The 115,343-nt window shown below is 37.7% G+C and carries 112 protein-coding genes and 1 pseudogene (1 of these 113 running past the window's edge); 33 read left to right on the top strand and 80 right to left on the bottom strand.

The genetic code is table 11. The features are described from left to right. From H0185_RS22220 to H0185_RS22210, 3 genes are all read right to left on the bottom strand, one after another. A protein-coding gene (locus H0185_RS22220) for a cytochrome P460 family protein (RefSeq protein WP_221875693.1) crosses the window boundary here: on the bottom strand, positions 1-342 show its start. 447 nt of this gene lie to the left of the window's left edge; only the first 342 of its 789 coding nucleotides appear in the window; its start codon is at positions 340-342; the stop codon falls past the left edge of the window. A 287-nt stretch (positions 343-629) separates the two neighbouring features. Further along, complete coding sequence (locus H0185_RS22215; protein ID WP_221875692.1) at positions 630-1,481, bottom strand: aldo/keto reductase; 852 nt, start codon at positions 1,479-1,481, stop codon at positions 630-632. Positions 1,482-1,508: 27 nt separating this feature from the next. Further along, the gene (locus H0185_RS22210; protein WP_221875691.1) at positions 1,509-2,492 is read right to left on the bottom strand and encodes an aldo/keto reductase; all 984 of its coding nucleotides are present in this window, start codon (positions 2,490-2,492) and stop codon (positions 1,509-1,511) included. 195 nt (positions 2,493-2,687) lie between these two features. Between H0185_RS22210 and H0185_RS22205 the strand changes: the two genes are divergently transcribed. Then, a complete protein-coding gene (locus H0185_RS22205) occupies positions 2,688-3,605 on the top strand; it encodes an AraC family transcriptional regulator (protein ID WP_221875690.1) in 918 nt (305 codons plus the stop codon). Positions 3,606-3,955: 350 nt separating this feature from the next. On the opposite strand, the gene H0185_RS22200 is transcribed toward H0185_RS22205, so the two are convergent. The 4 genes from H0185_RS22200 to H0185_RS22185 all read right to left on the bottom strand — a co-directional run bounded on the left by H0185_RS22200 (position 3,956) and on the right by H0185_RS22185 (position 8,205). Next, on the bottom strand, positions 3,956-5,389 hold the full coding sequence (locus tag H0185_RS22200) for an MDR family MFS transporter (protein WP_221875689.1): 1,434 nt from the start codon (positions 5,387-5,389) through the stop codon (positions 3,956-3,958). A gap of 76 nt (positions 5,390-5,465) precedes the next feature. Then, complete coding sequence (locus H0185_RS22195) at positions 5,466-6,803, bottom strand: NtaA/DmoA family FMN-dependent monooxygenase (protein WP_221875688.1); 1,338 nt, start codon at positions 6,801-6,803, stop codon at positions 5,466-5,468. A gap of 196 nt (positions 6,804-6,999) precedes the next feature. Then, entirely contained in the window at positions 7,000-7,428 is a 429-nt protein-coding gene (locus H0185_RS22190; RefSeq protein WP_221875687.1) for a MarR family winged helix-turn-helix transcriptional regulator, read from the bottom strand. Between the two features lie 417 nt (positions 7,429-7,845). Next, positions 7,846-8,205: a winged helix-turn-helix transcriptional regulator gene (locus H0185_RS22185; RefSeq protein ID WP_221875724.1), complete on the bottom strand. Its 360-nt coding sequence runs from the start codon at positions 8,203-8,205 to the stop codon at positions 7,846-7,848. Between the two features lie 214 nt (positions 8,206-8,419). Here H0185_RS22185 and H0185_RS22180 point away from each other — a divergent pair, with 214 nt between their 5' ends. After that, entirely contained in the window at positions 8,420-9,166 is a 747-nt protein-coding gene (locus tag H0185_RS22180; protein ID WP_221875686.1) for an NADPH-dependent F420 reductase, read from the top strand. Positions 9,167-9,462: 296 nt separating this feature from the next. Here H0185_RS22180 and H0185_RS22175 read toward each other — a convergent pair whose 3' ends face one another. Further along, positions 9,463-10,332: a LysR family transcriptional regulator gene (locus H0185_RS22175; RefSeq protein ID WP_221875685.1), complete on the bottom strand. Its 870-nt coding sequence runs from the start codon at positions 10,330-10,332 to the stop codon at positions 9,463-9,465. A gap of 126 nt (positions 10,333-10,458) precedes the next feature. Between H0185_RS22175 and H0185_RS22170 the strand changes: the two genes are divergently transcribed. After that, complete coding sequence (locus H0185_RS22170) at positions 10,459-10,998, top strand: prolyl-tRNA synthetase associated domain-containing protein (RefSeq protein WP_221875684.1); 540 nt, start codon at positions 10,459-10,461, stop codon at positions 10,996-10,998. A gap of 127 nt (positions 10,999-11,125) precedes the next feature. Next, positions 11,126-12,064 carry a DMT family transporter gene (locus tag H0185_RS22165; protein ID WP_221875683.1) on the top strand — a complete coding sequence of 313 codons (939 nt, stop codon included), beginning with the start codon at positions 11,126-11,128 and terminating at the stop codon, positions 12,062-12,064. 342 nt (positions 12,065-12,406) lie between these two features. On the opposite strand, the gene H0185_RS22160 is transcribed toward H0185_RS22165, so the two are convergent. From H0185_RS22160 to H0185_RS22150, 3 genes are all read right to left on the bottom strand, one after another. Further along, positions 12,407-12,601: a hypothetical protein gene (locus tag H0185_RS22160; protein WP_221875682.1), complete on the bottom strand. Its 195-nt coding sequence runs from the start codon at positions 12,599-12,601 to the stop codon at positions 12,407-12,409. Positions 12,602-12,725: 124 nt separating this feature from the next. Then, positions 12,726-12,926 carry a hypothetical protein gene (locus tag H0185_RS22155; protein ID WP_221875681.1) on the bottom strand — a complete coding sequence of 67 codons (201 nt, stop codon included), beginning with the start codon at positions 12,924-12,926 and terminating at the stop codon, positions 12,726-12,728. Between the two features lie 960 nt (positions 12,927-13,886). Further along, on the bottom strand, positions 13,887-14,297 hold the full coding sequence (locus H0185_RS22150; RefSeq protein WP_119706505.1) for an Lrp/AsnC family transcriptional regulator: 411 nt from the start codon (positions 14,295-14,297) through the stop codon (positions 13,887-13,889). 130 nt (positions 14,298-14,427) lie between these two features. On the opposite strand from H0185_RS22150, the gene H0185_RS22145 reads away from it, so the two are divergent. The 3 genes from H0185_RS22145 (at position 14,428) to H0185_RS22135 (ending at position 17,804) form a co-directional block, all read left to right on the top strand. Beyond that, positions 14,428-15,189 (top strand): MBL fold metallo-hydrolase, encoded by a 762-nt coding sequence (locus tag H0185_RS22145; protein WP_221875680.1) that lies wholly within the window; start codon positions 14,428-14,430, stop codon positions 15,187-15,189. Between the two features lie 492 nt (positions 15,190-15,681). Then, positions 15,682-17,112, top strand: a complete 1,431-nt coding sequence (locus H0185_RS22140) for an MFS transporter (RefSeq protein WP_221875679.1) — start codon at positions 15,682-15,684, stop codon at positions 17,110-17,112. A 71-nt stretch (positions 17,113-17,183) separates the two neighbouring features. Further along, the gene (locus tag H0185_RS22135; RefSeq protein ID WP_221875678.1) at positions 17,184-17,804 is read left to right on the top strand and encodes an NAD(P)/FAD-dependent oxidoreductase; all 621 of its coding nucleotides are present in this window, start codon (positions 17,184-17,186) and stop codon (positions 17,802-17,804) included. Between the two features lie 383 nt (positions 17,805-18,187). On the opposite strand, the gene H0185_RS22130 is transcribed toward H0185_RS22135, so the two are convergent. Next, a complete protein-coding gene (locus H0185_RS22130; protein ID WP_221875677.1) occupies positions 18,188-18,682 on the bottom strand; it encodes a hypothetical protein in 495 nt (164 codons plus the stop codon). Between the two features lie 1,078 nt (positions 18,683-19,760). After that, positions 19,761-20,999, bottom strand: coding sequence for a cytochrome P450 (locus tag H0185_RS22125; RefSeq protein ID WP_221875676.1), 1,239 nt, complete (start codon positions 20,997-20,999; stop codon positions 19,761-19,763). Positions 21,000-21,249: 250 nt separating this feature from the next. Here H0185_RS22125 and H0185_RS22120 point away from each other — a divergent pair, with 250 nt between their 5' ends. Beyond that, the gene (locus H0185_RS22120) at positions 21,250-21,801 is read left to right on the top strand and encodes a PadR family transcriptional regulator (RefSeq protein WP_221875675.1); all 552 of its coding nucleotides are present in this window, start codon (positions 21,250-21,252) and stop codon (positions 21,799-21,801) included. Between the two features lie 57 nt (positions 21,802-21,858). Here the strand turns inward: H0185_RS22120 and H0185_RS22115 are convergent, their stop codons facing one another. Continuing rightward, a complete protein-coding gene (locus H0185_RS22115) occupies positions 21,859-22,794 on the bottom strand; it encodes an NADP-dependent oxidoreductase (protein WP_221875674.1) in 936 nt (311 codons plus the stop codon). A gap of 167 nt (positions 22,795-22,961) precedes the next feature. Here H0185_RS22115 and H0185_RS22110 point away from each other — a divergent pair, with 167 nt between their 5' ends. After that, on the top strand, positions 22,962-23,363 hold the full coding sequence (locus tag H0185_RS22110) for a (deoxy)nucleoside triphosphate pyrophosphohydrolase (protein ID WP_221875673.1): 402 nt from the start codon (positions 22,962-22,964) through the stop codon (positions 23,361-23,363). A 77-nt stretch (positions 23,364-23,440) separates the two neighbouring features. Here the strand turns inward: H0185_RS22110 and H0185_RS22105 are convergent, their stop codons facing one another. From H0185_RS22105 to H0185_RS22080, 6 genes are all read right to left on the bottom strand, one after another. Further along, positions 23,441-24,130, bottom strand: coding sequence for a class D sortase (locus H0185_RS22105; protein ID WP_221875723.1), 690 nt, complete (start codon positions 24,128-24,130; stop codon positions 23,441-23,443). Between the two features lie 48 nt (positions 24,131-24,178). Next, positions 24,179-24,535 (bottom strand): LPXTG cell wall anchor domain-containing protein, encoded by a 357-nt coding sequence (locus tag H0185_RS22100; protein ID WP_221875672.1) that lies wholly within the window; start codon positions 24,533-24,535, stop codon positions 24,179-24,181. A 638-nt stretch (positions 24,536-25,173) separates the two neighbouring features. Continuing rightward, entirely contained in the window at positions 25,174-26,421 is a 1,248-nt protein-coding gene (dcm, locus tag H0185_RS22095; protein ID WP_221875671.1) for a DNA (cytosine-5-)-methyltransferase, read from the bottom strand. Positions 26,422-26,820: 399 nt separating this feature from the next. Next, positions 26,821-28,542, bottom strand: a complete 1,722-nt coding sequence (locus H0185_RS22090; RefSeq protein WP_221875670.1) for a UvrD-helicase domain-containing protein — start codon at positions 28,540-28,542, stop codon at positions 26,821-26,823. Continuing rightward, on the bottom strand, positions 28,487-31,159 hold the full coding sequence (locus tag H0185_RS22085) for a PD-(D/E)XK nuclease family protein (protein ID WP_221875669.1): 2,673 nt from the start codon (positions 31,157-31,159) through the stop codon (positions 28,487-28,489). Before H0185_RS22085 ends, H0185_RS22090 begins: the two co-directional genes overlap by 56 nt. 10 nt (positions 31,160-31,169) lie before the next feature. After that, positions 31,170-33,671, bottom strand: coding sequence for a UvrD-helicase domain-containing protein (locus H0185_RS22080; RefSeq protein WP_221875668.1), 2,502 nt, complete (start codon positions 33,669-33,671; stop codon positions 31,170-31,172). Positions 33,672-33,936: 265 nt separating this feature from the next. On the opposite strand from H0185_RS22080, the gene H0185_RS22075 reads away from it, so the two are divergent. Then, positions 33,937-35,415 carry a Sau3AI family type II restriction endonuclease gene (locus tag H0185_RS22075; protein WP_221875667.1) on the top strand — a complete coding sequence of 493 codons (1,479 nt, stop codon included), beginning with the start codon at positions 33,937-33,939 and terminating at the stop codon, positions 35,413-35,415. Positions 35,416-35,970: 555 nt separating this feature from the next. On the opposite strand, the gene H0185_RS22070 is transcribed toward H0185_RS22075, so the two are convergent. The 28 genes from H0185_RS22070 to H0185_RS21940 all read right to left on the bottom strand — a co-directional run bounded on the left by H0185_RS22070 (position 35,971) and on the right by H0185_RS21940 (position 69,831). Further along, complete coding sequence (locus H0185_RS22070; RefSeq protein WP_221875666.1) at positions 35,971-36,393, bottom strand: tyrosine-type recombinase/integrase; 423 nt, start codon at positions 36,391-36,393, stop codon at positions 35,971-35,973. A gap of 408 nt (positions 36,394-36,801) precedes the next feature. Then, the gene (gene dptH, locus H0185_RS22065) at positions 36,802-42,099 is read right to left on the bottom strand and encodes a DNA phosphorothioation-dependent restriction protein DptH (RefSeq protein ID WP_221875665.1); all 5,298 of its coding nucleotides are present in this window, start codon (positions 42,097-42,099) and stop codon (positions 36,802-36,804) included. Beyond that, the gene (dptG, locus tag H0185_RS22060) at positions 42,080-43,456 is read right to left on the bottom strand and encodes a DNA phosphorothioation-dependent restriction protein DptG (RefSeq protein WP_221875664.1); all 1,377 of its coding nucleotides are present in this window, start codon (positions 43,454-43,456) and stop codon (positions 42,080-42,082) included. Before dptG ends, dptH begins: the two co-directional genes overlap by 20 nt. A 1-nt stretch (position 43,457) precedes the next feature. After that, on the bottom strand, positions 43,458-45,641 hold the full coding sequence (dptF, locus tag H0185_RS22055; RefSeq protein ID WP_221875663.1) for a DNA phosphorothioation-dependent restriction protein DptF: 2,184 nt from the start codon (positions 45,639-45,641) through the stop codon (positions 43,458-43,460). Positions 45,642-46,082: 441 nt separating this feature from the next. Beyond that, positions 46,083-47,222 carry an HNH endonuclease gene (locus tag H0185_RS22050; protein ID WP_221875662.1) on the bottom strand — a complete coding sequence of 380 codons (1,140 nt, stop codon included), beginning with the start codon at positions 47,220-47,222 and terminating at the stop codon, positions 46,083-46,085. Continuing rightward, positions 47,212-47,451 carry a helix-turn-helix domain-containing protein gene (locus H0185_RS22045; RefSeq protein WP_221875661.1) on the bottom strand — a complete coding sequence of 80 codons (240 nt, stop codon included), beginning with the start codon at positions 47,449-47,451 and terminating at the stop codon, positions 47,212-47,214. Before H0185_RS22045 ends, H0185_RS22050 begins: the two co-directional genes overlap by 11 nt. 313 nt (positions 47,452-47,764) lie before the next feature. Further along, positions 47,765-47,980, bottom strand: coding sequence for a hypothetical protein (locus tag H0185_RS22040; RefSeq protein ID WP_221875660.1), 216 nt, complete (start codon positions 47,978-47,980; stop codon positions 47,765-47,767). A gap of 514 nt (positions 47,981-48,494) precedes the next feature. Continuing rightward, entirely contained in the window at positions 48,495-49,142 is a 648-nt protein-coding gene (locus H0185_RS22035; RefSeq protein WP_221875659.1) for a DnaB-like helicase C-terminal domain-containing protein, read from the bottom strand. A gap of 68 nt (positions 49,143-49,210) precedes the next feature. Then, positions 49,211-49,351 carry a hypothetical protein gene (locus H0185_RS22030; RefSeq protein ID WP_221875658.1) on the bottom strand — a complete coding sequence of 47 codons (141 nt, stop codon included), beginning with the start codon at positions 49,349-49,351 and terminating at the stop codon, positions 49,211-49,213. Between the two features lie 456 nt (positions 49,352-49,807). Then, positions 49,808-50,806, bottom strand: a complete 999-nt coding sequence (locus H0185_RS22025; RefSeq protein WP_221875657.1) for a zinc-binding dehydrogenase — start codon at positions 50,804-50,806, stop codon at positions 49,808-49,810. 32 nt (positions 50,807-50,838) lie between these two features. Then, positions 50,839-51,387, bottom strand: coding sequence for a TRAP transporter small permease (locus H0185_RS22020; protein WP_221875656.1), 549 nt, complete (start codon positions 51,385-51,387; stop codon positions 50,839-50,841). Positions 51,388-51,406: 19 nt separating this feature from the next. Continuing rightward, the gene (locus tag H0185_RS22015; protein ID WP_221875655.1) at positions 51,407-52,723 is read right to left on the bottom strand and encodes a TRAP transporter large permease; all 1,317 of its coding nucleotides are present in this window, start codon (positions 52,721-52,723) and stop codon (positions 51,407-51,409) included. 121 nt (positions 52,724-52,844) lie between these two features. Beyond that, a complete protein-coding gene (gene dctP / locus H0185_RS22010) occupies positions 52,845-53,984 on the bottom strand; it encodes a TRAP transporter substrate-binding protein DctP (protein ID WP_221875654.1) in 1,140 nt (379 codons plus the stop codon). Between the two features lie 36 nt (positions 53,985-54,020). Beyond that, positions 54,021-55,415, bottom strand: coding sequence for a dihydrolipoyl dehydrogenase (gene lpdA / locus H0185_RS22005; protein ID WP_221875653.1), 1,395 nt, complete (start codon positions 55,413-55,415; stop codon positions 54,021-54,023). A gap of 28 nt (positions 55,416-55,443) precedes the next feature. Then, positions 55,444-56,718, bottom strand: a complete 1,275-nt coding sequence (locus H0185_RS22000; RefSeq protein ID WP_221875652.1) for a dihydrolipoamide acetyltransferase family protein — start codon at positions 56,716-56,718, stop codon at positions 55,444-55,446. Between the two features lie 14 nt (positions 56,719-56,732). Next, entirely contained in the window at positions 56,733-57,704 is a 972-nt protein-coding gene (locus H0185_RS21995) for an alpha-ketoacid dehydrogenase subunit beta (protein ID WP_221875651.1), read from the bottom strand. Positions 57,705-57,731: 27 nt separating this feature from the next. Next, positions 57,732-58,682 (bottom strand): thiamine pyrophosphate-dependent dehydrogenase E1 component subunit alpha, encoded by a 951-nt coding sequence (locus H0185_RS21990; RefSeq protein WP_246629371.1) that lies wholly within the window; start codon positions 58,680-58,682, stop codon positions 57,732-57,734. Positions 58,683-58,719: 37 nt separating this feature from the next. Continuing rightward, positions 58,720-59,472, bottom strand: a complete 753-nt coding sequence (locus tag H0185_RS21985; RefSeq protein ID WP_221875649.1) for an SDR family NAD(P)-dependent oxidoreductase — start codon at positions 59,470-59,472, stop codon at positions 58,720-58,722. A gap of 158 nt (positions 59,473-59,630) precedes the next feature. Next, positions 59,631-60,659, bottom strand: coding sequence for a zinc-dependent alcohol dehydrogenase (locus tag H0185_RS21980; protein WP_221875648.1), 1,029 nt, complete (start codon positions 60,657-60,659; stop codon positions 59,631-59,633). Beyond that, positions 60,656-62,299, bottom strand: coding sequence for an AMP-binding protein (locus tag H0185_RS21975; RefSeq protein WP_221875647.1), 1,644 nt, complete (start codon positions 62,297-62,299; stop codon positions 60,656-60,658). The genes H0185_RS21980 and H0185_RS21975 overlap by 4 nt, the downstream gene beginning before the upstream one ends. 268 nt (positions 62,300-62,567) lie before the next feature. Next, positions 62,568-63,188 (bottom strand): TetR/AcrR family transcriptional regulator, encoded by a 621-nt coding sequence (locus H0185_RS21970; RefSeq protein WP_221875646.1) that lies wholly within the window; start codon positions 63,186-63,188, stop codon positions 62,568-62,570. A 633-nt stretch (positions 63,189-63,821) separates the two neighbouring features. Beyond that, positions 63,822-64,487 carry a DUF429 domain-containing protein gene (locus tag H0185_RS21965; protein ID WP_221875645.1) on the bottom strand — a complete coding sequence of 222 codons (666 nt, stop codon included), beginning with the start codon at positions 64,485-64,487 and terminating at the stop codon, positions 63,822-63,824. A 440-nt stretch (positions 64,488-64,927) separates the two neighbouring features. After that, a complete protein-coding gene (gene dnaB, locus H0185_RS21960; RefSeq protein ID WP_246629358.1) occupies positions 64,928-66,253 on the bottom strand; it encodes a replicative DNA helicase in 1,326 nt (441 codons plus the stop codon). Continuing rightward, complete coding sequence (locus H0185_RS24130; protein WP_343223197.1) at positions 66,183-66,512, bottom strand: replicative helicase loader/inhibitor; 330 nt, start codon at positions 66,510-66,512, stop codon at positions 66,183-66,185. Before H0185_RS24130 ends, dnaB begins: the two co-directional genes overlap by 71 nt. Before the next feature lie 14 nt (positions 66,513-66,526). Beyond that, positions 66,527-67,387, bottom strand: coding sequence for a hypothetical protein (locus H0185_RS21955; protein ID WP_221875643.1), 861 nt, complete (start codon positions 67,385-67,387; stop codon positions 66,527-66,529). 196 nt (positions 67,388-67,583) lie between these two features. After that, positions 67,584-68,132: a competence protein ComK gene (locus H0185_RS21950; RefSeq protein ID WP_221875642.1), complete on the bottom strand. Its 549-nt coding sequence runs from the start codon at positions 68,130-68,132 to the stop codon at positions 67,584-67,586. A 139-nt stretch (positions 68,133-68,271) separates the two neighbouring features. Continuing rightward, a complete protein-coding gene (locus tag H0185_RS21945) occupies positions 68,272-68,754 on the bottom strand; it encodes a ParB N-terminal domain-containing protein (RefSeq protein WP_221875641.1) in 483 nt (160 codons plus the stop codon). Further along, positions 68,755-69,831, bottom strand: a complete 1,077-nt coding sequence (locus H0185_RS21940) for a ParB N-terminal domain-containing protein (RefSeq protein ID WP_221875640.1) — start codon at positions 69,829-69,831, stop codon at positions 68,755-68,757. Between the two features lie 527 nt (positions 69,832-70,358). On the opposite strand from H0185_RS21940, the gene H0185_RS21935 reads away from it, so the two are divergent. Then, entirely contained in the window at positions 70,359-70,781 is a 423-nt protein-coding gene (locus H0185_RS21935) for a DUF1801 domain-containing protein (protein ID WP_221875639.1), read from the top strand. A gap of 1,567 nt (positions 70,782-72,348) precedes the next feature. Here H0185_RS21935 and H0185_RS21930 read toward each other — a convergent pair. Further along, positions 72,349-72,945, bottom strand: a complete 597-nt coding sequence (locus H0185_RS21930) for a TetR/AcrR family transcriptional regulator (RefSeq protein ID WP_221875638.1) — start codon at positions 72,943-72,945, stop codon at positions 72,349-72,351. 434 nt (positions 72,946-73,379) lie between these two features. On the opposite strand from H0185_RS21930, the gene H0185_RS21925 reads away from it, so the two are divergent. Further along, a complete protein-coding gene (locus H0185_RS21925; RefSeq protein WP_221875637.1) occupies positions 73,380-73,598 on the top strand; it encodes a hypothetical protein in 219 nt (72 codons plus the stop codon). A 410-nt stretch (positions 73,599-74,008) separates the two neighbouring features. Here the strand turns inward: H0185_RS21925 and H0185_RS21920 are convergent, their stop codons facing one another. Then, positions 74,009-75,010 (bottom strand): DUF3231 family protein, encoded by a 1,002-nt coding sequence (locus tag H0185_RS21920; RefSeq protein ID WP_221875636.1) that lies wholly within the window; start codon positions 75,008-75,010, stop codon positions 74,009-74,011. A 168-nt stretch (positions 75,011-75,178) separates the two neighbouring features. Beyond that, the gene (locus H0185_RS21915; RefSeq protein WP_221875635.1) at positions 75,179-75,955 is read right to left on the bottom strand and encodes a hypothetical protein; all 777 of its coding nucleotides are present in this window, start codon (positions 75,953-75,955) and stop codon (positions 75,179-75,181) included. 342 nt (positions 75,956-76,297) lie between these two features. Between H0185_RS21915 and H0185_RS24125 the strand changes: the two are divergent. Both H0185_RS24125 and H0185_RS21910 read left to right on the top strand, forming a co-directional pair. After that, positions 76,298-76,443, top strand: a pseudogene (locus H0185_RS24125) (class I SAM-dependent methyltransferase); the annotation flags it as partial. 119 nt (positions 76,444-76,562) lie between these two features. Beyond that, positions 76,563-77,228, top strand: a complete 666-nt coding sequence (locus H0185_RS21910) for an HAD family hydrolase (protein WP_221875634.1) — start codon at positions 76,563-76,565, stop codon at positions 77,226-77,228. Between the two features lie 444 nt (positions 77,229-77,672). Here the strand turns inward: H0185_RS21910 and H0185_RS21905 are convergent, their stop codons facing one another. Both H0185_RS21905 and H0185_RS21900 read right to left on the bottom strand, forming a co-directional pair. Further along, positions 77,673-78,515 carry a permease prefix domain 1-containing protein gene (locus H0185_RS21905; protein ID WP_221875633.1) on the bottom strand — a complete coding sequence of 281 codons (843 nt, stop codon included), beginning with the start codon at positions 78,513-78,515 and terminating at the stop codon, positions 77,673-77,675. After that, complete coding sequence (locus H0185_RS21900; protein WP_221875632.1) at positions 78,502-78,852, bottom strand: PadR family transcriptional regulator; 351 nt, start codon at positions 78,850-78,852, stop codon at positions 78,502-78,504. Before H0185_RS21900 ends, H0185_RS21905 begins: the two co-directional genes overlap by 14 nt. A 345-nt stretch (positions 78,853-79,197) precedes the next feature. On the opposite strand from H0185_RS21900, the gene H0185_RS21895 reads away from it, so the two are divergent. Beyond that, positions 79,198-79,401 (top strand): hypothetical protein, encoded by a 204-nt coding sequence (locus H0185_RS21895; RefSeq protein ID WP_221875631.1) that lies wholly within the window; start codon positions 79,198-79,200, stop codon positions 79,399-79,401. Between the two features lie 348 nt (positions 79,402-79,749). Here the strand turns inward: H0185_RS21895 and H0185_RS21890 are convergent, their stop codons facing one another. After that, the gene (locus tag H0185_RS21890; RefSeq protein ID WP_221875630.1) at positions 79,750-80,106 is read right to left on the bottom strand and encodes a hypothetical protein; all 357 of its coding nucleotides are present in this window, start codon (positions 80,104-80,106) and stop codon (positions 79,750-79,752) included. 717 nt (positions 80,107-80,823) lie between these two features. Between H0185_RS21890 and H0185_RS21885 the strand changes: the two genes are divergently transcribed. Together H0185_RS21885 and H0185_RS21880 are read left to right on the top strand one after the other, a co-directional pair. Then, complete coding sequence (locus tag H0185_RS21885) at positions 80,824-81,129, top strand: hypothetical protein (RefSeq protein ID WP_246629357.1); 306 nt, start codon at positions 80,824-80,826, stop codon at positions 81,127-81,129. Between the two features lie 313 nt (positions 81,130-81,442). Next, positions 81,443-81,631: a PspC domain-containing protein gene (locus H0185_RS21880; RefSeq protein WP_221875629.1), complete on the top strand. Its 189-nt coding sequence runs from the start codon at positions 81,443-81,445 to the stop codon at positions 81,629-81,631. Positions 81,632-82,196: 565 nt separating this feature from the next. Here H0185_RS21880 and H0185_RS21875 read toward each other — a convergent pair. Together H0185_RS21875 and H0185_RS21870 are read right to left on the bottom strand one after the other, a co-directional pair. Beyond that, positions 82,197-82,787: a dienelactone hydrolase family protein gene (locus H0185_RS21875; RefSeq protein WP_221875628.1), complete on the bottom strand. Its 591-nt coding sequence runs from the start codon at positions 82,785-82,787 to the stop codon at positions 82,197-82,199. 579 nt (positions 82,788-83,366) lie between these two features. Then, positions 83,367-83,819: a YaiI/YqxD family protein gene (locus H0185_RS21870; RefSeq protein ID WP_221875627.1), complete on the bottom strand. Its 453-nt coding sequence runs from the start codon at positions 83,817-83,819 to the stop codon at positions 83,367-83,369. A gap of 427 nt (positions 83,820-84,246) precedes the next feature. On the opposite strand from H0185_RS21870, the gene H0185_RS21865 reads away from it, so the two are divergent. Continuing rightward, the gene (locus tag H0185_RS21865) at positions 84,247-84,624 is read left to right on the top strand and encodes a hypothetical protein (protein ID WP_221875626.1); all 378 of its coding nucleotides are present in this window, start codon (positions 84,247-84,249) and stop codon (positions 84,622-84,624) included. Between the two features lie 180 nt (positions 84,625-84,804). Here the strand turns inward: H0185_RS21865 and H0185_RS21860 are convergent, their stop codons facing one another. The 6 genes from H0185_RS21860 to H0185_RS21835 all read right to left on the bottom strand — a co-directional run bounded on the left by H0185_RS21860 (position 84,805) and on the right by H0185_RS21835 (position 87,678). Then, positions 84,805-84,894, bottom strand: coding sequence for a YjcZ family sporulation protein (locus H0185_RS21860; protein ID WP_221875625.1), 90 nt, complete (start codon positions 84,892-84,894; stop codon positions 84,805-84,807). A gap of 504 nt (positions 84,895-85,398) precedes the next feature. Then, the gene (locus H0185_RS21855; RefSeq protein ID WP_221875624.1) at positions 85,399-85,563 is read right to left on the bottom strand and encodes a YvrJ family protein; all 165 of its coding nucleotides are present in this window, start codon (positions 85,561-85,563) and stop codon (positions 85,399-85,401) included. Positions 85,564-85,643: 80 nt separating this feature from the next. After that, on the bottom strand, positions 85,644-85,862 hold the full coding sequence (locus H0185_RS21850) for a DUF2922 domain-containing protein (protein WP_221875623.1): 219 nt from the start codon (positions 85,860-85,862) through the stop codon (positions 85,644-85,646). A 32-nt stretch (positions 85,863-85,894) separates the two neighbouring features. Then, positions 85,895-86,110, bottom strand: coding sequence for a DUF1659 domain-containing protein (locus H0185_RS21845; protein WP_221875622.1), 216 nt, complete (start codon positions 86,108-86,110; stop codon positions 85,895-85,897). A 239-nt stretch (positions 86,111-86,349) separates the two neighbouring features. Beyond that, positions 86,350-86,871, bottom strand: a complete 522-nt coding sequence (locus H0185_RS21840; protein ID WP_221875621.1) for a DinB family protein — start codon at positions 86,869-86,871, stop codon at positions 86,350-86,352. Positions 86,872-87,141: 270 nt separating this feature from the next. After that, positions 87,142-87,678 (bottom strand): SMI1/KNR4 family protein, encoded by a 537-nt coding sequence (locus tag H0185_RS21835; protein ID WP_246629356.1) that lies wholly within the window; start codon positions 87,676-87,678, stop codon positions 87,142-87,144. Positions 87,679-87,809: 131 nt separating this feature from the next. Here H0185_RS21835 and H0185_RS21830 point away from each other — a divergent pair, with 131 nt between their 5' ends. From H0185_RS21830 to H0185_RS21820, 3 genes are read left to right on the top strand one after another with little or no spacing between them, the layout of a single operon-like run. After that, positions 87,810-88,565: an SDR family NAD(P)-dependent oxidoreductase gene (locus H0185_RS21830; protein WP_221875620.1), complete on the top strand. Its 756-nt coding sequence runs from the start codon at positions 87,810-87,812 to the stop codon at positions 88,563-88,565. A 21-nt stretch (positions 88,566-88,586) separates the two neighbouring features. Then, on the top strand, positions 88,587-89,018 hold the full coding sequence (locus H0185_RS21825) for a MarR family winged helix-turn-helix transcriptional regulator (protein WP_246629355.1): 432 nt from the start codon (positions 88,587-88,589) through the stop codon (positions 89,016-89,018). Between the two features lie 22 nt (positions 89,019-89,040). After that, positions 89,041-89,775, top strand: a complete 735-nt coding sequence (locus H0185_RS21820) for a glucose 1-dehydrogenase (protein ID WP_221875619.1) — start codon at positions 89,041-89,043, stop codon at positions 89,773-89,775. Positions 89,776-90,243: 468 nt separating this feature from the next. Here the strand turns inward: H0185_RS21820 and H0185_RS21815 are convergent, their stop codons facing one another. Beyond that, a complete protein-coding gene (locus H0185_RS21815; RefSeq protein WP_221875618.1) occupies positions 90,244-91,062 on the bottom strand; it encodes an ATP-dependent DNA ligase in 819 nt (272 codons plus the stop codon). Between the two features lie 311 nt (positions 91,063-91,373). On the opposite strand from H0185_RS21815, the gene H0185_RS21810 reads away from it, so the two are divergent. The 3 genes from H0185_RS21810 to H0185_RS21800 all read left to right on the top strand — a co-directional run bounded on the left by H0185_RS21810 (position 91,374) and on the right by H0185_RS21800 (position 93,496). Continuing rightward, positions 91,374-91,922, top strand: a complete 549-nt coding sequence (locus tag H0185_RS21810) for an HAD-IA family hydrolase (RefSeq protein WP_221875617.1) — start codon at positions 91,374-91,376, stop codon at positions 91,920-91,922. 819 nt (positions 91,923-92,741) lie between these two features. Next, complete coding sequence (locus H0185_RS21805) at positions 92,742-93,191, top strand: CBO0543 family protein (protein WP_221875616.1); 450 nt, start codon at positions 92,742-92,744, stop codon at positions 93,189-93,191. A 125-nt stretch (positions 93,192-93,316) separates the two neighbouring features. Beyond that, complete coding sequence (locus H0185_RS21800) at positions 93,317-93,496, top strand: aspartyl-phosphate phosphatase Spo0E family protein (protein WP_221875615.1); 180 nt, start codon at positions 93,317-93,319, stop codon at positions 93,494-93,496. A 588-nt stretch (positions 93,497-94,084) separates the two neighbouring features. Here the strand turns inward: H0185_RS21800 and H0185_RS21795 are convergent. From H0185_RS21795 to H0185_RS21785, 3 genes are all read right to left on the bottom strand, one after another. After that, entirely contained in the window at positions 94,085-94,753 is a 669-nt protein-coding gene (locus H0185_RS21795) for a DNA alkylation repair protein (RefSeq protein WP_221875614.1), read from the bottom strand. A gap of 545 nt (positions 94,754-95,298) precedes the next feature. Then, on the bottom strand, positions 95,299-95,496 hold the full coding sequence (locus H0185_RS21790; protein ID WP_221875613.1) for a DUF6980 family protein: 198 nt from the start codon (positions 95,494-95,496) through the stop codon (positions 95,299-95,301). Between the two features lie 166 nt (positions 95,497-95,662). Continuing rightward, positions 95,663-96,787: a serine hydrolase gene (locus H0185_RS21785; protein WP_221875612.1), complete on the bottom strand. Its 1,125-nt coding sequence runs from the start codon at positions 96,785-96,787 to the stop codon at positions 95,663-95,665. Positions 96,788-97,036: 249 nt separating this feature from the next. Between H0185_RS21785 and H0185_RS21780 the strand changes: the two genes are divergently transcribed. From H0185_RS21780 to H0185_RS21765, 4 genes are all read left to right on the top strand, one after another. Further along, on the top strand, positions 97,037-97,666 hold the full coding sequence (locus H0185_RS21780) for a class I SAM-dependent methyltransferase (protein WP_221875611.1): 630 nt from the start codon (positions 97,037-97,039) through the stop codon (positions 97,664-97,666). A gap of 186 nt (positions 97,667-97,852) precedes the next feature. After that, positions 97,853-98,401 carry an SF0329 family protein gene (locus tag H0185_RS21775; RefSeq protein ID WP_221875610.1) on the top strand — a complete coding sequence of 183 codons (549 nt, stop codon included), beginning with the start codon at positions 97,853-97,855 and terminating at the stop codon, positions 98,399-98,401. Positions 98,402-98,828: 427 nt separating this feature from the next. Further along, entirely contained in the window at positions 98,829-100,535 is a 1,707-nt protein-coding gene (locus H0185_RS21770; RefSeq protein WP_221875609.1) for a multicopper oxidase family protein, read from the top strand. Between the two features lie 168 nt (positions 100,536-100,703). Next, a complete protein-coding gene (locus H0185_RS21765) occupies positions 100,704-100,943 on the top strand; it encodes a hypothetical protein (RefSeq protein WP_221875608.1) in 240 nt (79 codons plus the stop codon). A 136-nt stretch (positions 100,944-101,079) separates the two neighbouring features. On the opposite strand, the gene H0185_RS24385 is transcribed toward H0185_RS21765, so the two are convergent. Both H0185_RS24385 and H0185_RS21760 read right to left on the bottom strand, forming a co-directional pair. Further along, complete coding sequence (locus H0185_RS24385) at positions 101,080-101,205, bottom strand: hypothetical protein (protein ID WP_281427665.1); 126 nt, start codon at positions 101,203-101,205, stop codon at positions 101,080-101,082. Positions 101,206-101,211: 6 nt separating this feature from the next. After that, on the bottom strand, positions 101,212-101,802 hold the full coding sequence (locus H0185_RS21760; RefSeq protein WP_246629353.1) for a cupin domain-containing protein: 591 nt from the start codon (positions 101,800-101,802) through the stop codon (positions 101,212-101,214). 598 nt (positions 101,803-102,400) lie between these two features. Here H0185_RS21760 and H0185_RS21755 point away from each other — a divergent pair. The 3 genes from H0185_RS21755 to H0185_RS21750 all read left to right on the top strand — a co-directional run bounded on the left by H0185_RS21755 (position 102,401) and on the right by H0185_RS21750 (position 103,607). After that, positions 102,401-102,757: a YlbF family regulator gene (locus H0185_RS21755; RefSeq protein ID WP_221875607.1), complete on the top strand. Its 357-nt coding sequence runs from the start codon at positions 102,401-102,403 to the stop codon at positions 102,755-102,757. Positions 102,758-103,070: 313 nt separating this feature from the next. Continuing rightward, positions 103,071-103,193, top strand: coding sequence for a hypothetical protein (locus H0185_RS24380; RefSeq protein ID WP_281427664.1), 123 nt, complete (start codon positions 103,071-103,073; stop codon positions 103,191-103,193). Between the two features lie 117 nt (positions 103,194-103,310). Beyond that, entirely contained in the window at positions 103,311-103,607 is a 297-nt protein-coding gene (locus H0185_RS21750) for a hypothetical protein (RefSeq protein WP_221875606.1), read from the top strand. A 326-nt stretch (positions 103,608-103,933) separates the two neighbouring features. Here H0185_RS21750 and H0185_RS21745 read toward each other — a convergent pair whose 3' ends face one another. The 5 genes from H0185_RS21745 to H0185_RS21725 form a co-directional block, all read right to left on the bottom strand. Continuing rightward, positions 103,934-104,575, bottom strand: coding sequence for a nucleotidyltransferase family protein (locus tag H0185_RS21745; RefSeq protein ID WP_221875605.1), 642 nt, complete (start codon positions 104,573-104,575; stop codon positions 103,934-103,936). Next, positions 104,572-105,627, bottom strand: coding sequence for an XdhC family protein (locus H0185_RS21740; RefSeq protein WP_221875604.1), 1,056 nt, complete (start codon positions 105,625-105,627; stop codon positions 104,572-104,574). Before H0185_RS21740 ends, H0185_RS21745 begins: the two co-directional genes overlap by 4 nt. A gap of 139 nt (positions 105,628-105,766) precedes the next feature. Further along, complete coding sequence (locus H0185_RS21735; protein WP_221875603.1) at positions 105,767-106,231, bottom strand: (2Fe-2S)-binding protein; 465 nt, start codon at positions 106,229-106,231, stop codon at positions 105,767-105,769. A 4-nt stretch (positions 106,232-106,235) separates the two neighbouring features. Beyond that, complete coding sequence (locus tag H0185_RS21730) at positions 106,236-107,078, bottom strand: FAD binding domain-containing protein (protein ID WP_221875602.1); 843 nt, start codon at positions 107,076-107,078, stop codon at positions 106,236-106,238. Next, positions 107,078-109,396 carry a xanthine dehydrogenase family protein molybdopterin-binding subunit gene (locus tag H0185_RS21725; protein WP_221875601.1) on the bottom strand — a complete coding sequence of 773 codons (2,319 nt, stop codon included), beginning with the start codon at positions 109,394-109,396 and terminating at the stop codon, positions 107,078-107,080. The genes H0185_RS21730 and H0185_RS21725 overlap by 1 nt, the downstream gene beginning before the upstream one ends. A gap of 307 nt (positions 109,397-109,703) precedes the next feature. Between H0185_RS21725 and H0185_RS21720 the strand changes: the two genes are divergently transcribed. Continuing rightward, a complete protein-coding gene (locus H0185_RS21720; RefSeq protein WP_246629352.1) occupies positions 109,704-110,312 on the top strand; it encodes a DUF421 domain-containing protein in 609 nt (202 codons plus the stop codon). 243 nt (positions 110,313-110,555) lie between these two features. On the opposite strand, the gene H0185_RS21715 is transcribed toward H0185_RS21720, so the two are convergent. From H0185_RS21715 to H0185_RS21685, 7 genes are all read right to left on the bottom strand, one after another. Continuing rightward, a complete protein-coding gene (locus tag H0185_RS21715; protein WP_221875600.1) occupies positions 110,556-110,981 on the bottom strand; it encodes an Hsp20/alpha crystallin family protein in 426 nt (141 codons plus the stop codon). Positions 110,982-110,997: 16 nt separating this feature from the next. Next, a complete protein-coding gene (locus tag H0185_RS21710) occupies positions 110,998-111,240 on the bottom strand; it encodes a spore germination protein (protein ID WP_221875599.1) in 243 nt (80 codons plus the stop codon). 15 nt (positions 111,241-111,255) lie between these two features. Continuing rightward, complete coding sequence (locus H0185_RS21705) at positions 111,256-111,540, bottom strand: spore germination protein (RefSeq protein WP_221875598.1); 285 nt, start codon at positions 111,538-111,540, stop codon at positions 111,256-111,258. A 296-nt stretch (positions 111,541-111,836) separates the two neighbouring features. Next, positions 111,837-112,538, bottom strand: coding sequence for a DUF421 domain-containing protein (locus tag H0185_RS21700; protein ID WP_246629351.1), 702 nt, complete (start codon positions 112,536-112,538; stop codon positions 111,837-111,839). A 144-nt stretch (positions 112,539-112,682) separates the two neighbouring features. Beyond that, complete coding sequence (locus H0185_RS21695; protein ID WP_221875597.1) at positions 112,683-113,081, bottom strand: DUF6944 family repetitive protein; 399 nt, start codon at positions 113,079-113,081, stop codon at positions 112,683-112,685. An 18-nt stretch (positions 113,082-113,099) separates the two neighbouring features. Continuing rightward, complete coding sequence (locus H0185_RS21690; RefSeq protein ID WP_221875596.1) at positions 113,100-113,486, bottom strand: hypothetical protein; 387 nt, start codon at positions 113,484-113,486, stop codon at positions 113,100-113,102. Between the two features lie 187 nt (positions 113,487-113,673). Beyond that, complete coding sequence (locus tag H0185_RS21685) at positions 113,674-113,946, bottom strand: hypothetical protein (RefSeq protein ID WP_221875595.1); 273 nt, start codon at positions 113,944-113,946, stop codon at positions 113,674-113,676. 121 nt (positions 113,947-114,067) lie between these two features. On the opposite strand from H0185_RS21685, the gene H0185_RS21680 reads away from it, so the two are divergent. Next, entirely contained in the window at positions 114,068-114,574 is a 507-nt protein-coding gene (locus H0185_RS21680; protein ID WP_221875594.1) for a DUF3189 family protein, read from the top strand. Positions 114,575-115,343 lie beyond the last annotated feature (769 nt).

Below are 115,343 nucleotides of genomic sequence, written 5' to 3'. Positions count from 1 at the left end.
GACAAGGGTAATGACAGAACCATTTGGAATTGGTTCCCCATTCTGCACTGCTTCAATCGTTTCCTCACTCGTGAAAAATTCCTCATAAGCGCTTCCTCTTGTCAATGTATTGTAAAGAACTCCATCTCTGTAATCTTCAGGAAATTGAATTATACTAGAACCGTCTTCCACAGGATTCTCTTGGGAAGTATCCTCCGATGGCTCTTGCTGTGCATTAGGATCATTTTGTGAAACATCATTAGTCGATTCCTGTTGGGTAGAATTATCATTATTGTTACTGCAAGCAATAAGGGTAATAGACATCACCAGCAATATAAAAATCCCAAATAATATTTTTTTCACACTATTCCTCCTCTAGATTTCAATACGACTCCAAGACCAACAACTAGGTATAATCATGACTGGAATCAAAACCTTTATTTGATAATTTAAAAAAATACAAACATACCATTAAACAACTTATCAATATTATGCAACAGTATAAATAACGTCTGGTATCACAATCGTATCGAATGATTGCCTAATCTTGTCACAGTCACTTACATAACAAGTAATTGGCTAAATAATAAGAAAAAAGTCGATGTTCCAAGTAGGAAATCGACTTTTCCTTGTTCATATGAAAACTAGTATTAAATCTCAAGCTTACGGGTACCAATCCACTTCACCATTTCAGGATCCCTGTGTGAAAAGAATAAGCTCTCTTTCGTATCTAACGTGGCGATTTGGTCCATATCCTCTTGGCTTAATTCAAAGTCAAAGATATTAAAGTTTTCGATGATTCTTTCCTTACGGACAGACTTTGGAATCGCAACGACTCCTCTTTGTGTAAGCCAACGTAAAACCACCTGAGCAACGGATTTATTATACTTTTCAGCTATGGACATCAGCGTTTCGTTCTGGAACATGTTATTTTTCCCTTCCGCAAATGGTCCCCAGGACTCTATCTGAACATTGTTCTCTTTCATGAAGGCATGACTTTCTATTTGTTGGTTGAAAACATGTGTTTCAACTTGGTTAACCGCAGGAACAACTTCATTATGAATGATTAAATCAATCAGGCGGTCTGGATGGAAGTTACTCACTCCAATCGCCTTGATTTTTCCTTGCGCATACAGTTCTTCCATTGCTCGCCAAGAACCATGTACATCTCCAAATGGCTGATGGATTAAATACAAATCCAAATAGTCCAATTGAAGCCTCTTCATTGACTTTGCAACTGCCTTCTTTGTGCCCTCGTAACCTGTATCCTGAACCCAAAGTTTCGTGGTAATAAACAATTCTTCTCTAGGAACACCACTCCGCTTGATTGCTCGGCCAACTGCTTCTTCATTTAGATAAGAGGCAGCAGTATCGATTAGACGATATCCTGCCATAATCGCATCATAAACAGCTTGTTCACATTCACTTTCATCTTGAATCTGAAAAACCCCAAAGCCTAGAATTGGCATTTCAACACCATTATTTAACGTTACATTTTGCATATAAGATCCTCCTGTTTTCATATATAATTATTTACCTACCCTGCTTGCATATTTCTCTGGATAGCGATCTCCCGAAATCTCAATTTTTGATAAGGCAGCATTCAAGTCAATGATTTCCTCAGGTCTCAGTTCAATATCAGCTGCCTCAAGATTTTCTTCTAGACGATTCAATTTCCGAGTACCTGGAATTGGAACAACCCAAGGCTTCTGGACAAGTACCCACGCAAGTGCAATTTGAGCGGGCGTTGCGTCTTTTTCTATTGCCATCTTTTTTACTAGGTCGACCAATACCTGATTCGCTTCTAAATTATCAGGTTTAAAGCGAGGAACAACGCTACGGAAATCAGAGCTACTGAAAGTTGCATCTTTTTTAATTTTTCCAGTAAGGAATCCCTTGCCCAATGGACTGAAAGGAACAAACCCGATTCCCAACTCTTCAAGGGTAGGAAACAGCTCATTCTCAGGACTTCTCCACATCATCGAATATTCACTTTGAATGGCCGTAAGGGGATGAACCGAGTGTGCACGGCGAATCGTCTCCACCCCTGCTTCAGAAAGTCCCCAATGGTTAATTTTACCTTCCTTGATTAGGTCTTGTATTACTCCGGCAACCTCTTCAATCGGAACACCGGGATCCACCCGATGCTGATAGTAAAGATCAATGGTGTCAACCTGAAGCCGTTTTAGCGACCCTTCAACGGATTGCCTAATACACTCCGGCTTACTGTCGAGAACCTGATTGCCATTTTGTATTTGGATACCAAACTTAGTAGCGATAGCCACTTTCCCCTTGAATGGAGCAAGGGCTTCCCCAACTAATTCCTCATTGACATATGGGCCATATACCTCAGCAGTATCGAAGAAAGTAACCCCACGGTCAATTGCCTCGTGAATAAGCGAAATCATTTCTTTCTTGTCCGAAGCAGGACCGTAACCATAGCTCATCCCCATGCATCCAAGTCCGATGGAGGAAACTTTCAAGTCACTTTTTCCTAAGTTACGTCTTTTCATGTACGATTCAACTCCTTAACACCTATTGTGGAGATGTGAGAATAAAAAACCGTGGCTCCCTTATTATGCAACAAAAAAATTAGAAACTATTATACTAATCCTACTAAATCATTGCCTAATCATCTCATATCGCTTATATTCTGAGGAAATATGTATTAGTATAGAATAAAAGACTTTGACACAAGGAGGTTTTTTATGTCCACACAAGTCGATAAACAGCGAGTTGAACTGACCCAGATTATTGAGAGTCACACAGGTAATGACGGAATTCACCCGACTACTATTCCTTCTTTATCGTTCACTCGTTTCTCTGATTTAATAGGCCCAAGTTACGGAGTCTACAAACCTTCATTATGCATGATCGTTCAAGGTAGGAAGATGGTATTGCTCGCACAGGAGAGCTATGTGTACAGTCCTGCCAATTACCTTGTTGCATCGGTTAACCTACCAATTGCAGGACAAGTTACGGAAGCTTCTCCTGAAGTGCCTTATCTGGCTCTCAAACTGGAATTCACACCCAGTGAAATATTGGAGGTGTTACGTGAATTCGAAATGGGGGTTGATAAGAAGGAAAATGCTAAACGTGGTATGTATGTCAGCGAAATAGAAGCCTCTTTGCTAGATGCGGTAACAAGATTAGTTCGATTACTAGATACTCCGAAAGACATAAAGGTAATTGCTCCTCTTATTATGAAAGAAATCATCTATCGGGTTCTGCAAGGAGAACATGGAGGTATGCTTAAACAGATTGCAATAGAAGGTAGTTCAACCCATCAAATCAGTGATGTAATCCAACATATCATGAACAACTATGAAAAATCGTTAAAGATTGAGGAACTTGCGGAAATAGCTAATATGAGTGTTTCTTCCCTACATCGGCACTTTAAAGAAGTAACCGCAATGAGCCCCATTCAATTCCAGAAACAACTGAGACTACAAGAAGCTCGCAGCTTGTTATTATCTGAGTCATCAGATGCTGCTGATGTTGCATTCCGGGTGGGCTATGATAGTCCATCACAATTCAGTCGTGAATATTCGCGCATGTTTGGTTTGCCACCAAAAGAAGATATTAAGCGTTTGAGAGCTAGTGATGACGAAGCGATAAACGTATAACCCCCTTCCTTCCTTGGGGGTTCTTGTGGTGAAAGGATAATTATCTAGAGAGAGAGAGAATAAGTTAGCGTAACCAACAAATTGTAGGAAGTAAAAACTTATTGATTTGAATTAATCCGGCTTTTGAAGAATCTACCTTAATTGTTGAATACTCTATTTAGATGAACAGTATCGTTGTACTGTGCAATAGCGCTGCTTTCCAATAACAACACTTTTTCAAATAAAAGGATTATATTATGGAAAAAGACATAGAATTTCATCTATGTCACTTAGGTTTCGTAATTAAATACACAGGGTCAACTTATTTATTATTTTCCTAAGTAACCCTGTTGTTGTTATTTATTAAAAAATCAATGTGCCGAATATCGCTCCTCGTGATTGACTACGCGTCGAATGAAGAATGCTAAAATCAAGCCAATTAATGCTATGATCATCGTGAACAAAAACACGTTTTGTGATCCTGCTGTCATCGCTTTTGCTATTTCGTTCAGCATAGTCGGATCTGAGGAGCCGTGCAAGTATTTCTCCATACCACCCGTAAGGATGCTAATTGCTACAGCAATTCCAATCGCGCCTGCCACCTGCTGCAGTGTATTTAAGACTGCCGTGCCGTGCGGGTATAACTCCGGCGGCAATTGATTTAGCCCGTTCGTTTGAGCTGGCATCCATACCATGCCTACACCAACCATGAGACCGATATGCAGTGCCACGATAAATGCCACTGAAGAAGCAGGAGATAGTGAAGTAAACAACCATAACATGACTGAAACGATCACGAGTCCGGGAATAACGAGCCATTTTGGCCCATATTTATCGAACAAATGCCCCATTCGCGGGGAGAGGATACCGTTCAAAGCGCTGCCCGGCAAAAGCATGAGTCCCGCAGTGAACACAGACAACCCTGCACCCGTTTGCAGAAACATCGGCAGAATAATCATACTCGACATAATAATCATCATACATGACAGTACCAGAAGCAGCCCAACGACATACATCGGATACTTGAAAACGCTAAGGTTCATCATCGGATCATTCATTAAGATTTGGCGCAGTACGAACAGCACCAGTGCAACAAGCCCAACAATGATTGAAGTGAGCACAACTACACTGCCCCATCCTTCAGATCCTTCGCCTGCTTTACTGAAACCGAAGACAACTCCTCCAAAGCCAATTGTTGACAGTGCGACAGACAGCAGATCGATCCGGGGCTTCGTTACATCGGTGACATTTTCCAAGTACTTCAGTCCTATCAACAACCCAATAATCAGGAATGGAAACGAGAACCAGAAGATATAATGCCATGTAAAATACTCTATTAATAGACCACCTATGGTAGGACCGGTTGCTGGCGCAAACATGATAACAAGTCCGACAAACCCCATTGCCGCCCCCCGCTTCTCAGGCGGATAGATGACAAGAATGGTATTGAACAAGAGTGGGAGCAACAAGCTCATACCTACTGCCTGTAAAACTCGGGCGAACATTAACATTCCAAAGTTGAACGCCATCGCCGCGATCAATGTACCGACGATTAAGCTGATGAGCGAACCTGTGAAGAGCTGTCTTGTAGTAAACATCTGCAATAACAACCCACTTATTGGCATTAAAATGCCTAGAGTCAACAAGAACCCAGTTGTTAACCACTGTGCAGTTGCGGCCGAAATTTGGAATACTTCCATTAAATTAGTCATTGCAATATTGAGGGCAGTTTCGCTGAACATGCCGACGAAACCGCAGATAAGTAGCGATGCCATAATGGCACGCGTATTGTATTGATTCTTCATTTAATATCTCCTTGTAAATCAACTTAATTAATAATCGTTTATTTTTAGCAAATCATTGTTTGTTGTTATCTAAGCTTTAATTATCTTTCAGCCTGCCGTATTGATAAGGAACTCCCATATTCTCACGTAGTGTTTTTCCTTCATAATCCTTGTGAAACAAACCACGGTCCTGCAAAATTGGGACAACATGTTCCACAAAATCAGCAACACCATCATAGGCTATATCCGGAACAACCGAGAAGCCATCACATGCACCAGCCAAAAACCATTCTTCCAAGAAGTCGGCAACTTGTAAGGGGGTGCCTGCAACTACTGGATGATAGTTAATGACCCCATGCGCAAGAACATCTCGAATGGATAGACCTTTTTGCAGAAGCTCTAAAGCTCTGTGGGAACGTGGATCCATAGGGTTGGCATATGCGTTTTTCAACATGTCAGTTGCTAAAGGTTGATCAATATCTAACGAATTCACCGAAAGTGGTAAACCAACCATTGAACCAAGGTAACTTACCCGACTTGGAATCTCTTCAGGATTAAAACTCATAAGTTGTCTTCGACGTTCTAAACCTTCTTCTTCCGTTGAACCTATGGAAAACATAAAACCTGCATACATCTTGATGTCATCCGGATTTCTGCCAAAACGAGCTGCACTTTGTCGAAGTGCTTGCCTATGTTCACGAGCAGACTCAATGTCATAAGGATTCGCATAGACACCAGAAGCGTACCTCCCCGCTAATTCCAACCCTTCCTGCCCTCCTCCTGCCTGGAAAATAACTGGCTGACCTTGCTCGGAGGGCGGGATTGGCAAAGGACCACGGGATGCATAATATTGCCCTTGAAGATTTATAGGCTGAATTTTGTCCATGTCGGCAAATTTTCCACCTTCTACATCTAACGTCCAAGCGTCTTGTTCCCAACTCCCCCATAATGCTTGGACAATTTGGATGGATTCATGAGCCATACTATATCGTTCTTTGCGGTTGCCAACCCGAGCACCAAAATTTGCTGCAGCTAATGGCTCGGATGTGGTGACCGCATTCCAACCTACACGCCCTTTACTTATCACATCGAGTGCTTTAAACTGACGTGCTATGTTATATGGATAATTGAATGTCGTGGATAGTGTAGCAACAAGACCAATATGTTTCGTTTCTCTAGCTACAGCCATAAGTGCTAACATAGGATCCATAGGAAAACTAGGAGTCTGAGGGCCTAAGTCGACGGTTAATGCTGGGGTATCGGCGATAAAGATCATTTGAAATTTTCCTTTTTCAGCGATTTTAGCTCGCTCTACATAACTATCCGTATTTGTGTAGGCTGCTGGGTCGGTACCAGGCATTCTCCAAGCGCTGAATTCAGCTCCGTATCCAGAAACCATTTGTAACGCTAGCTGCATCTCTTTTCTTTGTTTCATGTATCTCTTCTCCTTTATTTTTAAAATGGCTCCAAGTAACAAGTGGCCGTAGTATATTACAGTAGATTTGAAAGCCAGAAAACATTTAGCTTGCTAACTAATTTAGTGGATTTCATAACTGTTTACGATATAGAACTATTTATATTTAGGTTGCTAAACAAATACTTAGCATGCTAAGTATCAACATAGAGAAAACTTAGAATAAGTTTCTCTCCATGCGCTTCATTAGTTCTCTTAAGATTAAGAGTTCTTCCGGTGAGATTGAATGGAGTAATTTTGCTTGCTGCTGTTTCCATTTGAGATCAACTGGTTCCTCTAATTGTTTGCCCTTGTCCGTTAGATAAATTCGCATAACCCTTGCATCTTGTTCATCACGTTTTCGATATATGAATCCATTTAGCTCCAGCGATTTAACCATATTTGTTACCGTAGGCGGTTCGCATTTCAAATGTTCACATAGTTGCATTTGTGTGATTCCATCACCTAACCACAAACGAGCGAGTAGTTTATCCTGGCCAACATGAAGATTCAGTTCTCTCAGACTTTCGCTGTAATCTCGACGCATTTTAGATGAGATTTTATCTAACGACTCACGAATATCGCATCCAACCTTATTATCGTTCATAGATATGCCTCCACTACTGAATTTTACTTAGCAAGCTAACTTTATCACAGTTAAAATTTAGTTGTCCATCTAACTTAAGAGACCTACTCTCATTTTATCAGGCTGAATTTATCTAGAACAGACGACAAAAGGATGGATCCATGCATCCACATCAACTGTTAAACACTAAATTGTCCTGATTCTGTATAGTACACCGTTTTGCCTATCAACTTGTTAAATGGAGTAATTTTGTTATAGTCACTAGAATAAAACCAATTCTCAATTTTTAAAAGAGGGCAATAAAAGTTGCCATAGTACATTTTTTTGTACCTAATAGCTTGGTTATAACAAAAAAGCTGCCACAATGACAGCCTCGACCTTAAACCATTTAGTTGTGAAATAGGGGTAACTTGTAAACGATGAATGGGAGAGCTTTGGTTAGTCTGCCTGCTCCCCAAACTTCTTCCCGAACTCTTCCATCAAATCAATAATAGGGATTAATTCTTCCCCTTTTGAGGTTAGTGAATACTCTACACGAGGAGGAACCTCTGGAAAAACTTTGCGATTAATTAAACCATCTGTTTCTAGTTCTCGAAGTTGCTTTGTAAGAGAACCTTGTGAAATATCCCATAAAAAGGCTTTAATTTCACTATAGCGACGCTCTTTGGTCTTTAAATACCATAGAATTACATATTTCCAACGTCCGGAGAGGATATTTTGGGTATAAGCAATGCCAAAAAATTCTCTTTGTTCCTTTATACACTCTTTATCAAATCCATCCTTACATATCCTAGACACCATCTTCACCTGCTTTCTACTGTTAAGTACAAAAAAATGTACTACGCCATTTTTTATTGCCTACTTCAAAAAGATGAGAAATGATTTTATTCTAGTATATGTAACAGAAATACTCAATACGTTTTTTTATCTAATATGTTTACCGTTTGATAAACATATGATTGTGTAACTTTAAGCTGAAGAATTCTTTTATATAACTTTAGGAGGAACAATCATGAAATTTGGAATTATAGGTGCTGGACCAATTGGGTCAATTATTTCGAAAAAATTAGTTAAGAATGGACATGATGTCAAAATTGCAGATGCACGAGGAATTGAACGTTTAGAAGGAAAAGAGCTTGCTGGAACAGCTGTACTGGTAGAGGATGCAATTAAAAATATAGAAGTTCTTATAATATCTCTCCCTATAAAGGCACTGCCAAGCATTCGGAACATAATCGATCAAGTCGAGGAGGAAGTAATTATTGTAGATACTTCAAATTATTATCCTTTTAGAGATGGTAAAATTGAAGAAATAGAGAACGGGATGGTCGAAAGTGTTTGGGTTTCAAATCAATTAGGCAGACCTATCATAAAAGCTTTCAACAACTTATTAGCCTATACTTTAGAAAATGAAGGAACATCCGAACATTCTAGTGGAAGAATCGCGATGGCAGTTGCTGGTGATAACCAATCACAAAAACAAGTAGTCATGGACATAGTATCCGATCTAGGCTTCGACGCTGTAGATAGTGGTTCTTTAAGTGACTCTTGGGGACAACAGCCAGGAACTCCTGCATACTGCACAGAACTAACAAAAGATGAACTCACGAAAGCCTTGAAAAAGGCAAATAAAGAAAAAGCACCATTCCAACGGGATAAGGTAATGGAAAGGTTCGGAGAGCTCCTTGCAGAAAAGAAAGAAGTTAAATTTTCACATAAGGATATTGTGAATTTAAACAGAGAAATATACAATTCATAAAAACAAGAGGTGCGCTCATTAGAGCGTACCTTTTTGTATAACACCCTGATTTGCTTAAATATTTTCTTTCATAAAGCCTCTGAATTAGGAATTATTTATTGCACAGTATTTAGTCAAATACGAAAAGACGATCACTTAAATGTAACCGTCTCGTTTGACAGGAAACTTAACAACAGTCTCCTTGTACTACGTAGCAAATAGATCTGTAGTTATTTCGGCTTGATTATTCAACATTAGCTTCTATTGCTGAATAGTTGAAAATGCGAAAAAACATCATTTTGAACCATCATACTTATTCACTCAATGTTCCTATATGATAAATATTCTAAAAATTCCTTGGACGCAAGGGAAAGTGATTTTTGGTCCCTTGTAGCTATACCAATATTCCTAAAAGCAGGAATTTCAAGCTCTTTCGCTATAATCTTGTGAGGAATACGCTTCAAGATCAATTCTGGTAATATACTGATTCCTAGTCCGTTTTCCACCATAGACATAATGGCATAATCATCCCATGTTGTAAAATTAACTTGGGGTGAAATTTGGTGCATCTCAAAAATTTCAGAGATTTCTGCTTTTGCTCCCTTTTCCAGTAGCATAAACGGACTATTCAATAAGTCATTGATTGGAAACTTTTCACAATTAGCAAGAGGATGATTTAACGGCATCACGACCAGCAAACGGTCTTGCTCCACAAAGATAGTATCTAAATCTGGTTTTGATGGAAGTCGCACAAATCCAAAATCAACACGTCCATTTAGAATCCAACTTTCAATTTCTGTATAATCACCAAGCAGAAGTTCAAAATCAATCTTTGGGTAATCCTTCTTAAAAATTCTAATCATATTAGGGAGCCAATGGGTTGCTACGCTAGAAAATGTCCCAATACGAATCATCCCAGTCTTTATATCGTGTAAGTCTTCGATCTGAGTCATTAAGATTTCATGCTCATTACATATTCTCTTTAATTGGGGCAGTAACTTTAAGCCATCAGAGGTTAAATTAATACCGGCACGTCCTCTTTCAAAAAGGGAAACCCCCCATTCCGTTTCTAAATCGTTAATCATACGGCTGATCCCCGACTGTGTATAGTCCAAGCTTTGAGCTGCTTTTGTAAAGCTACCTAATTCTACTACTTTTACAAACGCCACATATTTTTGGATATTCATACTCGTTTCCTTTTCCATCTGTTTTTGTCATGCTTATCATGACAAAAATTCGTTTTTGTCATACATGTGAACATGATATGTTATTACTATCAAAAATTCAAGTTAGGAAAGGCTAGGGATATAAAGATGTTTTTTGTGAGTGATATTATGGAAAAGGTACCAGATAGCTATAAGTCTCCGCTACAAGAAATGGTCTACGAATCATTGACAAAGTTACAGATTTCATTTAAACGAGTGACTACAGATGAAGCCATATCAATGGAGGACTGTACCTGGATCAATCAAAAATTGGATATGAAAATGGTAAAAACGCTGTTGCTCTGCAATAGTAAAAAGACAAAGTTTTATTTATTTATAACCACCGCTGATAAGCCATTCAAATCAAAAGATTTTAGCAATGCACTTGACATTTCACGCGTATCCTTTGCTCCGGCGGAACTAATGGAAAGTATTCTTGGCGTAAAAATTGGTGCTGCTACTGTTTTTGGTGTTTTAATAGACAAGGAAAATCTTGTGCAGGTTGTTTTTGATAGGGATGTGCTTTTGGAAGAGTGGTATGGATGTAGCGATGGAACGACAACCGGATATATGAAGGTCAAAACAAAGCTGATCGTCAATAACTTCCTAACCTATGCAAAGCACATTCCGACAGAAATCGGAATCTAAATTAGGAAAAAGATGGGCGATTCATTACTTTTTTTTAATAACAGGTTAATTCTATGCGAAATATAAGCAGTTTCGAGATTATTAGGAATAGACGATGAAAACTAAAAGGTTCAAAGGAGGGAATTTTGTGGATCAAAAGCGATTATTACTAATTTATGGTTTGGTATTTTTTGTCACAGCTATTTGGGGACTTAATATGGTTTTAATTAAAGTATTGGTGGAATATTTACCTCCACAAACCATGACGGCATTTCGAATTATGATGGCTGGGATTACGGCATTGATCATAATTGTTCTTGGAAAATCATTTCGTCGTTTATCGAAAAGAGAATGGATTTATACACTACTCGGGTGTGTTTTTGGTGTCATTCTACATCACTCGCTTATAGCAATAGGCTTAACAATGATTGATGCTTCGAATGCTTCTTTAATTTTATCATTAGTACCACTTACAACAGCAATACTTGCCGTCCTCTTTTTAGGTGAACAATTAACAAAACTGCGAACCATAGGGTTTATCCTCGCATTAACTGGTGTCTTTTTTATTCAAGGTGGTTCATTCAGTAATATGCAATTATCTCAAGGAGAATTGATTTTATTTATTGCTATGTTCGTCCAAGCCATTAGTTTTATTTTTGTTAAAAAGGCAACAGCAACTCTCGATTCCAAACAGGTAACAACAATAATGTATTTATTAGGTTCAATAGGTTTGTTAATTATTAGTTTTATAACTGAACCTAAAGGATTCAACGAAATGACTTCAGCCACTTTCTTTATTTACTTTTTATTTATTGTGTCAGGGGTAGTGGCAACAGGTGTGGGGTATATCGTTTTTTATGCAGCGATCCAGCAGATAGGAGCAGGAAAAACTTCCATATTTAATAACTTTGTTCCTTTTTTTGGTCTTGTGTTCTCCGCACTTTTCTTAAATGAAACCATTACAGCTTCACAATTAATTGGATTTGTATTTATTGTAGCTGGAGTTCTATTTGGAACAGGTTATATTGAAAAACTATGGGCGAAAAAGCATAATCAGATTAATAATACACAAAAGAGTATAGGATAATATCCATTTTTTTCAGTATTAACAATTGGAGGTTCTTATCTCTTCCCTTACGATGATCAACTATCACTATAAGTAAAAGACGCAGCACTTCAAGCACATTCTTTTTAATAAGAAAACTTTTGTGGAGCAGTAATTGTTAAAGAGACGATTACTTAATATAAATGATCGTTTCTTTTCATTTTTTCACAGTATCATTGTACTGTGCAGCAAATAGATCTGTTGTTTTCTCATCTTACTACTCAACAAATGCGCCCGACTGTTATATATAGGGTTTTTCCAGCAAAACCACCGTTCATTCAACCAGAGGTTGAAGAGTAAAATGATTTATCCCCTTGCTATCTATTACTCCTTCTCTTTGCTGTCCACTAATGGTGGTTTAACTATTCCATGAAGTATGATTCCTCTTTCTTTAAAATAGCTAAAAAATTCATGTTGGTTAGCAAACTGTTGTAATTCATATATTTCCTGTTTGCTCATATCTGATGTAAACACCATTATTTCCCCATTTTTAAGTGGCAGCTTATATGTATTAGCCATATCTCAATCCCCCTTCGAACACAATTAAATTATATATAAAAGAGAATATTTAGCTGCATGTTTTTTATTAAAGCACCCGTTACTTTAAGTACATCACTTCACATATAAGTATGATTTAACGTTATTAATTGTCCTCAAATCTGTGGTTTCTGCGGAACCATCTTATAGAAATAAAAAGTTCCCCTATTACCAATCCAACACCAATAACTGTAATAGCAGTTGAAATTCCCGAACCTTCACCCATTACTTGAGAAATAGTAAATCCAATTAATAAACCTATAATAATAGCAACGTAATTCTTTGCTCTAAATTTTAGATACTGCACCTCTCCACCCCAATAATTTTTTGATAGGTCCCTGTAACAGCATTATTTTTTCTTTTTGTTTTTCCCTAATAGTGCTGTTGCAATTGCTCCAAAAAAGTTACCTAAAGCCTCAAACATTTATAAATCAGCCTCCTTCATTTACCATATATTACTATAATATCACTAAATTAATTTTAGAAATACAGACAATTTACTATGCATATCATTCCTCCTCAGCCAGTGGCAAACATCCTACACAATGGCACAAGAAGCGACTACTCTTGTTGAGTAATCGCACCCGTTAGCACAATAAAAGGTCTTATATCTTCTTATTATCACTATCAAGAACTTTCTTTAAAAGATTTTTAATCTCTTCATTCTGTTTAGTGATTTTATGTAAATCCTTTGATATTAGTGGTAAATAGTAAATTATGAAGACACCAATGGCTATAAGAAATAGTATAGAAAGAAATTGCAATTACCTCATCTCCTAAAAATTAACTATAAATAATTTTAACATTACTTCCTTAACTAAACTCCCCTTTAGACAAGAAGTGACTGCTCCTATTGATACAGATAGGTAAGGGTTTGAAGTTATCGCTCCCTTTTCCCCCTGTTCACACCGTACGTGCGACTTTCACCGCATACGGCGTTCCAACTAATCCAATTCATTCAATTCTATGTAGTAAATGAAGCAAGTTTTTTCAGAGTTATAAAAAGGACTTCTCAGTCAAGTAAAAGCTTCACTAGTAAATAAAAGACCACCATTTTGGCGATCTCATTGTTCTGTTAATTTTATTAGGACACGAAAAAAGCGAGACTACAAGGATTTATGCTCAGTTAAGAGGAGCTTTAGAAGGGAGTTTTATAGAAAATACTTTTAGATTGGATGGCAAAGGCAACGGATAACTCCGCTGCCTTTTCACTATTGCACCCCGATAGTTTAAGTGTATTAATTCACAAACATCTCATTATTGATGACTATTTATTAATAACAATCGATAATTTATAGTTTGCATGCTCGTTTAACTCTTCCAAAAACTGATTCATTAGTTCATTGGATGGAAATTTACATTCAAGAAGGTAACAACCATCTCCACTGATTTTATAGTTACTTACAAGGTATTGTTCCTGTGTTTTGATGAACGATAAATATGGCTTATGATTAGTGCTTTGCGTAATGATAGTGATAAAAGCATGTATATTAAATCCCAATTTAGCTTGGTTAATTTTAATGGTGTAACCCTCAATAACTCCACTATCCTCTAATTTCTCCACTCTGGCTGAAGTAGCTGGTCCAGTCAAATGCACTTTCTCACCCAATTCTTTCATTGTAATCCGACTGTTCTTGGATAGTTCATCTAAGATTTTAATATCCGTGTTATCTAACATTCAATTAACTCCTTTCAATAATAAAGTCAAACAGGCAAAAGACTTTATTTAATCTATGTATCGTTCAATGGTTCATAGTTTAGAATATACATTGTTCCAAGGAAATTTCAAAGAAAAGGAGTTAATTAATATGAATATACAACTAATTCGTAATGCAACAATAGTCGTTGAATACGCAGATAAAAAGTTTTTAATAGATCCATTTTTAGCAGAAAAGGGTACTTATCCACCTTTCCCTAATTCGTTAAGACAAGACCAAAACAATCCTTTAGTTGGCTTACCAACATCGATTGACAATATTATATCTGATTTAGATGCTGTTATTGTCACTCATCTGCATTTAGACCATTGGGATAATGCTGCTATAGAAGCATTGCCAAAAGATATTAAACTTTTTTCCCAAAATGAGGAAGATGCGACAGTTATTCGAAACGCTGGTTTCAAAAGTGTAGAGGTTTTACAGGAAGATACAGTCTTTGAAGGTATACAACTAATTAAAACAAAAGGCGAGCATGGCAGAGGCGAAATCTTACAGCATGCTGGTCAAGTGTGTGGTGTGGTCTTCAAACATACAAATGAAAAAACTTTATATGTAGCTGGAGACACTGTATGGTATGGTGCTGTTCAAGATGTAATCGAAACACATAAACCAGAAATTATTGTTGTAAATGGCGGAGATAATCAATTCCTAGTAGGCGGATCTCTTGTTATGGATAAAGATGACATTTATCAAGTTTATAATGCTGCTCCTAACGCAAAAATTATTTCTGTTCATATGGAAGCAGTTAATCATTGGACATTATCAAGAGAAGAATTAAAAGGATTTATTAATGAAAAAGGAATCTCCTCTAATGTTTTAGTACCAGATGATGGAGAATCCTACTCATTTTAAGAGTAAAAAAGACCAGATTTCTTAATTAATCTTCTGCAAGTTTAATATGTTCTTTTATTTATAACCTCTTAATATCAATTAAATTGCTCTGATTAGTAGATCAGAGCTTTTTTATTTGTAGTTCAAAATAAAAAAACGTTTTTTATAAACTCGTTGACATACTTTAGGGGGGTATAGCAATGTGTTGTAGTGAGGTGATAATATGATTCATGATTGTTCCCTTCCTGAAGGAAGTAAGAGTCACATGTAAAAGTTCATTAGGAATTGGCAAAGTTGATGTTGAATACGATTTTTCCAAAGTGGGATAGGAAAAAAATATGTGTAATACACTTAATGTTTTGAGGATAAATATACCCTCCTCGATGTATTAACAGAGAAGTTATTTTATAAACAACCAAAATCTAAAATCAAGACAAAAGTTATTTTTTTAAACAAAATTTATACCATACATGGGTATGCTATACTTCAGTATGGATTGGAGGAGATTGTTTTATGTCGACGGGTTCACAGACACTTTCACAAGCAGATCCTAAGCGTTGGAAAGCCCTTGCTTTGTTAGGTTTTGCAAATTTCATGGTTATGATGGATAGTGCCATTATTCAAGTTGCTCTTCCATCTATCAAAGAAACTCTAGATTATTCACAAGAAAATTTACAATGGGTAATGACTGCTTTTCTTATATTCTTTGGTGGTCTTCTGTTATTAGGAGGAAGGTTGAGCGATTTATTTGGGCATCGTCGCATTTTTATGTGGGGATTTTCAATCTTAACCTTGGCTTCACTTCTTGCAGGATTGGCTTGGGATGATAAAGTGCTTAACATTGCACGGGCAGTTCAAGGTGCTGGTTCTGCATTGATTGCACCTGCGGCTCTTTCTATTGTCATGATTCTGTTCGCTGCGAATCCGAAAGAACTAAGTAAAGCTCTTGCTTTATGGGGACTTTCAGGGGCAGCTGGTGGTTCAATCGGTATCGTCCTTGGTGGTGTCCTTACAGAATTTTTAAGCTGGAGATGGGCATTGTTAATTTATGTTCCTATTGGTATTATTATTTTACTTTTGTCACCAAGTCTATTACAAAAAGGAAAGCGTATGAGTGGACGCATTGACTATTCTGGAGCCATCTCCGTTACAACTGCTTTAGTTTTATTGGTTTATGGTGTAGCAAACGCAGAGCACAGCGGTTGGGGCTCATCATCAACAGTATGGTCATTGTCCGTTGGAGCTTTGTTGTTTATCATTTTTATTATTATTCAGGTTATGAAAAAGGAACCACTTGTTCCACTTCGTATATTTAAAACTCGAAACTTATCTATCGGTAATGTTTCGCTCGTCTTGTTATCAATCGCATGGGTTCCGATGATTTATTTCCTTGTATTGTATTTACAACAGGTATTGAAGTTTGCTCCTTTCTCTGCAGCAATGGCTTTATTACCTGCACCAATACTCATGGCAGTATTCGTTGTTGCCGTAGCTGGAAAGGCAATGGAGAAATTCGGTTTGAAGATTACAATGGTTATCGGGTTCCTAATTCTCGGTAGTTCAGGACTATTGTTCTCCCTAAACACATCAGTTAATGGAAACTATTGGACTAGTGTACTATTGGCTTTATTATTAGCAGCTTTAGGCAATGCCCTTGCTTATCTGCCAGCTACCACAGCTGCAGTATCTAATGCTAAACCAGAAGAGTCAGGTCTTGCATCTGGGTTATATAACACTACTTATCAGATTGGCTCAGCATTGGGACTAGCCATCATGGTTGCAATTGCTGGGGCAACAACTGCCTCTAGTAACGCAGGAGACCCAATTGTCGCTTTAAATGAAGGTTTTCAACAAGCATTTCTATGGTCTGGTATAGCTGCGTTTATAGGTGTTGTATTATCACTTTTATTTGTCCGTTCACAAAAACAAGAATCAACCCATTAGCCTTACGTTGATGTAATTAGCTTTGTGTATCTGAGAGTCATGTTGTAATTAAAAAACAGGGAGAAATTATTATGGGGAATGAAGTTAACAAGATTAAGATTGCCGTAAATGGAGGAATAGGATTTGGGGCAAAACTTAACTCGAAACAACTTATGACTATTTCTAAATATATGGGTGAAGATGAGGAACTAGAATTAACGACATTTCAGCAACTGTATATAGAAATACCTGAAGTAAAGCAAAGCGAGATTATTGAAGAATTCAAAAGTGTGGGGTTGGAATGTTATCCAGTTGGAAACTTTGTAAAGAGTTTAAGAACCTGCAATTTTTGTAAAGGTGAAGAAGAGGAAGGAATGCCAGTGGCGAAAGAATTAAATCGCCGTATCGCTGGTAAACCCGTCCCCTTCACCCTTAAGGTTGCATATACAGGGTGTCCTGTTGGTTGCGGAGAACCAATGTTAAGCGACATAGGTATTATGAAAATAAAAGACCACTACAACATTTTTGTTGGGGGCAAAGCTAAAGGGAAAGATGCAGTTGTAGGCTCTTTATTGATGGAGAATCTATCACCAAATGAGTTGTACTATGCAGTAGAAAAGATAATTGATTTATATACACAAACGGGTAAAAAACGTGAGACATTTTATAAATTTTTGACACGGATAGGTAGCGACCAATTAAAAAGCCAATGAAAATTCCAATATTTTTGTTTGTTCTTTTTTATTATTAAACTGGCTTGACGTTTCTAACGTCAGGCTTTTTTTGTGAAATAACAGAACCTCTTATTGAGCTAAACTGAACCGTCAGTTTCAGTACATTTTTTCACAAGTTATATGTATTATGTGTTCTAAATGCAAAAACCCGTCAATTGAATGGACAGGTTTTTGCATTTTTACTATGTCATTTCTTTTGTTCATATCATTGTCATTGGGGCTCTATTTTTGAGTATGCATCTCAAAACGGATCTCTATTTTCCCTTACCGAGCCGAGCCGCTTTTTACTATCCTGATTGGTCGCTAGCTTGTTGAACAAACCTTATTGAAAAAGGTAAATGAGCCATAGAAACGATTATTGGTTAGATGAACTCCCCTTCATTCGTATTTTTATTCATTGTTTTAAAAGTAAGTTCATAAAACCAAGGAAAGAAGAATTTAAAAATAATGAAATATACTGGTATTCCATACCATGTATTCCAACTGTTATTTTTCATATATCCAAACTGGACTAAACCGAATTCTAAAATAAAACACAATAAAGTAAAAACAAGTGCAAACATCCATGCCTTCTTACGATTATAGAAATTTACAAAGATCGTGGCAATGCTTGCAGGAACAAAGCCAATTAAAAAGGCATCACTTAACTCAATTGATATTTTTTTTGCTAGGTCAAATAGGTTAAATGTGGACATTGACATAGTATCAAAAGTCCAAGTCAAGCCAGCGGAAAAAACAAAAGTAATAAATATGCCGACCCATGTTAAATTTTTTTTAGGCATGAGTAATACAAATAAGATCGATATCGCCACTAACGCCCAGACATACCATTCACCTTCATACTTCATAAATTCCATTCAATCACCTTATTTAATTTTATTTTAAAGAAAGATAACTTGTAAGTGGTCCTTTAATTTATCTTTCAAAAATTTGATGGAAAATATACCAACTTCTTTAACAAGCCTGCCGTCAGCATTGAGTACCTATTTTCACATATATATCCAATTATACTGTGTATATTAACAAGATTGTTTGGCATTTTAGATATCGAAATATGGGTACATTTAACTATGTTTTTCTACACAAATGGCTTTAAACCAACAAAAACGGGTGTGAATTTCAAATACAAAAAAATTTCATTTTAAAGTTTGTGATAGGAAACAGAACCCGTAAACTTCAGCGTGAGCTTTTTTGTGTCTATTTATAGATAAAGGGGTAAACATCCTACTACCTATAAATTCAATACCATTTACGTATCTTTAAAATCACAAACGGGTGATGGTTTCGCTACTATTTCTCGCACCAATTATTTAACTTTAATAACAATCTTCCCTTACGCATGATAGTAACCTGACATCTGAAGAAGCTGCCTCGATTCCATTAGCAGGGTTAACTGCTTGGCAGTGTCTTGTGGATCATACGAAGGTCAAGCAATGAGAAGCAAATAGAGACAAAGCTCCGATTTAGCAACTATAAGAAAGAACAAGTACTCAGCCGAAGAAGCAATCCGTGTTCTAGTAAAATGCTCCAATCACCCCTAATTTCCTCTCACCTGCAATCGCTGCATGCAAAGCTGTTATTCGACTGGATAAAACTTAATTTCGAATACGACAACCCGTTCCATTTGTCCCAATTTTTAATAATGTTTTCACGGCCCCGGGTTGGCCAAAAGCGCTGCATATCCTATCGGCGTAAGTCCAACATCATTTACTCGGTAAGCTAGATTAGTATTTCCTGTTAGTAACTTGTTTAAAGAAGCTTAATCATTTATTTGAGCTGCTAAAAATACTTCTTTAATTCCTTCATTTTCATTCATTCGCCCTTTCTCCTTCTTCCTGGAACAATCATTTAATACAAACAGAAATTAAAAGATCCTCCTAAACACCAGACAAAAAAAGAACACCAGTATAATCTGATGTTCCCTTCCTTTATATTTTACTCATATACTTTCATTGGCAATGAGGTTAGCGACTGCCCCGTGGCAGAAGCAGTTAAATTTTGTTCTAATTCATATCCTTTAATCGGTTCAATGCGAGAAAACCTTTTAATAAACGTTTCCAGAGCAATGTTCATTTCTAATCGAGCAAGAGGAGCGCCCAAACAGAAATGCGGACCACTTCCAAACGTTAAATGCTTTTTATTATTTTTCCGATGAATATCTATTGTGTAAGGATTTTCAAACATATCTCCATCAAGATTACATGCACTCATCCAAGCAATCACAACATCGCCCTTTTTCAATGGGATACCTAGCAAATCATTGTCTTGTTTTACCGTCCGGTCCCGTCTAGAAGAATGGAAGCGATAACGGAGCATTTCTTCTACTGCGTTCGGCAACAATTCAAGGTTATTTCTAAGTTCACCATAGACAGACGAATCATCATAGAGCAATCCATAAAAGGAATTTGCAAGCGCGTGGCTTGTTGTTTCAACACCCGCCCCTAGAAGTAACATCGTAACCTGTACAATTTCTTCATCGGTAAATCGTTCTCCATTTACTTCAGCGCGGATTAAATCGGAAATGATATCATCGGAAAGGTTGGTCCTTTTTTGAACCACAATTGGGTAAAGATATTCGAAATACTCTCTCGCCGCTTTTTCTTTTTCCATCTCAATCTCTGCTAATCTGCTTTCATCATAAGGTTGGAAAAGAATATCCACCCATTTTTTAAACTGATAGCGATCTTGAAGTGGCACACCAAATAAATCGGCAATGACAAAGCATGGTAACGGTCCAGCTAATGCTTCCACAATATTAATAGGTTCATCTACTTGAATTTCATCTACCAAATTGGATGCAATCTGTTGAATCCGTGGTTCCCAAGTCTTTAAACTACGCGGCGTAAAAGCGGCCGACAGCAATGAGCGACTTTTACGATGACGCGGCGGATCCAAATTAGTCAAGTTCATTGGAGATTCTTCATTGTCCGCGCTTTTTTTGTGATTATCTCCAACAAAAATCGCTGTTCTCGTACCTTCACTCGAAAAGTACTCATAATTGCTCAACACTTGTTTCACATGTTCGTATTTAAACACATTCCATGTATCTGTTGCTTCATGATAATACACCGGATGATTCTCTAACATATGTTTGTACCATTCAATTGGGAAAAATTCTTCCGCACGTGACTGGAAGTTGGTGATTTCATTAATTGGGATGATTTCTTTCGTCATAAAATATTTTGCCTCCTCCACAATTTAAATCTACAGCATTTGCTTACTCTTTCACTTTACTCTAATCAGAGTAGTTTTTACAGAGTAATTGGTAATGGGTAAACACCCCTATCTTCAAGTGAAAGAAAAGTTTTATAGGTATTTATTCACCCGTATTCAACGGCTGTTTTTTATAAGGGAAGGAAGACACAGAAAGATTATGGTAAAATTTAAACATTTAAAGGATTGATGTTAGGAAGGAGAGCTTCACGTGTCTTTATCATTATTTATACTTGGGAATTTAGCAGAAGAAACGAGCCATCCATATAAATTAAAGAAAGCCTTACTCGATGCGCTACCCGTTCAAAATATGAGTGAGGGAAAATTTTACTATAATTTTGAAGCCCTTCAGAAAAAAGGACTGATTGAACCAGTCGAAACGGTTCATAAAGAAAATCGCCCCAACAAAACATTGTACAAAATCACTGAAGATGGGCGAGACTTTCTTGAAGAAGAAATCTACAGAAGTTTTAAAAAGGGGTCTAAAGTTGAAGATTTGTATATCTCGATTTATTTGGTTAAATATATCAACCCAGAAAAAGCTGCCATTTTCCTCGAAGATGCAATCAAACAAGAAAAACAGAAGTGGGCCCATTACCGAGAAGTAAGACAAAACGAAGAAATGCAAAAACAATTCGCAATCCTTGATGAAAAACAGCAAAGAGCCGTCGAATTTATTCGTGACCACGCCTTTAAACAGGCAGATGAAAATATCCGTTGGATGGAAAATCTATTAACGTTTTTGAAAGAAATCGGTAAATAGGGACAAGTACACCGTCTACTGAAAAGATCAACAAGGCCAGGTACCTGTCCCGTCGTCCTATTTAACTTTTATGACAATCTTCCCTTTGGCATGATGGGTTTCGCTTAATTCATGTGCTTTTTGTAACGCTTCTGCTGAAAAATCAAATACATGACCTACTTGTGGCTTAAGGATTCCTTTCTCAAGTAATTCGCCTAGTTCACTTAGTTGTTTGCCATTTGGCGTTAACCAATAGGAGCTAGCTGTTACTTGATGCTTTTCTGCTAATGCTGGTTCGGGTTGTCCGGCAATCGTTACGAGTCTGCCACCAGGCTTTAATACTTGGAAACTTTTATTTAAAATCTCACCGCCCATTGTATCAATGACCACATCATAATCACTTACTTCTTCTTCAAATTGTTGGGTGCGGTAATTAATGAATGCATCTGCACCTAGCTCTTTTACATAAGCTTCATTTTTTTCACTCGCTGTTGTCGCTACATAGGCACCCAAATGTTTCGCCATTTGAATGGCTAAACTTCCTACACCACCCGCTCCTGCATGGATAAGTACTTTATCTCCTTGCTTGGCCTTTGTAGTATCCACGAGACACTGCCAAGCGGTTAACCCTGCTAATGGAATCGAGGCAGCTTCTTCAAATGTCAGGTTACTAGGCTTTTTCGCGAGCAAGTCCTCATCCACAGTCGTAAATTCCGCATAAGTCCCTTTATTGGTCGTATCCGGTCGCGCAAAAATTTCATCCCCGACCTGAAAACTTTTCACTTCACTGCCAACTTCAACAATCTTCCCCGCAACATCCCAACCAAGGATAATCGGGAATGGCCAATCTAGCATCTGCTTCAAATAACCTGCACGAAGTTTCCAATCAATCGGATTAATGCTAGTTGCATAAACCTCCACAAGGACTTGATTTGCTTGAACCTCTGGTTTCGGTAGCTCCTGCTCCACTAGTACATCTTTACTTCCATACTCATTAATAACAACTGCACGCATGCATAGCACTCCCTTTTGCGATATATTTCCAGGTTCTAGTATTCGTTTCTACTTAAGAAGTCATTCCTTCTATCAAAGCTTTATAAAATTGCAAAAGCATATCAGATTTTAATCTTTCTAAACATGATGATAAGATAGAAAATAATAAAAACCCGCTGGAGGCCTATATGAAAAAACAAATAAAAGTTGTCGCAGCCATCATTGAAAATGATCAGGACGAGATATTGTGCGCGCTAAGGTCACCAGAGATGTCGATGGGGAATCTATGGGAATTTCCTGGTGGAAAAGTAGAGAAGAATGAGGATCCATACTCTGCCTTGGTGAGAGAAATTTCGGAGGAACTTGGATGTACCATCGAAACCTCCTATGAAATATTCAACGACAATACCCATGAATATGATGCTATTACCGTGAATTTACTCTCAATCAAAGCGAAAATTGTTCTGGGAACCCCAACAGCCAGAGAGCATTCAAAGCTCATCTGGTTGAAAAGAGAAAACTTATCGTCTTTAAGGTGGGCTCCTGCGGACATTCCTGCGATGAAACAGTTGATGGAAGTAAAAGATTAATGCCGAGAAAAAATGGCATAACAAGGGACATCTATTGCCCCAATGAATAAACTCATAGTACTATGTATGATTTGTTTTTAGGTAGATTGGGATTTTTCTTCCTTGTCTATTAAGTCAGCTTGTATAATATATCGTTCCGTTGCATTGCCTACATAGTTAAATGGATAGCAGGTTGTGATCGTTAACATTGGCTTTTCTTTTTTGACAATGATTGATCGATCGTTCTCATCCGTTATCCATATCTTCGCAACCTGATAGGTGTAGACCTTGTCCTCATACTCTAACAGAAGGAAATCTTGTTCTTCAATTTCATCCATTCTATAAAAAACAGTATCTCTATGTCCGCTTAGGACCGTGTGTCCACCACCATTAGGGGCCGTTGTCCAATCACTGACAAACATACCTACTCCTTTTTTTAGCACCTGCTCCTCTGTCCCCCAACGAACAGAATACTTTTGTTCAATTTTCGGGACAATTAATAAAGCTACCTTTTCTCCAGTCTCATGATTTACTTCGGTACTGGCTATTTGTGCTTCTTTTTTTATTTCAAATCGAGAATTTGAAGGCAGCTCCTTTCTTTCAATTCCTATCTCCTTGTTTTGATTTGTCCATTGTTTTGTTGTCCTTGCTTCTTCATATTGTTTCACTTCTTCTTTAGTCATTTCCTCAGCTGCGGAACGCGCAATTTGCCATTCCACAAGATTTACCGCAGATATTAAAAAACCAATCAGAATGAAACAAAGACCCATGACTCTTTTCAAGTGAATCCCCCTAACATATAAAAGCGACAGGATTTTCTCCCGTCGCTCTACTGGTTATTCCATCCCTTTTTTACGTCTTATAGACATCAGAATACCTGCTGCAGCAATCCCACCACCTAAAACTACCATCGCAACATGATTAGAAGCAGTGTTCGGCAAAGTTGCTCCACCGGCATTTCTGTAGTAATCAATATCTGCTTGGGAGGCTTCACACGGTAGACCATCTCCATCCGCGTCTAAGCGATGTGGGTCATTGGTTGCACTATAGCCGTTCCCTACCCAAAACTCAGCAACTGCTCGTCCATCCCCGTTGAAGTCGCCACAATCGACATCTTCTTGTGCGAATGCAGGCGCTACGAATCCAGTTACCAATAACACACTGGATAACAGAACAAAAAACCATTTTTTCATTTTCAACAACTTCCTTTCTAAAATTAGTACACCGTTATTATGGCATGTTTCTATTTTATTATTCTCCCTTTTATTGACCCTTTTGTATCATTGAAATAACAAGCATCTTTTCTTCTATTAAATATCGGAGAACTCCAGGCAAAAAGCTTGGGACCTTTAAAACCTACCATTCTTCATTGCCTAGGTTTAATGATTTTCTTCTTTCAATTGTCTATTTATGATTTAAATAATTGTACACACACATCTCGGTTTCTTCCTCACTTTTCCTCATGCATTGATTCAGGACGTTCATTGCCTCATCGAAATTCTAGAACCCCTCACCGGTCCATTCATCACTATAAACCCACTCGTTATCATACGTTCCCCAAACACATTCCCAGAGGAAAAACAAGGTGACCAATTTAACCAAGTTGAAGAACCTAAAATTAAGAAAGAGCAATATTTAAATAAATAGTAGGCAACGCCAAAGTTTCTATTGCTCTAGTGTTCACAATTGCATATTTAATGAAAAGAAAGTTTATTTTGGGATAATGCCTAAGAATATTAGCTTTCATATCTCTTTAGGTAACACAGATCATTCTTCAACCTCAACAAAAAAAATCCACAACCAAAAAGGCTGAGGATTTTCTAGTGAATAATTAAAACAGACTCAATTGCTGCGGCTCTTCACTCACAGCTTTCTTATCTGCTTCTTCAATTTCAAGAATTCGTTGACCCATCCGCTCAATCAAACCAACTACTAAGGCATTTCCCATACAAAAATATCTCATTCGTTCGGACATTCCGGAGGTCCAATTATCGGGGAAGCCGTTGAGCCGCTCACATTCAACTGGCGTTAAAACTCGGATTTGTTTTGTTTCTGGATCTTCGATTACATGACTACTCCGATTGGTAGTTGCTTCACTGGTTAGCATAGTTCGACCAGGCTTGTCTAACGGTTCTGGGAACGCCATTCCACCTTCAGAAAAAATGTATTTATGTCCGCTCGCAGATGTCCGTTCAATCTTTTTAGGACCTTTTAAATACTTGAACTTCTCGATTGCACCTTTTGATAGATAATATTTCGCATCCACATTCGATTCGATAATTTCTCCCAATGTTGTGGGCTTTTCCTCTTTTGGAATGAGCTCTTCTGTGTATACTACGCCATTGCGCATTATTCCAGCGTTATTATAATTGGCTGAAAAATGGTCAGAAACAAAAACAAGGTCTGATGATAGTTCAAATTCACTTGGCTTATGTTTAGACAGTTCATCAGTAACTGGGAATGCCCCAGCAAAAAATCCTTCCTGTCTTAACATTCTTGAATGACCAATCATTTTACGAGTGTGAACATATGGACTATCATTTCGAACGGCAAATATAAACACTCTGCGTCGCCTTTGAGCAAAACCATATTCCGCAGCGTTAATAACCCGCCATTCTACCGAATATCCTGCTTCATTGAAACTAGCCAACATAATAGAAAAGTCTCTTCCTCGTTGTTTAGCAGGAGATTTTAATAGACGATCGACATTCTCCAGCAACAAGTACTTTGGTCTAATTTCTCTTGCAAGCCTCATAATTTCCCAAAATAGGACCCCTTTTTTACCTTGTATCCCTTTTTCCCCAGATAAACTTCGGGCAACAGAATAATCCTGACATGGAAATCCGCCCACAATTACTTCTGGATTTAAATCAATTAAATTCGATGCGTTAACTGTAGCTATATCTTCATTCGAGTGAATTCCTTTTCCCTCGAAGTTCCTCGCATAACAATCGAAGGCATCTTGTGCCTTCTTGGAAGGTTCCCATTGGTTCCCCCATACGACTTCAAAGCCTTTTGTCGCTTCTAGGCCCAGTCTAAATCCACCTACTCCAGCGAATAGTTCTATTACTTTTAACATAAACGTACATCCTTTCGGTATGGTTTATACCTAAGAAATAAGATAATATCGTAAAAATTCAACTGGTCATTAAACAACAACCAATAATAATAAAGACTTCTATAAATAAAGAAAACACTACTCCATACCTTAAGAGTTACATTAGACTATCTTATCACAAAAACTAGATAAATTCAGTTCCAATAAAAGTTTAAAATATTATAAAAAAGATCCTTCAGTTGGCATATATACAAAGAGTATAGTAGTATTTTACACTCTAAGTCATCTATCCTTATCTTCCATTATACCCAAACAGAAACATTTGTTCTATTCTTTTTTAAAAATATTTCAGGATAAAATAGAGCAAAGGAGAAAAGAAAAGGAACTTACCCTCTAACAGATAAGTCCCTCTTCCATTATTTATACCATCGTCTTCCGAAATCCCTTAGCCTCATAGTCACGTGGATTGAAATCCTTCACAAAGGAAGAAATCAACTCCTCTGGCTCTCTTTGTGTTGCAAAATAAAGAAAAACGGCTTGTTTTGTCCTAGTTAAAGAAACATAGAGAATTCTTTTTTCCTTTTCTTCAATCTCTCTTTTATCATCATCAAAGTCTCTTGAAGTGACGGTCTTTTTCTTTTTTAAGTTTTCAATTTCATCCCGATGTGGGTAAAAATCCTTATGAAAATCAATGATGAACACATAGTCAAACTCGAGACCTTTCGTTGTTTTCGCTTCTAGGAAAAACACTTCAGGACCTCTCTTCCTCTCCTCCGGTGGGCCATCGATTTTTTTAATGTATGTTTTAATAGAAAAGAATCGTCCAAGGAAAGTTCTCATATGTTGTTCTTGTTGTGTATTATGTTGACGATGAATGACAGCAAATGTTGCCTTTGGTACCCTTTCATGTATTTCCAAGATTTTGTTCCCAACGGCATTTAGCATTCTTGTGTGATCCGGAAACGCTTGAATAATCGGTTTATCCCCTTGTCTTGGGAAGTATTTCTCGTCATCATACTTAGAGTCCTCTTGGGACCGAGAGAACTGAAGGGAGTTCGCGAGTTTCATGATTTGGTAGGTCGATCTCCAGTTTCGCTTCAACACAACATTATTACCGCTTTGAACATTAATGCCTAGAGCACGATAGGAAAAAGGGCTACTTTTATAAATGCGTTGCCGCTCATCGCCACTTAACGTTAATGTTCCTTTATTTATATTGACCAGTACCCGCAATTGCATCGGCTGCAAATCTTGCACTTCATCAATAAAAATATGATCATACTTATCCTTATTTAAAATCAGATGCAGATTCTCCATCACTAGTAAGGCATAATCTTCACGGTCAATTCGATTATAAAAGTCCCTCTTCTGGTCCTCACGGTAATATTCAAACAACCTAAAAATCGTTCGTCGTTGCTTGACGGACACATTAGGGAGTTTCCCACGCCCGACGCGCTCACAATTCAAATAATCTTCTAGCGTAATAAAGCCATTCCCCTTCATCCAGGAAAACTCATCGTAAAGAAACGCTGTATTCCTTGTCCTTTTTATCGTATGAATGCTTGGCAGATTCTTAAACTCCTCTGTCTCTAGTAAATCCATTAACCGGAGCATCGTTCCTCGAACATTGTCTTCATTGCGGTTTAAGTTATAGTGACTCGTCTGGAAAAAACGTACTTTACGAATTGGTTTTAATAGATGATAAGCCAGCTCATGAAAAGTATAAAAATGAACGGTATGATGGTGACTCTTGAGCTGCTCATAATATTCAGACTGCTTAAAACGGTTTTCCGCATCTTTTACAAGCTCTTGGTTAAACGATACAAACAAAAACTTCTTTCCGAAATCCTCAGACATCTTTTGCATCATTCTTGTTAGGAGCGTAATACTTTTCCCACTCCCTGCCGTTCCTTTTACAAGCAGATGCGTGGAACTCATTTTCGCTACCTTTTCTTGCTCTTCACTTAATTCAATATTGCGAAGAAATTGAGCAGTCTGGTCGGAAATATCTGCCTCAATACTTGGAGGATTTTCGAGAGCATCAGACAGAATCGAAAAAGCATAATCAAACTTCTGTTTATTCGAGCTAGACTCCTGCTGCATCATGATCATCAAATCCCTTTTTTGAAATATCAACCGCATAATAAGCCTCTTCACAATAGGCCTCATGTGGACATAGTTTACAGAATTCTGACGGAGTGGCTTCAGCGAGCACACCCTTTTGGTTCGCCATTTGTTGGATCAATTCAGCTTTCTGCCTTCTGACTCCAGATTGAGGTGAAAAGGCACCTTGCCAACGTTCATTTTGAAATGCACCACGATGGGTCAGAAACTGAAAATACAGCATGCTTTCTGGATAATCAATTCCATTGTACTTACGCCGCTTGTCCAGCCCATATTTTCGCATTCCAGCGACATAGTCCTCATTCATATTCTGATCTACAATCGTCCTTAAACTAATTTCTGTCTGGTACGGGAACATCGTCTCAAGCATTTCGATAATCTCCGTTTTCGTTTTCCCGATTGACGCATAAATTTTCACCAAATTTCCAATTAAAAAACCTTGATGAAAATGGCTATGGAAACTAGAAAAGCCGTCCACCAGCGTGCTATAGGAAAACCGCTTTTTACAAATACTCATTTCCGCAAATTCTTCTTGCGGGAGGGTAGCTAGTCTTTTTTGTACGGTAGAAATCTCAACATCCTCTGGAGTAGCAGTCGGTTCGATGTACTGATACTGACCCGCACTTTCTTGCCCGTCATTTTTAAGATCCAAAACCTGAATATAGATTGAGGGATCAAGATTCTCATATTCATTCCAATTCTTTACCCATGATAAACGAATCTGTTGCTTAGAACATAACGCCACATAAAATAAATAGCGTGAAAAAGCTAAAGAATGACGTTTACGGAACACATACATATCAGCGGAATTGTTATGTAGGTTGGTAATCAATTCAAACGATAATGGCCAAGGCATCGGCGTTGAGGTTTCTGGGAAATGCTGTTCATCCATCCCGCATAAATGGAGTTCTTTCAGGTCCTCACGTAAAATGAGTCCATCGAGATCGGCCATTTTGAAGAGGTGGAGCTGTTTAGCATTGCCATTATCCTCTTCCGCTTTCTCTCCTTCTTCTCCGGGTTCACTAGGTGGAAAGTCAAGCGAACCTAATTCGTTTTGATTTGGATCCTCCAAGCCGGTTCTTAAAAAAACGATAATGGCGTCAGATAAATCGCCAACATGATAACGCTGATCATCATGAATAGGCTGTGTGAGCAACTCCTCTAGCTGATCAACAAGCTTTCGTTCCATTTCGTTTGCAAGGGAACTTTTCAGATTAGAATCTTCAAGAAGCTGTTGAATGCGCTGGAAATGAGTTTTAATTTGAATTCTTTCTTCTTTTATATCAACCAACCATTTGGCATTATCAACAAGCTTCTGCAAGAAGAACTGCATTTTTTTCAAAGCACGCATCGGCACAGAAAAGTACGAAAAGCGTAAAACAGGACTTACCCGAACAGCCTCCATAAAATCGTTTCTCTTCAAGCTATATTTTTTAAAAGCCTGAATGGAAGATCGCTTTGCATCCATCAATGTTTCAAATTGATTCAACCACTCATCCGCAGTTCGACAGTTTGAAAAGTAAGGAAGAACAGATTTTAGATGGGCCGTATAGTCCCGAGCATTTTCCCCCTCTGACTCCAACCATCCAGAAGCAAAGGATTCAAGCAGGATCTTATCAGTTAATAGATAATCTTGTTCGTCCTCATTCCATACAGAATGAAGGTGGAGGAGATATTGGCCAATTGGATAAGCAAGGAAATGACGCTCTTTTAAGAAAGAATTCGGCCGGAACTCACGAATCCGCTCCTTTAATTCGTCTCTGTTAGGAGAAACGTAGTGAACATCTTCTTTTATATCATCGACAAATTCAACCATATATTCATAAGGCTTTTCTGATATACCCTCCCGGTTAAGCGGTACGCCTGGATTCCCTTGAAAACGCGAGGCAAAATGAAGACCATTAAAAGCCTCTTCATCCCTCATCATCTTCCAATCTTCTTTTCTAGCCCAGCCATAGGTTTCAGAGAAATTTTCCTCGAGAAACGAAAAGACTGATGGATAATCACCATGATATAAATTCAGAAAAACAAGCTTGATGCCTAGTTCCTTCCACTTTGTAAATAGGTAATGCTGAACAGGTGAAATATAATAGAACCCATGAAGCACTACGGTATCGTTAACCATTGGGACTTCAGCTTTTTGAAACACTGCCCGAACCTGCTCCAGCGTCATAATCTTTCCTTTTGCTCTCGTCATATCATCTGCAAAATAAGGCAGTAACGTTTCCCAAACGTCACAAAACAGGTCTTCCTCGACCTTCGTGGTGTACGGCCGTAGATCGAACGGTGTTAACCCTATTTCGGTGAAATTTCGCATGGTAATCAATAAATTTAATTTATTTCGCTTGAAGGAACGAATCACCTTTGGGTGACGAGGATCGTTCCAGTTTCGTAAGATGTCAGAAAGCTGTGCATACTGAATAAATCGGTTCTCTGAAAGATTCCAATTCGGGTAAAATAGATCAACGATTTCTCCCGCTGAAGTGACATTTTTTAGACCAATGCCCTCTTTTACACCATACTTCAATGATTGTGTAGCACAGATTTGCGGACAGTTGATATATGGCTGGAACTCAGGTTTTTGCGCAAAGGTATAAGGATTTTCATAAGTTAAAACACTGACATTCCCACTCATATTCATCACCCTATCTAAATTGTGTCAGTAGTTTGGACCAGGTCCAATGAAATGCGTCATTTTTTAAATTGCGTATTAAAATCAAATTGTGTTTCGCTCGTGTCATCGCCACGTATAAAAGCCTGGTTTCCTCACGAATCGACTCTCGTTCATCATGAGAAGAAAGCTGAGTAAAGTATTGATTATGCCGGATTTCATAGCCTGGCTTTTGTATCGCCCACCCGGTCCTTTCCTTTTTATCATCAAAAATGATCTTACTAAAGGAAGTCGTAAACGGCCTTTCGGTAAATGGCAGAATTACCGTATGGTACTCTAGCCCTTTTGCCCGGTGGGCTGTTAAGATATGTACATGGTCCAGCCCGCCACTACTTTGTTCAGATTCTATTTCTTCTTCGTCACGGTTGGTAGCGATTTGAACATGCAGCCATTCCGCGATTTGGTTCAACGACAGGAAATCTTCAGAAAAGCGCTGGTGGAGCATTTCAAATAATTTTCCAACCGTAAGCTCATATCTGCGAGTTTCATCTTGCGCCTCTTTGATTAACTTATCCTCTGGGTATTCATCTCCGTAAGCTTCGCGAAGTTCATCTAATTTTCGAGAGTAAACCCAGTTATATGGCTTTCGATCCTGAATACAAGTGCGCAACACAGCTAATATAGGTTGAAAGCTTAATAGATGTTGATATTTTTCAAAGTCAAATGAAGTTGCACTTTTAAGCGTTTCAACCGTTTTGGTAGAATAACGTCCTGCTTCAAGCAGTTTCGGGAGCATGTACGTCTGCACCTGTCCATAGGGACCATCTAACAGATTGGCGATGTATTTGCCGTCATTCGGAAACAGGAGTGCTAGAACAAGAGAATGAAACTGCCGCACAGCCTTTGTAAGAAAGAATCCGCCTCCAACCTTAAGTTTTGTAGGTAATCCTTCCTTCGCACACCAAGTATTCACCATTCTTGCCTCATCAATGGTTCGTGTTAACACAGCTAGCTGCTCAGGCTCATCTCCAGGTTTTAAGGAAGCATTGAGTTTTTGAATGCCTTTAAAGCGCTCTTTGATAAAAGGCATAATATTGTTTTTCATATTTTCCTTTGTATCTTCGCGCTTATTTAATAGAACTAAAGGCTCTTCTTCCTGCCCATGTTTCATGCCTTCCAAACGGTCTTTCTCCCCATGATATTGAAGGAACTCTTCCTCCCCCCACCAGGTAAAAAAGGAATCCATTTGGTTTAATAATTCTACTGTGGTACGATAGTTTTTATTTAAATAATAATCTTCATCATTGATTGATATCCCGCGCAAGCTTAGGGCTTCCTTTAATAGATCAAAGGCCGTATGATTCGCTCCCCTAAATCGGTAGATGGATTGCTTTGTATCTCCAACAACCAAAAGATTGGATGAAAAGGCCTCTTGTATGGTTGCAATCAGGCGAATCTGAACATCATCACTATCCTGAAACTCATCCACAAATAAATAAGATATTTTCGTGGATAATGATTTAAAAGCTTCTGCTCCATAATTTTTTCTAATCAGATCAATCTGTCGTGTTAGGTCATTCATCATGACCGCATTTTGAATTTCTTTTTCAGAAGTAAACCGTTCCTCGACTTTTTGAATCACGGTTTGTATCAAATCATTCAATCGTTCATGACCAGGTGAAGCCTGACCAAAATCCACGTTCTTTATTTCTTCCGAAGAAAACCCTTTTTGCTCGAACTTTTCCCAGAAATCATAGATGGTATCGATGAGCTCGTAAAATCTTAATGGGCTCATCATCGCCTCAATAGTTAAATCCTTTTTCGCTAGCTCTGCTTCGAAATAATCATTTAATTCTTCCTCAATCCACTTTTTCTTTTCGGTCTTAAAACTACGAAGCTGAAGGTTCAATCCAAATCCTCGAAGGGAACCTAGTTCTTTTAACAATGCTTTCGAAAAAGAGTGGATGGTCGTAATGGTCATTTCGTTTAGTTGTTCAAGCAAGGACAGGAATACTGTCGCCCCTGTTGCCTTTGAACGCAAAAGCATTTGCTCTCTCAACTTTTTCAACATGTTTTGAGCCGCATCTCTTGTAAAGGTGATCATCACAATTTCCGATGGTTTCACTTTTGCTTTTAATAATAGATAAAGGACGCGGTCGACCATCACCGTTGTTTTTCCTGTCCCCGCTCCAGCTTTAACCATGATATTTTCATCAAAAGGAGCATGCTCAATTTTATATTGTTCGATATTAAATTTCGGAAAAGCGGTTACAATTCGATTCAACTCTTCAGATGGTTTTCCATCCGCAATCACGATTTTTTCCACTATCGGGGAGTCTGCAATCATTAGGTGAAACAACTTCGCCTTTTTAAAGGCATGTAATTCTTCTTCTGGTACTGATAAGTGAAGTTCCCGATTCGTAAACAAAAGAACTTTGATGCCCTGCTTGAGCAAACGGTACAGCAAGTCCTGTTCCCGTTCAATTTCGTAGGAATCGGCAAACATCACATACGAGTATTCAATCTGTTGATCCAAGATGAATCCCCTCTCTAAAAAAACTGTCGAAATAGCACATATTTCCATTATAATATACCTTTTTGGTTAAGCCTAGGATTATGCTGTGGATTTGGGGAAGTGAGGTTGTAACGGCAAAGCTACTTTGATGGCATGATTGAATAGTCAAGAAATCTACTATTTTCTGAGTTTGGAAATTATGGTAATATTTAGGTATTACAAATTCCTATTAAATTGTAAAAATTTTGAATGTAATGCATTGAAAACACCGAATGGAGTGAACAAAATGTCGGAAAGCTTCACCCCATATGATGAAACTGACCCCTTAAGCATTGAACAATATGGTCAACGACTCATCGGGAAAACGTTTATGGATGTTATCCAGGAAGCCAATTTAAGTTACGATACCAAAACAGAAATCATTGACAAATATGGGAATCCGAGACGAAAAGGTGGACTAGGGAATCTTCTTGAAGAGATTTATTTTGGCTATAAAGCCAATAGTGATCAACAAGCAGATTTTTTTGAAGCCGGGGTTGAATTGAAGGCGACTCCATATGAAAGGTTAAAAAGCGGCAAAATCCGTGCCGGTGAGCGCTTAGTTATTACGATGATTGGCTATGACCAACCAATCGAGATAGACTTCTCTACTTCTCATGTCCTTGATAAAATTAACATTATCCTGCTAGTGTATTATCTTCGTAATAAAGAGTTAGAGAAAAATTTGTACTACCCGATTGATTATGTAAAGCTATTTTCCCCGCCAAAAGAAGATATGAGAATAATAAAAGAGGATTACGAAAAAATCGTAAGCAAAATTCAAAACGGCCAAGCCCATGAACTATCTGAGGGAGATACGATGTACCTGGGCGCCTGTACAAAAGGCTCAACTGCCCTGAAAAGCACCGTACCACAATATTATGCACCAGATATCCCTGCACGAAAACGAGCGTTTTGCTTCAAGAACTCCTACATGACCTATGTTCTAAACAAGTATATTGTTCAAGATGTTGATACATATGAGCCGATTATTAGGGACGTATCTGAACTGGAACACACAACCTTTGAGCAGCTTATAATCTCAAAAATCAACGCTTATGTAGGACAGACCGACAAAGAACTATGTGAAATATTCGAACGAGATTACAATAATAATAAATCGCAATGGATTGATTTAGCCTATAGAATGCTCGGGATAAAATCGAATAGAGCACAAGAATTTATAAAGGCAAATATTGTCGTCAAAGCCATTCGCTTGGAGAAGAATGGTACAATGCGTGAAAGCAGTCCCTTACCTCCAATGAAACTCATGGAGTTTGTAAATGAAGACTGGGAAGATTCCACCCTATATTCTTATTTCGAAGAAACAAGATTTTTATTTGTAGTATTCAAAAAAGACGGTGACTTTTACAAACTGAAAGGCTGTCAGCTCTGGAACATGCCTCGAACCGACCTTGATGAAGTGGTAAAGGATGGCTGGGAGAAGATTCGTACCGTTGTACAGAATGGCATTAAGCTCACTAAAAAAGAAACAGCAAGTGGGGTCATCATCAAAAATAACTTACCTGGTAAAAGAGAGAACCCCATTATTCATATTCGTCCTCATAGCCAGAAACGCTTTTACATCCTCGAGAATGGAGAAAAGATTGGGGATGGATCCTATGCAGATGCAGAGCAACTCCAAGATGGTCGCTGGATGCAAAAACAGAGTTTTTGGATGAATAATAGTTATGTTTTGAGTCAGTTGGATGAGGGGTTGGAATAGACGTAGCATTCAAATGTTTAATGTGAAAGAATCTAAGAAAAGAGCCTCTAGTAAATTAGAGGCTCTTTCTATTAAATCTTATGTTTCATAGAAACTATCCTGGAAAATCTGGTTCAGGCGTAATCTCCATCGTGTTCTTGAATAAAAAACTGCATTGGCATATCAATTTCAGGATTTTCATCTATTAACTGTTTCAATAAACCAGACCAAGTAGGCGCGTTAATGTATCTTTGAGAGAAACCAGAACCAATAAATAATATCGGTCTACTATTCATATTGACAATGAATTGCTTCAGTTATTCTAATAATTATCTAAATATGAATCGTAATTTGACATTTCTCCATCCCCTTGACATTTTGATATAATAATGTAATTTTACCACTATTTACCCATTGACACTACAAATACTGGAAGGGAATTACATACTATTGTCGAATCACATGAATTAGATTTAAAAGTTTTTTGTAGCTATTCCTTCAAAAAGTTGTCGAAAGGAATAAAATGAAACTTGTCGAATTTCCTCTCATTAAGGAAGTGAATTTATGGCAACAAAACTAATAACTGTTCCAAGGGCGCAAGCAGAGATAAAAAGGCTTCAACAGTACATAAAAATGATGACCTAATAGGCGTTGTAGCTTAAATGAATCCCCACCACTAGTAATATAGTATTTTGCAAAGGTATGCCTAAAAGCGTGAATTGAAGTCTTCTCTACTTCTCTATTTTTGTTATATCGTGCAATTGTATGCTGAACAGAATTTCTTGTCATCTGTTCTCCTAATTCATTAATGAACAAGAAATCATCCTTTTCAAATTGATACATTCTGAAGTATTCTTTTAAAGTTTTAACTAAATGTTCGCTAATCGGACTAAACTGTGTTTTTCTATTTTTGGTTGTCGTTAAAACAACTATTCCATTTTCCAAATCAATACCAGCTACTTTTATGTTGAGAATGGTATTGACCGTGTTTTCTAACATAAAGGTGATTCCAAGTCCACTTAAGTCAGATAACTCCCTATATGCTTGTTGCCTTGTCCCGTCCAAGGGTCTTAATATACCCTAATAATAAATAGTATTTCAGACTGTTTATTTCCAAAAGGAACTCCACTCAAGTGTTAAGTTCCTTTTTCAGCACTTAAAAGCCCGATACAATTTAAGTTGTATCGGGCTTTTAAATATTTTTAGACAAGGAATAAATATCCAAGTAATCAAACAAATGTTGCTTTCTTATTACTAGATAGAACTATTCGTACCTTTTCCTAACGCGATTGCTCTTTAACTGTATGGCTCTGCTCTTTTATTTTCGATACCGGTTTTATGGTTGAACTAACCCTTTGAATAACATTATGGTTTATGTCATGTAAAAGAAAATTTTTGCTGAATTACCTACCTAATATTCATAGCCGGCACTTTTACAATGTGATACGAAGGATTACCCAATTTCTGATCTGCTTGTTTAAACTGTCCTAGCACGAGACATTGCCCCTTCTGCAACATACGTAATTCCTCTGGTGTCGCATTGCCAATCCTACTAGCTAGTACACGGACTTCACTTTCTGCTGGATTGAAGTATACCTTAGTTCCTGCATTATCAAGAATAGAAAGCTCCTCCTTAGAGAAGTTATTAAAGGTTTGTGTTGCAAACCATGCAGACCATCCAAACTTACGTCCTTCGCGTAGGATTTTGGCAGATGGTGAGCCATCAGAGAAATCGAGGTTTTGTGCTTCATCCAAGATTACGGGTATCGGCTTATCTTTCGTTCCATTTTGCGTGTAATACCATAGATCCCAAAGAATAAATTCAGCCATAAGACGTTTGATTTCATCCTGGTCATACCCAGCCAGCTGAACAATTGTAATGTTTCCACCTGGAGCAAAGTATTCATCCCATTGATTTTTAGATTCATAGTCAAATGGATCAATATCAACGAATTGGACAATTCTAGTAGTGATCGATGATAGCACAGAATTGGAGTAGGAGTCCAATTCTTCTAAAATTTCAAGCAGATGCTCCATTTTCATTTTGTCATCGTATATTTCTATGCCACGCTTTACAGCCTCGTAAAGGGCACTTTTTTGCTGCGAACCAAAACCATTATAGACAGATGAAAAGACATCCACAACCCGACGAGCAACTTCCGTCGGCTTTTCTTTTCCGACTACTCCTGCAACTTCCTTCTTACGACGAAGGAATGGATTAAGCGGGAAACCTTCATGATACACAATTCGTTCCCTTAACTTTTCGCCCATGTCCGCTAAAAAGACTTGATCTAACTGTGTTCTCGTATAACTACTGGAGTAATCAATGACTACTGCAGATTGGTTTGACCTTGATAAATCTCGTAGTAGTGACTGAATAAAATAAGTTTTCCCTTGTCCAGAACGTCCTCCAATGATAAGATGTCGATTCGATAATCCTGAATGATCAAATTCCCAGAAGATATCTTGATTGTTTTCTAACCCTATTAGTGGCCGTACACTATTCTTTACATTTACTAGCTTTTTAGCAGTATTTAAGGTTTCTCCTGTTCCATCAAATTGATTTTGAACCTCTACTCGAGTTTGTACATTACTTGCGGCTTTCTCACATTCTATAGTTAGAGGTTTCTCATCACCTTCAGTTTGTTTCTCTCCACATCCAGCAAAATCAGCTGTCCGTTCATCTCCTGAAGTTTGGTCACTTTTCGTTCCAACTTTACTTACCTTAATATTTTCACTTTCACCATCTTTATACCCATAGGAACCATCAGCAGCAATGTCATCTGACCCATCCATACCACTTTGAGTAGTATAAATTTTCTCAGGCTGTTTTTTATAATTCTGAGCCAACTCATTCATGGGTTTTGCTATCGTATCATACCCGCTTTGTTCTGGAAACTCTAGTACAATAACACCTTTACGTCGTTCTTTTACCTGTAACCTTGCACCCTTTTTAAACGAAATAACAAGACCATGTCCATGATTGGCACGCAGAGTATTTACAATTTCAAATTCATCATTCAACAATTGATTAATAACGTCTGGAGTAAGAGTATAATTCTTTTCAGGCCATACTTTGTTATATTTCATTTTTGACGCATTGTTAATGAAAAGTCTTGTAAAAAAGTTCCGTAGAAAACGAGCATCAAACGTATCATGTTCAATTAATTGTTCGTTTAAACGATCCTTTAATTCTTTTACCTGACTAATCCCCTTCTCAATCACACTCGAATCATTTAGGCCAATTTTTACTTCTACAGGATACATATGAATTTTCAATCCATCTTTAGCTTTCTCTAACCCCATCATTAATAGGTCATCACTGCAGTTTCCACGTTTCCCAATTGTTTTTCCTGAGAAAAGTCCAGCCTTTTTGCTTAGTTTGACACTACCAGCAACCCGCACAATTTCTTCCATTGAAACAGGAACCCAAAGTACGTCTGGGTTATCAAAATGTAGTAGCGCCTGTTTAATAGCAGAAACAACACTCATTTTTTCACGTTTATCATGAGCACGTCCCTGCACAGCACGAAGAAGCCACTCTCCATTAAACGTATTAAATAATCGAATAACATCTTCAATGTTCTCGTCACTTACTGTTACTTGTTGAGACTTCAAGAAGTCATGAATTACATTAAAGTATTGATTTGATTTATCAGTTACTGTAATAGCGTCATAATGATTAGAAGATGAATGCTGATCACTGTAATGAACAATCACAAGATTATCTGACGACTCTTGAAAATACTTTAAATCTAGGACAGGGTCAATAAAGGTCAACCAGTGAGATTGACTATAGAGTGAAGAGAGATATTCCTCATCCTCTCCACTTAAATGCATGGCAAAGGCAATTCCTTTTGTATATGGATTTTGGCCTTTATCAGTCATATTTGCGGCTAGTTCGTTAATTTTTATAGCAAACCTTGCTAATAAGGAATGCTTGACATTACTGTCGTCACCAGTTCCAAAGCCTACTCGATATCCGCCATTCTCACTTTTCGATGAGGTAACAGTTGTAAATAATCCATTTAGATTTATGCTAGTAGGTGCATCCTTAACTAACTGCTTAACCACTTGCTCTTCTGTTTTCATTTTATAAAAGGTAATATGGCTGTATTGCACTTTTTCAGAGATATGGCGTTTCGAATAATGCAACACCTGCTGAATGGACCGTAATACATCTTCTGCTAAATAATCACCCATCGACAATTTAATGCCAAGTCGATTAGCAATTTCATCAGCATTCCCCATATTATTGAGTTCATCAAACGCACTATACCCATCCATATCTTGTCGATAAGCAACAACTTCAATTGGTCGTAATTCGGATAAACTATTTGTGTCCTTAATTTGCTTTTTCAACCAATTTACGATACCACGTAACACTTCTTTATCATTCGGGATATTAATGACATTTAATAGAATGGCAGCTTTCGAATCTAGAGAAAATAGGTAATCATAATGGTCACAAAACTGGTCAAGCTTTTCCTCAACAACTTTAGCCAAATACGTATTTGTTTCTCCCACAGTCACTTCTTCACTTGGTAAGAATGCATGCCATTCAGGTAGTCGACTATCAGTCGTTGGTTTAAACAATTTCCCTTCATATGAAATTAAATAAGGGAGAGTATAAACTGCATAGAGCCTATTCAGGATATTGGGATCAATGGCTTCCCCTTTGCTCTCATTAGTAATCTGCAATTGATAAGCAACATTTAGAGGTGAGAAAGGTGTCATATAGATGACACCTTCATCCCTTGCAGTCCCTAAATGAAATAAAACTCTCTCCTCATTCGTCATAATCTGTTGATCATGAATGTTCTCAATCGCATCTATATACGCTTTTACATAGGCTTCTGCTTTTTCCCGTATCGTATCCGTATAATAAAGTAAAGAAGGAATCGTTCCTGATTGTTCAATCGATTCTAAGAATGCATCATATGCTTTTTCAACCGCTTCCGGTAATACTACCTGCTCAGGGAATAACTTATTAAATTTAATGGATGCCTGTCGAACCCGGGTTCTTATCCAGGCAAATTCCATGACTAAAAACGGACGATCCTCTGCAAACGTTGTATATGGTAGATTATCTATCTCAACTCGTTTCGCCTCCTGATCTGTAAAAAAAGAGCTCTGGATACTCCGTTTCTTTTCCCATAGCCCCCTTCCATTTATAGGTATGGTTTTTAGAACCTCGTCGGCGACCTCGATTGGGATTTCAAATCGTGGAGTGACAATTGTAAAGCGAATGTTTTTTTCATCTTCTTCTAACAATCCAGGTGTGGCTTGGATTGTTGCACCATTTTCGATTGAAATTGATTGCCCCTGTTCCTTTAAATCGACATCCTTGGTTCCATCACCAAACACTAAACGTTGGTTATCCAATGTAAAATGTAACGCTCTTTTTGCTTTAGAGGTAGCGACTACCTGAAAGGATGTTCGAAACGATTCAAAGAATGCAGCGTCACTTGCTAGGACAACAAACGTAAAGGTGTAATTCCCATTTGTTGCATTTTCATGCTTATAGACAACTCTTCCGAAGGTTGCCCCATCTTGCTCAAGTGTTAACTCGGCGATTAAAGTATGACCACTTGTTCTCGCAACCTTTTTACTAGTGGAATTTAAAAACTCTTTCCTGACATGTCGATCAAATGGTAAGGTAATCTCAATTTTTTCTCCTTCCTTATAGGTAGGGTGAAAAATAAGAAGGCTCCAATTCCTTCTTCCTGCAGCTGTATCTGATTTAGGTCGTTTCCAATAAGACAATGATTGCGAATCCACACTTACTTTAACTTTTTCAGGATAAAACTCGATAGCGCGCTTAGACTTTGTTGCTTCCTTCCAATCCTCGATATCTGAAAAGTCGACGGTAAACCAATCTTCTCTGTTAAGCTTTGTTCCACCTTTGTCATAGGCTTCTTCTAGCTTTTCTTTTGGATTACCAAGTGAGCGGATTCTTTCAATTTCCTCATGTTCGCTATTATTTTCTGTTAGTTTTTTGTCAATTTTCTTCTCTAATTGATTCCACTTAGCTGAACCAATTGAATGGACTTCCTGTTCCCTTACAAGATCCTCGAGACCTGAATCATGAAAATATTGAAGTGAAAGATAATCCTCGTGTTCAAGTGTCCCTTTATTGACAAGGGCTAACACATCCTCAAAATCAAGAAAGGAAGAAATTTCTAATTGATGTTCCGACTCTCTTCTATTTAAATAATGACTAGCAATTTTTCGTTCAATTGCATCTAGATCACTTTCTAACAATAACTGATCAAGATTTCCTGCGATATTACTAACATGCAGTGGTAAACCTTCTCCTGTTAAATCTCGACTGCCTCCACGGATTGAATCATTCAAAGTATTACAAAGAAGTATTAACGAGGTATTTTCCCAATCTCCCTTTTGTTCACTCATTTCGTTCCGTAGTGTTACAAGAAAGTCAATATTGGTGTTGTTTGTTGTTGCTATAACATATTTTATTTTTCCAATTTGGAGAGCGTAGGTTTCATACGACTTAGATCCTTCCTTGTGACGATAATGAAAGGGTACCTTATTCTTATGACTACCAATGGCTTGATATAGACTTGAAATAACTTCTTCTGTCGGTAAATATAAGAAATAACGATCTGTTTTATTCCTTATGGCTTCTTCTTCGAAAAAAGAAACCAGCTGGTCACCGATATAGTTATAAAATGTATTTAACATATTGTGCGTCCCCACTATCACTTTTCTTTTCCATATAATTCAATTTATCAAGTACCTTCACAACTTCCTCTTTTGAATGGTGATCAAGCCATACACCACGATTTTCAATTTCTTGCCATAATTGTTTTAATTCAATTCGTTTATCTGTAATGGATACTGCCACCAGCATTAACAGATGCTCTTGTGTCAAGGCTAGAATGGTCCCAAGTGACCCACCATGCTTCCGGAAAAACTTTGAAACAATCGCTTGAAATGCTTTGGTATACCTGGAGTTGATTTCAGTTGAAATTCCTTTTTTCACTGCATGTATCAAATCGTCAAACGCCATCTCTAAAGTTTTCTCTTCGGAATATTCAGCCACATCAATATTTGTTTTCTCCTTGTACACTTCCTTCAGCCACTTGTAAATCGATTGAATATAGTCTCGTTCTGCTTCTTGCCCAGCTTCCTTCAGTTGGCGATAGATATCATGATAAAATTGGTTGCTCTCATTCGAGAATGTATTCATTCCTAAAATGTTTAACGCATGCTCATGCGCAAAAAATCCGTCCATCTCACCCATCAGCATTTTATTCCCATGTTTATAACTGTCTCGCCACTTTGAAGCTTTTTCCCATTGTAAAATGTAATAGACAGGTATCAGCTCATCCTGACTAAAACGCGTCACTTTATTCGTTTGAAGAATAATTTGTGACAGAGCAACAAATGTATAATGAACAAATAACAAAGATATATGATTAACTAGAAAACTAGGATTCTTTGACAAGTTCTCCAAGTCATTTAGGAACTGTTCCTTAAGTTGAGGAAAGAGACTACCATACCTTTCAATACTTTTATTTTTTGATTCTGGAGTTTCTGAAATTAGGTCCATAATCTCTGATAATAAATTTGCATCTTCTTGATTTTGTAAAATGTCCCGCACACGCTCTTCTTCATTTCGGATAAAGGTATCAAAAAAGAAATGAATTAAATCGATTTCTCCCTTTTGCTCATCCGCATTCTCTGTCAACGGTATTCGTTCTAATTGATTAAGATTTGTGATTTTTCCTAAGTGCAGTTCTTTTATTTGTTCCTTTAAATAATTTTCAAAAAAGGTTTTGGCCGCTTCATCAGCAAATTTTCCACTTGCAAGAATAACCTCTATACTCTCATTGCTTATATCAAGAAGTACATTTTTTCCATACACTTTTCTAATGACCCCACCAGTAATGGAAGAAAAGCCTTGCTCGAATTTCGCACGTTCTGGTTCCCTTGTTGGAAGTGGTAATACACTTGTAACCAACCGTCTTCTAAAAGTATACTTCCCACTTTTTTCTATAAATTTAGTAATCTTATCAACATCTAATTGATACACCATCTTAATTCACCTTTCCAACTTCATAATTCGCCTTTGAAAATCGTGGTTTCTTCAACTCATGGATGGTTCCATCGTGTGTATGAACAAGAAGCATATTGCTTTTCCTATCCGCTGATTGAAGGAGTTTATCATGAAATTCTGAGAATTGAAGTGCATCTTGGATATCCTGTCGATTCGGCCGATATCCTCCAATAATCTGTTTAAGCAGTGAATACAATTTATAATCTAGCTCAAATAAAAAGGTCTTTCCTCTTTGACTAAAGCCAAGTCTCATTGAGGAAGTAAAACGCTCAACCTCTTCATGCTGGGATGCTGAACCAAATACGTTTTCATCTACTTCAGGTTGAATCGTGATTTCATATGCAGCTCGATACAGCTTGTTCGGTGGATCAGCAAAAATATAGCGGTCCCTTGGTGAACCCTTCCACGCATAGATTACGTTTTCTATTAAATCAAATAATTGACCAATGCCTTCTTCATCCCCCGTATAGAAAAAGTACAGGTAGTTTACAAACTCTCGATATGTCTCATCATAATCTTTTCTATATAACAATGCATGTTGTCGTACAAATAGTCTTGAAAATTCTGTTTGAGTTCCCTGTTGATGCATGCTTTTTACCTGCTTCCAGGCACCTATACTTGTCTTTTCTCCTATCTCTTCCTTTACATAGTGAAAGGAATCAGCTTTTAGGATTAAATTAGCAACTAACCTATCCGTTGCTTCGAGCCTTCTTTTTAAAGGATCAATCTCATGTAATGCAGCAAGCAATGGAGAACGATCAGGGTGACCATACATCAAATTCGGTAGCATATCGTTTACTGGTACCTCTTCGTCACTTGATAGCAATTCATGTTTAATAGGGACAATTATATCAAACAGTAAATTGTAAAACGCACGGGTTGAAATAAAGACCTTTTTTTTAATCATCACTTCAATAAGTGACTGAACAATTGACTCTTTTACTTCCTGTTGCTGTAGTAAAAAGTAATTTGTATGTGCAGCACTTGATATTTCTTTTTCTTGATCTTGAATCCAGGCAGAGAAAAATGGATTACTATGGTCATAGGCTGTCACCTTATCAATGAGCTGCAAAAAAAACGGTGATTCTGGTCCTTCATTTTTTAAAACATAAGGCTGTGCATCTGCAAAATTAAGTAAATAAAAATTACCATCCTGATTGTTTCCTTGATGCCCTTTATCAAAAACGCCACTACTGTCAATAAAATCACATAAAGCTTGGAATCTTCCTTCTTTTCGTTGTTTGCTATAAAAATTATGTAAAACACCAAGATTTATAGCTATAATCACAGGTTTGTTTGCAGTTCCAGATTCATCAAATGGGGATATCACTTTTTCAAGCGTTTCCAATGAGTTTTTATCATAATCATAGGACTCAGTAGAATCATTATGTATGAAGAATCCATCTAAAAGGTCACAATGCTTTTCCTTCATGTATGCTAGCAGGTGACTCTTACCGTCCCCAACACTGCCGCATAAAAGCAGTAAGCCTGGCTTTTCCTTCTGCTTTAACTCAATCAAAATCTTTTCGAAATCTTTTTGAATGTCCCGTTCCACATGCATATAGCTGCGAAGTCTTCCAAAAGAATCTGCGTTTGCAACCGATTCCTTAGAAGAAGACTGCAAGACTTCTAACATAGAAACAAACATACTTTCTTTAGTTGAATTGGTAGTTTCAGTTAATAACCGCTGTGATTCACCGTCAATTGTAACGGCTGTTTCTGTTTCAGTCAGCCTAATATCAGATGGTACCTCCGTTAGAAAATCATCATTTTCGAGTTTTTCAGCTATAAATAGTAATTGGAACAAGCCCTGTTCGGCTTCTTCTGCTGTTAAACTACTATTAAACTTTTTCCTGCTTAAGGTACAATAATCCAGGGCACTAGTATATTCTGGTGTTGAAATCTCAAATTTATTGTTTAATAACTCCCATGCGGTTTCAATCCTTGAAGCTTCAAAATTAGATTCATTTATCTCTTCACCATTTGCTCCTTTTGCCAACTGTTTCATTCGTTTAAGTGAAATAGCAAGAAACACTTGATCCATATAAGCAACAGCAAATGCTGGATTATTGCTCAACATTTCTTGTATTTCACTATATTCTATTAAACTATCATTAAATTCTATAAGCCTCTTTAACTTTTTCCACCCTACCTCTTTCGTCATGGTTCTAATCTCCCTTTTTCGCTAGTTCCCTCTTTATTTATTATATTATTTTTGTATATTATTTACAAATTGGCTGATTTCTATAAAATACTACCATTCTATTGCCCTATAAAAAGAGCTCCCCCTTTCTACCATGAATCCCTGCTCGCTAAGAGCTTTTATATTCTCATGGCGCAACACTCGTGTAGTTTATTGGCTGCATCAATAAGTTTGAAGTGAAATTAAATTCTGCCTTATTTGCCACAATAAATCCTCCACATTTAAATTTACAATAGTTTATCTTTACTATATAAAATAATACAACCCTCTTGATAATGCATTTGTTGTCGAAATAAATACTTGGAGAGGATTCAAATTTTTTTAAAAAATAACATAACAAACCTTTTGTAGCTCTGCTCGTTAACTAGTAATAGAATAAAACCCGTAGAAATTATCTACGGGTTACTTATCTCTTATATATACCTTGTGCCGGTGCCATTCTAAATATTTTAAATGATTCGGTTCTAGCTCTATTTTTAAATCCGAATTAAGATTTAAAAGCTTTTGATTTTCTTTATTAAGTAGCGGCGATATAATAATGCTTCCATCTCTATTAAAGCTGATAAGTCCATTGTCGAATGCTGCGTCGTGTGCAGGACATAGGAGTATACCATTATAAAAATCTGTTCGTTCAGTATCGTTACTGAAACTCCATGGTTTAATATGGCTAGCTACTAAAAGCTTAATAATGTCCATACCACAAATTTTACAAGTCTGGTTATGCTTGAGGAGCCTCTCACGAAATTTACCTTGGGTTACCCTAGTTTTACGGAGATATTGCTTTTCACTGGGGGAGATAAAGGTTTCTTCGGGTAAAATAACTTCTCTAGAATTACCATCTAAAGGTTGAACATATTTGATACCGTTTTCAACATAATTAATCCATTCCTTCGGAGCATAATTATTTGGATTGCCATTAAAGTCCTTCAGCTGAGCCAACCATTTCCTACTAATTCCTTGATGCTCAATATCAATCATAGTTAATGTTGCTCTGTAGTTTTGGAATTGGTCTCCCTCTTCTGCGACAGTGATTAACTCTAATGATTCATCTATGTGCTTTCCCTTAATACCAGGTACAGCTATACCCAAAAACTCAACATTCGATGCTACTCCTGTAGACTCAAATACAAACATAGGTGGTATTGTCTTTCTAATTGCTGGTGAGTTTGAGGCAGCTTTTTCAAAAACCTCTTTTAATAAGATGTTTCCTCTTTGTTTTGTGTTCAAATAATGGTTACCTGGCGCTCGATTATCACCATAATATGTAAAAACACCTTGGGCCTTATCATAGAAATCTGGCCATTCTTTCACTTTACCTGTTGAGAAGATAACCACGTATGCAACCTCTTTTGTAGATTTTCCGTTATTTTCCTTCATGGATTTTCTGAATCCACTTCTATTTCCAACGCTTTTTAAATATCCTTCCACCTTAAATAACTTTGTTAATGGGTCATCAGCAGCGGGGTTACCTTTTGATCCGCCTTCATAAATTGAATTAACTATTAATGGGGCTTGACTTAGCTCATCATATTTAAATCTCATTATTATTTCCCCGTAAAAGCCAGGTTGGATCTACATTTAAGATTCTTGATATATAATCTAGCTCATAATCTTTAACACCACGGATTCCACGTTCAATCTCTGATATATCTGATTGAGTAATCTTAACTTGATATTCAACCTCTAATGCAACAGCTAATTCTACTTGGTCCAAATTGGCCCGTTTTCTAGCCTCTTTAATTCTGTTACCGCTGACATTTGCTCTATCCATCCTTTTATCAGTCCTCTGTAAAATATTCCTAGTCTTAAAATAAAAAAGAAAGACACCAATGGTAGACGATTTTCGTCTATTTCGGTGTCTTACATCAAAATAAAGCCTTTTATATTTGTTATTTAAACTTTATTACTTAAAATTTAATCAATGAGTCTTATATTGTGTTGGTTTTGTCACAAAACTTCCTTCCAAATACTTAAGAAAGAATGAAGGAAACCAAAACTATAAATTGTAATGTGTTCTTTTACTAATATTTATCCTTTACTTTAATAAGCCACCCACTGGCGACTTTCCTCATAAAAATTATTTACTATATTTCACTTTCTTCATAAGCTCTGCGAAGTTGAAATTCAGCCATTTCTTTAGCTGCCTCGGGAGTACTACCGTAACAATTCCATACTGCAATATTTCCATCTGATGCATTTGCTTCATACGAGTCTCCTAAGTCAAGTACACGGTATTTAACTTTCCCACGTCTAAAATACCAGAACCAGTCCCATAAAATATATAGCCAATCATTTAACATCCGTACACCTCACCTTCTCCTTAATTAATTCGATAACTTATTGATTTAACCTATACATATTTATGGCTAATTTGTTAACCTTAGGATTCCTTTAGGTTTAGTACATAGTCACATCTAAAGAATATTTGTTTCACAGTTGTTCCACGCACCCTAAGGGCTCTATAATTCAGTTCAAACACTTCCCAAAAATTATGTTCATAAATGTTAGACCCAACTACATTTCGGTTGAGCCTAACACCAAATTTTCTACTTATAACTATTCTTTCTTCTGATGAAAGACAGGCCTCGATATTTTCAACTTTTGTTCCAAAACTACTGCAACAGAGCAATTCTATTAATCTCTAATAAATTTTTCTATAGTCACGTATGTTTACTATCCATTGACCTCCAGCCTAATTATAAGCATAGGTCCAACTAGCATATCAACCTTGATTTCTGCCAGAATATACGGAACAAGAACCTACTCATACACCCTCTTTACAGGTCATACCCTGAGAATACTCCCTCCTTACATCTATCTGTCTTCCACACACACCTTCACAAACCTCTCAAACTCCTTCTCAAACATCAGCTTCACAACCCCAACTGCTCCGTTTCGCTGTTTCGCGATATCGACTTCAATGATTTTGTTTTCGTCATTGTCTTTGTTGTAGTATTCGTCTCGGTATAGTAACATGATTAGATTGGCGTCTTGTTCGATGCTGCCGGAGTCGCGAAGGTCAGACATTTTCGGGCGCTTGTCCATTCTTTGTTCCACTCCTCTAGAGAGCTGGGAAAGGAGAATAATTGGTACTTGGTATTGGAAAGCAATCTGTTTAAACTCACTCGTCAAGCTTTTTACGGCGAGGTCATATCGTTCATGTTTCCCAGTGATCGTAATGAGCTGAAGGTAATCAATCACAACGAGAAAATCTTCATGAGAAAATTCCCGTCGTGATTTCTGGATTTGCGCTCTTATGTCAGCTACGGTTCTTCGAGGATTGTCATGGAGGTTGAGACTCCATTGATTGTAAACACCAAGAGCTTTTTCAGCATTCTCTTGGTCTTCCTCGGTAAAGAACCTATATGGATCTTTCCATTTTCCCCCGTCAATTCTAGTGATGTTGCTTAAGATTCGTTTCGCAAGTTGTATTTTCGGCATCTCTAGGGAAAAGACGTACAACGCCGCCTTTTTGACAACAATTCATCGCAAGTTGCAAGGTCCATTGTTTAGAAATCCCGCTGACCGATTTAATTATCAAAGCTTATAGTGACGAGGACAATCCGCTGGTATTCTACAAGGTGAACTGTGGTCGGGCAACTAACGGCTAAGCTTGTTAAATAGGTTGCGCCGCCAATCTCTCCCATGTGACCAATCATTTTATGAACCATGGTGACGGCATCATTTCACTGTGATTCTTGCCAAAGCTCAATCATCGCTTGAAAAATCAACTGCTTCCTTCTTTGCGAGAAATGATGAGAACCTAGTATTAATTCTTGGAGGTGAGATTAACCCATTATCCACACCAAATCAGTGTCAAATTGTTATGCACTTTTTCTAGGAGAATCTTTTCAACTTCTTTAATAATCAAATCTAAGATAGTCCTGTACGCATTTTTATCCGTTAACTGCTTTGTAACTACTACAAGGGTAATACACACTAACACGTGGTAATGAAACCACTTAAAATATTAACGTTGGTAAGTGATATCTCAGTATAGGCTACCTTATTAAGCCTTAAAACAAAATACAATCAAGCAAAAAAACAAAAAGTCCCAAATCAACTAGATTCGGGACTTACACTTTTATTTAGCTTGCTCTCTAAAATTGCATTGATGCTCACGTAGATTATGAATCTACAACTTTTATCCCAATCTTCCCAAACTGCTTCGCACCATCCAACCGTCTTAAAGCATTGGCAGAATCTGTTATGGAATAGAGACAATCGATAACTGGCCGAATTTCATGTTTCTCAACAAATTCCAGCATCTCCCTAAACTCATCCTGACTCCCCATTGTGGTGCCTAGAATGGTCAGTTGCTTCATAAATACTTCAAAGAGATTAATATTTAAGTTATAACCAGATGTTCCACCATAACTGACAAGCCTTCCACCATTCCCAAGTAAGGCTAATGATCGATCGAAGGTCGCCTCTCCAATGCTTTCGATTACCACATCGATTTTTTCATTTTTTAATTCTTCCTGCCAATCTGTATTCGTTTGAATGGCCACATCTGCTCCGTACCTTTTGGCCATTTCAAGTTTCTCTTCTGACCTAGAACTAACTATGACAGTATTGCCTAAGGCCTTTGCAAACAACAATACAAAGGTGTTGGTCCCACTTCCAATCCCAGGTAAGAATATCGTTTCATTTGGTTGAATCTTGGCTTTCGTCACTAATGCTCGGTAGGCAGTCAATGCGGATAATGGCAATACCCCCGCTTCCTCCCAACTAAGATAAGCCGGTTTTAATTCAATATTTTCAGAAGAGATCACAATTTTATCTGCTAGGGTACCCGTATGATTTCCACCTAATATTTCAAAACCTTGCGGGGCACCATCACTTTTGTTCTTCCATTTAAGGCTTGGGTTGATGACGACTTCGTCCCCCACTTTAAAATCTTGCACATTAGGTCCGATTTCTTCAATGATTCCAGCACCGTCAGATCCAATAATGAGGGGAGGATCTCCTTCTTTTTGTCTTCCAAGCACAAATAAATCTCGATGATTTAACCCGGCATATTTTAGTTTTACTTTTACTTCCCCTTCTCCCACGCTTAACTCATCCACTTTTACATAGTCGCCTTGTTGTTGATCATTCTTGACAGTATGATAAAACGCTCTCATTTCTACACCTCATAATCTTGTAATCTAGCCATTTACACTTGATTTGCCTGTTCTTCCTCATCTGAATAAAATTTAAATAATCCTCGTTTCTTATGGAGATTTCTTATTAAGATGAACAGGATCTCAAGGTTTACGAATATAAATGTTAGTGGTACCAAAAACAGAACATGATAGTAAGGATAGATCTCTCCTCCTGCTGAAAAGGAAGAAGCCATTTCCACTCCACTAAACGCATAGCTCGTTGAATACACGACAACTATTGTAAATAAGATAAGCTCAAGCACTAGCAATGCATTGGTAACGAAGTTTCTCATCGTACCCCTAAGTTTATCGATTAATAGCTCTAGCCTCGGTAGAATACTAGTCCCATATACATAAGCCATACCAGGAATGATTGCAAATGGCATGAAATAATACTGGACGAACTCAATACTTCCGTTCAATGAACCTGAAAGGAAATTCCTACTAACGACATCCGCTACGATAAAAAACATCATTAAAAAAATACTGATTCCGCAAATCACAATGCCGAAAATCTTTAATTTACGAAAAAGAGTATAGAGTTGCTCAATTCTCTTCAATTGACTCCCCCCTTTGCCATTATTTCATTAGATTCGGTAGCCATAACGCAGTTTCTGGAAAAGCAATCATTAAACCGCCGACAACAACAGCTGCAACAACGGCAAACACCATCGCGAATCGGAAGATGGAATCCGATGATATTCGGCTGGCCCCTGAGACGGCATATACACTTATTCCAACTGGAGGGGTAATCAAGCCGATTGTAGCGATTACAGATACAAATACACCAAACCATAGCGGATCTATATTGATTGTGTTGATGATTGGGATAACAACTGGAGTTGTCATTAAAATGACGGCAGCTCCTTCAATAAACATAAATAATATGAAATAAATTAGGAGCAGAATGCCCAGAATTAGAGCTGGGTATTCCATAATTGGCTCTAACACATTGAGTAGTTTTCTCGGAAGGAGCGATAATGAAATAAACCTTCCAAATACTTGTGCGCCAATCAGGATTAACATCACCATTACAGATACTTTGACAGTTTCAGCGATGGAAGTCAGGAAAAATTTCTTATTCACTTTCCCCAATATTAACGCACTAAGGAAGGCAGCAAACGCTCCGACAGCCCCCGCTTCTGTTGGTGTTACAAAACCTAAATATATTCCTCCGAATATTACTCCTACAATAAATAATCCAACAGCGGTTACAATGACTAATCTTGTAAACGGAATTTTCATATCCTTTTCTTCTTCAGTTATAGGCACAATCTCTTTTTGATTCCGTTTTGATTTCATTAAAAAATACATTACAATGATAAAAACAATCGCTGTCAAAACTCCAGGGATGACTGCCCCGATAAACAACTGTCCAATCGGTGTTTCCGTTGCAATTCCATAGATGATTAATGTAATACTAGGGGGAATGATACTCGATAAAGATCCTCCCGCCGCAGCAATCGCTCCGGACAAAGCCGGACTAAATCCCCTCTTATTCATCTCAGGTACCGCAACCTGACCTAATGCAGCAGAAGAGGCCGTACCTGAACCCGAAACAGCGCCTAAAAACCCCCCTGCTACAATGGTTAAGCCTCCGAGAACACTCCCTTTTCCCCGTGATAGCCGGTGCACAATCGTAAAATAATCTTTGACAATATCAGATTGTAAGATAAACTGCGCCATCAATACATACAGGGGAATGGTAGAGAGGGAGTAGGCTGCAACACTGTTGTAAGGCTGATTTCCTAATAACCCTTCTAATATTCCAAAACCTTCTAGTATCGTTAAACCAATTACACCAGAGGCAAGTAGTACAGAATGGATGTGTAGACCGCTTATTAGCAGGAACAAGAACAGAATGAGGATTAAAGTGATCGTAAAAGTGGTACTCACGTATCTATTCACCACCAAACCTTTTATTTTTCAATTGATCTCAAGAATTAACATTTGTATTTATAGTCTCCCGCTACCTTCTATGAAACTTGTAGAAAATAACGGGAGACCGCTACTATTTTTAATAATTTTCCAGATCCATTAATTCTTCCGGTAATTTCCCGCCTTCTTCAAGAATAATGTCACGCCATAGAATCGCTATGTCTTTCCCTGGATATCCATTCTTTTCTAAATAATCAATATAATCGTACCAAGTTTGGACATTTGCTTTTGTCAGGTGATTTTGAACATCTGTTGGTAGATCATTAAAAGAAACAAATTTCCCGCCAGCTTCTTCTGTATTAAAGGTTCTTGCCTCTTCAGCCTTCGAAGTCCAAGCTTTTACTCCATCTTCGAATAACTCATCATGTGCTTGAGTCATTGCCTCTTGTACATCCTTTGGTAGGTTATCCCACGTTTCTTGGTTCATCGCAAATACACCATTAGAAGCCCCGAGATACAAATCGTCAATTGTGTATTTTAATAGGTCTTGGAAACCAGCTCCTGTCCAGTCCGCAACAGTATGGTAAATTCCTTCAAAAGCTCCTCTACTTAGAGCATCAAAAGCTTCTACGATTGTCATGGATACACTATTTACACCCATGTTTTTGGCCATCAGTTCAAATAACAAGTTAGGCGTTCTCATTGAGATGCCTTCAATATCTTTCACCGAGTTAAACTCATGGCCTGTTGTTGAAATCGAATAGACGCCACCAGCGTTGATTGTAAACGCTTTGAAACCATTGTCTTCATAATGTGATTGATAATAAGATTTCCCACTATCTCCTAGGGCAACATCACTTTCCATTAAACTTCTTAACGCATTGGCTGCTATATTGGCATCCGTATATTCAACAGGTAAAAAGGTAATAGAGGAAGCTGGGAAAATGCTTTCTGAGTAGAACGGAATCAGAACCGCAATATCAGCCGTTCCATTCTTTAAAGCATCTGGCTCCTGTCCGGCTTTTACAAGCTCACCACCTGCAAAATCTTCAAACTCAACTTTCCCTTCTGTCAATTCTTCGACCCGATCCATCCATGGAACCAAAAATCCTTCCCACCACCCATGTTGTACACTTAAGCCTGTAGCCACACGGAGTGTAATTTTTTCTTCATTTTGACCGCTTTCACCGCCAGAATCCGTTCCTCCACACGCTGTTAGTGTTACTAAAGTTCCTAAAATCAATAAAATCAAAGCCGATTTTAATTTCCTTTTCATCATATACTCACCCCTAATTTGGTTTGGAAAATCAATAACTTACAATGAATGAAGTGGTTTCCCAGTTGCCAATAAAGCAAGTTCCTTTATAACTTCAGATAAAGAAGGATGTGGATGGATAATCTCCGATAACTCGTCAATTGTACCTTCAAGGCTCATCACACTTGTCACATCCGTAATTAATTCATTCACATGTTCTCCAACGATTGAAAAGCCCACGATTTCACCATATTCTTCATCAACAATCAGTTTTGACATTCCTTCTCCTTGACCTAATCCATTTATTAATGCTTTTCCATTAGCTTGAAGAGGTATTTTAAACACCTTGATATGAGCGTATTTTTCTCTCGCTTGTGGTTCTGTTAAACCTACTGCACTCATTTCTGGAGAAGTAAATACCGATCTAGGTACATGGGAATGATTGTTTTCTATCCTATTTCCGGCAATTGTCTCCGCGGCAATCATTCCTTCTTCATAAGCAACATGTGCTAATTGCCAGCCGCCTACAATATCCCCAACCGCATAAATCTGTTTCACATTGGTCTGCATCTTTTCATTTACTTTAATGAAGCCCTTATCGAGCTCAACATGGGTTTGTTCCAGTTTTAGTTTATCTGCATTGCTTGTTCTTCCTGCAGCTACTAAAACCTTTTCCGAAGGTAACAAGATTTGTTGACCATTTTGCTCTACGATTAGCTGGATGCCTTCATTTGTCTCAGTTGCTGTCAATACGCTAGTGTTAAAATGGAACTCGACACCTCGCTTGTTTAAGGCTTTCAAAACATAGTGGACCATCTCCTGGTCTTCATTCATTAAGGCAGAAGAAGCAACTTCCACAACCGAGACCTTTACACCAAGTTGAGAATAAATACTAGCAAATTCCAACCCTATGACTCCTGCTCCGATCACCGTCAAGGTTTTCGGGATTTCAGTCAGGTTTAATGCATCGGTACTAGAGATCACTCTTTCCCCATCAAAAGGAATACTAAGTTCCTTGGGACGCGTACCTGCAGCAATAATAAAATGTTCGCCTTGTAATTCAAAACTATCATTCTTTGAAGTAACCTTAATTGTGCTATCTGAAATAAACTCTGCTGAACCTTTGATGATTTCAACGCCAGCATGCTTCAATAGAGCACGAACTCCACCCGTTAATTGTTTCACCACTTTCTTTTTGCTGTCATGATATCTCTCCAAGTCCAAACCTAAATACTCCACATTCACACCAATGGCTCCCAAGTAGGAGAATTTATTAATAGAGTTGGCTAATTCAACCATATATTTAGTTGGGATACATCCAACATTCAAACAAGTACCGCCGAGTTCACCTTTTTCAACTAACAGTGTCTTCAACCCTAGCTGAGCACATCTGATTGCTGCTGAATACCCTCCTGGTCCACCACCAATCACGATGGTCTGCCATTTTGTTTGCACTATATGAATAATCTCCTTTCACAATCCTCTATTTAACAAGTAGCAATTTTGGATTCCTCATAATATGAGCAAATTTGTTTTGAAACTCACCAGCAGTTGCACCGTCAATCAAACGGTGGTCAAAGGTTAAACTATACCCAATTAAGTCACCGACTGTTATTTCTCTGTTCTCATTCACAATTGGCTTTTCTTTTATTTGACCCAATCCCAAGATTGCCACTTGAGGTTGATTGATAATAGGAGTAGAAATGTACCCTCCATAGCTCCCTATATTTGTGATTGTGAACGTTCCACCTGAAAGGTCATCAGCGGTTAGGATTCCAGCTTTTCCGCGTGCTACTAAATCATTGAATTTGGTCGCAATTTCATTTAAAGATAATTGATCGACATTTTTAATAACTGGTACAACTAATCCACCTTCTACCGATAAGGCAAAACCAAGATTGACTGACTTCCACTGAACGACTTCCTCTTCGATAATGCTCGAGTTCATAATCGGAAGCTCTTTTAAAATAATCGAAACAGCTTTTATAAATAAATGGTTAAACGAGATTGTAAACCCTAAATGCGAGGCTAAGTCTTCATTTAATTCTTTCCTGAATTTCACTAGTTTGCTAACTTCAATTTCATTTATGTCCGTAAGCTGCGCACTTGTTTGCAGACTTGCCATCATGTGTGTTGCGATGGTTTTGCGTATCCCTTTTAATGGAGACCTTTTTGCCACTAGTTTATCTAGTTCTGTTTCACTATGGGTTTGTAGAGCTGCCGTGCCACTTTCTTCTTGCTTAGTTGTACTGGCGTTTTCTTGTGCTTTGAAAACATCCCGTTTTATAATGGCTCCCCCTGGTCCCGTGCCTGATAGAGTGGTAAGGTCGATGCCCATTCCTTTGGCGATTTTTTTTGCCAGTGGTGTAGCCTTTACTTTCCTATTCTTCTTTCTTATTTCTTGTTCTAATTTGGACAGTGTATTTTCCTGTTCTATTGAATGATTTTCCTCATGATATCTTTCCTGATTTTTCTCTTGAGGAACCCCATTATTTGGTTGTTGATAACGTTCTAGTTGTTCTTGACTTTCGGCAATAACAGCAACGACCGAACCGACATCATATTCGTCCCCCTCTTTGCCAAGGATTTTGACATATCCAGTATCGGGAGACTCTATTTCATAAGTCACTTTCTCGGTTTGTATTTTAAGGAGGATCTCCCCTTTTTCTACTTGACTTCCATCATCGATGTCCCATTCATCAATCACAGCACTTTGCATTTCAACACCGATTTTAGGGATTTTAAGTTCTGACACCATCGTTCTCACCACCTCTAGTAACACATTTCTTTTGCAACTTTGATGATTTCTTCCACGGTCGGAAAGTGTGCATCTTCCGCATCTCCCAAGGGAATCGGTGTAAATGCTCCAGCAATCCGTCTGACCGGTGCGTCGAGGTCATAAATTAATTCCTCTGAAATAATACTCGACACCTCGGCTCCAAATCCGCTTTCTTTTGTTGCTTCATAAACAACCATGGCTCGATTTGTTTTTTCAACCGATTTTAAAATGGTTTCTTTATCTAAAGGAACTAAGGTTCTTAGGTCGATTACTTCCGCGCAAATTCCTTCTTCTGCCAATGCTTCTGCCGCTTCTAAAGACTGATGCACAGATTTTCCGTATGAAATGATGGTCACATCGGAACCTTCCCTCTTGATATCTGCTTTTCCTAGAGGGATCGTGTACTCCTCATCAGGGACCTCTCCTTTTAAGCTGAATAACCCTTTATGTTCAATAAACACAACCGGGTTATCATCTCGGATGGAGGATTTTAATAATCCCTTCACGTCATATGGTGTGGATGGATAAACCACTTTTAAACCCGGGATATGAGTGAACCAGCTTTCTAAACTTTGAGAATGATGAATCCCTGCTTTGAACCCACCGCCAGCTAACGTTCGAACAACCATTGGAACCTTTATTTTTCCACCGGAAACATAGAACGTTTTTGCTGCTTGGTTCGCTAATTGTTCGATGGCTAGCGAAATAAAGTCCATATACATAATTTCAACAACAGGACGATGCCCAATCATTCCAGCTCCAACCGCCAGCCCCGTGATTCCCTCTTCACTAATTGGGGTGTCCTTCACTCTCCAGCCCCCATATTTCTCATAAAGACCACGTGTTAAGCCGAAAACACCCCCAGATTCTCCGACATCCTGGCCTACTAAAAATACTTTGTCATCTCGGGCTAATTCTTCATCAAGCGCATGAGTAATGGCCCATCGAAAATTTATTTTTGTCATGAAGTTCTTCCTTTCCTATCTTCGGTATTAGGCATAAACATTTTTGAACGTATCAGAGACTTTTAGTGGCTCTGATTTAAGCGCAAATTCGACTGCTTCTTTTAATACCTGGTGGACCGAGGCTTCTAGAGATTCCAGTTCAGATTCATTTGCAATCGACTCATTTAATAAACTAGCTTTGAAACCTATGATCGGATCTCTTTCCAACCAATACTTTTTTTCTTCTTCATCTCGATATTTCATCGGATCGCCTTCATAATGTCCGTCCAATCGATAGGTTTTGGCCTCTACTAGAGTTGGACCGTCGCCTCTTCTTGCTTTTTCAATCGCATATTTGAACGTTTCATAAGTCTCCATAGGATTAAAAGCGTCGGCGATAATTCCTTCAATATCATATCCAGACGCTCTTCTAGCAACATCTTCAATGTTCATATGCTTCTGCATCGGAGTAAACTCTACAAACTTATTATTCTCACAAACAAATACAATTGGGAGCGACCATAATGCAGCCATGTTTAAGACTTCATGAAAGGATCCTCGGTTGCTTCCGCCTTCTCCAAAATTACAAACAACCACATGATCGTTTCCTGCTAGTTTATTTGCGTAAGCAATCCCTAAGGCAATCGGCAAATTGCTTCCCAGGACTCCCGTTGGACCATAAATCCTCGTCTCGACATCCATGATGTGGAGTTCGCCCCCTATCCCACCACAGCAGCCGGTTGTTTTCCCCATAATTTCTGCTAGTAATGATTTTGCACTTAAGCCTTTCGCCAAGTAAGCTGGTCGATCACGGTGATGGGGAACGATATAATCATGTGATTTCATCGCTAGTGCCAGTGAGACTCCGATGACTTCATGCCCTTTATTAGAGTGAATCCACCCCACTACTTTGTTATCCGCAAATAACTTCATCAACTCATCCTCAAAGTGTCTGGCTAAATAAAGCTTTTCATAGTAATTTAGCTTGAATTCCTTCATGTCCAATTTTTTGTAACCCCTTTCATTTCAGCATTCATTAGGCCATTATGATTCCGCCATCCACATTGATAATCTGACCGGTCATGTACACACTTAAATCGGATGATAAAAATAATGCTACTTTTCCGACATCATCCGGATAGCCTATTCTTTGAAGAGGAATCTTTTTCATATAATCTTCTCTTGCCTCTTCTTTCATTTCCGCAATCATCTGTGTTTCAATCACTCCAGGTGCAATTCCATTCACATGAATTCCTTTCGGTCCTAACTCTTTAGCAGCGGACCGAGTTAGCGAAATGACTCCGCCTTTTGAAGCCGCATAATGCGATTGAAATAAATTCGAACCTGCTACACCTGCCATGGAGGCAATATTGACAATTTTCCCTCGACCTAATTCCGCCATATGGGCAGAGACATGACGAATCATATTAAAGGTTCCATTTAAATTCACACTCATGATTCGATTAAATTCCTCTTCTTTTAATTCGAAAATAGGTGTATTTAATCCAGCTACACCTGCAGCATTCACAAGAATTTCCGGAGTCCCATGATCGGAAACGATCTGATCAATGGCATTTTTCACTTCAGAATAATGGGCTATATTTAAACAAATCGTTTTCGCTAGATTCTGGTGAGATAGGGTACTAAGAGCATCTTGTAACCCTGACTCATTTATGTCGATCAAATACACAAACGCTCCATTTTCATTTAGATATTTAGCAATACTGCTTCCGATTCCCCCACCTGCTCCCGTAACGAGTGCAATTTTCCCGGTTATTCCTAAATCCATCTTTTCCCTCCTCTAACTAACTCTATCTTTCTTGTGTTAGAATTCTAGGATGATAATATCCGTTCGTTTTAAATCCACAAATATGACTGATATTCAGCTACATAGTGCTGTACCGTTTCTATATAAAAATGACCTCTCAGACTGTGCTGATTTTCCATTTAAATATAATCATTGTAAATCAATACTTTTGCGCCTTTTCTGGCTTCGCATACTTTAAAGGCCTCTTCCCATCGACTTAAAGGAAAACGATGAGTGATAATTTTTTCTAGATCACCTTTTGAATTTTCTAGTATTTGGATAACCTTATCCCAGGTAGATATTCCGTGTCCTATGGATCCCTTCACATTCAATTGTTTATAAAGAACCGAATCAAAATCGATTTGAATATCTTTACCAATCACTCCAACCTGTAAGAAGGTACCTGTGTTTTTCAAGACATTGATGCCACTTTTTATCGCCTGATTACTACCTGAGCATTCAACAACAACATTTACACCAATGCCGTTTGTTTCTTCTTTAACAATGGCTTTTAAATCTTCGGTTAGCACATCAATTGTTCTAGTACACCCGATTTCTTTTGCTATTTTTAAACGTTCCGTGTCGCTAGAAGTTCCTGCTACCAGTACTTTGCATCCTTTATTGACTAGAACATAGGTGGCCAATAAGCCAATAGGGCCTGGGCCTGTTACTAAAACTACATCTTCTCTCGTAATGTCAGCTAACTCTTCAATCGGTTGTGTCACAACGGCTAGCGGTTCCGACATGGCGGCAACTTCATATGTGATATGATTGGGAATTTTGTAGCACATATCCTCCCGCACCACAACGTATTGCGTAAACCCCCCGTTTACATGCAGCCCCATTCCTTTTCTTACACGACAAAGCGTATAAAGGCCTTTTTCACAGAATTCACAATCCTGGCATGTATAATAATTAGAAGGGAGAACTGTCACTCGATCACCGATAGTCAGGTTTTTGATATTTTTTCCTACTTCCACTACTTCTCCAGACATTTCATGTCCGATGATAATCGAATCTGTCACTTCAAACTCATTATGGTAAATATGCAAATCTGTTCCACAGATCCCAGTATATTTGACCTCTACTTTTACCCTATCATCCTGGCAAACTGGTTCGTTTACATCCATTAACTGTAAGATATTTCCTTGTTTAACTAGTCCTTTCATCCCTTTTCCTCCCAGTCTTTTTGTTCACTTTCTATCTTTCTCTTAATCTCTTCTCTTAAGACAAATTTCTGTATTTTCCCACTCGTTGTCATCGGCATTTGGTCGATAATTTCAAGACGTTCTGGAATCTTTTGAATGGCCAGACCTTTGTCTAGTAAATATTCTTTCATCCCTGGTAAGTCGATGTCTTTTTGATCTTCTACCTTTACATAGGCACATGCCTTCTCTCCCATCTTGGGATCTGGCATCGCCACAACAGCTACTTGTTGGATGTGTTCATGTTCATAAAGCAATTCTTCGACTTCTTTTACGGATATGTTTTCCCCGCCACGAATGATGATGTCCTTTTTCCTACCGATGATGGTAATGTAACCATCCTCATCTATTGACGCTAAATCTCCAGTTAGGAAATAATCTCCATAAAAAGATGCTTTGTTAAATTCGGATTGTAGATACCCTAAAAACATCTCAGGTCCCTTAACGGCTAATTCCCCAACTTGATTTACAGACAAAGGATTCATATTGTCATCTAGAATCAGAGCTTCTGATCCTTCTAAAGGCTTTCCATCTGTATGAGCTGTTTTTTCTAAAGAATCTTCTGGCCCACATAAGGTAAACGTAGGGTATTCGGTTGAGCCGTACACACGTGAAACGAAACAGTTTAGTAATTTACTGCTTCTTTTAACTAGCTCGGGAGGCACATCGGCTCCACCACAAAGGATGATTTTTAATGGGATATCCTGTTTTGTCTCTTTAATGACATCGTAAATTCCTTGAAGAAACGGGGTAGCTCCTAGCAAAAACGTACAATTTTCCTTGATCACCTTTTGAACAGCTTCTTCCGGTTCCCATACATCTTGTAAAATGAGTTTTCCGTTAATCATAATTGGTAGCTCAAGCCCGTTCACAAATCCTGCTATATGCGTTACAGGCGATGGCATAAAAATTACTTCTTGATCTGTTAGCTGATATAAAGAAATAACCGTATGATTTTCGTGGATCAATGTATTGTGTGTATGGACAACTCCCTTTGGGTTCGATGTTGTCCCAGATGTATACATCAGTAGGAATGGGTCTGTTTCGGTGACTTTTTCAGGGTTGAGGTCAGGATTGAAAGGGTGCTGAAGGGATTCATCAAAGAATCCTTCGCTTTCTGAATGAATGGCTGGCTGATTATCATATTTATCTAAGATGATGATTTTTTCTAGTTCATCTAAATCCTCTTTTAACTCTCTCACCATCTCTAGATAATTGAATTTTCTGAATTTATAAGGCATAAAAAAAACTTTTGTTTTGGATTGCTTTAGGATATATTTTACTTCTTTCTTTCGATAGATGGGGATGATTGGGTTACAAACGGCACCAAGAAAGGCTGAAGCAAAGTGAATGACCAAGGTTTCTGACCAATTTGGAACCTGAAATGAGATCACATCTCCTTTTTTTATTCCTATGGATTTTAAATAACTTGCCAGTTGAATCGTCTTTTTATACAGCTCTTCATACGAATAAGAAACGGATCCATCATCAACAGCCGTTCTTTGGGGATTGCTGCGATACGCTTCTTCTAAGTATGTAAAGATGTTTTTATTTCTCCAATACCCCTTTTGAACATAGTTCTCTTTAGGAATGATAAGATTCATCTTTGCCCCCTATTTATAGGAATAATCACCTATGGTTTGATTAAACGTGGTCATTGACCAGAGTTAATAAGAGTATATGAACACAAAACGAAAATATCAAAACTTTTTAAATTTTTTCTCTAAAGTTATCTTTTTTATTTTTCGTACGCTTTATTAGTAGGCACAAAAATACCACTCACCCACGATCTCTCAGTTCCTTCCTTTTTACGAAAAAGGAATAAGAGATGGTAGATTGAGTGGTAAAAAAATACGTTTATAGTAGATAACCTCATTGGTTCACTTTCTGTTTCAATACATCATCGATAAATAAATTCAAATATTGATTGCCTTTGTTTAAAATATCGAATTCACCATTAAAATAACACCATTCAATGTACAAGCCTCGATAATAACATAAAATCATATCCGTTATTTCCATTTCGGACAAGTCCTTCCTAATTTCTTCCCTCAGTTGACCTTCGGTTACAATTTTTAGAATTAACCGATTAAGGACCCGATCGCCACTAAATATATGTGGAAGTGCTTTTGTTGCTAATTGATTTTTGGCAACAATCGTGACAAATTCATAACCGAATTTGAGAAAGAGGTTAATTCCTTCTGATAGCAGAACACGAATTTGTTCAGAAGCAGATAGATTCTTAGGTAAGTTCTCATAAACAATCTTATAATACTCATCAATCTCTTTGTACTGTTCTAAAATCACAGCATCCTTTGATTTAAAATAAGTATAAAAAGAACCTTTAGATGTTCCTGCTCCCTTTGTAATTTCTTCAACTGTAACATCATCAAAATCTTTCTCTCTGAATAGTTTTAACGCACTTTCCAATAGGGCTTTTCTTGTTTTTAAAGCTTGCTTTTGTCTCACAGTTAATTTTTTCACTTTTGTCATCGGCAAAGTCTCCCATTATTTTTTCTAAATATTGTAAATCTATTCATTTCTAAACATATTATTCTCCAACTTTATTTACAAACCTCTTATCCTACAGGGTGTTCTTAATCATTTTTCCTAGCCTTGGTAATCTACACAATTTCCCTACTCATTCCTCTAGGAACCTGATCATCAGCACTGACAATTTGGTCATAAGTACCTTCTCTCTTTGCCCTCCTATTCTGAAGAAAAGAGATATACCATTCTTGTAACTTTCAATTCCAATATGCTAAAACTCTTATACTTGAAGTTGTTTTACATATGTAATGATATGTTTCAATAAATAGATTAATGAGTTCTAGTTCCTAATTACGGATTCTTCGATTTTTACGCTTTATTGTTAATTGATCTTTCCAATAGGAGTTCGCTTAACCGGTTATTCCTTATTAAGATTAGGTTCAACATAAAATAAAAAGGACTGAACATGCAGGAACATGTTCAGTCCAACAATAGACGGTCCCCAAAAGGGTCGGCTATAGCAGAGTAATCCACCTAAGCCGCTAACTCAAAGGTGGATTATTTTTTATGGTTAAATGACAGAATAGCTATAACCTGTGAGAACACATACGGATTGGCCCGTTGAGTAAGTCAGTATTAGCAACAATAATCAAAAGGATGTAAAGGTAGTTTAGCAGGGAATCTCCACTTTGGCGTGAACGCAGGGTTCTTCCAATGCCATGCACCTAATGCCGCTGCACAGGCATCAATCGAATGGCTTTGTTCAGCTGCCTTTTCTGGAATTCCTATAAGGTGTTGTTGCTCTAGCCATTTTAGAAGAGCTTTCCTCGCTTCCAATTCTTTTTCTTTTTTATAGGCTAAAACATAGTCCAATTCCTGTGGGGGTAATCTTGAGCCAATGACTGCACCAGGATGAACTTCGACAATCGAGATTGGATGCTCCGAATCTATTGTTGTGATTTCTCTGCTGAGTTTGATCCCTCTCAAGGTTAAATAAACCATTCTATTGAATGTAGGAGGCATAATCGAACCAGATTTCATCCCTTTTTCAACAATGAACTTTCTCAATTCACGATCGGATACCCTGTCACCTCCTCCATCTTCATAAGACAAAGGAGCGTCGATGCCAATTACGACCTCATCTATTTGGGATTGTGCAAAAACCTCTTTTAAAATTTCTTCATCACTCATAGGACTCCCACATTTGACATACCTCAATTGCCCCTCATGTTCCTCAAATACCATTACGACCGTATCCTTGTGGTTGCTTGGACCAGATAAATCAATTCCTATAATCCTCATACAATCCTTCTTTCTATATAGAAATCTACTACCTTATTTCATACTTCCCCGTTTGTAACCATTTTCCTTTATTGTCGTTGTCATGACGTCTGTTTTGTTTATCTATCACTTTTAACACATTATAGACCCTGGTGTTACCTTGCCTATTCCTTTTTCTATTCATTTTATCAACGCATAAAATAAAACTATCCTCCAGCTTTATTCTCCTTAAAGACAGTTTTCAATATTTTCACTTTTATTCCGAAACTATTAATCTCTAATAAATATTTCGTTAGCCAAGTATGTTTACTATCCAATGACCTCGAGCCTCATTACAAGTAAAGGACCAACTAGCATATCTACCTTAAATTCTGCCGATATTAACGGAGCAAGAACCTACTCCTACACCCTCTTTACAGGTCACTCTCTGAGAATATGTCCCTTCTGAAATCGATCAGTCTTCACCCACTCACATCCACAAACCTCCCAAACTCCTTCTCAAACATCAGCTTCACAACCCCAACTGCCCCGTTTCGTTGTTTCGCGATATCGACTTCAATGATTTTGTTTTCGTCATTGTCTTTGTTGTAGTATTCGTCTCGGTATAGCAACATGATTAAATCGGCGTCTTGTTCGATGCTGCCGGAGTCGCGGAGGTCAGACATTTTCGGGCGCTTGTCCATTCTTTGTTCCACTCCTCTAGAGAGTTGGGAAAGGAGAATAATTGGAACTTCGTATTGGTAAGCAATCTGTTTTAACTCACTCGTCACGCTTTTAACGGCGAGGTCATACCGTTCATGTTTCCCAGTGATTGTAATCAGCTGAAGATAATCAATCACAACGAGATAATCATCATGCGGAAATTCCCGTCGTGTTTTCTGGATTTGCGCTCTGATGTCGGCGACGGTTCTTCGAGGGTTGTCATGGAGGTTGAGATTCCATTGATTGTAGACACCAAGAGCTTTTACAGCATTCTCTTGGTCTTCCTCGGTAAAGAACTTATATGGATCTTTCCATTTTCCCCCGTCAATTCTAGTGATGTTGCTTAAGATTCGTTTCGCGAGTTGTAATTTCGGCATCTCTAGGGAAAAGACGTCAACAACGCCACCTTCTTGACAACAATTCATCGCAAGCTGCAGGGCAAATGCTGTTTTCCCCATTGAGGGTCGTGCCGCTAAAATAATCAAGTCTGTCTTATTCCAGCCATTTGTCATTCGATTAAGCGATTGAAAACCCGTACCAACCCCATGATTTTTCTCCTCAAATATTTCATCAAAAACCGTCATCATATGAGCCTGTCTTGTTTCACTTTGTATCAACCCAATTTCCTGCATCTTGATAAAGGTCTGATAGAAACCCTCTGCCTCTTCCATTGTTCCCCTGCTTAAAAAATTTGCTGCGGCTCGTTTACATTCACGAAGCTTATAGTGGTCGAGGACAATTCGCTGATATTCTTCTAGATGAACCGCGGTCGGGCAACTAACCGCTAAGGTAGTTAGATAAGATGTACCGCCAATCTCTTCCATGTGGCCGATCAATTTATGAACCATGGTGACGACATCAATCCCCTGTGATTCTTGCCGAAGCTCGGTCATCGCTTGAAAGATCAACTGATTCCTTTTTTGTGAGAAGTGGTGAGGTTCAAGGATTAATTCATTGATGCTTGCTGGTTCTAGAAACACAGCTCCAAGAACCATATTTTCTGCTTCCGTTTGGTCAACGTAGTATGGATTGGAAAAGCCAGTCGGGACTTGGTTTTCTTCTAGATAGTTGCTGATCTCGTTCAATCCGCTCTCTCCCTTCTTGTTCCCATTGGATTGATTTCTGAAGATATTGATTTTCATTTTGCTTAAATGCTGCAATTTCTGCCAGCACAGGTGGAAACGGATTTTTCACTATATGAGCGGTCAATCTTTGCATCACAAGCTGATAATCCATCCCTTTTGTAACCTCAAACCACATGACCACCGTATCATCGGTGATTTTAAATTGCGGGTACACCGATTCGATCTTCGCTAAGATTTGAAAGACTTCATTCTTTTCCACTACCTCTGCCTCCTTTACCCAAGGATCCCTTGTTTATCAAGCCGTTTAAATCGGTCCTGAAGGGTTTCTTTTTCCGGCTTCTTTGGTTTTGTTTCAGCATTTGCCAGGCGCGATTTAAGTGCGGACTCATAATAAGCCAAGCTGGAGATGCTTTGTTCAGGGCCATTCTTTTTCACGTAGTACAAATGAATCTCCTCCATCCAAGTCAATACCTTCTCTAGGGGAACCTCGAACCTTGCAATATTTTCTGCAGCATTCATGTCTTTCGCTGACAACAGTGCGGACCCTCGATTACGAAGCTGAATAAAGCGCTCTGTGATTGCCGTTGTTCTCGTGTCTTGAGGTAGTCCGGGCTTCGTCAAGGTTTCCTCGGAATGGTTGTGCTGATCATTCTCTTTCTCTTTCTCTTTCTCTTTCTCTACCTTCTCCTCTTTCTTCTCCCTTTCTTGATTTGGTTCCTGATTCGTATCACCTACGTTTTCAGTTGGTTCTGTCGTCGTTCCGCGAAAAGAAGGGCAAAAAAAATCAACAAATCCTTTTGCGTGGATTTCTTCTGAACGTAATACGGTAAATAACGTCCCCATATTCGTTTCTACTGCGGTGATGAGTCCTTTTTTCACGAGTTTGTCCACCGACCGCTTAATGGTACTTTTCGAATATTGTTTCTCGCCTCTTCCTTCCCGGTAGCCAAGATCCTCGACTAACTTAGAATAGGCCCTTATGTACTGACCACGTTTTAAAGGAATGCCGCTTACCATCCTTCCGTCCTCCCTCGTTGCTTGCGTCAACAACAACAGATACAGTCGAAATGGAACCACTTCCTTCCATAGATCTACCTCAATCACATCTCGATTCAATTTCACCCAACCACACATGTTCTCGCCACCATTTCCATATGTATTTCTTCACTTTTTATATAGAGAGCTTTCGGTAAAAAGGACAGGGTCCAATGATCATTTTTTCTATTCATGAACATTAATGCACTTCAAGAAGCCGACCATTGATTCTTCACTAGCAGGATTTATACGGGAGAGTTGATCATCCCCCGTTCAGCCTTTAGGTTTTTTTCTATTAAAGATGGTTGTGCAGACGCAATTTGCCTGTTTTCTGATCGCGAATGTATTCTAGTTTCGGTTCCACATATAAAATTTGAGTCGTATGTGTGCGTTCAAACAGAATGCGGCGCAAATCTCCTGCTTTCTGTTTCTTTGAATTAAACGCACTGAGCCTTGCTTCGACCTTAATGCTGTGACCATTGCTCAACTCCACCAAGGTGTGCCGCCCTAATGGTTGTGTGTTAAGAACATGTTGATGGTTAAACCAAATACATTCTGGATGACCTGCTGACTTATGTGGGAATAAGCAAATATCCTGAACTTGGCTCACCATAATCGGGCACATATGAACCTTTCCAAGGATGGATCTTGCGCCTTCAATCGCTCCTTTGAAATTCGTGCCATAATAGTTCATACTTTCAGCGAGTACTTGTAATGGCGTTTGATCGACGAAAATCCAATCCTTGCCTTCTATCACTCTTGTACATTGTTTTCCGTAAGAATCATATTCCCTCATTAATAGAACGGTGTCTTGATTGACGATATAGCGTGGTTGTTTTTCCATAACAATTTATCACTCCTTTTTCCCTTTGAATGCCTTTGCATTTTAATAGAAAAAGAGTATACCAACCTAAAGTTGGTATACCCAACTTGTCATCAAACCTTTAAGCTTTGTCTGGTCAGACTGCTGCCCGAGGGGTTTTTCATGCCCTCTTCACTTTGCCGCTTTCCATTAGGTACCTTCTTCCCCAAAAATTGAGGTCTAGATAGAGTTGGTGCTGTTCTTCGTTTGTAAGCCCTTCAAATATTTGAATCGGCAACATAGTCTTTTCGAATAGTTCAAGTATTCGGAACGCTTCTCGCCTATCATGCTCTTCCTTCTTATGTATGGTCCTTAACGCAAGCTGTTTTAGTTGCACATATGCTTTTAACCGGTGAGATCCGTCAATTATTGTAATATCGCCATTACATCGAAGACTTCCATTTTCCTGATGACCTACTAATGGGGCAAGCAGCATATGTTTGGTTTCTAGGTTCCTTAGAATATAGTCTTTAATGGATTTCACATGTGGCTGACTGGTTTCTTTGAGTTTAATCCTTCCTCCTTCGACCATGTGGATTAATTCATTTATTGATAGGTAAAAGATGTCTTGTTTCATCGTCAATGGTTGATGACGACTTCTCATTTATTGCACCTCCTCTGATATTCTCGTGATCATCCTACGTGCGGTCTCTTGAATTGAATTTCTTTTATGATGATGTTTAATTCGTCCTGTTGTTTGGTCATAGAGATGATGAAAGAGAGGGTCATCATGCTTCCATGTACAAGATAATGTAAGGGTTTGTAGTTTTTGAATGGCATTTTCATAGGATAGATGATGGTCTTTTGTTAATAAGAATACGGTGTAGGCTAGAGCAATTTGTATGCCAGCTAAGCCTGTTACATATTTCTGCCTGTTACAGGCATGTCTTGGAAATAAGTCCAACCACCCTTTATAAAACTTCTCTGTTAGCCTTTCTTGCATTTTGATGGAAACCTGCCTGTTCTTCATCTTGATTTCTTTTCCAGCTAGGTCGCCCTCCCACATAGCCAATGCGCACTTATGCATGATGGAAAGCGAGGTAAGTGCCGAGCTTTGATCTCTTACTCGTGCTAGTTTCTGGTCAATTTCGATGGTGTCCTCCAAATTACCAGCCACCTTTCGGGTAAGAACTGTATATTCATTTCGCTGATCGTACTGCATCAGGATCCCTGGATGAAGCTCTCTTCTTTGGAAATTGATATCACAGTAGCATTTCCTTTCTTCTTCTAGCGACAACTCTAGGTATACTTGCATTGAAATCGATAACTGGTTCACTCTTTCCATCATATGCTCTATTTTTTTCACAACACGCGGCTTCTTCTGCTGCTCAGCATATTCCTTATCGTTCTTTAAATACTCAAACGCAGATTCCAGACCAAGTAGCTTTTCCTGTCCACCTAGGAGAAACAGTTTGTTCTCTGCCCGCAGCTCCCAGCTTTCCTCGTGGATGATTACATTCCCACGAGCAGATAAGAGAAAAGGAGCTAACAAAATGGGTCTATTATTCTTTAAAAGATCTAAAAAGCGGTCTCTCTCATACATCAACCTCGCTTGATCAATTTCTCGACAAATTTCTACATCAATCTCATAAAGCGTTTTAAATAAAGGATAGTCCATTTGTGTCAAAAAGGTCTGATTTCCAAATTGACTAAAAAGTGGTACAGCATTTTTTATCCTCATAATCGATCACCCTCCATCATTATATCCGCTCATGTTATGCATTCATATTATTTTAAGATAGCAATCACCTTGTGATTCCTCGTAAAAACAAGGACTTTAGTCCTAAAACATTGACTTCCTTTAATATATTTGTATAATGGTTACCCCTTTGTCGAAAATGATCATAATTTAAGCGGTTTTGTCGTATGAGGGGATTGAAATCCATACTTAAAAAGTGGTTTTAGGGAATCAAAATGTCATTATTGGGGTGATTTTTACACAAAAAACCTATTTATTACCGAATTGTGGATTTTATGGGCAACTTTCAAAGAAATGTCATAAAACATGAAAAAGTGCATTCTTTGGGTATCCATACAGTCAGGCTTTTCCGCTATTCTGTATAGCTTGATCGATGTGAATATTCTATGCATGCAAGCTGATTTCGCTAGTTTCCCTTATTTGCAGGACATTGACGTTGTATTCTAGAATGTAAAAAGAATGCCAATAATGGAACCAAGAATAGATTCAGATCATAGGAGTGGAGCGATATGAAAGAACCGGTGATGAGAGAAACCGACGCGAGTGTCATTGAATTTATTGAAAATGTGGAAAGTGAGAAGAAGAAGGCAGATGCCTATCAGTTAATAGACATTTTCAAAGAGGTAACGGGTTACGATCCAAAAATGTGGGGGCCTAGTATTATAGGCTTCGGCAGCTATCACTATACATATGCATCAGGACGTGAAGGCGATGCGCCATTAGTAGCTTTTTCACCTAGAAAGGCAAAGATTAGTCTCTATTTAACCTATGAAAGCGAAGAAAGAGAAAAATTATTAGAAAACTTTGGGAAACACACGAAGAGTAAGGCATGTATTTATGTGAATAAATTAGCGGACATCGATATCGACGTTTTAAAGGTTTTAATTAAACAAACAGTCGAACACTATCAGAAGCTTTATCCGAACGAGTAAGGCTACCGCTACTGAAAGGTTGTACCATTTTTTTTAAATCAGTATTCTTTTCTTGCGAAGATTGTTTGTTGTGGAAGAAGGACAGAGATGAATAAGTCCTCTGTTTCTACTAAAGGGAGCCTTAGTGTTTAATGAGTACAGTCGCTTTTTTATTGGAAGTGGCTCTTTTTTACGCCTGAAACAAAAATTTGACCGTCATTAATTACAAAAAGGCTATCTAACTGTTGGTACTCTGTCTGTGGAATCCCCTAAAGAAAGAGATTTTTTACAAGTCAATTTAATCAGTGCTCTCCAATATCTCCTTAGCAAGTTTGCAATCAGCGCATGTTCTCCCTAAATTATGTGCGAATCCCCCCCTTCTAATGCAAATCGTTAAACAAAGATTCCGGTTCTTCAAACGATTGAAAGCGAGTTAGCGAAATAAGCAACGATTCATTACTTCTAAATCAGAACAAGTACTATAATATTATTTTGATTTGTGCTGTAAGTAGTACTGGAACACCTTGATGGATTCGTTTAGAGCCACTGTCATTTTTTTAAGCATCTTTTTCGTCTTCGTCATAACGTAAGAACTTTAAAAGAATCAATTGTAAAAATTTTGCTCATTGCTTCTGTAGGGGAAAATCGATTGGGTCTCAGAATATCTTCTTAAATAAGAGAGAAAATAAGATAACAATTTGTTTTTAAGGGGTATTCATATGTTGTGGAAAAACCAAATGTGTTAAACATATTCATGATCATTATTTCGTGGCTTGCACTTCCCATGTTTGGAGCAAAATCGATTAAGAGGTATTTGCCCGCCACCATCCTCGCAATACTATTATGTAGTCTAGACCTTCAGATTGGGAAAAAGAGGAAATGGTGGATTTTTTATAATAACCCTAACTCCTCGATAAAAAACGAAATTCCTTTTCTTATAGGTCCCATGGTATTGTTGGCTATAAGCTCACTCAAATGGGGTTTTGGAAATTTCAAGAAGTTTATGGTGTTAAATGGGTTGGGTGGATTGATCTTTACATTCCCTATATCCAGGATCTTATCTAAATTAAAAATATATGAATTAGTAAAAATTAACCACTTTCAATTCTTTTTGTATTTTTATTATAAGGCTCTTTTCTTGTATGGATTTCAATATATATTGGAAAAGAAGCTAAATGTTATTAGCAAGTAAGGCATTTCTTTCATTAGGAATGCTTCTTTTTTCGTTCGTTTTCAACTATTCGTTCTTTGTAATAACCATTAGAGCGGAGCCCAGGTCACTGAAATCATGAAAAAGCCTTCCTACTAGAGGATAAATACTATTGGCCCTTGGGAAAATTAAAACCATTACATTCATAACAGGGGGAGAAGCTTTAAGGATGCTTCTTCAAGACCTTTCCGATAGAATAATGAGCGACTGTTCTCATTGGAAAAGTCGCACCTTATAGTTAAAAGAAGAAGGGCGATTACCATTTTTGTGAATTTCATCCTTATTTAATTTCCGGCTGAATAGTATCCATGCCCTACGGAGCAATTACTTTTACAATGTCCCCAATTACAAATAATTAAACGTGAACCGACTACTTAATTAATTTTCATTGCAGAGTGTTTCTAAATGAAAATGGATGACTTCCTTCACCTTTTCCGGAGTGTACACATCAGGTCTCAATAAAGCATGAATCGACAATCCTTCAATCAATACCGATAATCTACTCGTTTCTAATCCCACATTAATTGAATCGGATAGAATCCCTTTTAGAACTAATATCTCTATCATTGAATTAGCTAACTCATATGTACCGTTCGTCAATTCTTTTATTTTTTCTTTTAATGAATTACTTGTAAGTGAACGGAGTGCAAAGATCCACCAAACACTTGTTTCAATTTTCTTTTCTTCATCAATTGGTACAAGCTCTAATAATACTTCCTCTACTGCCTGTAATGGGTTTTCTGACCACTCTTTATTTTGAGAACGTTTTTTACCTTCCTCTAAGTAGTAATTCATGATAAACAATAACATTTCGTCCTGAGTTGAGAAATAATGTCTTAATGCACCTGCAGACATCCCTGCTTCAGTTGCAACTCGTCTTATCGATGCTTTTTCAACCCCCTCTTGCTTTATAATATTCCAAGCTGCCTCAGCTATTGACTTTCGTTTTTGCTCATGATTAACAATTTTAGGCATAAATAAAAAATCACTACCTTTTTTAACACAGTGTGTTATTATTTATTTAGCACAATGTGTTATTATTTTTTTAGCACATTGTATTTTATAAATAATACCACAACATTAAAGGGGGGGTACTATATATTTGATTGGAACTTTGAAGCAATGAAACCTTCAACATCCCTAGATATATCCATAACCCTAAACATTTGCTTCTTTGCTTTTATTGATATATTAAGTCCTGTTGTTACATGAAAGAAATTCACTATTGAAGCAGTTAGAACAATTATCAGAATTTGAATTAACAATTGCTTCCTTTTTGGTGCCGTTCTAATTTTCATAAGCTTCGTTAAACAATAAGATCCTACCAAAAACGTTTACTTTCATTTATCCATCAAAGAACAACAATAAGAGGGATGAATTCAATTAATAAATAGTAAAGAGGTGTTCATATGAAAAAAATAATCAGTGGACTTAGTCTTCTTTTCCTTATTCAAGGAGTAGGCGGTTTACTCAATCATCTGACTAATGGCGCAAAGAGTTGGTTCTTAGTAAATTATATTGACGTGTTTCAAGGGGTAGAAATCGTTGTCGACATTGTATTTATTGCAGTTGGTGGACTCATTGCATTTGCCTCTCGTAAACTCCCTTCAAGTAAAAGTGACCATTAAGGTATGCAAAAATATTAAAACAGAGTGAGAAATTTTCTCTCACTCTGTTTTTGAAATGAATTATTTCCAAGGCTTTGAAGAGGCACGAAACCGCTGGTCATGCGGCCGACATGGTATACACCCATTGTTAGTGTTCTATTTTCTCTTCACAGGTATCCAGATTCAATGCTAAGAGATCGCAGGAGTCTAAGGATACTGGTGATTAGGTCAACTATGAGCGCTTGATTTTTGCAAATCTTTACAATTCCTTCAAGAATTGCACCCACATGTAGATGATTAACAAAAATAAAAATCCAAATGCAAATAAGCTTATGTATTAAACAAACTCCAGTTACTTTATAGAGCATAAGTGTTTCATCTAGATTTTCTAATCGTTCCTGTTCCATTAATAATAACTTAATCCTTAACGTTCATTTATAAAATTCATTCCGATCAATGGGTTGTGGAGGTTGCTCCATCCACCCTCGTTCAATCAAAAGTTTAAGCCCTTCGTCACCGTACTTCATTACCTCTCCTAGGACAAGAAAATAATGGGCTGCTAAATCTTTTCTCATTGAGACAGACAATGCATCTGCCAGTGCAGAAATTGCAATTTGGTTTGAAGTACTTATTATAAACAGGATTAATCGTTCAGAAAAAGGCGAGACTGTTGAATTTGTTACCTCCATCGTTATGGGGAATCCGACGAAATGATCGTTTTCTTTCAATAACTTATTAAAGGTTTCCACTTGCTTGGTCGCAAGTTTTTTTCCTTTTAATAAATAGTTCTTGATTTCTTTGTCTTTTGTTACCTGAATTAGCCCCATTAGAAAGATTAAACCAATGGCATTTCTTTCGATTTCGATAAAAAGTTCTGTTATTTCTATAGTATTTAGAGGTCTTTTCTCACCTAACAAGCTATTTATGAATGATGGTGATTGTTGAATAAACTCAATATTTTTTGGATATTCCATATTTGGTGGTCGATCAATTAATCCTTTTGAAAGCATAAGATTCAAAGCTTTCTTATGTAATTCTGCCTCCTTGTTTAAACACTCTTCAAAAAATTGATAGATATCAATTCGACTCACTCTACAAAGATTATTTGCATATTGAGGAATAATCACTTGTCCCCCACGATAAACAAAACTTAAGGCAAATAAGTCTGTATATAGGGCAGGTGCTGAATAATCAATATCTTTATCGGAAAATCCTTGTGGTATGGGGAAGTTCTCTTCTTCGAAGATTGTTTCAACCTTTTGGATAATCGTTTCAACTAGAACTGTAACCTCTTCAATAATTGATTTAATTTCATCATCTTGAATAGATTGAAAGAAATGTTTGTAAAAACATCTTACTGCAGTGTTTTGAATATATGTTTTCCAAAGTGTTGCGATTTCTGCAGTAGTTAGTTTTATATTCCTGTTCTCCATATGATCACTTCCTCCTATTCATCCATCAAGGAATAGTATGTCTACAAGCAGCTAAAAATATAGATGAACCACCAATATATTTCCCCCTGTTTTCTCTATTGGTTTATGGTAGAAAAAGCTCATTCATTGGTTCGAACTATAATCGTATGTACATTCTCTGGACTCTTATTAAGAAATCTTTAAATTTGGATACCTTTCTCTTACTAAATTTTCGTATTTTTCTAAAATAGATTCTCCTTTTTGCGACTCTAAACTTTCTACAGGTACTTCTTTCCCTTGTAAATAAAAATAATCGACTATTTCATTAGAAAAAACAGTAATGACACCATTAAAATGAGGAATCTTTTGAACAAATTCATCTACTTCTGTTTTACAAAGAATCCTCGTTTCTTCACTAGATGTTCCCGCTACCTGTCCACAGTCATGATTGAATTCAATATAGGCTGTATTATCCTTAAAATAGTTCGTAAACTTAAAGTCCTTTACGTTATAGATTTTTTTGTGTTTTTTGTAAAAGTCTTCATCATTTATATCAATGTTTCCGTTGTAACCAAAATAATAGGGATCACTCAACCGCAAATGTTTGATATCAAAATCAGGCGATATCCTTCTCATTTCATTTTTCAAAATTCTTTCCATATTTCTATTTAATTCGTAAAGAGGCACAGTTTCTTCCCCTTTATTATTTAGAAAGAAACTTCTTTCTTTGCCCCGATGATCGCTATACACGATTTGCCATATTTTATAAGTTTGAAGGATCGGGACTATCGGTACTTCACTGGTATTATCTGTTTCTATAAAAGTATCTTTTACATCCCATTCCCCTAGCATTTCATTTAATACTTGTTTAGATTCTTTAGTTGGATTCCCTGTTTCAAGACTGTAACAGCCAGTTAAAAGAACACAACTTACCATTGCCACTATGGTTAATGCTTTTTTTATCATTTATTTCCTCTCCTTTTCGCTTCAGAAAGTCTTTAGGACGATATATGTATAAAATTGTTCATTTAAGTTGCAGCAAAGATTTCTTACTCTAGGAATGAAAGCTACTTAGTTATATAAATTTTGCAACTAAGAATAAATTTTACCATATTGGATGGAATTTCGTTCTTTATTATTTAATTATAGATACAGGTTAATTGGAGTAGGAAAATGATGTTTTGGGTCGAAAATAGTAAGGAATTAAGCTTAAGAGGAGAAAGCGATGGTTATAACTCGGGTTGAAATAAAGCTAGTTATTGGTGCAGTGGATTATCATAATTATCCAGGTTGGGTATAAAGTTACATTTATTTGAGTATTTTGATGAGCAAGGTAACTTTTATCAGAATGATTGGGATAGAAAAGTAGTGTCATTTTTCGTTCCAAGAAGTATGACCCTCGAAACCCAGGTGATGACTTCCCTTCCCTGATTGTTGACGTTGTGAAGCCATAATCATTTAGTGTGTATGAAATTTCACTCTAGCTAATACGTATGTTCTTACTAGATGCGCAGGTGCTATTTTACTAGAGAGTAGGTTAGTTATTCTAAAGTTTGGGAGAGTGTCTTCAATCGTGATTAAAGCTGTGTTATTTGATTTAGACGGAACGTTATTAAACAGAGATGAATCAGTAAGAATGTTCATCGAGAGGCAATATGACAGGTTAGCTAAACTAATAGGTCATATTCCAAAAGACCAGTATGTGTCACGTTTTATAGAATTAGATAACCGTGGGTATGTTTGGAAAGATAAAGTATATCAGCAATTAGTTGATGAATGTAAGATTGCTGATATCACTTGGGAAGCATTGCTCCAAGATTATGTTCGTGAATTTAAGAATCACTGTGTTCCTTTTCCTAACCTTAACGAAATGTTGAAAGAATTGAAAAGTAACCATCTTGTTTTAGGGATCATTTCAAATGGATATGGTCAATTTCAAATGGATAATATTAAGTCATTGGGTATAGATCAGTATTTTGATACGATTTTAATATCTGAATGGGAAGGAATGAAAAAGCCAGACCCCAAAATATTTCTCAGAGCATTAGAGAAACTTAAGATTTCACCAAATGAAAGCATATTTATGGGAGACCATCCTGAGAATGATGTAAAAGCCGCTCAACATGTAGGAATGAAAGGCATTTGGAAAAGAGACTTTCATTGGGATCATGTTGAGGCAGATTCCATCGTTAATGATTTGTCGGAGTTACCTTTAGTCATAGTAAATTTAAGCAAATAAATTGTTTAGTCATGGTAAACTGCATGGTGCTTTCGTTTAAGAAGCGTCGAGATTATAAAAAAATTTTGCAAAACAAAAGGACTAGGATATTAACTTTCCTAGATTGTTTTATAGATTCATCTGATTGTTTAACTAAAGCAACCGTTTTTAATTTTCATCTTTTTATATGCTAATTACAATCTATTATAAAACTAAAACTAAAATAATGACCTAATAGATAGGAAAATACATATTACAGAACAAGCACAAAGGTTCATTCAGGAACATTTTAATCAAAAGTTTTATCCGTTGCATGTGGGAACAACTCCTTATTTGGCTAATCTAAATAATTCGGCAATTAGAAACAATCATCCTTCTTCAACTAACCTGCACCGTTTGTTCAATAAGTAATAAAAAAGGTGGTTATCCTTCTTGGATTAACGCACCCGTTAGTTCAAGTAGAAATCAACTAATTGTGTTTGATTGAACCTTTTTCCCAACTAAAAAATAAACCAAATAACCAATCACATTGAATAAAGCAAAAGCAATAACCCAACCAGTATTCAATCGTCTATGATGATAAGCGTTAATGATTGCCCAAATGGTAAATAAAGTTGCGTATACTGCAAAACCAATATACAAACTTAATGGCACAAGAGTATCAAAATTTCTATGTTCAATATTTACAAACCATTCATTATCATCTTCTCCAAATCCATATGTGAAATAGTCAACAAGCAGCCATTCAGGAGACCACAACTCTCTTTCATATTGGTAAGTTGGTTTCGCTTCTCTAACATAGTCAAAGTAATTATCAATATCTTCCCAAGTTACTCCACCCTCACCTGCGTTGATAATTTCAACTTTCGAGATATGGTCTGTGTCTTGCACTAATGCTTCGATTTCCTCTTTCATATCTTCCGAAATTACTTCTTTGTTCTTAACTATACTCAATATATTTGTAATAATAGCAGAGTTTTCATTAGCATTTTTCAACTCATTCCCCCAAATAACCCCCCATGCAATGAAACTACAAATAAGGAATGTAAAAGCTATATAAAGTACCCTTTTTGCAAATGTTTTCTGTGCTTTAAACAATTGACCGACAACAGAACGCATTTCTTGTTCTCCACCGAAACGCTCGATGGCAATTTTGATAGCTTCTTGCTCTGTTTTCCCCTCATTTTTTAACTCGTGAACTGCCTCTAACAAATGATTTTTCATTTCTGCTTTTAATTCTTGTATTTCTTTTTTGTTTCCTCCTACATTTTGATAAACCGAATCAACAAATGCTTCAATTTGTTTCATGCTTCTTTCCTCCTTCTAAAAACGAATCAATAATTTTTTTGACAAATTCCCATTCCAAACGTTTTTCCTCAAAACCTTCTTCACCTAAAGGTGTAAGTTTATAATATTTTCTTCTTCCTCCTGGTCCTTGTTCATCCCCCCAGTAGGAAGAAATCCATTTATTTTTTTCTAATCGCTTTAAAGACAAATAAAGCGTACCTTCTTTTAATTCAAACTGTTCATTACTTTTTTCTCGAACCAATTTAGCCAATTCATATCCATACATATCCCTGCTATGCAATAACGAGAGGATAAGCGTATCAATATGACCTTTTAAAACTTCTTTATTCACTTCCAATTTTGTCCACCTCCTAATTAAATATATTTCACATTACTATATAATGCAAGGTATTCATTTAAAAAAGTTAAAAATATAAAACTGCCATTACGACAGTCTTTATATTCTACAAACCTGCACCGTTAGTGAAAAAACGAATATTCTTGCTGAACAATCCCACCCTTTAGTTGAAGAAGAAAAAGAGGCGTTTATTCTACAATCACGCCCGTTTCTGGATTAAACAAGAAGCTCATATTTAATAAATTTCATTTAACAGCAATCCGGTTCTTACCTTACCTTGCATCACTTTATAAATTATAATGAAAGTATTATATCTTAATTGCTATGGAAATAGAGGAGAACATTATGAAAAATAAACATAGATTTGTAATGAATATCATTATAGTAATAACATATGTTATTGTTTCCAGTTTTGTATTAATACTTTACGCTAAGAGAGATGCTTTGTCAGAGGTTCATATGGCTTTTCTTCCTCTAGCTATTACAGCCATAGTTTGTTTTGTACTGAATACAATTAATAAAAAGGAAGATTATAATAAAGAAAAATAGGATTCAGAAAATAATCTTGATATTTGATTTTTTGCAAAAAAGTCGATTTCCTTTTATGTTGGGAAATCGACTTTTTTTGTAATCTTATTCAAAAATGTCCCGATTGTGGAAAACTGCTCCTTTAGTCGAATAAGAAAAAAGAGTTGCTGATCCACATTGAATCTTCCACTTTTCCGCTCGGTTGTGGAAAATCGTGTATTTGAACTCACAGCTTTTTAAATGTAAAACATTTCTTCACTAGTATATTAAAGTTTAGAAATGACTAAAGCACTTTTTTTTACTGATCCCTGCAAGTATCATGCTTAAAACATTCCACAACACAAAAACCAGGTAACTTGACCTGGCCTTTCACTTAGAACTCCCCATCATTTTCATTAATAGTTTTTTTGGTAATTCATAATGAGCTATTAATATAAGCATATATAAATCGAGTAACCACATATTTGTGCTTATATCATAATCCTCATTATTTATTTTCTTTTCGAATTCGTTCATCAAACCTATTACTAAAGCACAAACCAGAAAATATAGATATTGTGTTAATACATAAACCCACTCTTCTTGAGTTTCTCCAATTGCAGCAATCCCTGAAAATATAGCTACTATGAAGAACCACATACTCAATACTATCGATATAACTAAGATAACAAATCGAACAAACCCAAAAATATATAAGGCTAGCGTTTTTATTTTTATCACCACCATTTATACAGCCCTTCGACAATGGCCAACATCAACATTTTTTTGATTATTATTCTATAACTCCTCTATTTTACGAAAGAATTGTTTTCCAGTCATTAGTCAAAATCAACTCCCCCTTCCATAACTTTTCCTTGCTCATTCTCTTTTTCTGCTAATCCTCTTCTATATTATTCTTCAACTTTTATTTAAACCTCTATATTTTCCCTGGTCACCGCTATTTCTTGAACATTCATCCTTGTAAACTGTTCGATCATGTCTTTAAGCCAAGTGATGCACTTCCTTTTAATCATTGTGTTCGGATGACGATATCCCCATTTAGGTCTCTCATAGGTAAGACCTTCTCTTTTAGTATTCTCTGGGGAGCTTTTCTGTGCTTCACATGCTATTGTTTTGATTATTGAACTTTTCCCGAGGCTAACATACCGACATTTTTAAACTGGTTATCAAGAAAGGATAATCTGTTCATAGTAGGATGAGCACTTGCACGGGTGTATAATAAAAACTATGGAATAGACTTTAGAGGATAGAGTACACTTACTTATATGGAGGGAATACATTGAAGCCTACAATGAACAGAACTGCTTTACTGAATCATGAGGATATATGGAATGCTGTTATCGAAGAGATATGCAAATATGATTTCCCTACAGAAATAAAACCACTAATGAGGCTTTCCTTGTATTTCAATATTATTCAGAACTTGAAAGCGGCGGGCATGAAATGTTATTTACGTGGTTTTCTGATTATATCAATGAGGTAGGCATAAATCATTACAAGAAAGAGCTAATCCTTATTCTTGAGAAAATAGATGCTCATGATTATGCTGTGATTTTGAACGAGCACCTTGAACCATTGTGGCAATTATACGTAGCTTTAGAACATGACGAGAATCTAGAGAATGATTTTTATCGTATGATAGAAAAAGCGGACAATAAGTATTACGAACTTAATGGAAAGTTAGAACATTTATTAGAAGGTTATTTTGTTAACATACATACCAATTTAATCGAAGTCATTGAAGATTAAATCTTAATATCCCTGTTTTCTCCAAAATTAAAAACACTCTAAGTGAGTGTAAGTAGTTCAGACTGGAGTACCAAACATTAAATTGTACTTCAAAATGGACTATTTTTTTATTTAAAACTACATACCATATTGCACAATAATTGCTAACTAAACTGTGATATAATTTGATAATTAAATGGTAATTTGGAATTTTATGGGTCTTATATGGATAAGAAATTATTTCTTAGACACGAACAAAAGCATAATTTTTAACAAGAGCATTGGATATTTTTGAGTATTTATTCAAGTCATGCTTGATTAATAGGGGGATTTATTGAAAAACAAGTTGAAAAAGTCTTCAAAAGATAAGTCTATAAGTGGTGTTTGTGGAGGTATAGCTGAGTATTTCAATATATCTTCTTTGGCAGTAAGACTAATTTTTATTTTATTACCTGGTGCTAATATACTAATATATTTAATTCTTACTAATACGATGGATGATAGTCCTCCGTCATTATATTAAACTGACTGACCTTTCGTATTATAAGATTAACAAAATGTTAACTATTTTTGGTTAACCTTAATTTAGAAAGTTATTTTGTTAAAATACATACCGATTTAATCGAAGTAATTGAAGATTAAATCATTCATTGAAGCAAACGGGAGCGTTTCTTGAAGAGCACTTTAATCCTCGAATTTCATTAAAGTGTACATTGCATCCGCTCCCCTCTCAGCTTTTCCTTATTCATTCTCTTTTTCTGCTGATTCTCTTCTGGATAATTCTCCAACTTCTACTTCATCTACTATATTCCTTGGTCACCGCTATTTATTATAAAGATAGGGAATATGGTATTTTTCTAGTAACTTTTGGCCCATCAAGGTTTTACCCGTACTACTTACATCACTTATTAAAATAACCATATATCCCTCCGTACTTCGTTCGTATTTGGTTGGGACGTAGATCTCGTTTAACAATTGATGAAAGGAAGCGAACGAGGCAATTTGGTTCAATGATTTCATTATCTCCGTTGATTTGCTCCAGTCAAGGTTCTTAAACAGGCACTCTTCGCTTTTCTTACTATTGTTGTCTAGCTATGTCCCAGTTGCTGAAATGCCAGAAAATCGAGAACTCGCTTGATTACAAGTTTTGTCGCGTCAGCATTGTAAGACGGTAAACTACTATCGGTGAAGAGATGTTCCTTGCCTTCGTACAGGAAAAGTTCGGCATGATTGGCCGACGTCACAAGCTCACGGGCCGCGTTGAAGTCGCCATCTTCAATGAAAAAAGGATCTTCACTCATGGCGTGAATTTGCACAGGCAAATCGGCCGGCCACTGAGATTCAAACGCCGAGGTCGGGAGGCAAGCATGAAAAAACAGTGCGCCTCTGGCGCCTTCCCGAGTTTGAGCGAGCTGCTGTGCTGCCGGGACACCGAGTGAAAAACCAGCATAGACGACATCGCGCGAGAGCTCACTGCCTGCCCGAACGCCGCGCGCCCTTACTTCTGCAAAACCGATTTCCTTCACAAAGGCCAAGCCTTCCTCTAGTGAGGAAAATATACGGCCGTTAAATAAATCTGGCACGTGCACAGTATGTCCCGCATCTCTCAGTTGATCAGCAATTTCTTCTATCCCCTTCGTTCGACCTAAAACATGGTGTAACAACAAAACTTCTGCCATCGATTTTTCCTCCAATTCAATGAATTTCCATATGTCTAGGTTTCGACAAGAACACCGGTTGACCTGCGTGAACTTTTAAAAATCTACCTATAGGTATTGATAGATTAACATTTTCCTTTACTTGGAGAATTCAATTCTGTAGTGAGCCCGTACATAATGATCCCCCCAGCAGCTTATCCGACCACTTCTAATAAAGGAATGAAAGATCTAATAGAAGAAAAAAGACACTTTATTCGATGATACAAAAAGGGAATTTTTCAAATTGTGAGTATGAATGATTTAACTTATCGAGATACATCTTAGATAGCTTCGTAAAGGTTGGTATTTTTACCAACCAAGCTAATTGAAACTGTTAAAATTATTCCTATGGTTAAATCAAATTTTGAGCATTCGTGTCAGTCCCATATCTCTAAGGGTTTATGCTTTTCTTCACCGTAGGACAAGGTTCATTACCTAACGAAAACGTCTTTTCCCACAAATTTAAATGTGGCAGAAAAGACGTTTTATACTGTAGTGCCTTATTTTATTGCCATTTAACGAGGAACCATCCACTAGGATTGCGTCGGTGCCGTGTATCCCCTATGTATTCTCTATTTGTGAAATAGCTAATTTGAAGAGTTTTCTAAACTTTTCTCTATCCTCTTCTGTAAAGGGTTTGGGCCCCTTTGTCCGTTTGCCGCTTTTGCGGGCCATGGCGCTCAAATAACGTGACTGTAACAGTTCGTCAATATTTTCATTCGTATAACGATAACCTTTATGATGAAGAACGGTGCACCCTTTCGCTAACCCAAGTGAAGCGAGGCCATAATCTTGCGTCACAATCAGATCGCCCGTTCTAGCTAAGCCCATAATCCGATAATCGGCTGCTTCTGCTCCAGAATCAACATAGACCGTCTCGACTCCTGATGGTTGTTCCTTATTGGAGAAATGAGAAAAACTGGTCACAAGAACAACTGGGAATCCTTCATTTCTTGCTTCAAAAATAATAATATCTTTTACCGGGCATGCATCGGCATCCACATAAATCTTCATGTTCATTACTCTCCTAATAATTGAATGGGTCAAAAGAAGGTATACCATGTATGACTTGGATACCTCTTTTCGGGCAGATTAACATTTCACGAAAATATTTGACCGTTTCTGGTACAAGCATATCATAGTATTGCATGATGAACGAAGCATCATAAAACCCGCTACTCAGTTATGCCCAAGTAACAGATCTACTTCATTATTCTTTTTTATCCATTAAAATGGAAAGCTATTGGTTTCTCAAACTTTCCTTTGTTTTTTAAAAAAAAGAGAACCGTCTCCATGTCTAAAATGTCCCTCTGTCTTTCCCCCATTTTCTCCATTCTAAACAGTTTGTCTATACAAACGCAATGCGTAAATCATACGCTATGGTGGGACTTGTTTTAAAGAACTGTCTTGTTATTGGCAGATGAAAGGAGGGATACATGGAATGTCAAAAGATAAAAAACTATCTTCATTGGTGAATGATTTATCAGACCGGGTACAAGCCCAAGACACAATTATTAAGGACTTACAAAAACAAATGGCACAACAACAAGAAGCGTTAACGAACCTTCTTGCTAATATGGAAGCGCAGGAAAGATCGTCAATGAGACTCCAAGAGTATTGTGAAAGCCTAAACCAAACATTATATTCACTAGCTCAAAACGAAGCCATCACTCTGCCCACACCACCACCACCGCCACCTCGTCCAAGGGATCCTTTTCCAGTCTCAGACATTTTTAGTAAGCTAGACCTCGAAAAGGTACTAAAGATCGCAATGTACGTTTCGAACGTATATTCAGAAAAAGATGACGATGAAAGTTAAACAGTAAAATGGTTCATGCTTTTATTCATCATCCCTCTTTGGCTGTCGAGAAACACTCGGCAGCTTTTTCCTTTTACTATTCTAACTCTGGATTAGGTCCATCACATATGTAGCTAAAACTCCATAACAAAAGAGGCTAGCCGAGTGGCAAGCCTCTTTTGTTCAAGCTAATTTTCATTGTTAGTAGCCTGCACCAACAATGATAAGAAGAATAAATAGAACCACAATCAACACAAATGTGCTGTTGCCTCCACCGCCATATCCTGACATATCGTTTCCCCTCCTTTCTCTTTAATCTCTATACCATATTCGGTTTCCTCCAATTCTGTCTGGACAAGCAACTTAAGGTAAATGCGGATTTTACAAATTGAAGAAAGAAACTAAGGAAAAAGGGGGCGGATTCACCTAATACCACGATCAAAAAAACGTGTCTACGGAGAATTACAACAAAATATCCCTTTAAAATTCCGCTACCTGAATATGATGAAGCATTAAATAGTAGAAACATATAGATTATGTGCTAAACTCCCTCACTTTCGGTCAGGCATATTGTATCTCCGTCAACTGTTGGTCCACAATTTTTTATGGGACACAGCTCACTGCTTCCTTTGGCTATGATTGAATTCATTTAATCTCATTTTTATGTAAAAGATGACCTAAATTGTGAAGCATGACAGTGTAAATTACCCACGTGTCCATCCTGGACTAGGAACTGTCCCTATGGACCCCCTTGCTCAATTGAGAGAAAAAGGGCCATTGATTGACCCTTTTTCCTCATATGATCTTCCTATCCTGATAATCGTTTTCCTTCATCTGATTCGGCAGATTCTGAATGGATTGGACAACAGTGTCAAGCTTGGCTTCGATTCTATGAAGCAAGTATAAGGTGACAACAACCGGAAACCCTACTTCACTTATTAGTGGGATGAGCTCTTGCATGGTCCTTCCTCCTCTCTATTGGTTTTTCACCGAATTATAGGAAAAGCCGGTTCCTAATGGAATCCGGCCTTCTTTATTGATTAGATGATTTCATATTCTGTGACATTCCGTTCGACCACGCGGGCACCGCCGACGGATACGAGATACCCGTAGCTAGAGAAAAATGCGTTCGATGCAATAATCGCTTCCATTGCCACTTTAAGAGCAGCTGGATCGATTGGTTCAACTGGGTTATCCACTGTTAATCGAGCGACCTTCCCTAGGTCCGTCCCAAATTGAAGCTCTAACGTCTTCGCCATGCTTTTCACCTCCTTCCTTCCCTACCATCAGATTAGATAAGATCGTAATTATCAGTACGTTCTACCGAGCTAAGAGGATACGCGCAAAGTCCGCCTAGTGCTGTTGCTGCCTGATGCAGTTGATCAGCAGTCGCCTCTTTCCTTACATTCGCATAAGATTTCCCTTTGAAGATTGGCTCGCCTTTCTCATTCAAGCCAGTCTCAAACATTAATGTGATGCGGGAATCCTTTAACATTGCTTGTGCCATTGTTTCTCACCTCCCTTCACCCTTTATATAGAGAGAAGAGTGAAAAAAGGACAGGGGTAAAGGGAACAAAACATAAAAACGCTAGTGGAGAGAACTTAAAATTACAATATGAATAACATTTGAATCCACAGTTAAAAAAGCAAATAGCACACAAACAAGCTCAGAGTTTATTGCTCTGAACTTGTCAATTTTAAGGCTTTTATTTTATTAAAGCCTCCAAAGATTCAAGGTATAAAAGCTTATTTGTTTTTAAACAGCAAACGTTTAATCATTCTAATTTGACCACGATGATTAATTTCATCTTCAAAAACATGAAACCAAAGGTAATAATTATTATATGGAACTCCATTTCCCCATTCCTTCTCCTCAAATAACCATTCATTCTTTAATCCTTTGAGGTGTGTTAAAGTCTTCTCTCTGACTTTAGACAATTCATCCATATAGTAATTAACAGTATTTTTATTAATGGTTTTTCTGGCATCTTCACCAAGTTCTAGTGCGGATTTCCATTGTTTAAGCTCCAACTCATTAATATCTCGGTTTTCAAATGATATGACCTGATGTACAACTTCCATTGAGGCGATATGGAGTAAAAGAGAACCGATCGTATTGGAACCTTCATCGATCAAATAATCCAATTCTTCTTCACTTAAATCCTTTATCTCTTCTAATGTAACTGCTCTTGTATGTTCTAACATAGATGCAAGTTCACCGACCTTTGGTGAGAAATCCCCAATGTTGTTAATCCGATACTCTATCATTCAATAAAACCTCCCGTCAAATCTATAATAAGGTTATCAGTTTATTAACATAAATAAAGACTGATATTAGTTGGAAATGAATGTTACAATTGAATTAGATACAGTAAAAGGCAGCCTAATTTTTTTAGGCTGCCTTTTTCAGTATCCTGCCGGTTAACGAAACATGATCCATTTTTTCTTTATTTATAGGCTCTGTTCAATAATATTGTTGATAATAATTAAATATAAATCAAGGACCCCCAATTCGGTCCTTGATTATGTAAATACTACCTATTCAACATTTACTGAAATCACTGATACTTCATCACTTGGGAATTCATCAGGAAAGGCTTCCCAAACTAGCTCCTTCGTTATTGTTTGATATAAAAATTCTACCATTGATAATGGGTAAATATGATACTCAGATGACCTTGTTTCATATACAACGATTTTCCACTCATCAGGCTTTCCTTCTGTCAACCAGTACAATTCGTCACCGTTATCAGTAAGACCCCAGGGAAGAAGCCCACCAACTGAAGGATAAATATTATGAGTAAAGTATTCAGGGTAATTATTTTTTGATACTTGATAGGAATCTCTAATCACTTTCCCTTTTTGTATCAGATTTAAATTTTCATTTTCAACAAATGGGGAAAGAACCCATAGAAAGTTATCTATTCCTATAGTTCCATAACTTTCAATAAATTTCGTATAGTCTGAAGGCAGCTCTGTACCAAGAATATTAAATACATTTCCCCATTGTTCTTTATCTCCAGAGTGTTGTGGAATCTTTGGTAACGGGAGAACCTTTATTAACTTATTCATCATTGTAACTACTCCTCAGAAATATTTACGGTGATTACTAATAGATTACTATTATTCTAGTCAAAAAGGTAGTTTAATGCTAAACTATATTTGAATAGTTTAATGTTAAACTACTTTTGGAAGGGATGATCCTAATGGGGAAACTTCAAGATAAAGTTGTTATCATTACCGGTGGTGCTAATGGGATTGGTAGTGGAATTGCGAAGTCAATGGTGAAAGAAGGGGCCATTGTCACGATTGTTGATTTAAATGAAGAAGCTGGTAAAAGCATGGAAAAAGAACTTCAAGCGTTCTCACCACAATCCATGTTTCTAAAAGCAAATCTAATGGATCGAGAAAACCTCGGTACAATTGTAAGCACGGTGGTTAAAAAATACGGAAGACTGGATGTTCTCGTAAATAACGCCCATGCTTCTAAGCAAAAAACCATTGAAGAAACTACACAAGAAGATTTAGATTTGTCCTTTGGAACTGGGTTTTATCCTACCTTTTACTTAATGCAGGAAGCGCTTCCATATTTGAAAGAGTCAAAGGGAAATGTGATTAATTTCGCGTCTGGTGCAGGGTTAAATGGGCATGAGACTCAAGCTGCGTATGCGGCCGCAAAAGAAGCGATTCGAGGGGTCTCTAGGGTAGCTGCTAATGAATGGGGCCGATTTGGGATTAATGTGAACATCATTAGCCCGATTGCCAATTCACCAGGTGTCGAGGCATGGGCAAAAGCACAACCGAAATATTATGAAGAAGTCAAAAGTAGAATACCATTGGGTTACTTCGGCGATATTGAAAAAGATATTGGCACTGTTGCCGTGTTTCTTGCTTCCGAAGATTCTAGGTATATTACAGGACAGACTATCATGGTAGATGGTGGGACAACGATGCTTCGCTAAGCTAGGGATGGAGAGGATAATTTGCAAGAAAAGGATCTTTTTGAACTTATTCATATGATTGATAAAATTAATAACGAAAACATTATTAGGTTCACAAAAGCATTCCCCTACCCGCTTGGGATATCTCCAATACTGGTGTTATCCGATTTAAAAAAGAACGGGGTTCAAAAGCAAGTGGAACTAGCTGATAAGCTCGGCTATACAAAAGGGGCAATGACGAATATTGCGACAAAGCTTTTGGACTTAGGGCTTGTTGAAAAAGTGTTAGATGAAACAGACCGTAGGGTTATTCAATTGCGGATTACTCCTACTGGTGAAAAGGCACTGTCTGAAGCACAAGCAATTGGTCAAACCTTATTTATGCAACATTTCGAAGCCTTAAATGAAGAGGAAATCAATCAGTATTTTAACATTCAAGAGAAGCTTCTAAAACATATTGAAGACCAAAAATAAAACCCATCAGGAGGTATTTTCCATGAGCCGATTAGCTGATAAAGTAGCGATTATTACGGGTGGAGCACGAGGAATGGGAGCGAGTCACGCTCGGTTGTTTGTCAAAGAAGGAGCAAAAGTCTTGATTGCTGATATCCTGGAAAAAGAAGGACAAGCCCTTGCCAAAGAATTAGGAGACAATGCAAGGTTCATCAAACTGGATGTCACCAACAAAGAAAACTGGGAGCAAGCAGTTGCTGTTACGGAGGATGCATTTGGCCCAGCGAATGTGTTAGTAAATAACGCCGGAATTACGATGAATAAATCAATCGAAGAAATGACTCTAGAAGAATACAAACGTATCGTTGAGATCAACCAAGTGTCGGTATTCCTAGGAATGAAAGCGGTTATCCCTTCGATGAAAGCAGCAAATGGTGGTTCAATTGTGAACATCTCTTCGATGAATGGACTTGTTGGGGGTGCGATTGGCTATACCGATACGAAATTTGCTGTCAGAGGCATGACAAAAGCCGCTGCGCTTAGCTTGGCTCACTATGGCATTCGCGTGAATTCCGTTCATCCAGGTGTCATCGAAACACCAATGATTGTCCAAGAAGAAACAAAAGACGCCGTTAAAGAATTTGCGAAATACATTCCGAACGGCCGTGTTGCAAAACCTGAAGAAGTATCGAACTTGGTTTTGTTCCTTGCTTCAGATGAATCTAGTTATAGTACAGGGTCAGAGTTCGTTGTCGATGGCGGAATGACAGCAAGATAAATAAGGGAATTCACTCCCCTTATTGGTGAAGAAAATAGTGAAGGCTTGAACCTATGAATTTCCGGGTTCAAGCCTTTTCGATTTTGTAACCTTAATTCCACCTTGTTTCCTGAATTCACGTAATCATAGAAGTTTTTGATTTTTCAGTTACGTCCCCTATAATTGTTAAATATCTATTTCTTCTCATTAAGGACATCTAATAGAGTGACTAATAAAAGTGACAGGCACCATCCAGAATTTGGATGGTGCCTGTCATCTATAGTAAAATAAGGGTTTCTGCCTACACTATCAGATTGCTATCAAATAGATATGTAGTTAATAGTCGTAGATATCACTCTCAATATTTATTTGTCGAAACACGTTTAAAGAATTGTAGTTTTCTGTCTAAGACTAAAAAATATGAAAGATTATGCATAAAGGATAGAAGGAAATTGTTGCCAGTGTTTAAGTCGAAAATAAAAGCAGAACTTACGTCCACTCTACAAAACTTGGTAGACGCAAAAGTCCTGCTTTTGTATAATGACGAAATTTCGCCCGACACTTGAGCGGTTCAATGAACCGAAAATTTTCGTTTTCATCTAGGATTGCTGCATTGGATATACACTCTTTAGCATGCTGTGAAACACCTAGTTCCATAACGCCCACATTTTTCCCTTCTAAGTCAGTCAGCAGCAGTCCAAACTCTTTCTTTCGGTATCCGGTAATAAACACTTCAGTGTATTGATAATTAATTACTTTCAACCAATCGCTCGACCGCTTTCCAACTTGATATCGAGAATCTTTGCGTTTTAATACAATGCCTTCGAGAGATTGATCACGAACAACATCAAAGTATGCCCGGCCCATTCCAGTAATGTATTGGACCTTTGATAACTGTTCACTGTCGTGTTTGATGATGTCAGCGAGGAGGTCTTTGCGATCAAGCAGAGTTGAAGCTGTTACCCGTTCATTATTGTATTTAATAACATCAAATGCAACAAAAGATACCGGAGGCGTTGAATTTCTTTCCGACACAAACCGATTCATCATTGCTTCAAAATCCGGCTTGCCGTCTTTGTCTGTTACAATTAATTCTCCATCTAGAACTGTTCCAGCGGGTATTCCTATGTTCGTTAGTTCCGGAAATTTAGACGTTACCTCATTGTTGTGCCTCGTATAAAGTCGAACTTTTCCCTCGTCATCAACAGAATAGATTAATCGGATTCCATCAAGCTTTAGTTCTGTAATATAGTCTGCGGAGTCAAATGGTTCGTCGACTCTTTGTAAGAGCATTGGAGAAATGAACAATTAAAACACCGCCTTATTAGATGATAATGGTTCATTGTAGCACGATTATTAATCTAGTTAACTAGTAGTTTGATGGAAATTATCCTATCAAGGTAATTTATCCTGATAAGTATTTAAACAGCTTGCTGGTGGTACCCCAAATTAACGGTCTTTGGTAAGGTAAGGGATTTTAAAAAAGAGTTTTATATAGCCGTAGTCATTTATTCCTTAGTTCATATTCTTCAGTAATATTACTAGAAAGTTTTGAAATCGTGATAAAATGTATATAAGCATTTTTATCAAAATAATGATTTAAGGGTGGTTTGGTTTTATTGAACATTTTATGGGATTTCGACGGAACATTATTTGATACTTATCCTGTATATACAAGAATTCTTTCTCAAGTGTTGGGTGAAACAGCAGATAAACAGGAAATCTATGAGAAATTAAAAGTTTCCTACTCACACGCAATTCAATTTTATAACATTTCAAGTGAACAAGAAGATTGGATAAAAAAATTAAAGAAAGAAATAACTCCAGAAGATATGAAACCATTTAATGGCGTAGAAGAAATTTTAAAATTTGCAAATAAAAATGTAATTGTCACACACAAGTCGAGAAAAGGTGTTGTAGACATCTTAAAATATTATGGATGGAATAAATACTTTGTAGATATGGTTACGAAAGATGACGGATTCCCTCGTAAACCTAACCCATCAGCTTACAAACATTTACACGAAAAATACAAAATCACCCTAGCCATTGGGGACAGAAAATTAGATTTATTACCCGCAAAAGAATTGGGAATTTCAACTTGCATCTTTCAAAATCAAGTGGATATTGCAGATTATCAATTGCAGGACTACACTGAGTTTTTTTAATACGATTCTTCCTGATAAATTGGCATTTGACTAAATATACCTGAGAAGGTCTTTTGCTGTTTATACCATTCATCTCCAATCACTGTACGGCCCCGAATCGTCATTAATACTTATAAACATCCTTTGCTTTTTAGCTAACATACATCGCCATCGTGAGAACAAAGAAATAGTGAGACACCTAGGGGAATAAGGGTTTCTCCCTACCCTATCAGATTGATAGCAATTAGATATCTTTTTGATAGGCACAGATATTTTAACGATAATAATTTGTCGAAACGCGTACACAAGAAATTGTAGTTTCTTGTCTAATGTTAATTGATATGAAAGATTGTGTATGGTGGTTAGCCAAAAATATGTACTAGTGTTTAAGTCAAAAATATAAGCAGAACTTACGTCTGCTCTACAAAACTAGGTAAACGCAAGACCTGATTTTTGTATAAAAACTTGCTTGATTTTTAGCCTTCTTATTTCACTTAAAACACCCTGCTTTTTCTTACATATAATTTGTTCAAATTTGTACAATAATCCATTTCCGAAAAAACAGGCTATATGCATGTAACATGATTATTTTTTTTCATAAAGTAATTCATGGGAACTTAGGTGAATTTAGACCCCTAATTTTCATTTTCCTTTTATGTATATATTCTTTTGACTTCATTAAAAATGAAGTCTTTTTTTCTCCTTTCCTTTGGTATTGTGATGCTTTAAACTGAAACAATTTTTTAGTGCAGGAACTATGGAGAAATTTTCATCCTGTTTAGCTTATGGTAGCTAGGTAACAATATTTAGTAATGATCTGTAAAGAGGAATGAACATTGTATGTACTTCTTAATTATTTCTGTAACTATTTTTATTGTAGTTGCGTTATTAGTCCCAAAGAATCTACCCAAAAACGAGTTGTACGCTATTGCTTTATTTTCTATTGTATTTGGTTTTGTTAGTGATATAGTTTTAGACCTCAAATATAATCTTTATGGATATTTTAATCCTGGTGTTGATTTGGCGGGTTTTTTGCCAATTTTGTTCATTTTTCCTTCTTCAGGTGTTTTATATATGAACTCTTACCCTTTTAGAAAATCAATCCAGAAACAAATAACCTATATAGTAGGTTGGACTCTATTTAGCCTGACTTTTGAGTATCTCTCTATTGAATTTGGATATTTTTACCACAACCAATGGAACTACTGGTTATCCGCTATTACTTATCCATTTTTACTCTTGATTCAGCTTCTTCACCTCAAAATTTATAAGGTTTATCAAAGTAAATGATTAGCCTTAAATAAGAGTAAGTAAACTTTTTAGCTTCTTTCTTTTACATTTTTAGAAAATAATCCCTTTAGTTAATCCCATTAATTTGGTAAGATGTTTCTTAGGTAAAAAAAGGAGTAGACTTTATGAAAAATACCGCTCAAAAAATAGTTTTAAGACCCTGTGAGCTTTTAACTTATATTGAATTTTTGAGGAAGCATCTTATTAAGATGGGATTGACTTACGGTTTTAATGATGATCGGACTATACAAGCTAGTCAGGAGCTTGATTATTTTATATATGAGTACCAAAGGGTTACTGCTTAAATAGCGAAATGATTTATTTGTATATATGGGTTCAAATTCAATGTTAGAACAAACCCAAATGCTATGTAATTGGGAAAGCAGCAAATTGTAAAACACCTATGGTTATAAACTCACCTATTTTCTTTTCATCATCAATTCCAACTCTAAACTTCCCCAGAATGAAATTATGCTTAATGAGAATAATCCTAATCCCATTACAAAATCAACACCCATCCAACTTAAGACTGCATTGCTAAATAGGTTAGAACCTAGTTTTGGAAAATGAAAAACACTAAAGAAAATAAGGTAAAAACAGCATTGCGAATGGAATACAAATGAAATAGTTTTTATCTGACTCATCAAATTTATGTACTTTAATTTTTGCATCCTGTTCTAATGATTTCGCCGCCGAATTAAACCTGCTCCAAATTAGGGCTCCTCTACAATCAGCCTCTTTGCATGAAGAAAAACGCTTTCCTTATTTCAGAAAAGCGTCCAATTTTGATAGATTATTTCTATTGGAGAGTATTGTTGGACTCAGCAGTTCAGATTGAGTCTTTGAGTTCCTCTATTTTTTGCATGAATCCCTAATTAATTACTCAGAGGTAACTAATGATCATGGCGTTTGTTTACTTCAATTGTAATGAACTCCGGCAAATAGTTTGGAGTACATCCTTTCGAAACTTTGTCATCTTTGTAAAGACCCGTTTTCTCACCAAGTTTAATACAACGTGCACGATTCTTTTCATCATAAACGCCTATCCAGCCGGCGGTGAAATTCATCGCCCATTGTACTTCCGGTTCTTCCTGGGCAATCTTAGCTTCTAATGCTGATAGCAAGTATTCGGTATTTTCAGGTGGTGTTTGTCCAGTCCATCTCAATCGCCCTTGATAATACCAGAACACTCGCCTTTGAAGAGCAGAAGGACTATTTTCCCATGACTCTATCAATGCAATTTTCTTCTTGTCTTTGGTGAGCTGATTGGCCATTAACCAATCCATTAAGTTATTTCGCTCATTAAAAGGGTGAATCTGCATATCTTGATCAAGCTGATTTAGCAGATCCTCTGTAAGGAGTTTTTTATCCATAATTAAGATGGCTAATTGTCTGGGCAAAAACTCTCCTGTTGACCAAAGTTCCATAGCGAGTTCGTGATCTTTTTTAATGTCTTTCGCGAGTTTTCGTAAGTCGCCAAGCTTCGTTTTACTATTGATCTGAGATAGAATGTTTTCTGCTTTTGAAGAGAGTTTTAGTTCTGTGCCTTCATTTCCATTCATTTTATACAACTCCTTTATTCAAGCACTGTTTCATATATCAAGGACTTGCTTCCGTTATAAGTAGTGATGTGCCTCCAAAGTGATATTGTAGTCTATATGTATTAAAGCTTTCCCCACCTATACTAGAAGAGCAACCATCTAGAATAAGAATAACATTTTCTTCCTTTTTATTGAATACGAAAAGAGCTATCTTTTAAACCGTTCCATTTGAGATGGTCTTTAGCTGTTTATACAATGTCATCTTCGACCCAATGTCCTGTCCTCGACAGCCAATTTTACTTTCTTTTTAGCTAGCCTATATTGTTAAAATCCAAGGATTCCACCTACGAACCCTAATATGACTTGAGGAAGTCCAACTACTAGGTCGTTATTGATTAATCGTTCTCCCCCACTACATCCTAACAAAAGAGAATAATACTCACTATTGCAATCACAAATGAATTTATTTGAGATTGCTTATTTTTACTCATTTCATACCCCCATATTATTTATTGTGAAAAATGTTCTATTACTAAAGGGGCCTTCATTTTCAAGAAGATATTGCCTCATGTTAATTTTGAACCACACCACGGACAAAATTCTATTCCGATTCTTGAAGAACCACCATCATGAATGATCAAGCCGTAATCATTTTCTTTTCCATTAAAGATAAGGATTTTATCAGGACACTCAAATGGATTCTCATGAATATCACATTTGAAATTCGCATGATAATCCATATCCTCACAACAATGTTTTTTCATCAATCTCTTCCCCTTTTATAAAAATAGTACTAATTGATGAAGAAAGCTATTTACTGGCCGTTCAAATAATCCCTCTTTTTTCAAATTAGAATTGATCCATCTTTTACTATATAAAACTACATTCTCTGTTTAAACTGTTCAATAAAGATACTTACCTGTCATCCATTTAAAGATTCTCTAGTTCTTGTTTTACCTTCTCCCTAAAATCCTCATCACGAAGCAACTTTAACTGAAATTGATTCATGTTTCGGCTTAGTTTGGTTTGTTGGGTGGATGATAAATCATCTGCTAAAAACACAAATTCTGTTTTATTTTGGTTTTTATCTGTGGCATACATCGCCATCGTGAGAACAAATGCTGTTGACCCACCTTTTTGACCGGCATGTGTTAACCATTCTTGATTCTGTGGGTTTTTCATTAATTGTTCCATCACAGGATCTAGATGCTGATATACTTCAGGTTTGAAGAATTCTTTGCGGTTGAGTTTTTCCATAATGGAAAGATAATCTTCTGCACTCCCCCGTGGCAAACGATCCGACCAGATTCTCTGAAACTCCATGTCTAGTTCGTTTATGATGTTCTTTTTTTCTTCGTCTGTAGGAGGCTGGGTCTTCCAGTTTTCATGAATCCGTTTCGCGTGTTCGCGGTATTCATCCAAACTCATCTCCTTAAGCTTCGCCACCGTTTCTTGTTTCGTTAAGTTCTCCTCGTTCATCACCTGAATTGGGATAAACAAGGAACTGACGAGCGGATAAATAGGCTCATGACTGTTGATTTCTAGGTCAATTATGTTCCCATTGATGTTTTCTTCCCCAAGCACTTCTATTAAATACTCTGTATTGGCATTAGAGCTATAGGCAATCATTCCGTTTGCGACTTCACTTAAAGGAACAGCGTCATCTTGCTTTGTTTCTTTCACAGATTCAAGCCAAGCTTCATGGGCACCACCGTCTGTTTTGGGAACATAGTAGGTTTCCAATTCGTCAAGTGAGACAGGTTGTTGAGGGTCAATCATCCCTTCTGCCGCCTGCCGAGCGTATTCAATCGCAAGGATGATTTTCATGGTGCTGGCTAAAGGCAATGAAACCTGTTCGTTTACGGCAGCAAGCGAGTCCTGGTTGTATTGTATAGAAACCGCAACACTTTGCTTCGCTCCGTTTTCTTTAATGAATTGTAAAAAATACTCTGGATCCTCTTTGTTTGCAACCTTCTGAAGTACCCAACTTCCAATACCAAATAAAAGGAAACTTCCCCCAATAATGCTCGCTGCAATACCAAGTCTTTTTTTCATCGTATCTTCCCCCTTTTATGAGTTCGCGTCGGTACCGTTTCATATCTACTAGTACGGTAGAAGTTTCTGAAAAGTTTCATATTTCACTAGAGTGGAATGCCACTTATGATAAACTCAGATTAACCACTGTTCAGTTATAATAGATTTTTCTTGTTCAGGAACGAGGCAGGATTTGCAAATAGTGGTATAAACCAAACTTTAGGGTACATTTAATACAAACTATAACGTTTAAACCGAAGAGGATTGATAATGGGTATGATTAAGCTGATTACGGAATTAATTGATAAACAATATGGAAAGCCGCAAGGTCTATTAGGAACGTATATTGGTGAAAAGATGGTAAAGCAACATAAACCTGAAACTCTATGGACTATTGAGCTATTAAACATTGTGCAGGGCGAGAGTGTATTAGAATTAGGATGTGGTGCTGGTTATGCAATGAAACTTATCCTAGACCAAACTTTAGTAGAACAAGTAGTAGGAGTGGACCTATCGCCTACCATTATTCGGTCGGCTGCGATTCGAAATAAAAACGGATTAAATGCTAAAAAAGCTACATTGGTTCAAGCAAATGTTAATAGATTACCGTTCCAAGATGAAAACTTTGACAAAGTGTTAAGCATACACTCAATTTATTTTTGGGAAAATTTATCTGAAACTTTCTCAGAAATATACAGGGTATTAAAACCTGGAGGATATTTCGTCATCACCCTTTGTGATGCCAAAGATGATGAAATCTGGGAAGGGATAAAAAGTATGATTGAAGATCGATTAATTCCTATTGCTAAGGAAAATGGATTTCTCAATGTTGCATTATTAAAAGGTCCAAAATCTAGACAATTCCATACAATTGCAGTTTTGGGACATAAACATTTGTAAGTATATAATCCCTTTTAAAAAACGAGTAGCATTTCTTAGAAAACGAATAAAAGAACCTCTAGGGTCCTTTTGTTTCTACAGTTTATCAACATTAACGGTTAACAGAGCCTAATCATAAAAAAGAGAGTAGAACTAGTTTTGGTTACATGTATAGAATGGAATCTAAGATATCCGGAGGGGAATTAGTTGTTATACAGTCCTAAATGGAGTAAAGCGAAGAAACAGTTGAAGAGTTATATTTGCGAGTCTCTGAGAATGAGAGTAGACTTTCATATCATCAATTACCGTAAAGCCCATGACCAGTTAGGGAGAGCTGTGATTACGGTTGATAAAGTGGAAAAGGTAAGTATGTGCACCATCACTGCAGAGAGAGCTGAATATGCTAGAGAAACAAAGATACGAGTTGAAAACGACCATTTCAATTTTGATGATATAACTATGAATCGAGATATTCAAGACCAAGCACACGAACAGTTAAAAACAGAAGGAATCTATGCACAATATGATTTCTTCACTGCCTTAGAGATCTACTTCAACTCATCCATCGAAGAATTGCTACAGTCAACAGATCACTTAATTAAAATATTGACGCTTTTAGATCGTCGGGTAGGCAAAAGAACCCTTCTAAAAATGAAAGAAACCATGATACTAGAACCTAAAATCGTTCAGGATTTTTATCAACTTCGTTGTGATGCAGAAGGTATTCCTACTGATCGAATAGTTGTTGAAAGCTAATATTGATTACTAATGAAAACTTTTCGATAAAAAATAGAGTTGCTCTCACTAAAGGACTGGTTAGTGAAGTCAACTCTATTTTCTATTAGGCAATCATTTGTAAGGGAACTGATTGTATACCTTTGTCGGGATTCGAACCCGAACTCCTTTCAAAAGCATAGGCTAGGAAGAACAGTCTTCCCTACGAAATTTCACTTACTCCGCAGATTTTCTTTCCCATGATTCTGCAACCCTTCTCCTGAATATAGTGCTACAATGTTTTCCGGCGCTCTTCCCTCTAAAGCGATATAAATTTGTTTTTGCTCTTTATCTTTAGAAGACCCATTTTACTAAAACTCCACTTAAATCTATGACCATATAACCAAGCTCTTGTTAAATTCCCGCATAGGATATAGAGAAAAATAATAGTAGAAGGAGTGATCGTACATTGTCACTAGACAAATTTGTTGATGCGTTGCCGATTCCTAGTGTGCTGAAAGCAAAAGGGAAACACAACGGAATTCCCTATTATGAGGTAGCCATGAAGCAAGTTCAGCAAAAATTGCACCGTGATTTGCCACCAACTACCGTTTGGGGCTATAACGGTTTGTATCCTGGCCCGACGTTTGAGGTTCGTCGGAATCGTCCTATTCTTGTAAGATGGGAAAACCATTTGCCTTATGAACACCTCTTGCCAGTTGATCGTACGCTTCATGGTACAGACCATGACCAACCTTCCGTTAGGACCGTTGTTCATTTACACGGGGGACGTGTTCGACCAGAAAATGATGGGTTTCCGGAAGCATGGTTTACGAAGGACTTTAAAAATGTTGGAACAAAATTCTTACATGAAGTTTATTATTACCCTAATTGCCAGCGTCCTGCTACGCTCTGGTATCATGACCATGCGATTGGGATCACTCGTTTAAATGTTTATGCAGGGCTTGCAGGGTTTTATCTGATTCGAGATGAGGCCGAAGATATGCTGAATCTTCCTAGTGGGAAATATGAGATTCCGTTAGTTATCCAAGATCGTTCGTTCTATCTTAGTGGAAAACGGCGAGGTGAATTATTTTATCCGTCTCTCCCAGATCAAGATCCACCTCCACCACCGCCTAATCCATCCGTCGTTCCAGAGTTTTTCGGCGATACTGCACTAGTGAATGGAAAAGTGTGGCCTTATCTTGAAGTCGAGCCACGAAAATATCGATTCCGTATCTTGAACGGTTCGAATTCCCGTTTTTACCGGTTACGACTTAGTTCTGGACAAGATATGGTCCAAATCGGCACAGACGGAGGTTTTCTTGAAAAACCTGTTACTGTTACAAATGAAGCAGGACTTTTGCTTGCTCCGGCAGAACGGGGAGATATGATGATTGATTTTTCAAACTATGCTGGTCAGAACATCATTCTAACAAATGATGCCCCATCCCCATTCCCGAATGGGAACCCGAATGTTCCGGCACTTCCAGAAATTATGCAATTTCGAGTGAAAGAGAGAGTCTCTCGCCCGGATAGAAGCGAAATTCCATCAAAACTTAGCTGTTTAGAAAGACTTGAACAGAATCCTCTTGTACCAGTAAGACAGAACTTCCTAGTAGAAAGTGACGACGAATTCGGCCGGTTAAAACTTCTCTTAAATAATATGGATTGGAACGAGCAGCCAATCACGGAAACCCCGTACAATGGCACGGTAGAAGTTTGGGAACTTTACAATTTAACACCTGATACTCACCCGATTCACTTACACCTCGTTCAATTCCAAATACTCAATCGAGCTCCCATCACATTCGATGCAAATGGAAATATCACCAGTATAGGAGACCCAATAGCCCCAGATCCGAATGAAAGAGGTTGGAAAGATACTGTTCGCGCAAACCCTGACCAAGTGACGCGCATTATAGCCCGCTTTGGACCATTCACTGGAGTTTACCCATGGCACTGCCATATCCTTGAGCACGAAGATCACGAAATGATGAGACCTTACGAAGTACTTGATAATCCAAACTTTGACCCAACCCAACCTATTCTGGGCGAATGTCCAGACGATTCCTTTAGCCAATGTTTCGACTGTCACCCTCCATTCCATTTTGATGGCAGAAAAAAGAAAGAGAATTACGACGATAACGCAAGCAATGATGAAAGTAGTGACTAATACAGAAAGACAGTTCCAAATGAGGTAAATATCATCGGTTGGGGAACCCTCTTACAGATAAGATTTAACAAGTGAGAATATTGAGTTGTATTTATAGTAAAAACTAATCTAAACTATAGTTGACCCAAGACTTACTGGTGTTAAATTCTTTCTTTAGGAGTGCAATGTATGGATAAACAAGGTCAAGAAAAGTTCTTAAGTTTTATTTTACAAAGAGTTCAAGAGGGGAAAGAAGAGGAAGCTAGAGAAATACTAGTAGAAAACTTCAAGAAACAAAATGAAGGTACCTTTTCACAAGAGGATATTCAAGCGTTTATTCCAAAAATGATTAGCCTTATAAAGCCAGAGAAATTACCTGAGATTCAAGCAGTCGTGAAGAATTTTTCTGGGGATTTCAACAAACAATAAGTCAAAGCATCTAAACTCGTTGTTTTTGAGCTAGATCAATCTTCCTTAAGAGAACCAACTTTGGTTCTCTTATTTTTCTGTTCTTCCTTTTTCTTGAACGAAACACGTTCGTTCAAGAAAAAGGGAAACACGAAATTTAAGAATAGAAAGGATCGATCAGGAAGAATCTATTATTTTCAGTCGCTTTCGCAACAAACAATCGGCCAAAAACATCAGGCTCCGAAGAATCTTGTTTAATGGATTCCACAACTGATGTTTTCATCCTTCTCTATTTATAATAAACTGAGCGTTCCGCAGCGAAAGCATCTGCTTTCGTTACATGAATTGTACCAAATGGATGTTGTGGAGGCGCATAGATGGAATACAGTTTTAACGGGATATTGCCTGTATTCTTTACATTATGCCAGGTCCCAGCAGGTACCATAATTGCCGAGTCATCCCCTACGTTCCGGACAAAGTTTAACTGATTTTTTTGCTTGCCCATTTGAACCATCCCTTGCCCTTGTTCAATTCGTAAAAATTGATCAACATGAGGGTGAATCTCCAAACCTATATCTTCCCCAACTTTAATACTCATCAACGTTACTTGCAAATGATCTCCTGTCCATATGGTGGTACGGTAATTATTGTTTTGTTTCGCCGCTTCATTAATATTGAGGACAAATGGTGTCCGTCCATAATCTTTTCGTTCCATCCTTCTACCATATGGCGTTTGAACATACCCAAATCTATTTGATGCAGCTTGAATGGTATATTCATTGTGCCATCCCATTGGCGCATTACCATAATAAGGGTTTTGATATGGATGCGTGTTTGAATCATAATAACGGCCATTGTACATTTTCATCCACTCTTTCATAAATTTTTACCTATCCTATGCTAGCGGAACATGAAATGTACTTCTTTTACGCTTCCAACCTCATTCAAGCGATATTTGTTATCCTGGTCCTTCTTCCTATTTAAGACTTGGACTAATTGTATAATTTCTGGTGCACCGTACATCTCCCCAACTTAGTTTCCATGGGTATGCTCTTGTTTTTCATGTAAAACGTGATTATCTGTCCATTCTCAAACAAACATAACATACCCTTCTGTGTAATGATTTTGATTGACATCTTGAGTTTGGGATTGGTGGAGAAGTAACATACAAACATTGGTAAACATGACAGCATCAACAGATTGTAATCAACAGAACCATGATTATGATGCGGCTTAAACCCCGTGAATTCGTCTTTCCCTACTCTTTCCATACCAACACTCTGTATAAAAGGATAACGTGTTTCAAAAGTTCTCTATGAAAATTTACGAAGGCCATTTGGTTCATTCATCCCTCTCTTCCCTTTTATAAATGCACCGCTCTAGGTAATTGCCTACCCTTTTTGCATTAGGAAACATACACTAACTTCAAATCCATTAGAAATAGAATCAAATATATCTTGCAGGGAGGAAATGTTGGTATGTCCGGTACCCTATTTGAGGCAGCGTTGTATTTTGAAAAGGTATTTCGTGAAAGCAAGGAATATCAAAATTTACAAAGACTTTATCAAGCTCTGAATCAAGACCCACAAGCCAAACAGCTTTACCATCAAATCAACCAGCTCCATACCCAATTACACCAAAAACAAATGATGGGGCAGGAAATTCAGCAGCAAGAAATCGCGGCATTGCAAAAAATGGAGACAGCCGCCCAACAAAATCAAACATTTAAAAGGTTAATGGAAGCCGATCACCAAGTGAATATGCTGATGGTTGAATTAAATAGAATCATTTCAAAACCGCTAGAAGAATTGTACGGTCACCTAGGTGAAAAATAAATTATTCACAATTGCTTCATCCTATATTCTTAAAGTGCTTCGAAAAAACTCTGCAAAGGTAGCAGGGTTTTTTCAATTGGAGGACAAAAAACAGCACTATTTTATAGGATTGCCATTCTTTCGCTATAAGCAAGGAAGAACACTATATCGTGAGAATCTTATGACATTCATTAGGAACACAAAAAAATGGAACTATTTTTAAGGAAGATAGGCACTCATCTATCCGGTTTAGAATATGGACACATACACTACTTTTGAAATAACTTGGGGAGGAGAGAAAAAATGGAAAGATAATTTTTGGGAGGCCCTATTTATGGAGGTTATCCATTCCACCATGAGCCTTGGTTCTATCATCGCGATGAAGTTGAATCCGTTTATCCTTATTAACGATATGATAGACCCATTTTTAATTAGAAAAAACATTATTGTCGTCTAGCATACGTACTAAACCAGCTAAAAGTGAAATCATAGTAAGAGAAATTATTCATTTTTTAGAATGGATATGAAACTCTAAGCGTTTCATAAAATTGAACATCTAGGGAGGAAAACAACTATGTATAATGAGCTTGACCTTGTTCAATCACACGACAATGAGGAAAGGATTTTTGGCCGCCCGTTTGGCTTTGGTCGTCCATTTGGTTTCGGAAGACCGTTTGGCTTTGGAAGACCATTCGGCTTTGGTCGTCCGTTTGGCTTTGGAAGACCCTTCTTTGGCCGGCCATTTTTTAGACCGTGGGGCTTTGGCTTCAATCCATTTTTAGGAGGAGTTGTAGGAGGTTTATTAGGTAGTGCGTTATACCCTGGTTATGGGTATGGCTATGGGTACCCTGGCTACCCTTATTACTGGTAATCGTTTGTAAGTACTATCATCATTTTCTTGTCTTGAAAATAGCTCAATCCTAGTTTGAGCTATTTTCCATTTATTTCCTTATCCCGATCTTTCTTTATAGATTAACCGAGTTCAGATAGCTCCTGAAGCTTCGGAGAACTGATAAACTTTTTTCTTTCAAGCAATTCGGGGAATAAAGATTAAGAAATATTCAGCCTCTCTAGAATAATGAAATTCGAAACAATTTTTTATCTGTATCGCACATTCGTCACCACAAACGTAACCAACTGTAGGTATTTTCAATTGATTGATCGTTCGTTCGTGCATAAAGCAAATACCGTGCTTTATTAAAAGAATTTATGTTCTTTTCCCCATTGGACTATTTCCACATATTCCCTCATGTGATCAAAATCTCGTGGGGCTTCAGAATGTACCTTTACTAAAGTCACTTTATCCTGATTATTTTTCAAAAGAGTTTTCGCTCCTTGATCTCCTTCAAGTTTTAGAATTTCAGGAAACCACTGAAAAGAAAAAAGGACAGGATGGGAGGGTTTTGTTTTATAGATTGGTTGAAGAATTGAATATGTGTTCTCTTTATACTCTTTAATTAATAGATCAATCGTCTGTAGACAAATGAAGGGTTGATCACCTAAGACAATTAAGGCTGCTCCAACGTTTCGTTGGTGTAAATACTGGATCCCCATCTTCAGCGAGGAACTCATTCCCTGATAAGATTGATTGTTCTCAAGAACAACAACTGGCAAATCGTTTACTTCCTGCTTCACTTTTGGATATTCTGAATTGGTCACAATGACAATTCCATCTGCACTTGCTGCAAGAAGTCTGGTCACGAGAAATCGTATAAGGGTTTTGCCACCAAACGGCAATAATAACTTTTGCTGCCCCAATCTTCTGGAATACCCTGCAGCAAGTACGACGATCCAAACTTCTTGATTGAACTTTTCTTCGGATGCCTTTTTTTTACTCATATCCACAACCTGCTTAAGGAACCACCTGCGCGGCCGTTCTTCACAGCAATTAATTCTGACATAATACTTACCGTGATTTCTTCCGGCCCTTGTGCACCAATATCTAACCCAATTGGCGAGTGGATCTTTGCCATCTTATCTTGATCAATGCCGTGTAGGCTCTCCTTCAACAACCCCACTAGTTTCCTCATTCGTTGATGTGACCCTAACACACCAATGTAACAGAAGTTACATTGTATAAACGTTTGAAGAGCCAGATAATCTAATTCTAAATTGTGGGTCATGATTACGATGTAAGGATTTGTTGGCAAGTTTAATGAAGAATAATTCCCTCTTTTGATCAATAGATGGTTTACTTCTGGAAACAAAGAGGTCAGATTTTGCTTCCGATGATCCATCACGTTTACTCTCCAATTTAAGTCATGGGCACGTCTGGCGAGCAATGCTGCATCAGGACCAGCGCCAACAATCAATAAGGAAGGCAAAGGATTTACTAGTTCAACAAATCCCCTCACCTTCCCCCCCTCTATCACTGTTTCAATTATTCCAGCCTTCATCGAACCATTGAAACAATTCTTCTTTTGCTTTTGGTGAAAGGTTGACAGATACTGTCCCACCTCTATTTTGTCTGGTTCTGATGACTCGATACACATAAAAAAATAATAAGGTTGATTGCAATGTAATCTGGCCTCGATTTCATCGAGAATCTGTTTGGTTTTTTCTTTTTGATCAATCGGATCAAATGGTTCTAACCAGACCGTGATGACGCCATTACACCCGACACCCAACCCCCACAAATCATCTTCATTTCCATTAAAATCATAAACTACTTTCTTTGGAGTATGAGATAGAATGACATCTTTGGCATGTTCTAAAAGGTCCCCTTCTACACAGCCTCCGCTAATCATTCCAATCACTTCTCCAGATTCCAATAATAAACACCGAGCTCCTTCTCTTTGGTAGGCTGAACCCTCGACTTTTATGATGGTTGCAAGAATACTTCGTTTTCCTTCTTCCCAGCAGCTCTTCAGTGCGTTGTAGATTTCTCTCATACGCTTTCCCCTCTCTTACTCCAAAACTCACTGAACCTAAGGGTTTATCATTATCGTCTTTCTACCTTTCAGTTAGGTATATGAAAGAAGGTAAGCATGCTTGTTAAGGGATCTGTCATTCTTGTCCTGTTATAGGTTACTAGGATGATTTATTCTTTTCTAAGGCAAACTTAATGGCCTTTTCGATTTCGCTATAGCTGGTACAGCGACAAATATTTGATTCAAGCCATTCTTTAATGGTCGAATCATCTGCATCTGGTTTTTTTTGAAGAAGAGAATGACCATTCATAATAAACCCTGGTGTGCAATAGCCACATTGGAAAGCAAAATGTTGAACAAACGCTTGCTGAATCGGGGTATCCTTTAGGCCTTCGATGGTGGTGATTTGCTTTCCTTCCCCCTCTACCGCCATCATTAAACATGATTTCATCGGCCAGCCGTCAACATGAATGGTACAAGCCCCACAATCCCCATTCAGGCACCCCGGCTTTGCACCTGTTAAACCAAGTTGTTTTCGAATCGTGTACAAAAGCGTGTCTCCCGATCGAACGGTCACCGTTTGCTGTTCATCATTAATCTTTAATTGTATGGTATGGAGTTTCAACCACTCACTCCCTTTCCCCAAACTTTAACGCTTCATATACATCCAAAAGAAGGTTTTGTAGAACGAATAATCTGTATTCAGATGATCCCTCCACATCATCAAGGATTGGACTGGGTATGCTAGCTAAAGCATTTTGGATTTTCTCCTGCGGCGATCCCTCAAGGTTATTTAAAGCATCCTCCATCTCGTTTGATCGAAACGGAAACGGACAGAGGCCGCTGATGGCCACCCTTACCTTGCGATCGATTTTTAAAGCGGCTATGGTGATTAATGGGTATCCTGTATCCCATTGTTGCCGGCGTTTGATGCTGATAAAAGGCGCGTGAAGATAGCGAGTATCCGTCGCTACCTGAATTAGGAACTCTCCTTTTTGCAACAACAGTCTCTCGTAAAAAATCTCATTAATTGGTTTTACTTTTACCCCTTCCGGCCCAACCATCACCATCTGGCTATCTGCTAATAAAAGCGGAAGAACAGCCTCGCGGTAGAAAATTTGTCCGCAAATATTCCCACCTAGAGTTATCTTTCCACGTGCTGTATGGTCGGCTATTTGCTTAGAGGTACTAGTCAATAATGGAAAGACATTCGCTTCCTCTAATTCCGTCAGTGTTAAATTAGCTCCTAAAACAAGATAACCCTGATCAAACTGAATTACCTTGCCTTCTGGAATGCCTTTTACATCAATGGCTGCTTCTGTATACACTTGGTTGATCCTCCCAAGGGTGAGGAATTCTGTTGCACCGGAAATATACATCGGCTCTTTTCCACTTTGGTCTGCCTGTTGAAACCGTGTCACAGCTTCCTGGAAGGATTTTGGTCGTTCATATTCAAAACTAAATGGCAACATTACACGTTCCCTGCCTTTGTCTTCCAAATTAACTCGGGGGTTAACGGAAGGTGGTGAAGAGACACATTTGCCGCTAAGGAAAGGGCGTTTCCTAGGGCACTAGGCATGCCGAGCAAACCATGTTCTCCTACCCCGCGCGCACCGTAAGCTGCCTGTAAATCAGGGGTATACACAAAATCAACAAGATACTCTGGATTTTCTCCATAACGGATTGGTCGATACGTCCTGAGTTGCGGATTCAATACCCGGCCAAACTCATCGTAGTAAAAGGTTTCTCTCCCCGCAAACGATAGCCCCATGCTCATCGCCCCCATCACCTGCCCCAAAGCCGCTTTTTCATTTAACACAATCCCAATATCAATCACTGAAGCTGCTTTGATTAATCGATAGGTCAAGTCACGCCGATCAAATTCAACTTCTACCCCATAAGCGGCGACCGTCCATTCTGGTCCAGGATTTCCCTCTCCTGTTTCAGGATCCAGATGTGAAAGATGCCGAAGAATAAAATTTCCTCTGCCGATGATTTGGCCACCAATTGAATTTCCATTTGGATATTGATACCCATAGCAAATATCCTTAAAATCAACACTTATTCGCGGGTCGTCTCTTGTAAATACTTTCATATGTGCTACTTCTAGATCTTCAATTGGTGCCCTAAGAACAATGGAGGCTATTTCTTTTAATTGAGCAATCACATCATCAGCTGCCTCTAATAGCGCCCTTCCTGCCATATAAATTCCCCTGCTTGCGACTGTCTTCCAATGCTCAGGTGTCGTTTGCGTATCCACAGTCATTCGGACATGTATTTTGTCGACATCCATTTTCAATTTTTCCGCAAGAATTTGAGCTAGCACGGTTTTCGTTCCTGTGCCAATTTCGACAACACCAGACATTAAATTGATGCTTCCATCACGGTTAAAAGTCAGGATCACACCAGAAGGGGCGTTCGAGTCAATCGTCGATGTTTTCCAACTGCAACTAACTCCTTTTACCCTAACCAACCTCTCATTGATTTCCCTGACTGGTCCTTCTTCCCACCGTATTAACGTACGCAATTTCGAAATACATTCTTGCAAATTCCCGACATTACTTTGATTAAGAAGAACTCTTGTCGGAGTAGTATGACCGGGTTGAATGGCATTTCGCTCGCGCAATTCTAGCGGGTCCATATTGAGTTTCTTTGCCAATAGATCTAAGGTTCGCTCAACAGCAAATGAAAGTTCGGAATGACTAAAACCGCGAAACGGTGCTGCATACGTATGGTTGGTATACATGCAATAAGAATCACACCAGACATGATCAACCTTATACGGCCCTGTACAATCAACTGCTCCTGCGCGCGTGAGGTCAATGGCTTTATCTGAATAGGCTCCACCATCCCATAAAAACTGGATTTCCATTGCTTTTATCACACCCGAATGGTCCGCCCCGATTTTGATTTTTGCATCTAGGCCTATATGAGAGGGTGACATCATCATATCTTGCTCTCGCTCATTGAAAATCTCGACCGCCCTTCCTCCGACCGCCCTTGAGCTTAAATAAGCTAGGATTTCTAATTGCACGGAAGCCTTTCCCCCGTAGGCACCACCTACAAGCGGAGTATCGACGACAATTTTTCCAATATCCTCGTCAAAATAACTCGCAATTAATTGTTTTACCATAAAGGGAGCTTGTGATGAGGTGATAATTTTTATAGTCCCGTCGGGTGTAATCTCAGCGGTCGAACTTCTCGTCTCCATTGCTGCATGATCGGATGGAGAAAACGAATAGTCTCCCTCGACCGTAACAGAGCTTTCCCCCCAGCCTTTTTCCATATTTCCTTTCCGTATTTTTACATGATGAGCAATATTCGTCCCAGGAACCGGATACACATCTTTTTCCCTCTCATACTCACCTAAGTGTTCATGGACTAACGGAGAATTTTGTTGAAATGCTTGTGTTGGGGTATGAACGACTGGAAGTACCTCATACTGAATCTGAATCAAACTGGCAGCAAGGTCCCCTTGATTGGGTGTATCCGCAACCACGATGGCAACGGCTTCACCATGATAGCGTACTTTATCGGTCGCAAGTGGAGGGCGATCCCGCATCGATTCACCAGTTAGAGGCAGTTGTTCTCCTGTTATAATCGCTCGGACTCCTGGTACTTTCCTTGCATCTGTCGTATCGATTGAGAGAATTCGTGCATGACCATAAGGACTGAGCACGACCCTTCCTGACAACTTTTTTGAAGTATGATAATCGTGTGTATATTGGGCTTGGCCTGTCACTTTGTCTTGTGCCTCTTTACGAATCACGCTTTTCCCAATAACCTCCATATACATCCCTTCTATCTTGTTTATTTGGGGGCACTGTGTTCTCATCACCCAAACTCATCTCTAATCTATATTCAGGTTTTAGAAATAGTTGAAATTAAATTGAAATCAATCTCCATTAAACTCTGCAAACCTTTGAAGAATCCACTTAATAAGTGTGGAGAAAGAACAGGAGTCCTCTATATTTATTGGCAGCAAGAAAATTCACTTATTCGTCTCGGACGGATGGTTGAAACCATTCTCACAACAAAAAAATTCCCTAGTAAATACAACCGAAAATGGGAAATTTAATGATAAGGGAGGCTAAAATATGGAGTTATCATTCATTTGGAAATCATTTTTATTAATTTTCTGTGGTATCTTCTTGTTAAGAATCGCAGGAAGAAAATCCATCTCACAAATGACACTTGCACAAACCATTGTGATGATTTCCATTGGGACCATTATCGTACAACCCATCGTTGAAAAAAGTGTAATTAAGGCCATCGTTGGTGCTAGTATTTTTGTGGCTTCTATTCTCACCATCGAATATTTAGAGACGAAATTTAATTTCTTTGAAAGGTTCATTACAGGGAAATCTAAAATCGTGATTGAAAACGGGACTTTAAAAATTGATCAGCTTAAAAAACTACGTCTTACCGTTGACCAATTGGAAATGAGGTTACGTAATCAAGGAATATCGAATATTGAGGATCTAAAAACAGCAACCATTGAACCGAATGGACTACTTGGGTATGAGTTAAAGGATGATGCTAAGCCTTTAACAGTTGGTGAATTCAAAAAAGTGTTAGATTCCTATTTACCATCCCTTCAGAATCGTGAACAACCACACACACAAACTGCTTCACCACCAAAAGGAACTATTTTTGAGGAATTGAAGATGAACAAAACACAAGACCACCCAAAATATTTACAATAGATCTTACGATGGAGTGGGGGTTATTAGATTTATATAGATCACTCAATATAAGTTCCAACGCCAATCATAAATCTGAAAAATCAGCGCATTAACAAATACCTTGTTGGGATTTAATTATGCCTCCTTCTTATTGAATGTTCTTTCAAAATGCTGTTTTTGCAAAGCTCAGACTTTACAGACCTCTGCAAACGCAGGAAAAGGTGTGGTGAATAATAAAAAAGCCTCAATTGTACTTGAGGCTTTTTATCTTAGAATGGTTATTTTCTCGACGTTTCGAGGAAATGAAATAAATAGTAACCCTTTATCCATGCTTACTTGTAATAAATCCGCTCGGGTTTCTTCTGGGAGATCTATCACACGCTCAAAGTGTCCATTGTATCTTTCAACCCTAACCTCCGTTTGGTTAGGAAGAAAAGTCTGCGTTCGACCACTTATCCTGATTTCCTTCTTAGATATAAGTTTAAGGTCTAGTTCTTCTGCATGAACCCCTGGAATTTCAACAATCACATAATGATAATAATCATCTTGAAGCATATCATATTTTGGATACTGATCCTGAAGCCTTACAAATCCCTCCGGTTGCTTTTCCTCCAACACTTTTGTCCAAAAATCGGTCTTTTTATATTCATTCGTGATTTCAAGCCATTTTCTGATTTTCTCGATGTCCATGCCCTAAGCTGCTCCTTTATATTTGATTGGCGATTGGCATAGAAGGATTCGCAATTTGATCTTGGTCACTTACATCTGTATCAATCGTTCCAGAACTTGATACGGATGAAGTTGGGGAAAAATCACCCATAGAAATATTCGCTCCGATAAATTTACTATTGGCTGTATGACTGTTGTGAACAGTAGGACCCACATCAATATTGCCGTTCTGGTTCGCTCCATTCACTTTTAAATTCAAAATATTGATTTGATAAGGCATACTCTCTGCCTCCTTTTAACTTAGTGGTGGGACTGGTGGAACTGGTGGAATCGAACGATTCGGGTTTACATAAGAAGTATCCGTATTCCCGATAGCTGTCTGATCATTAACATCCGGATCAATCAAGATGTTTTCCATGATTGCTTCTGTTGGAGAGGTATCTCCATAAGATGAATTCATCCCTTGCGATTTATTATAAGCGGTCGGACTATTATAAGCTGCCTCCCCAATGGTGACAGAACCATTACCAGAAATACTGTTAATCTTCAAATAGTGTAAATTAATGATTATTGATGACATGATCATGAACCTTTCTTTTTCATTTCATATCCTACTATATGCCAACCAATACCCAGTTGTTCTTTCCAATCAACAAGCTGCAAAACATCAAGTAAGACAGACACCACCGTGGTACCTGCCTATAAGCTATACATATTTATCATAGAATGGATGGTTATTTTAATCTGATACTTACCAAAATCTAGGCATGACCTACTCTACAGTAAAAACATCCCCTATTAACCCGCTTCTTTAAACATGTTTCCACAGACATATGATTTTGCCGTTCTCATGAGTTGTTCTCTTTCTTGTACCATCTATTCTACATCGACTGGTGATTGTAGATGATCCTTATATTTGTCAACAAATAAAGATCCGTTGCTATTGATGACCGCATAGTAAACTTCTTCGATTTTTAGATTTCTTTTCCGAAATTCCGATTCAATCCATTCGCGGTTATACTTATCGTCAACATTTTTATCGATTACTTTTCCATCCATCACCAACTCAACAGGTAAATTCTCATTCGAATGAGGGATATGTAAATCTTGTTTTGTTAAACTTTGATAAGGCTTCTTTTTAAGAATGGATAGTTCCCCGTCTACTTCTAATAACGCAAACTCTACTTCATAAATGTTAAATACATTCTTCTCTCTCAAATGTTGATTCAAGTCGTCGATTGAGAACTTTACTTTTTTCATATTTTCTTCTAAAAGCTTTCCCTTTTCGATTAACACGGTCGGTCTTCCAGATAACCACTTCCGTAAACTTCGGGATCTTGAGGAGATACTATTAAACAAATAGAACAAAATGACTAAGGTTAGAAACGCTACAGTCATTTCTTTGAAACTTAAAGCTGTATCAAAGCCCATGTTCGCTATGAAAGAGCCAATAACGACCGACAAAGCAAAACTATAATAATTTTTATGAGAACCGATATGTTTTCCAATTGAAAAAGTAACAAAAAGTAAAAGGATGAAACTTACGCTTGTCCTTAGGACTGGAATCAAAAAATCCATCAGTTCATTCTCCTTTTAACGCGACCTTTAGCGTTATCTTCCCAATTGATCTATTTTTTCATTCTATTCTTTGGCCCAAGTTACAAATGGACGTATGAAGAAAAGCCCTATTTCATAACCGCTAAGAAATAGGGGAACGCATCATTACGGAATGATCGATTCAAACATATTCCCAATCCCATCAGAAATCAACACTTCTTCGCCTCCAATTGCTTGTAAACCAGATCCTAGAGATTGTAATATATCTCCAGTTACGGTTAATTTTTGTGCTTGCAATAGAGAGATTTCATTTAGGTTGTTAATCTGTTTCGTTACACCATGGGCTTCAATTAGTTGTCCGATCGTTTGCGTCCATATACCCGCTAAGATTTTTTGCTCCGCACTTGATTCTCCATTTAAGAAATATAATCGAGTTAATAAAATGGCTTCTGTGAACACAGCACCTGCTTGTATCCATTGACAAACCGCAATCCCCTTTTCCAGAGATTGTATTAATTCTTTCTTTTCCTTCTCTTCTCCTTTTTCGCTCCTTACTCCATCCATATACGTTCACTCCAACGATTATTTTTGATTCTTTTGAAACATAAAATGGTTGCTATTTGTAAGGATTGCAATAAAAATTGGCCATATTTTCTGTGTTTCTTCCTCCACCATTGCTTTCCCCTTTACATCCAAATCGCTAGAATAATGATGTCGTTCATTCTTTGCACTCTCGAGCTGAAGTGAATAGGCCGTAATCAGTCGTTCAAATACTGTCGTCAAATTTTTATGTTCGACCCTCAAAAATGGAGGTGGTTCAATCCCTTTTAGTTTCTGTACGGTCCTCTTGCAAATGGCGATATTCTTGTTTAAATGATCAGATAAGGGTGATTTTTCGGTTTCTCCACTTATCTCACTAATTTCTTTTCCAATCCTCTTTAGTTCTTTTCCATATTCTACTAATTGCATACGCATTCACTCCCGTGTTCCCGATCCTTATGGGTAGAGTTGCTCTAATATATGTATCAAAGCTTGTTCTGGTTAATTACCCACTACAGCAGACAAGGTTATTAGGACAGGAACATGGGTCATTGCATTCTTGCTATAAACCCTTACTATTAATTTCCCTTTGAACCTAGTAAAATCCACTACACTCCTATCCTTTTCTGAATTCTTTTATTGTTGTTTTTAGTGAAGCGTAAGAACCAATCGCAGCATATCCATAGAACCATCCCATGAATAATCCAGCAAAGAGGTGATGGCGGTGTGCAAAAAAGATGGAAATACAAACACCTGTGACTAGCGCCACTGTTGGCACCCACCTACTTGGGACCTTAAAAATCCACTTGATTAGTTGAGTTACTACCAAGACTACAGGAACCGCAATAATTGCATCCCAGAAATTTGTATGAATCGTTGGAAAATGCATTAAAATGCCACCTTTAAGTTAATGGTTTAGGAAAAAGCATGAAGAAGCCTCTTTCCCCCTAATGAATAGTATTCATTCAGGTGATACTATTTATAACTAACTGTCTTAAGAGGATGATTCTGTGATTTACTTATACGATGATTATGCTGGAACTCATAGCACTGCACTAGCTGCAGCTTATCATTTAAAGAAACTGCCAATGGATCGGCAGTTAACAAAAGAAGAAATCCTAAATGTGGATTATTTTAACCAATTAACCAAAGCTGATTTTGGTAAGATTTTTTTTCATGGAGTTGATGAGGATGGAAATTCGGTTTATACAATTGGAAGAAAAAGGAATAAACTAGTTATTCCTGCTTTAGAAAATCTTTGCTTATTGTTGCAAGATGCCTATCACCAGCACGAAAAAATCATTTTCTCCAATACATCGCCGACTGTCCCGCTAGCCATGACATTGGGTGGGTTCTTTTCAAGAGGTCTTGGAATTGATTTCATTGGTGTCCCATTATTAGTTTTAGGAGCAAAACAATGTTGCAAGGATATTGTTCAGGTAGTGGAGTATACGAAACAAATTGGAAAATCTACGGATAAAAAAGTGGTGGTTTTGGAGAATAAGACTTTTAAATGAAATCTTTCATACTAATTCCATTCAGATTTTTTACAGAATTAACCTCTCTTTTACATCGCAAAGCAGGCTAATCTTTCATGTTAATTTTAAGGTAGTCTTTATACACTCCTTCATGATAAGAAATCATTTTGAGAATATATTTCATCAGCGTATTCAGATTATTGATTTAAGGGGGAATATTTTAAGGAGTAAACTTTTCTACCAATTGTTGAGAACTAGTTTTGTTTACTAAGTAAACTTAACAACCTTTTGGATCTTAAAAAAAGATAGAGTTGCTTTTTCCTATCAAGGAAAGGGCAAACTAAATGTATGCCTCTGGCGGGATTCGAACCCGCACTCCTTTCGTAAGCATAGGCTAGGGGGAACACGCTTCCCTACGGACTTTCACCGACAGGAATTTCACCTGTCTCAGCTTATTTGCTTTTCGGTGCTTCTGAAACCCTCGCCTTGCGACCCGGCGCTACAATGTTTTCCGGCGCTCTTCCCTTCTATAGCTACAGAGGCATATAAAAATATTATATGCTGCGAAATTGAAAGAATCCATTAGTTGTTTGCATGGTAAGGTGTTTCTTGTTTTAGGAGTTTCAGTGACGCTTTTTCCCCTGAGTACGCTAAGGGATGAGTTGAAAAAGCCCTCCTTAACTGCTATGAACGAGTAGTTAAGTAGAAAAATAGAGAAATTCAAGGGTCGAGCTGCTTACTAGGTTTCCATTGTGAATTTTGCACATAGTGTTGCTAATCGAGTAGGAGGGGGTGACTAACCCCCGAC

It is taken from the genome of Mesobacillus maritimus (assembly GCF_019749255.1).
In the GTDB taxonomy this organism is placed as follows: Bacteria; Bacillota; Bacilli; order Bacillales; family Cytobacillaceae; genus Mesobacillus_B; species Mesobacillus_B maritimus_A.
The sequence above is the reverse complement of the archived record's forward strand: the minus strand, read 5'-3'. Positions and strand labels throughout refer to the sequence as shown.

Coding starts and splice junctions, on each gene's coding strand:
- H0185_RS21925 (WP_221875637.1), top strand. CDS start 73,380: ATGAAAAAAATAATCAGTGGACTTAGTCTTCTTTTCCTTATTCAAGGA.
- H0185_RS21820 (WP_221875619.1), top strand. CDS start 89,041: ATGAGCCGATTAGCTGATAAAGTAGCGATTATTACGGGTGGAGCACGA.
- H0185_RS21835 (WP_246629356.1), bottom strand. CDS start 87,678: ATGATGAATAAGTTAATAAAGGTTCTCCCGTTACCAAAGATTCCACAA.
- H0185_RS21970 (WP_221875646.1), bottom strand. CDS start 63,188: ATGACAAAAGTGAAAAAATTAACTGTGAGACAAAAGCAAGCTTTAAAA.
- H0185_RS22040 (WP_221875660.1), bottom strand. CDS start 47,980: ATGTTAAATGATTGGCTATATATTTTATGGGACTGGTTCTGGTATTTT.
- H0185_RS21895 (WP_221875631.1), top strand. CDS start 79,198: ATGAAAAATAAACATAGATTTGTAATGAATATCATTATAGTAATAACA.
- H0185_RS22085 (WP_221875669.1), bottom strand. CDS start 31,159: ATGAGTGGGAATGTCAGTGTTTTAACTTATGAAAATCCTTATACCTTT.
- H0185_RS21710 (WP_221875599.1), bottom strand. CDS start 111,240: ATGCCTTATCAAATCAATATTTTGAATTTAAAAGTGAATGGAGCGAAC.
- H0185_RS21870 (WP_221875627.1), bottom strand. CDS start 83,819: ATGAAGATTTATGTGGATGCCGATGCATGCCCGGTAAAAGATATTATT.
- H0185_RS21950 (WP_221875642.1), bottom strand. CDS start 68,132: ATGGAAAAACAACCACGCTATATCGTCAATCAAGACACCGTTCTATTA.
- dcm (WP_221875671.1), bottom strand. CDS start 26,421: ATGTTAAAAGTAATAGAACTATTCGCTGGAGTAGGTGGATTTAGACTG.
- H0185_RS22170 (WP_221875684.1), top strand. CDS start 10,459: ATGTTTTTTGTGAGTGATATTATGGAAAAGGTACCAGATAGCTATAAG.
- dptF (WP_221875663.1), bottom strand. CDS start 45,641: ATGACGAAAGAGGTAGGGTGGAAAAAGTTAAAGAGGCTTATAGAATTT.
- H0185_RS21795 (WP_221875614.1), bottom strand. CDS start 94,753: ATGAATGGAAATGAAGGCACAGAACTAAAACTCTCTTCAAAAGCAGAA.
- H0185_RS21705 (WP_221875598.1), bottom strand. CDS start 111,540: ATGTCATCAATAATCATTAATTTACACTATTTGAAGATTAACAGTATT.
- H0185_RS21980 (WP_221875648.1), bottom strand. CDS start 60,659: ATGAAAGGACTAGTTAAACAAGGAAATATCTTACAGTTAATGGATGTA.
- dctP (WP_221875654.1), bottom strand. CDS start 53,984: ATGATGAAAAGGAAATTAAAATCGGCTTTGATTTTATTGATTTTAGGA.
- H0185_RS21865 (WP_221875626.1), top strand. CDS start 84,247: ATGTCAAAAGATAAAAAACTATCTTCATTGGTGAATGATTTATCAGAC.
- H0185_RS21975 (WP_221875647.1), bottom strand. CDS start 62,299: ATGAATCTTATCATTCCTAAAGAGAACTATGTTCAAAAGGGGTATTGG.
- H0185_RS21760 (WP_246629353.1), bottom strand. CDS start 101,802: ATGAAAGAGTGGATGAAAATGTACAATGGCCGTTATTATGATTCAAAC.
- H0185_RS22000 (WP_221875652.1), bottom strand. CDS start 56,718: ATGGTGTCAGAACTTAAAATCCCTAAAATCGGTGTTGAAATGCAAAGT.
- H0185_RS21990 (WP_246629371.1), bottom strand. CDS start 58,682: ATGAAGGAATTCAAGCTAAATTACTATGAAAAGCTTTATTTAGCCAGA.
- H0185_RS22025 (WP_221875657.1), bottom strand. CDS start 50,806: ATGAGAGCGTTTTATCATACTGTCAAGAATGATCAACAACAAGGCGAC.
- H0185_RS21805 (WP_221875616.1), top strand. CDS start 92,742: ATGTACTTCTTAATTATTTCTGTAACTATTTTTATTGTAGTTGCGTTA.
- H0185_RS21715 (WP_221875600.1), bottom strand. CDS start 110,981: ATGGACATCGAGAAAATCAGAAAATGGCTTGAAATCACGAATGAATAT.
- H0185_RS21905 (WP_221875633.1), bottom strand. CDS start 78,515: ATGAAACAAATTGAAGCATTTGTTGATTCGGTTTATCAAAATGTAGGA.
- H0185_RS21885 (WP_246629357.1), top strand. CDS start 80,824: ATGTTATTTACGTGGTTTTCTGATTATATCAATGAGGTAGGCATAAAT.
- H0185_RS22075 (WP_221875667.1), top strand. CDS start 33,937: ATGTCGGAAAGCTTCACCCCATATGATGAAACTGACCCCTTAAGCATT.
- H0185_RS21935 (WP_221875639.1), top strand. CDS start 70,359: ATGAAAGAACCGGTGATGAGAGAAACCGACGCGAGTGTCATTGAATTT.
- H0185_RS22045 (WP_221875661.1), bottom strand. CDS start 47,451: ATGGATAGAGCAAATGTCAGCGGTAACAGAATTAAAGAGGCTAGAAAA.
- H0185_RS22190 (WP_221875687.1), bottom strand. CDS start 7,428: ATGAACGATAATAAGGTTGGATGCGATATTCGTGAGTCGTTAGATAAA.
- H0185_RS21940 (WP_221875640.1), bottom strand. CDS start 69,831: ATGAGGATAAAAAATGCTGTACCACTTTTTAGTCAATTTGGAAATCAG.
- H0185_RS22180 (WP_221875686.1), top strand. CDS start 8,420: ATGAAATTTGGAATTATAGGTGCTGGACCAATTGGGTCAATTATTTCG.
- H0185_RS21995 (WP_221875651.1), bottom strand. CDS start 57,704: ATGACAAAAATAAATTTTCGATGGGCCATTACTCATGCGCTTGATGAA.
- H0185_RS22215 (WP_221875692.1), bottom strand. CDS start 1,481: ATGCAAAATGTAACGTTAAATAATGGTGTTGAAATGCCAATTCTAGGC.
- H0185_RS21840 (WP_221875621.1), bottom strand. CDS start 86,871: ATGATAGAGTATCGGATTAACAACATTGGGGATTTCTCACCAAAGGTC.
- H0185_RS21845 (WP_221875622.1), bottom strand. CDS start 86,110: ATGGCACAAGCAATGTTAAAGGATTCCCGCATCACATTAATGTTTGAG.
- H0185_RS22130 (WP_221875677.1), bottom strand. CDS start 18,682: ATGGAATTTATGAAGTATGAAGGTGAATGGTATGTCTGGGCGTTAGTG.
- H0185_RS21830 (WP_221875620.1), top strand. CDS start 87,810: ATGGGGAAACTTCAAGATAAAGTTGTTATCATTACCGGTGGTGCTAAT.
- H0185_RS21985 (WP_221875649.1), bottom strand. CDS start 59,472: ATGGATTTAGGAATAACCGGGAAAATTGCACTCGTTACGGGAGCAGGT.
- H0185_RS21965 (WP_221875645.1), bottom strand. CDS start 64,487: ATGAGGATTATAGGAATTGATTTATCTGGTCCAAGCAACCACAAGGAT.
- H0185_RS21890 (WP_221875630.1), bottom strand. CDS start 80,106: ATGGTGGTGATAAAAATAAAAACGCTAGCCTTATATATTTTTGGGTTT.
- H0185_RS21930 (WP_221875638.1), bottom strand. CDS start 72,945: ATGCCTAAAATTGTTAATCATGAGCAAAAACGAAAGTCAATAGCTGAG.
- H0185_RS22090 (WP_221875670.1), bottom strand. CDS start 28,542: ATGCGGTTGATATTTCAAAAAAGGGATTTGATGATCATGATGCAGCAG.
- H0185_RS21765 (WP_221875608.1), top strand. CDS start 100,704: ATGGATAAACAAGGTCAAGAAAAGTTCTTAAGTTTTATTTTACAAAGA.
- H0185_RS21860 (WP_221875625.1), bottom strand. CDS start 84,894: ATGTCAGGATATGGCGGTGGAGGCAACAGCACATTTGTGTTGATTGTG.
- H0185_RS21745 (WP_221875605.1), bottom strand. CDS start 104,575: ATGAGTAAAAAAAAGGCATCCGAAGAAAAGTTCAATCAAGAAGTTTGG.
- H0185_RS21740 (WP_221875604.1), bottom strand. CDS start 105,627: ATGAGAGAAATCTACAACGCACTGAAGAGCTGCTGGGAAGAAGGAAAA.
- H0185_RS22145 (WP_221875680.1), top strand. CDS start 14,428: ATGAATATACAACTAATTCGTAATGCAACAATAGTCGTTGAATACGCA.
- H0185_RS22175 (WP_221875685.1), bottom strand. CDS start 10,332: ATGAATATCCAAAAATATGTGGCGTTTGTAAAAGTAGTAGAATTAGGT.
- H0185_RS21685 (WP_221875595.1), bottom strand. CDS start 113,946: ATGCATTTTCCAACGATTCATACAAATTTCTGGGATGCAATTATTGCG.
- H0185_RS22070 (WP_221875666.1), bottom strand. CDS start 36,393: ATGTTAGAAAACACGGTCAATACCATTCTCAACATAAAAGTAGCTGGT.
- H0185_RS22140 (WP_221875679.1), top strand. CDS start 15,682: ATGTCGACGGGTTCACAGACACTTTCACAAGCAGATCCTAAGCGTTGG.
- H0185_RS21690 (WP_221875596.1), bottom strand. CDS start 113,486: ATGCAATTAGTAGAATATGGAAAAGAACTAAAGAGGATTGGAAAAGAA.
- H0185_RS21750 (WP_221875606.1), top strand. CDS start 103,311: ATGTATAATGAGCTTGACCTTGTTCAATCACACGACAATGAGGAAAGG.
- H0185_RS21955 (WP_221875643.1), bottom strand. CDS start 67,387: ATGTGTGGTTGGGTGAAATTGAATCGAGATGTGATTGAGGTAGATCTA.
- H0185_RS21875 (WP_221875628.1), bottom strand. CDS start 82,787: ATGGCAGAAGTTTTGTTGTTACACCATGTTTTAGGTCGAACGAAGGGG.
- H0185_RS22135 (WP_221875678.1), top strand. CDS start 17,184: ATGGGGAATGAAGTTAACAAGATTAAGATTGCCGTAAATGGAGGAATA.
- H0185_RS22115 (WP_221875674.1), bottom strand. CDS start 22,794: ATGCGTGCAGTTGTTATTAATGAGTATGGAAGTAAAGATGTACTAGTG.
- H0185_RS22050 (WP_221875662.1), bottom strand. CDS start 47,222: ATGAGATTTAAATATGATGAGCTAAGTCAAGCCCCATTAATAGTTAAT.
- H0185_RS21915 (WP_221875635.1), bottom strand. CDS start 75,955: ATGATAAAAAAAGCATTAACCATAGTGGCAATGGTAAGTTGTGTTCTT.
- H0185_RS22205 (WP_221875690.1), top strand. CDS start 2,688: ATGTCCACACAAGTCGATAAACAGCGAGTTGAACTGACCCAGATTATT.
- H0185_RS21785 (WP_221875612.1), bottom strand. CDS start 96,787: ATGAAAAAAAGACTTGGTATTGCAGCGAGCATTATTGGGGGAAGTTTC.
- H0185_RS24385 (WP_281427665.1), bottom strand. CDS start 101,205: ATGAAAACATCAGTTGTGGAATCCATTAAACAAGATTCTTCGGAGCCT.
- H0185_RS22100 (WP_221875672.1), bottom strand. CDS start 24,535: ATGAAAAAATGGTTTTTTGTTCTGTTATCCAGTGTGTTATTGGTAACT.
- dptH (WP_221875665.1), bottom strand. CDS start 42,099: ATGTTAAATACATTTTATAACTATATCGGTGACCAGCTGGTTTCTTTT.
- H0185_RS21725 (WP_221875601.1), bottom strand. CDS start 109,396: ATGGAGGTTATTGGGAAAAGCGTGATTCGTAAAGAGGCACAAGACAAA.
- H0185_RS21700 (WP_246629351.1), bottom strand. CDS start 112,538: ATGGATTTTTTGATTCCAGTCCTAAGGACAAGCGTAAGTTTCATCCTT.
- H0185_RS21780 (WP_221875611.1), top strand. CDS start 97,037: ATGGGTATGATTAAGCTGATTACGGAATTAATTGATAAACAATATGGA.
- H0185_RS21730 (WP_221875602.1), bottom strand. CDS start 107,078: ATGTTGCCATTTAGTTTTGAATATGAACGACCAAAATCCTTCCAGGAA.
- H0185_RS21850 (WP_221875623.1), bottom strand. CDS start 85,862: ATGGCGAAGACGTTAGAGCTTCAATTTGGGACGGACCTAGGGAAGGTC.
- H0185_RS21755 (WP_221875607.1), top strand. CDS start 102,401: ATGTCCGGTACCCTATTTGAGGCAGCGTTGTATTTTGAAAAGGTATTT.
- H0185_RS21720 (WP_246629352.1), top strand. CDS start 109,704: ATGGAGTTATCATTCATTTGGAAATCATTTTTATTAATTTTCTGTGGT.
- H0185_RS22125 (WP_221875676.1), bottom strand. CDS start 20,999: ATGACGAAAGAAATCATCCCAATTAATGAAATCACCAACTTCCAGTCA.
- H0185_RS21920 (WP_221875636.1), bottom strand. CDS start 75,010: ATGGAGAACAGGAATATAAAACTAACTACTGCAGAAATCGCAACACTT.
- H0185_RS21800 (WP_221875615.1), top strand. CDS start 93,317: ATGAAAAATACCGCTCAAAAAATAGTTTTAAGACCCTGTGAGCTTTTA.
- H0185_RS22030 (WP_221875658.1), bottom strand. CDS start 49,351: ATGGTTCATAAAATGATTGGTCACATGGGAGAGATTGGCGGCGCAACC.
- H0185_RS22150 (WP_119706505.1), bottom strand. CDS start 14,297: ATGTTAGATAACACGGATATTAAAATCTTAGATGAACTATCCAAGAAC.
- dptG (WP_221875664.1), bottom strand. CDS start 43,456: ATGGTGTATCAATTAGATGTTGATAAGATTACTAAATTTATAGAAAAA.
- H0185_RS22110 (WP_221875673.1), top strand. CDS start 22,962: ATGAAAAAACAAATAAAAGTTGTCGCAGCCATCATTGAAAATGATCAG.
- H0185_RS22210 (WP_221875691.1), bottom strand. CDS start 2,492: ATGAAAAGACGTAACTTAGGAAAAAGTGACTTGAAAGTTTCCTCCATC.
- H0185_RS21790 (WP_221875613.1), bottom strand. CDS start 95,496: ATGAAAAAACATTGTTGTGAGGATATGGATTATCATGCGAATTTCAAA.
- H0185_RS22160 (WP_221875682.1), bottom strand. CDS start 12,601: ATGGCTAATACATATAAGCTGCCACTTAAAAATGGGGAAATAATGGTG.
- H0185_RS21695 (WP_221875597.1), bottom strand. CDS start 113,081: ATGGATGGAGTAAGGAGCGAAAAAGGAGAAGAGAAGGAAAAGAAAGAA.
- H0185_RS21855 (WP_221875624.1), bottom strand. CDS start 85,563: ATGCAAGAGCTCATCCCACTAATAAGTGAAGTAGGGTTTCCGGTTGTT.
- H0185_RS21945 (WP_221875641.1), bottom strand. CDS start 68,754: ATGAGAAGTCGTCATCAACCATTGACGATGAAACAAGACATCTTTTAC.
- H0185_RS22200 (WP_221875689.1), bottom strand. CDS start 5,389: ATGAAGAATCAATACAATACGCGTGCCATTATGGCATCGCTACTTATC.
- H0185_RS22195 (WP_221875688.1), bottom strand. CDS start 6,803: ATGAAACAAAGAAAAGAGATGCAGCTAGCGTTACAAATGGTTTCTGGA.
- H0185_RS24380 (WP_281427664.1), top strand. CDS start 103,071: ATGGAGGTTATCCATTCCACCATGAGCCTTGGTTCTATCATCGCGATG.